Origin of the sequence: Myxococcus eversor (assembly GCF_010894455.1) — a bacterium.
Taxonomy (GTDB): domain Bacteria; phylum Myxococcota; class Myxococcia; order Myxococcales; family Myxococcaceae; genus Myxococcus; species Myxococcus eversor.
Genome location: NZ_JAAIXY010000024.1, coordinates 53,398 through 165,080, shown reverse-complemented (window position 1 = coordinate 165,080; position 111,683 = coordinate 53,398). Strand labels below are relative to the sequence as shown.

General features: G+C 69.3%; 120 protein-coding genes, 1 tRNA gene and 1 pseudogene (1 of these 122 running past the window's edge). 57 read left to right on the top strand and 65 right to left on the bottom strand.

Annotated elements, in window-relative coordinates; genetic code table 11:
• Positions 1-18 precede the first annotated feature (18 nt).
• The 5 genes from ybeY to G4D83_RS37475 form a co-directional block, all read right to left on the bottom strand.
• Positions 19-876: an rRNA maturation RNase YbeY gene (ybeY, locus tag G4D83_RS37495; protein WP_163869710.1), complete on the bottom strand. Its 858-nt coding sequence runs from the start codon at positions 874-876 to the stop codon at positions 19-21.
• A gap of 25 nt (positions 877-901) precedes the next feature.
• Entirely contained in the window at positions 902-3,394 is a 2,493-nt protein-coding gene (locus G4D83_RS37490) for an HD family phosphohydrolase (protein ID WP_205522814.1), read from the bottom strand.
• Between the two features lie 135 nt (positions 3,395-3,529).
• Complete coding sequence (locus G4D83_RS37485) at positions 3,530-4,597, bottom strand: PhoH family protein (protein ID WP_163869708.1); 1,068 nt, start codon at positions 4,595-4,597, stop codon at positions 3,530-3,532.
• Between the two features lie 81 nt (positions 4,598-4,678).
• On the bottom strand, positions 4,679-5,800 hold the full coding sequence (locus G4D83_RS37480) for a DUF4388 domain-containing protein (protein WP_163869707.1): 1,122 nt from the start codon (positions 5,798-5,800) through the stop codon (positions 4,679-4,681).
• 4 nt (positions 5,801-5,804) lie between these two features.
• Entirely contained in the window at positions 5,805-7,988 is a 2,184-nt protein-coding gene (locus tag G4D83_RS37475; protein ID WP_163869706.1) for a tetratricopeptide repeat protein, read from the bottom strand.
• 198 nt (positions 7,989-8,186) lie between these two features.
• On the opposite strand from G4D83_RS37475, the gene mazG reads away from it, so the two are divergent.
• Together mazG and rpsT are read left to right on the top strand one after the other, a co-directional pair.
• Positions 8,187-9,320, top strand: coding sequence for a nucleoside triphosphate pyrophosphohydrolase (gene mazG / locus G4D83_RS37470; protein ID WP_163869748.1), 1,134 nt, complete (start codon positions 8,187-8,189; stop codon positions 9,318-9,320).
• Positions 9,321-9,457: 137 nt separating this feature from the next.
• Positions 9,458-9,730, top strand: coding sequence for a 30S ribosomal protein S20 (gene rpsT / locus G4D83_RS37465; RefSeq protein WP_163869705.1), 273 nt, complete (start codon positions 9,458-9,460; stop codon positions 9,728-9,730).
• Positions 9,731-9,804: 74 nt separating this feature from the next.
• On the opposite strand, the gene lptE is transcribed toward rpsT, so the two are convergent.
• The 3 genes from lptE to leuS are packed head-to-tail and all read right to left on the bottom strand — an operon-like array spanning position 9,805 to position 13,472.
• Positions 9,805-10,329, bottom strand: coding sequence for an LPS assembly lipoprotein LptE (gene lptE / locus G4D83_RS37460; protein ID WP_163869704.1), 525 nt, complete (start codon positions 10,327-10,329; stop codon positions 9,805-9,807).
• 32 nt (positions 10,330-10,361) lie between these two features.
• Positions 10,362-10,958: a hypothetical protein gene (locus G4D83_RS37455; RefSeq protein WP_176437184.1), complete on the bottom strand. Its 597-nt coding sequence runs from the start codon at positions 10,956-10,958 to the stop codon at positions 10,362-10,364.
• A 12-nt stretch (positions 10,959-10,970) separates the two neighbouring features.
• Positions 10,971-13,472: a leucine--tRNA ligase gene (leuS, locus tag G4D83_RS37450; RefSeq protein WP_163869703.1), complete on the bottom strand. Its 2,502-nt coding sequence runs from the start codon at positions 13,470-13,472 to the stop codon at positions 10,971-10,973.
• Between the two features lie 555 nt (positions 13,473-14,027).
• On the opposite strand from leuS, the gene G4D83_RS37445 reads away from it, so the two are divergent.
• Both G4D83_RS37445 and G4D83_RS37440 read left to right on the top strand, forming a co-directional pair.
• The gene (locus G4D83_RS37445) at positions 14,028-17,030 is read left to right on the top strand and encodes a SusC/RagA family TonB-linked outer membrane protein (RefSeq protein ID WP_163869702.1); all 3,003 of its coding nucleotides are present in this window, start codon (positions 14,028-14,030) and stop codon (positions 17,028-17,030) included.
• Positions 17,031-17,033: 3 nt separating this feature from the next.
• On the top strand, positions 17,034-18,413 hold the full coding sequence (locus G4D83_RS37440; protein WP_163869701.1) for a RagB/SusD family nutrient uptake outer membrane protein: 1,380 nt from the start codon (positions 17,034-17,036) through the stop codon (positions 18,411-18,413).
• A 67-nt stretch (positions 18,414-18,480) separates the two neighbouring features.
• Here the strand turns inward: G4D83_RS37440 and G4D83_RS37435 are convergent, their stop codons facing one another.
• The 26 genes from G4D83_RS37435 to plsX form a co-directional block, all read right to left on the bottom strand.
• Positions 18,481-19,371, bottom strand: a complete 891-nt coding sequence (locus G4D83_RS37435) for an NAD(P)-dependent oxidoreductase (protein WP_163869700.1) — start codon at positions 19,369-19,371, stop codon at positions 18,481-18,483.
• A gap of 98 nt (positions 19,372-19,469) precedes the next feature.
• The gene (locus tag G4D83_RS37430; protein ID WP_163869699.1) at positions 19,470-21,203 is read right to left on the bottom strand and encodes a putative ABC exporter domain-containing protein; all 1,734 of its coding nucleotides are present in this window, start codon (positions 21,201-21,203) and stop codon (positions 19,470-19,472) included.
• Positions 21,200-21,958, bottom strand: coding sequence for an ABC transporter ATP-binding protein (locus G4D83_RS37425; protein WP_163869698.1), 759 nt, complete (start codon positions 21,956-21,958; stop codon positions 21,200-21,202). Before G4D83_RS37425 ends, G4D83_RS37430 begins: the two co-directional genes overlap by 4 nt.
• Positions 21,959-21,972: 14 nt before the next feature.
• The gene (locus G4D83_RS37420; protein WP_163869697.1) at positions 21,973-22,353 is read right to left on the bottom strand and encodes a response regulator; all 381 of its coding nucleotides are present in this window, start codon (positions 22,351-22,353) and stop codon (positions 21,973-21,975) included.
• Between the two features lie 55 nt (positions 22,354-22,408).
• Complete coding sequence (cheB, locus tag G4D83_RS37415; protein WP_163869696.1) at positions 22,409-23,446, bottom strand: chemotaxis-specific protein-glutamate methyltransferase CheB; 1,038 nt, start codon at positions 23,444-23,446, stop codon at positions 22,409-22,411.
• On the bottom strand, positions 23,443-24,315 hold the full coding sequence (locus G4D83_RS37410) for a CheR family methyltransferase (protein ID WP_240357042.1): 873 nt from the start codon (positions 24,313-24,315) through the stop codon (positions 23,443-23,445). Before G4D83_RS37410 ends, cheB begins: the two co-directional genes overlap by 4 nt.
• Before the next feature lie 15 nt (positions 24,316-24,330).
• A complete protein-coding gene (locus G4D83_RS37405; protein WP_163869695.1) occupies positions 24,331-26,307 on the bottom strand; it encodes a HEAT repeat domain-containing protein in 1,977 nt (658 codons plus the stop codon).
• Complete coding sequence (locus G4D83_RS37400; RefSeq protein WP_240357041.1) at positions 26,304-26,699, bottom strand: hypothetical protein; 396 nt, start codon at positions 26,697-26,699, stop codon at positions 26,304-26,306. Before G4D83_RS37400 ends, G4D83_RS37405 begins: the two co-directional genes overlap by 4 nt.
• A 6-nt stretch (positions 26,700-26,705) precedes the next feature.
• Entirely contained in the window at positions 26,706-27,230 is a 525-nt protein-coding gene (locus tag G4D83_RS37395) for a chemotaxis protein CheW (RefSeq protein WP_163869694.1), read from the bottom strand.
• The gene (locus G4D83_RS37390; RefSeq protein WP_163869693.1) at positions 27,227-27,793 is read right to left on the bottom strand and encodes a chemotaxis protein CheW; all 567 of its coding nucleotides are present in this window, start codon (positions 27,791-27,793) and stop codon (positions 27,227-27,229) included. Before G4D83_RS37390 ends, G4D83_RS37395 begins: the two co-directional genes overlap by 4 nt.
• 34 nt (positions 27,794-27,827) lie before the next feature.
• Positions 27,828-30,176 carry a chemotaxis protein CheA gene (locus G4D83_RS37385; RefSeq protein ID WP_163869692.1) on the bottom strand — a complete coding sequence of 783 codons (2,349 nt, stop codon included), beginning with the start codon at positions 30,174-30,176 and terminating at the stop codon, positions 27,828-27,830.
• Positions 30,173-30,547: a response regulator gene (locus G4D83_RS37380; RefSeq protein WP_163869691.1), complete on the bottom strand. Its 375-nt coding sequence runs from the start codon at positions 30,545-30,547 to the stop codon at positions 30,173-30,175. The genes G4D83_RS37385 and G4D83_RS37380 overlap by 4 nt, the downstream gene beginning before the upstream one ends.
• A gap of 59 nt (positions 30,548-30,606) precedes the next feature.
• Complete coding sequence (locus G4D83_RS37375) at positions 30,607-31,098, bottom strand: M17 family peptidase N-terminal domain-containing protein (protein ID WP_163869690.1); 492 nt, start codon at positions 31,096-31,098, stop codon at positions 30,607-30,609.
• A 34-nt stretch (positions 31,099-31,132) separates the two neighbouring features.
• Positions 31,133-31,555: a transcription antitermination factor NusB gene (gene nusB / locus G4D83_RS37370; RefSeq protein WP_163869689.1), complete on the bottom strand. Its 423-nt coding sequence runs from the start codon at positions 31,553-31,555 to the stop codon at positions 31,133-31,135.
• A 2-nt stretch (positions 31,556-31,557) separates the two neighbouring features.
• Positions 31,558-32,064: a 6,7-dimethyl-8-ribityllumazine synthase gene (ribH, locus tag G4D83_RS37365; RefSeq protein ID WP_163869688.1), complete on the bottom strand. Its 507-nt coding sequence runs from the start codon at positions 32,062-32,064 to the stop codon at positions 31,558-31,560.
• Positions 32,065-32,103: 39 nt separating this feature from the next.
• The gene (locus tag G4D83_RS37360; protein WP_163869687.1) at positions 32,104-32,766 is read right to left on the bottom strand and encodes a riboflavin synthase; all 663 of its coding nucleotides are present in this window, start codon (positions 32,764-32,766) and stop codon (positions 32,104-32,106) included.
• Between the two features lie 143 nt (positions 32,767-32,909).
• Positions 32,910-34,073: a bifunctional diaminohydroxyphosphoribosylaminopyrimidine deaminase/5-amino-6-(5-phosphoribosylamino)uracil reductase RibD gene (gene ribD / locus G4D83_RS37355; protein ID WP_163869686.1), complete on the bottom strand. Its 1,164-nt coding sequence runs from the start codon at positions 34,071-34,073 to the stop codon at positions 32,910-32,912.
• Between the two features lie 10 nt (positions 34,074-34,083).
• Positions 34,084-34,587, bottom strand: a complete 504-nt coding sequence (gene nrdR, locus G4D83_RS37350) for a transcriptional regulator NrdR (protein WP_163869685.1) — start codon at positions 34,585-34,587, stop codon at positions 34,084-34,086.
• A 31-nt stretch (positions 34,588-34,618) separates the two neighbouring features.
• Positions 34,619-35,875, bottom strand: coding sequence for a serine hydroxymethyltransferase (gene glyA, locus G4D83_RS37345; RefSeq protein WP_163869684.1), 1,257 nt, complete (start codon positions 35,873-35,875; stop codon positions 34,619-34,621).
• Between the two features lie 38 nt (positions 35,876-35,913).
• Complete coding sequence (gene rpiB / locus G4D83_RS37340) at positions 35,914-36,357, bottom strand: ribose 5-phosphate isomerase B (RefSeq protein ID WP_163869683.1); 444 nt, start codon at positions 36,355-36,357, stop codon at positions 35,914-35,916.
• Between the two features lie 22 nt (positions 36,358-36,379).
• Positions 36,380-37,633, bottom strand: a complete 1,254-nt coding sequence (gene fabF / locus G4D83_RS37335) for a beta-ketoacyl-ACP synthase II (RefSeq protein WP_163869682.1) — start codon at positions 37,631-37,633, stop codon at positions 36,380-36,382.
• A gap of 84 nt (positions 37,634-37,717) precedes the next feature.
• Positions 37,718-37,960, bottom strand: a complete 243-nt coding sequence (gene acpP, locus G4D83_RS37330; protein ID WP_163869745.1) for an acyl carrier protein — start codon at positions 37,958-37,960, stop codon at positions 37,718-37,720.
• Positions 37,961-38,065: 105 nt separating this feature from the next.
• Positions 38,066-38,812 carry a 3-oxoacyl-[acyl-carrier-protein] reductase gene (gene fabG, locus G4D83_RS37325; protein WP_163869681.1) on the bottom strand — a complete coding sequence of 249 codons (747 nt, stop codon included), beginning with the start codon at positions 38,810-38,812 and terminating at the stop codon, positions 38,066-38,068.
• 4 nt (positions 38,813-38,816) lie between these two features.
• Positions 38,817-39,749: an ACP S-malonyltransferase gene (gene fabD / locus G4D83_RS37320; RefSeq protein WP_163869680.1), complete on the bottom strand. Its 933-nt coding sequence runs from the start codon at positions 39,747-39,749 to the stop codon at positions 38,817-38,819.
• A gap of 40 nt (positions 39,750-39,789) precedes the next feature.
• Positions 39,790-40,773: a beta-ketoacyl-ACP synthase III gene (locus tag G4D83_RS37315; RefSeq protein WP_163869679.1), complete on the bottom strand. Its 984-nt coding sequence runs from the start codon at positions 40,771-40,773 to the stop codon at positions 39,790-39,792.
• A 54-nt stretch (positions 40,774-40,827) separates the two neighbouring features.
• Positions 40,828-41,889: a phosphate acyltransferase PlsX gene (gene plsX / locus G4D83_RS37310; protein WP_163869678.1), complete on the bottom strand. Its 1,062-nt coding sequence runs from the start codon at positions 41,887-41,889 to the stop codon at positions 40,828-40,830.
• A gap of 451 nt (positions 41,890-42,340) precedes the next feature.
• Between plsX and rpmF the strand changes: the two genes are divergently transcribed.
• Entirely contained in the window at positions 42,341-42,529 is a 189-nt protein-coding gene (rpmF, locus tag G4D83_RS37305; RefSeq protein ID WP_163869677.1) for a 50S ribosomal protein L32, read from the top strand.
• A gap of 130 nt (positions 42,530-42,659) precedes the next feature.
• Here rpmF and G4D83_RS37300 read toward each other — a convergent pair whose 3' ends face one another.
• Positions 42,660-43,262 carry a YceD family protein gene (locus G4D83_RS37300; RefSeq protein WP_163869676.1) on the bottom strand — a complete coding sequence of 201 codons (603 nt, stop codon included), beginning with the start codon at positions 43,260-43,262 and terminating at the stop codon, positions 42,660-42,662.
• Positions 43,263-43,425: 163 nt separating this feature from the next.
• On the opposite strand from G4D83_RS37300, the gene G4D83_RS37295 reads away from it, so the two are divergent.
• From G4D83_RS37295 to G4D83_RS47015, 6 genes are all read left to right on the top strand, one after another.
• Complete coding sequence (locus tag G4D83_RS37295) at positions 43,426-44,349, top strand: tetratricopeptide repeat protein (protein ID WP_163869675.1); 924 nt, start codon at positions 43,426-43,428, stop codon at positions 44,347-44,349.
• The gene (locus G4D83_RS37290) at positions 44,346-44,855 is read left to right on the top strand and encodes a hypothetical protein (protein ID WP_163869674.1); all 510 of its coding nucleotides are present in this window, start codon (positions 44,346-44,348) and stop codon (positions 44,853-44,855) included. Before G4D83_RS37295 ends, G4D83_RS37290 begins: the two co-directional genes overlap by 4 nt.
• A gap of 108 nt (positions 44,856-44,963) precedes the next feature.
• Positions 44,964-45,644, top strand: coding sequence for a response regulator (locus tag G4D83_RS37285; RefSeq protein ID WP_163869673.1), 681 nt, complete (start codon positions 44,964-44,966; stop codon positions 45,642-45,644).
• A gap of 12 nt (positions 45,645-45,656) precedes the next feature.
• A complete protein-coding gene (locus G4D83_RS37280) occupies positions 45,657-47,012 on the top strand; it encodes a sensor histidine kinase (RefSeq protein WP_163869672.1) in 1,356 nt (451 codons plus the stop codon).
• Between the two features lie 12 nt (positions 47,013-47,024).
• Positions 47,025-47,969, top strand: coding sequence for a metallophosphoesterase family protein (locus G4D83_RS37275; protein WP_163869671.1), 945 nt, complete (start codon positions 47,025-47,027; stop codon positions 47,967-47,969).
• Positions 47,970-48,028: 59 nt separating this feature from the next.
• Complete coding sequence (locus tag G4D83_RS47015) at positions 48,029-48,532, top strand: SixA phosphatase family protein (protein ID WP_163869670.1); 504 nt, start codon at positions 48,029-48,031, stop codon at positions 48,530-48,532.
• Between the two features lie 5 nt (positions 48,533-48,537).
• On the opposite strand, the gene G4D83_RS37265 is transcribed toward G4D83_RS47015, so the two are convergent.
• The 7 genes from G4D83_RS37265 to G4D83_RS37235 all read right to left on the bottom strand — a co-directional run bounded on the left by G4D83_RS37265 (position 48,538) and on the right by G4D83_RS37235 (position 56,981).
• Positions 48,538-48,993: a DUF1634 domain-containing protein gene (locus G4D83_RS37265; protein ID WP_163869669.1), complete on the bottom strand. Its 456-nt coding sequence runs from the start codon at positions 48,991-48,993 to the stop codon at positions 48,538-48,540.
• A complete protein-coding gene (locus tag G4D83_RS37260) occupies positions 48,990-49,832 on the bottom strand; it encodes a sulfite exporter TauE/SafE family protein (RefSeq protein WP_163869668.1) in 843 nt (280 codons plus the stop codon). The genes G4D83_RS37265 and G4D83_RS37260 overlap by 4 nt, the downstream gene beginning before the upstream one ends.
• A gap of 100 nt (positions 49,833-49,932) precedes the next feature.
• Positions 49,933-50,682, bottom strand: coding sequence for a carbonic anhydrase (locus G4D83_RS37255; RefSeq protein WP_163869667.1), 750 nt, complete (start codon positions 50,680-50,682; stop codon positions 49,933-49,935).
• The gene (locus tag G4D83_RS37250) at positions 50,679-52,223 is read right to left on the bottom strand and encodes a SulP family inorganic anion transporter (protein WP_163869666.1); all 1,545 of its coding nucleotides are present in this window, start codon (positions 52,221-52,223) and stop codon (positions 50,679-50,681) included. The genes G4D83_RS37255 and G4D83_RS37250 overlap by 4 nt, the downstream gene beginning before the upstream one ends.
• A gap of 231 nt (positions 52,224-52,454) precedes the next feature.
• Positions 52,455-53,798, bottom strand: a complete 1,344-nt coding sequence (locus G4D83_RS37245) for a sigma-54-dependent transcriptional regulator (RefSeq protein ID WP_163869665.1) — start codon at positions 53,796-53,798, stop codon at positions 52,455-52,457.
• Complete coding sequence (locus tag G4D83_RS37240) at positions 53,795-55,471, bottom strand: sensor histidine kinase (protein WP_163869664.1); 1,677 nt, start codon at positions 55,469-55,471, stop codon at positions 53,795-53,797. The genes G4D83_RS37245 and G4D83_RS37240 overlap by 4 nt, the downstream gene beginning before the upstream one ends.
• Positions 55,472-55,586: 115 nt before the next feature.
• The gene (locus G4D83_RS37235) at positions 55,587-56,981 is read right to left on the bottom strand and encodes a hydroxymethylglutaryl-CoA reductase, degradative (protein WP_176435580.1); all 1,395 of its coding nucleotides are present in this window, start codon (positions 56,979-56,981) and stop codon (positions 55,587-55,589) included.
• A 517-nt stretch (positions 56,982-57,498) separates the two neighbouring features.
• Between G4D83_RS37235 and G4D83_RS37230 the strand changes: the two genes are divergently transcribed.
• The 11 genes from G4D83_RS37230 to G4D83_RS37180 all read left to right on the top strand — a co-directional run bounded on the left by G4D83_RS37230 (position 57,499) and on the right by G4D83_RS37180 (position 67,983).
• A complete protein-coding gene (locus G4D83_RS37230) occupies positions 57,499-58,188 on the top strand; it encodes a response regulator (protein ID WP_163869743.1) in 690 nt (229 codons plus the stop codon).
• 90 nt (positions 58,189-58,278) lie between these two features.
• On the top strand, positions 58,279-59,550 hold the full coding sequence (locus G4D83_RS37225; protein ID WP_217911488.1) for a porin: 1,272 nt from the start codon (positions 58,279-58,281) through the stop codon (positions 59,548-59,550).
• A gap of 48 nt (positions 59,551-59,598) precedes the next feature.
• On the top strand, positions 59,599-60,420 hold the full coding sequence (locus G4D83_RS37220) for a phosphate ABC transporter substrate-binding protein (RefSeq protein WP_163869662.1): 822 nt from the start codon (positions 59,599-59,601) through the stop codon (positions 60,418-60,420).
• A gap of 60 nt (positions 60,421-60,480) precedes the next feature.
• Complete coding sequence (gene pstC / locus G4D83_RS37215) at positions 60,481-61,470, top strand: phosphate ABC transporter permease subunit PstC (protein ID WP_240357040.1); 990 nt, start codon at positions 60,481-60,483, stop codon at positions 61,468-61,470.
• Positions 61,467-62,378, top strand: a complete 912-nt coding sequence (pstA, locus tag G4D83_RS37210) for a phosphate ABC transporter permease PstA (RefSeq protein ID WP_163869660.1) — start codon at positions 61,467-61,469, stop codon at positions 62,376-62,378. The genes pstC and pstA overlap by 4 nt, the downstream gene beginning before the upstream one ends.
• 53 nt (positions 62,379-62,431) lie before the next feature.
• Positions 62,432-63,175 (top strand): phosphate ABC transporter ATP-binding protein PstB, encoded by a 744-nt coding sequence (gene pstB, locus G4D83_RS37205; RefSeq protein ID WP_217911490.1) that lies wholly within the window; start codon positions 62,432-62,434, stop codon positions 63,173-63,175.
• A gap of 23 nt (positions 63,176-63,198) precedes the next feature.
• Entirely contained in the window at positions 63,199-63,885 is a 687-nt protein-coding gene (gene phoU, locus G4D83_RS37200; RefSeq protein WP_163869742.1) for a phosphate signaling complex protein PhoU, read from the top strand.
• A 136-nt stretch (positions 63,886-64,021) separates the two neighbouring features.
• The gene (locus G4D83_RS37195) at positions 64,022-65,230 is read left to right on the top strand and encodes a glycosyltransferase (RefSeq protein WP_163869658.1); all 1,209 of its coding nucleotides are present in this window, start codon (positions 64,022-64,024) and stop codon (positions 65,228-65,230) included.
• A 63-nt stretch (positions 65,231-65,293) separates the two neighbouring features.
• Positions 65,294-66,145, top strand: a complete 852-nt coding sequence (locus G4D83_RS37190) for a metallophosphoesterase family protein (RefSeq protein ID WP_163869657.1) — start codon at positions 65,294-65,296, stop codon at positions 66,143-66,145.
• Between the two features lie 95 nt (positions 66,146-66,240).
• Positions 66,241-66,624, top strand: a complete 384-nt coding sequence (locus G4D83_RS37185) for a response regulator (protein WP_163869656.1) — start codon at positions 66,241-66,243, stop codon at positions 66,622-66,624.
• Positions 66,625-66,702: 78 nt separating this feature from the next.
• Positions 66,703-67,983 carry a hemolysin family protein gene (locus tag G4D83_RS37180; RefSeq protein WP_163869741.1) on the top strand — a complete coding sequence of 427 codons (1,281 nt, stop codon included), beginning with the start codon at positions 66,703-66,705 and terminating at the stop codon, positions 67,981-67,983.
• A gap of 4 nt (positions 67,984-67,987) precedes the next feature.
• Here G4D83_RS37180 and G4D83_RS37175 read toward each other — a convergent pair whose 3' ends face one another.
• Complete coding sequence (locus G4D83_RS37175) at positions 67,988-68,674, bottom strand: MerR family transcriptional regulator (RefSeq protein WP_163869655.1); 687 nt, start codon at positions 68,672-68,674, stop codon at positions 67,988-67,990.
• A gap of 47 nt (positions 68,675-68,721) precedes the next feature.
• Between G4D83_RS37175 and G4D83_RS37170 the strand changes: the two genes are divergently transcribed.
• Both G4D83_RS37170 and G4D83_RS37165 read left to right on the top strand, forming a co-directional pair.
• Complete coding sequence (locus G4D83_RS37170; protein ID WP_163869654.1) at positions 68,722-69,144, top strand: hypothetical protein; 423 nt, start codon at positions 68,722-68,724, stop codon at positions 69,142-69,144.
• 276 nt (positions 69,145-69,420) lie between these two features.
• A complete protein-coding gene (locus G4D83_RS37165) occupies positions 69,421-70,581 on the top strand; it encodes a CARDB domain-containing protein (protein ID WP_163869653.1) in 1,161 nt (386 codons plus the stop codon).
• Between the two features lie 55 nt (positions 70,582-70,636).
• Here the strand turns inward: G4D83_RS37165 and G4D83_RS37160 are convergent, their stop codons facing one another.
• Positions 70,637-70,963, bottom strand: a complete 327-nt coding sequence (locus G4D83_RS37160) for a YnfA family protein (RefSeq protein ID WP_163869652.1) — start codon at positions 70,961-70,963, stop codon at positions 70,637-70,639.
• Positions 70,964-71,075: 112 nt separating this feature from the next.
• Here G4D83_RS37160 and G4D83_RS37155 point away from each other — a divergent pair, with 112 nt between their 5' ends.
• Entirely contained in the window at positions 71,076-71,429 is a 354-nt protein-coding gene (locus tag G4D83_RS37155) for a ubiquitin carboxyl-terminal hydrolase family protein (protein WP_163869651.1), read from the top strand.
• Between the two features lie 24 nt (positions 71,430-71,453).
• Here G4D83_RS37155 and G4D83_RS37150 read toward each other — a convergent pair whose 3' ends face one another.
• The 3 genes and pseudogenes from G4D83_RS37150 to G4D83_RS37135 all read right to left on the bottom strand — a co-directional run.
• Positions 71,454-72,074 carry an ATP-binding protein gene (locus tag G4D83_RS37150; RefSeq protein ID WP_163869650.1) on the bottom strand — a complete coding sequence of 207 codons (621 nt, stop codon included), beginning with the start codon at positions 72,072-72,074 and terminating at the stop codon, positions 71,454-71,456.
• A 195-nt stretch (positions 72,075-72,269) separates the two neighbouring features.
• Positions 72,270-73,091, bottom strand: a complete 822-nt coding sequence (locus tag G4D83_RS37145; RefSeq protein ID WP_163869649.1) for a hypothetical protein — start codon at positions 73,089-73,091, stop codon at positions 72,270-72,272.
• Positions 73,092-74,009: 918 nt separating this feature from the next.
• Positions 74,010-74,318 (bottom strand): annotated as a pseudogene (locus G4D83_RS37135) (transposase); the annotation flags it as partial.
• A 520-nt stretch (positions 74,319-74,838) separates the two neighbouring features.
• Between G4D83_RS37135 and G4D83_RS37130 the strand changes: the two are divergent.
• Positions 74,839-75,465 carry a transposase gene (locus tag G4D83_RS37130; protein WP_163869646.1) on the top strand — a complete coding sequence of 209 codons (627 nt, stop codon included), beginning with the start codon at positions 74,839-74,841 and terminating at the stop codon, positions 75,463-75,465.
• A gap of 11 nt (positions 75,466-75,476) precedes the next feature.
• Here the strand turns inward: G4D83_RS37130 and G4D83_RS37125 are convergent, their stop codons facing one another.
• From G4D83_RS37125 to G4D83_RS37095, 7 genes are all read right to left on the bottom strand, one after another.
• Positions 75,477-75,827 (bottom strand): hypothetical protein, encoded by a 351-nt coding sequence (locus tag G4D83_RS37125; RefSeq protein WP_163869645.1) that lies wholly within the window; start codon positions 75,825-75,827, stop codon positions 75,477-75,479.
• Between the two features lie 170 nt (positions 75,828-75,997).
• Complete coding sequence (locus G4D83_RS37120) at positions 75,998-76,570, bottom strand: hypothetical protein (RefSeq protein ID WP_163869644.1); 573 nt, start codon at positions 76,568-76,570, stop codon at positions 75,998-76,000.
• 838 nt (positions 76,571-77,408) lie between these two features.
• Positions 77,409-77,497: transfer RNA gene (locus tag G4D83_RS37115), tRNA-Arg, on the bottom strand.
• 96 nt (positions 77,498-77,593) lie between these two features.
• Positions 77,594-78,811, bottom strand: coding sequence for a tyrosine-type recombinase/integrase (locus G4D83_RS37110; RefSeq protein ID WP_163869643.1), 1,218 nt, complete (start codon positions 78,809-78,811; stop codon positions 77,594-77,596).
• Positions 78,811-79,107, bottom strand: a complete 297-nt coding sequence (locus G4D83_RS37105) for a helix-turn-helix domain-containing protein (RefSeq protein ID WP_163869642.1) — start codon at positions 79,105-79,107, stop codon at positions 78,811-78,813. The genes G4D83_RS37110 and G4D83_RS37105 overlap by 1 nt, the downstream gene beginning before the upstream one ends.
• A 751-nt stretch (positions 79,108-79,858) precedes the next feature.
• Positions 79,859-80,629, bottom strand: a complete 771-nt coding sequence (locus G4D83_RS37100) for a hypothetical protein (RefSeq protein WP_163869641.1) — start codon at positions 80,627-80,629, stop codon at positions 79,859-79,861.
• The gene (locus G4D83_RS37095) at positions 80,626-80,979 is read right to left on the bottom strand and encodes a hypothetical protein (RefSeq protein ID WP_163869640.1); all 354 of its coding nucleotides are present in this window, start codon (positions 80,977-80,979) and stop codon (positions 80,626-80,628) included. The genes G4D83_RS37100 and G4D83_RS37095 overlap by 4 nt, the downstream gene beginning before the upstream one ends.
• A gap of 239 nt (positions 80,980-81,218) precedes the next feature.
• Between G4D83_RS37095 and G4D83_RS37090 the strand changes: the two genes are divergently transcribed.
• The 30 genes from G4D83_RS37090 (at position 81,219) to G4D83_RS36945 (ending at position 100,560) form a co-directional block, all read left to right on the top strand.
• Entirely contained in the window at positions 81,219-81,620 is a 402-nt protein-coding gene (locus tag G4D83_RS37090) for a hypothetical protein (RefSeq protein WP_163869639.1), read from the top strand.
• A gap of 308 nt (positions 81,621-81,928) precedes the next feature.
• A complete protein-coding gene (locus G4D83_RS37085; protein WP_163869638.1) occupies positions 81,929-82,441 on the top strand; it encodes a hypothetical protein in 513 nt (170 codons plus the stop codon).
• Complete coding sequence (locus G4D83_RS37080; protein ID WP_163869637.1) at positions 82,438-82,770, top strand: hypothetical protein; 333 nt, start codon at positions 82,438-82,440, stop codon at positions 82,768-82,770. The genes G4D83_RS37085 and G4D83_RS37080 overlap by 4 nt, the downstream gene beginning before the upstream one ends.
• The gene (locus tag G4D83_RS37075; RefSeq protein WP_163869636.1) at positions 82,767-83,285 is read left to right on the top strand and encodes a hypothetical protein; all 519 of its coding nucleotides are present in this window, start codon (positions 82,767-82,769) and stop codon (positions 83,283-83,285) included. The genes G4D83_RS37080 and G4D83_RS37075 overlap by 4 nt, the downstream gene beginning before the upstream one ends.
• Positions 83,282-83,683 (top strand): hypothetical protein, encoded by a 402-nt coding sequence (locus G4D83_RS37070; protein ID WP_163869635.1) that lies wholly within the window; start codon positions 83,282-83,284, stop codon positions 83,681-83,683. Before G4D83_RS37075 ends, G4D83_RS37070 begins: the two co-directional genes overlap by 4 nt.
• Positions 83,684-83,998 carry a hypothetical protein gene (locus G4D83_RS37065; RefSeq protein ID WP_163869634.1) on the top strand — a complete coding sequence of 105 codons (315 nt, stop codon included), beginning with the start codon at positions 83,684-83,686 and terminating at the stop codon, positions 83,996-83,998.
• Positions 83,995-84,285 (top strand): hypothetical protein, encoded by a 291-nt coding sequence (locus G4D83_RS37060; RefSeq protein WP_163869633.1) that lies wholly within the window; start codon positions 83,995-83,997, stop codon positions 84,283-84,285. The genes G4D83_RS37065 and G4D83_RS37060 overlap by 4 nt, the downstream gene beginning before the upstream one ends.
• Complete coding sequence (locus tag G4D83_RS37055) at positions 84,282-84,629, top strand: hypothetical protein (protein ID WP_163869632.1); 348 nt, start codon at positions 84,282-84,284, stop codon at positions 84,627-84,629. The genes G4D83_RS37060 and G4D83_RS37055 overlap by 4 nt, the downstream gene beginning before the upstream one ends.
• A gap of 95 nt (positions 84,630-84,724) precedes the next feature.
• Positions 84,725-85,690 carry a PD-(D/E)XK nuclease family protein gene (locus tag G4D83_RS37050; protein ID WP_163869631.1) on the top strand — a complete coding sequence of 322 codons (966 nt, stop codon included), beginning with the start codon at positions 84,725-84,727 and terminating at the stop codon, positions 85,688-85,690.
• A gap of 119 nt (positions 85,691-85,809) precedes the next feature.
• Entirely contained in the window at positions 85,810-86,709 is a 900-nt protein-coding gene (locus G4D83_RS37045; protein WP_163869630.1) for an ATP-binding protein, read from the top strand.
• A gap of 1 nt (position 86,710) precedes the next feature.
• The gene (locus G4D83_RS37040; RefSeq protein WP_163869629.1) at positions 86,711-87,313 is read left to right on the top strand and encodes a hypothetical protein; all 603 of its coding nucleotides are present in this window, start codon (positions 86,711-86,713) and stop codon (positions 87,311-87,313) included.
• Positions 87,314-87,489: 176 nt separating this feature from the next.
• The gene (locus G4D83_RS45700) at positions 87,490-88,017 is read left to right on the top strand and encodes a hypothetical protein (RefSeq protein WP_205522813.1); all 528 of its coding nucleotides are present in this window, start codon (positions 87,490-87,492) and stop codon (positions 88,015-88,017) included.
• A 110-nt stretch (positions 88,018-88,127) separates the two neighbouring features.
• Entirely contained in the window at positions 88,128-88,394 is a 267-nt protein-coding gene (locus tag G4D83_RS37030) for a hypothetical protein (protein WP_163869628.1), read from the top strand.
• A gap of 97 nt (positions 88,395-88,491) precedes the next feature.
• Positions 88,492-90,285 carry an amidohydrolase gene (locus G4D83_RS37025; protein WP_163869627.1) on the top strand — a complete coding sequence of 598 codons (1,794 nt, stop codon included), beginning with the start codon at positions 88,492-88,494 and terminating at the stop codon, positions 90,283-90,285.
• Positions 90,282-90,935, top strand: coding sequence for a hypothetical protein (locus G4D83_RS37020; protein ID WP_163869626.1), 654 nt, complete (start codon positions 90,282-90,284; stop codon positions 90,933-90,935). Before G4D83_RS37025 ends, G4D83_RS37020 begins: the two co-directional genes overlap by 4 nt.
• Complete coding sequence (locus G4D83_RS37015; protein ID WP_163869625.1) at positions 90,932-91,201, top strand: hypothetical protein; 270 nt, start codon at positions 90,932-90,934, stop codon at positions 91,199-91,201. Before G4D83_RS37020 ends, G4D83_RS37015 begins: the two co-directional genes overlap by 4 nt.
• Before the next feature lie 100 nt (positions 91,202-91,301).
• A complete protein-coding gene (locus tag G4D83_RS37010) occupies positions 91,302-91,679 on the top strand; it encodes a hypothetical protein (RefSeq protein ID WP_163869624.1) in 378 nt (125 codons plus the stop codon).
• The gene (locus tag G4D83_RS37005) at positions 91,676-93,202 is read left to right on the top strand and encodes a hypothetical protein (protein ID WP_163869623.1); all 1,527 of its coding nucleotides are present in this window, start codon (positions 91,676-91,678) and stop codon (positions 93,200-93,202) included. Before G4D83_RS37010 ends, G4D83_RS37005 begins: the two co-directional genes overlap by 4 nt.
• The gene (locus G4D83_RS37000; protein ID WP_163869622.1) at positions 93,195-93,671 is read left to right on the top strand and encodes a hypothetical protein; all 477 of its coding nucleotides are present in this window, start codon (positions 93,195-93,197) and stop codon (positions 93,669-93,671) included. The genes G4D83_RS37005 and G4D83_RS37000 overlap by 8 nt, the downstream gene beginning before the upstream one ends.
• A complete protein-coding gene (locus tag G4D83_RS36995; protein WP_163869621.1) occupies positions 93,668-93,880 on the top strand; it encodes a hypothetical protein in 213 nt (70 codons plus the stop codon). Before G4D83_RS37000 ends, G4D83_RS36995 begins: the two co-directional genes overlap by 4 nt.
• 127 nt (positions 93,881-94,007) lie before the next feature.
• The gene (locus G4D83_RS36990; RefSeq protein ID WP_205522812.1) at positions 94,008-95,099 is read left to right on the top strand and encodes a hypothetical protein; all 1,092 of its coding nucleotides are present in this window, start codon (positions 94,008-94,010) and stop codon (positions 95,097-95,099) included.
• A complete protein-coding gene (locus G4D83_RS36985; protein WP_163869620.1) occupies positions 95,096-95,449 on the top strand; it encodes a helix-turn-helix domain-containing protein in 354 nt (117 codons plus the stop codon). Before G4D83_RS36990 ends, G4D83_RS36985 begins: the two co-directional genes overlap by 4 nt.
• Before the next feature lie 107 nt (positions 95,450-95,556).
• Complete coding sequence (locus G4D83_RS36980; RefSeq protein ID WP_163869619.1) at positions 95,557-95,883, top strand: hypothetical protein; 327 nt, start codon at positions 95,557-95,559, stop codon at positions 95,881-95,883.
• Between the two features lie 94 nt (positions 95,884-95,977).
• On the top strand, positions 95,978-96,664 hold the full coding sequence (locus G4D83_RS36975) for a hypothetical protein (RefSeq protein WP_163869618.1): 687 nt from the start codon (positions 95,978-95,980) through the stop codon (positions 96,662-96,664).
• Positions 96,665-96,753: 89 nt separating this feature from the next.
• On the top strand, positions 96,754-97,041 hold the full coding sequence (locus tag G4D83_RS36970; RefSeq protein WP_163869617.1) for a hypothetical protein: 288 nt from the start codon (positions 96,754-96,756) through the stop codon (positions 97,039-97,041).
• A 725-nt stretch (positions 97,042-97,766) separates the two neighbouring features.
• Positions 97,767-97,955, top strand: coding sequence for a hypothetical protein (locus tag G4D83_RS36965; RefSeq protein WP_163869616.1), 189 nt, complete (start codon positions 97,767-97,769; stop codon positions 97,953-97,955).
• A 156-nt stretch (positions 97,956-98,111) separates the two neighbouring features.
• Positions 98,112-98,411 carry a hypothetical protein gene (locus G4D83_RS36960; protein WP_163869615.1) on the top strand — a complete coding sequence of 100 codons (300 nt, stop codon included), beginning with the start codon at positions 98,112-98,114 and terminating at the stop codon, positions 98,409-98,411.
• 169 nt (positions 98,412-98,580) lie between these two features.
• On the top strand, positions 98,581-99,021 hold the full coding sequence (locus G4D83_RS36955; RefSeq protein WP_163869614.1) for a hypothetical protein: 441 nt from the start codon (positions 98,581-98,583) through the stop codon (positions 99,019-99,021).
• Between the two features lie 6 nt (positions 99,022-99,027).
• On the top strand, positions 99,028-99,615 hold the full coding sequence (locus G4D83_RS36950) for a hypothetical protein (RefSeq protein ID WP_163869613.1): 588 nt from the start codon (positions 99,028-99,030) through the stop codon (positions 99,613-99,615).
• Between the two features lie 60 nt (positions 99,616-99,675).
• Positions 99,676-100,560 carry a hypothetical protein gene (locus G4D83_RS36945; protein ID WP_163869612.1) on the top strand — a complete coding sequence of 295 codons (885 nt, stop codon included), beginning with the start codon at positions 99,676-99,678 and terminating at the stop codon, positions 100,558-100,560.
• A 701-nt stretch (positions 100,561-101,261) separates the two neighbouring features.
• Here the strand turns inward: G4D83_RS36945 and G4D83_RS36940 are convergent.
• From G4D83_RS36940 to G4D83_RS36925, 4 genes are all read right to left on the bottom strand, one after another.
• Positions 101,262-101,435 (bottom strand): hypothetical protein, encoded by a 174-nt coding sequence (locus tag G4D83_RS36940; protein WP_240357039.1) that lies wholly within the window; start codon positions 101,433-101,435, stop codon positions 101,262-101,264.
• A gap of 38 nt (positions 101,436-101,473) precedes the next feature.
• On the bottom strand, positions 101,474-102,094 hold the full coding sequence (locus G4D83_RS36935) for a hypothetical protein (RefSeq protein ID WP_163869610.1): 621 nt from the start codon (positions 102,092-102,094) through the stop codon (positions 101,474-101,476).
• Between the two features lie 70 nt (positions 102,095-102,164).
• Positions 102,165-102,617, bottom strand: a complete 453-nt coding sequence (locus tag G4D83_RS36930) for an NlpC/P60 family protein (protein ID WP_163869609.1) — start codon at positions 102,615-102,617, stop codon at positions 102,165-102,167.
• Positions 102,618-102,645: 28 nt separating this feature from the next.
• Positions 102,646-103,236 carry a hypothetical protein gene (locus G4D83_RS36925; protein ID WP_163869608.1) on the bottom strand — a complete coding sequence of 197 codons (591 nt, stop codon included), beginning with the start codon at positions 103,234-103,236 and terminating at the stop codon, positions 102,646-102,648.
• 72 nt (positions 103,237-103,308) lie between these two features.
• Between G4D83_RS36925 and G4D83_RS36920 the strand changes: the two genes are divergently transcribed.
• A complete protein-coding gene (locus tag G4D83_RS36920) occupies positions 103,309-103,557 on the top strand; it encodes a hypothetical protein (protein ID WP_163869607.1) in 249 nt (82 codons plus the stop codon).
• 13 nt (positions 103,558-103,570) lie between these two features.
• Here G4D83_RS36920 and G4D83_RS36915 read toward each other — a convergent pair whose 3' ends face one another.
• The 7 genes from G4D83_RS36915 to G4D83_RS36885 form a co-directional block, all read right to left on the bottom strand.
• The gene (locus G4D83_RS36915; RefSeq protein WP_163869606.1) at positions 103,571-104,149 is read right to left on the bottom strand and encodes an imm11 family protein; all 579 of its coding nucleotides are present in this window, start codon (positions 104,147-104,149) and stop codon (positions 103,571-103,573) included.
• Between the two features lie 2 nt (positions 104,150-104,151).
• The gene (locus G4D83_RS36910; protein WP_163869605.1) at positions 104,152-104,886 is read right to left on the bottom strand and encodes an AHH domain-containing protein; all 735 of its coding nucleotides are present in this window, start codon (positions 104,884-104,886) and stop codon (positions 104,152-104,154) included.
• 117 nt (positions 104,887-105,003) lie between these two features.
• Positions 105,004-105,537 (bottom strand): hypothetical protein, encoded by a 534-nt coding sequence (locus G4D83_RS36905; RefSeq protein WP_163869604.1) that lies wholly within the window; start codon positions 105,535-105,537, stop codon positions 105,004-105,006.
• Between the two features lie 30 nt (positions 105,538-105,567).
• The gene (locus G4D83_RS36900; protein ID WP_163869603.1) at positions 105,568-107,670 is read right to left on the bottom strand and encodes a Hint domain-containing protein; all 2,103 of its coding nucleotides are present in this window, start codon (positions 107,668-107,670) and stop codon (positions 105,568-105,570) included.
• 11 nt (positions 107,671-107,681) lie between these two features.
• Positions 107,682-110,201, bottom strand: a complete 2,520-nt coding sequence (locus G4D83_RS36895) for a TipJ family phage tail tip protein (RefSeq protein WP_163869602.1) — start codon at positions 110,199-110,201, stop codon at positions 107,682-107,684.
• Positions 110,185-111,261, bottom strand: coding sequence for a tail assembly protein (locus G4D83_RS45695; protein WP_205522811.1), 1,077 nt, complete (start codon positions 111,259-111,261; stop codon positions 110,185-110,187). The genes G4D83_RS36895 and G4D83_RS45695 overlap by 17 nt, the downstream gene beginning before the upstream one ends.
• Positions 111,255-111,683: the 3' portion of a C40 family peptidase gene (locus tag G4D83_RS36885; protein ID WP_163869601.1), read on the bottom strand. 303 nt of this gene lie beyond the right edge of the window; 429 of the gene's 732 nt are visible here — the last part of the coding sequence; the start codon falls outside the window, past its right edge; the stop codon is at positions 111,255-111,257. Before G4D83_RS36885 ends, G4D83_RS45695 begins: the two co-directional genes overlap by 7 nt.

Genomic DNA, 111,683 nt, shown 5'->3' with positions numbered 1-111,683 from the left:
GGGGGCCGTGCGAGGCCCCTACATCAGGCTGCGGGCCCGGCGGGCCTTCGCGTCCACCTGGAGCGAGTCCGCCACCATGCCGCGCTCGCCCAAGAGTTCCTCCTCCAGCGCCGCCATCCGCTTCGCGTCGCGCGGACGCTCGTGGTCATGCCCCAGCAGGTGGAGCAGTCCGTGCGCCAGGTAGCGCGCCATCTCCGACTCCAGCGTGCGGCCGTACTCCTTCGCCTGCCGCTTCGCCGTGTCCAGGGAGATGACCACGTCGCCCAGGGGGCGAGGGCCCGGCGTGCCCCGGGGCTGCTCGCCCGCGGGGAAGCTCAGCACGTCCGTCGCCTTGTCCTTGTCCCGCCAGGTGCGGTTGAGCCGCCGGATGGCGCGGTCATCCACCAGCGACAGCGACAGCTCGCAGTGGGTGAGTGACAGGCGCTTGAGGTAGTCCCGGGCCCACGTCGTCAGGAGCCGGCCGAACTCCTTGCCCTGCCCGTGCGCGAGTTGCACCGTCACCACGTTCTCCTTCTCCCGGGGTGCCGGCGCCTCCATGTGCGCGCGCTCCGGACGGAAGGCCGGCGCGCAGATGGACCAGTAGTCGCACGCGCCCTTGCCGTCGTTGCGGTACACGACGCGCTTGCCGCGCGGCACCAGGCCCACCTCGCCCTCGGAGATGCGCTCGCGGCGGCCTTCCACCACCAGCGTCAGCTCCCCCTTGAGGACGATGACCATCTCATCGAACTCGGGACGCTGAGCCGGCTCGGACCAGCCCGGCGGCGCGAGCATCCGCGCCACGGACGCCGCATCCGTCCCCGTCGTCGCCGCACCCACGAACTCCTCGATGCGCTTGCCGTCATCCCGGGGGATGACCTTGCCCTTGCGCAGTCTCACGCCGTCACCACCCCTCGCGTCCCACTCACAACGCCCCCGCCGAGCGCGGCTTTTCCTTCGCCTCCACGGCCTTGCCTCCCGCCACCACCAACGGAGGCGCCTTGCCACCTCCCACCGCGCCGGCCGGATAGACGGGACGCGTGTGGTAGATGCCCTCCAGCGTGTGCAGGAAGGACTGCGAGATGAGATTCAGGTCCTTCAGCGTCAGGTCGCACTCGTCGAGCTGCCCCTCGGAGAAGATGAGGTTGATGATCTTCTGCACCTGCGCCTGCAGCTTCGTCGTGGTGGGGTCCGTCATGGACCGCGTCGACGCTTCCACCGCGTCGGCGATCATCACCAGCGCCGCCTCGCGGAACTGAGGCTTCGGTCCCGGATAGCGGTAGATGCTCTCGTCGATGGGCGGCGCGCCTTCCTTGCCCTCCTGCTCCTTCAGGGCCTTGTGGTAGAAATACCCCACCGTGCGCGTGCCGTGGTGCTGCGGAATCGCATCCGCCACCAGCTTGGGGAGCCGGTACTGCCGCGCCATCTCCAGCCCCTCCGTCACGTGGCGCTTGATGATGACGGCGCTCATCGCGGGCGCGAGCGCGTCATGCCGGTTCTCCCCCTTCTGGTTCTCCCCGAAGTAGAGCGGATTCCGACCCTTGCCGATGTCGTGGTAGTACGCGCACGAGCGCGCCAGCAGCGGATTGGCGCTGATGGTCTCCGCCGCATTCTCCACCAGCGTGCCGATGATGATGGAGTGGTGGTACGTGCCGGGCGCCTGGACGATGAGTTCCTTGAGCGCCGGGTGGTTGAGGTTCGCCAGCTCCAACAGCTTGATGTCGGACGCGTAGCCGAACGTCATCTCGATGAGCGGCGTGAGCGCCATCACCATGACGGGCACCGCCAGTGACGAGCCGATGAACGCGCTCACCGCGGTGATGGCCGTGTCCGCCGACAGCCCCTTGCCCTCGACGAGGAACAGGAAGAGCACCGCCACCGTGTTGGCCGCGCCCGTCACCAGGCCCGCCCGGAAGATGCCCACGCGGTCCTTCGCCTTGACGATGCGGTCCGCCGCCACCAGAGAGCCCACCAGCGTGTAGATGCCGAAGGCCAGCGAGTTGCCCAGCATGACGCCCGCCAGGCACGCGAACACCATGGCGAAGAAGAGCGCCAGCTCCTGCGTGAGGATGAAGCGCACCAGCATCGCGCCACCCGCCACCGGGAACACGTAGTAGAGCGCCTCGATGGGCAGCGCCGTGTACCGGTCCTGGATGGCGTCCGCGATGGACACCCAGAGCTGCAACAGGGCCAGCGTCCCCACCAGCAGGATGCCCAGGAGCAACCCGTCCTTGCGCGTGGGCCGGAAGCGCCGGAACGCGCTGAGGCAGAAGAAGTACGAGGCGACCACCAGGAGCGCCACCAGCCCCGTGCCACCGAGCTGCACCTGCACCAGGTCCAACCGGTCCGTCTCCGCGCGCATCCCGCGCAGGACGACGAGGTGCCCCTCGTTCACCAGCTCGCCATCACCGATGACGCGCTGCCCCTTCTTGATGGAGATGACCGCGTCCTTCACCGCCTGCGCGGCTTGATGACGTCGCGCGTCCGTCTCCGCGATGTTGATGGTCAGGTTGGGCCGCACCAGCCGCTTGGCCAGCCGCAGCACCGCGCGGCGCTGCACACCGGGCGCGTCCGGCAGGAGGTTGCCTGGAATCGAGGCGAAGCGGTCCAGTTCCTGGTGCGCCTCGCGGATGTCCACCACCTGCGGCGCGCCGTTGGGCAGCGTGTCCTCGCCCTTGTTCACCACGTCCCGGACGGTGAGCCCCTGGGGCGCCTCGCGTGCCAGCTCCTCCCGGGAGCCCGCCACGTGCACCGGTCCCTGTTCGGAGCGGTAGGCCCGCTCCAGGAGCACCAGCGTGGCCGCCTCCACCTCTTCCGAGAAGCCCTTCCCGTAGAGCGCCTGGAAGTCCTCCGCCTCCAGCCCCGCGTCACGCTGGCCGAAGAGCAGCTCCTGGAGCTCCGCCTGCATCGACTCACGGGCCCGGCGCTCGCGCTCCACCTGCTCCGGCGTGGGCGCGGGGTGGCGGCGCGGCTTCTTGCCCTCCTCGGGCTCGGCGTCCGGCTGGGCGTCCGTCAGCTCCGCCAACCGCTCCCGCATCGTCGCGAACGAGGCGCGGACCACGGTGCGCAGATGTCCCACCACGGCGGGGTTCAAGTCATAGACGGGCCTGACGGCGGCCCGGGCGTCCTGGCGCCGCTGGGTCGTCATGGCCCGGTGGACGACCTCGTAGTCCCGCGCGGCCTTGAAGCCCGCCGGAGAGCTGGCCCGGAAGGGCTTGCCGAGGTTCTCCTCCGAGAGCGCGGGGATCTGCTGGCTGTAGAGGCCGGGGGAGATGACGAAGCCGGCGCCCACCGAGACTGTCAACAGGAGGAACACCTGGACCGCACGCCGCCCCCAGACGCCTTTTCCCAACCCGAGGCGTGCTGCGAGCGCGTCCAAGGGACTGGGCGCGGGGGACTGCGGTTCCGGTTCGTCCATGGAGGTCCTCACCCTAGATAGGGGCCGTGGCTCCATCAAGGCCGCAGCGCCCCGGAAAATTCACGGGGGCGGAAATACGAATGCCCGCCCGCCAGGGTACGGGCGGGTGGGCATAGGTAGGTCAGGGCTTTGGACTCAGCCGACAACGGCGTCGGGAGTCGCTTGAGCCGCGGCGGCGCGGGCTGCCTCGCGAGCCAGCTTCGCCTCGCTCTGCGCCAGCTCCGCCTTGTCGTAGGCGCGGATGACCTCCTGCACCAACGGGTGGCGGACGACGTCCACGTCGGAGAACTCCGCGAAGTGGATGCCCTCGATGTTCTTGAGCACCGTCCGGGCGTGATTCAGCCCGGACATCTTCCCCGTGGGAAGGTCCACCTGCGTCACGTCGCCGGTGATGACGGCCTTGCTGTTGTAGCCCAGGCGCGTCAGGAACATCTTCATCTGCTCCACGGTGGTGTTCTGCGCCTCGTCGAGGATGACGAAGGCGTCGTTGAGCGTGCGGCCACGCATGAAGGCCAGCGGGGCCACTTCCACCACGCCCTCCTCCACGAGGGTCGCCGCGCGCTCGGCGGCCATCATGTCGTGCAGCGCGTCGTAGAGCGGACGCAGGTAGGGGTTCACCTTCTCCTGCATGTCGCCAGGCAGGAAGCCCAGCTTCTCACCCGCCTCGACGGCCGGACGCGCGAGGATGATGCGCTTGACCTTGCGCTCCTGGAGGAACGCCACCGCCATGGCCATGGCCAGGTACGTCTTGCCCGTGCCGGCGGGGCCCACTCCGAAGACGATGTCGTGGGCGCGGATGGCGTCCACGTAGCGCTTCTGGGCGATGCTCTTTGGAGCAATCTGCCGGTTGCCGGAGCTCTTGAGCACCGGGCCGAGCATGACCTCCTGGAGCGACTCCGCGCCCCGTCCGAGCACCTTGATGCCCTGCTCCACGTCCTCGCGGTACAGGGGGCGGCCCGCGCGAATCATCCCCTCCAGGTTCTCCAGGAGGCGCACGGCGAAGGCCACCGCGTCGGAAGGTCCGGACAGATGGAACTCCGTCCCCCGCTGTCCCACCCGGACACCGAGGCGTCGCTCCATCAGCTTGAGGTTTTCGTTCTGGTTGCCGCACAGCGCCATGGCCGTCTCATTGTCCCGGACATCCACCTTGGCGGAGGTCGTCGAAACGGCTGCGGTCGCTTCCAACGTGGCGGGATTTCGCAATGCGTGTCGTTCCTCGGTCGGTACCGCTGTCTGCAACGTAACGCCGCCCCCCTGCCTTCGAAAGACGACTTTGGGTGACGACTAGCGCAAGGGTGGCAGGAGGACGAACCGCCGAGCGGCCAGCCGCCGGTAGTAGTACTCCTCCCGCCAGGGGTATCTGAGTTCCTCCGCGCTCAACAATCCAGCTTGCACCAAAGCATCCAGTCGCTCCGGCAGCTCACCGCGTTCCAGGCGGAACACTTCCAGCGCGGACTCGATGCGGACGCGTTGGGCATCGGAAACATGACGCTGGGCCGCGGCATCGGCGAACCCGGTGGCCGCGCGCGTGCTCTCTGGATCCGCCAGCGCCACCCGGGACACCACCACGGCCAGCACCGCCAGCACACCCATGGTGGCGACCACGCGACCCACCACGCCCCCCATGCGGGAGAGCAGGCGCTCGTCCCCCGGCGCGGGAGCCCGAGCCCCCTCCGGGTGGATGATGCGCACGTACTCGCCCCGAACCAGGTTGTGCAGGGCCTTGCAGGTCTCGAACTCGCCCAGGCAGCAGACGTCCACCAGCTTGCGCAAATCACGGCCGGGCGCGATTTCGTCGTACACGCGCCGTTCGGTGGTGGCGATGACGCCCAGCTCGCCACCCTCTTCGCCTTCGCGCGGCGGAGGCAGGGCCTTGATGCGCTCGAACGAGAGGTCGTCGCGGTGGATGGACTTCCGGATGACGGGCCACTCGTCCACCATCCGGAAGCCCTCCATGAGCACCGTCTCGGCGCGCAGGGGGCGGATGGCCTCGGCGTCGGGCTCGACGGGCTCCTGGATGAACTCGTAGGTGCCCGTCTTCCAGGTGAAGAGGCGGGAGAGCGTCTCCGTGGCCTGCAACTGCATCATCGACTGGAAGCGCTCAGCGGTGAGGGCCTGGCTGGAGACGAGCACGTCACCCAGCCGCTTGAGGGTGCGCCGCTGCGTCTCCAGCGCCGCCTCCAACTGCGTCTCGGTGATGAGCTCGGCGCGCACCAGCATGGCGCCGATGAGGTCCTTGCGCTTCCGGGTGATGCTCTCGACCTTGATGATGTGGCCGTCCCGGAAACCGATGCGGACCTCCTGGTCCTTGTTGTCCAGTTGGAGCGAGCCCGTCTTCTGCTGCTGACCGATGAGCTGAAGGATGTCGCCGATGCCGAAGTCCTTGAGCGTGCCTTTCAGGGACATGGTCTCACTCCTCCCCTTGCCGCAGCCGGTGCAGGCCGCGCAGGGACAGCACGTAGACGCTCACCAGCAGCAACACCATCGGCACCAGCTTGAGGTACAGCGGCGCGTCTCCATGGGGCGCTCGCACCAGTCCGTGGTGCAGGAGCGTCGCGGCCAGCGCGAAGAGGAAGAGGAACGCATACAGCGCGCCGCGCACCGCCCGTCCCGAGAACACATGCCCGGCGCCCGACAGCAGCACGCCCGCCGCGTACGTCACCCGGCCCGCCCACGCTTGATGACGCTGCACCTGGTCCGCCTTGCGCTGCCGCAACTGCTGCGGCACCAGCCCCCGGCGGGAGAAGACATTCACACACTGGCCGCACTGCTGACTGCCAACGCCCAGCTCGGGGTCACACCGCACGCACACCGGACGGCCGCAGCGCTCGCACACCTTCGCGGCCTTCAGTCGCTGCGTCAGCAGGCCCCAGCCGACCAGCAGCACCGCCACCACGGCCGGCAGCGCCCAGGCCACCGGCCCCGGCTCCACCCCCGGCAACAGCCAGCGCTCCAGTTGCGCCTCCACCCGACGCCCCGCCTCCGCTCCGTCCGCGAGCGACAGCCACTCCGACTCCGGCATCGCCGGCGCCAGCATCAGGAGGTTGAGCAGCAGGCGTTCATCCGGAGGGGGCTCTCGCCGGAGCAGCTCTCCATCCAGCGCCTGCGCCGACGCGGTGGCGGTCGTCACGCGCTCCATCGCCTTGCCGACCTCCGCGTCCGGCAGCGTCTTGGCCCGCCGGCGGTAGATCTGCGCGATGTTGTAGTGAGGCGCCGCCATCTTCGGATCCGCCTGGGACGCCTGCACGTAGAGCTGCGCGGCGCCGTCCTCGTCCCCCAACCCCACCAGCGTGTTGCCGAAGCGGGTCAACAGCCGCGCATCCCCGCTGCGCACCGCCGAGGCCGCCTTGAAGTGCGACCGCGCGTCCTCCAGCAAGCCCCGGCGTGACTCGTACTGGCCCAGCGCCGCCAGCTCCGGGAAGGTGGCCGCGCGGGCCTCGTGCCGTGCCTTGACGCGCGCCATGGCGCCCTCGGCGGAGAGGCCACCGCGCTCCAACAGATAGACGTCCTCGGCGGGCGTTCCAGCGAAGGCCGTCAGCCGGGTGAGCTGTCCCGCGGCCAGCGGCGCCAGACCCAGCCCCGCCAGCAGCACCGTGGACACCACCCGCTCCTGCCGGGTCAGGTAGGGCACCACCACCGCCAGCAATACGAGCAGCCGGGGGATAAGGCCCATCCCCAGCGTCAGCGGCAGGCCGAGCAGCAACACCCCCAACAGCACGGACTGCCACCGGGCCACCGCGCGCGGCAGCAGGTGGTGGAAGTCATGCAGCGCGTAGCGCACCCGCCTCAGGAACAGCAGGCCCACCAGCGCCACCGCCGTCGCGGACCACGCCAGCAACAGCAGCGCGCCAAGGTCCGCCAGCGCCGGACCCCGGTAGCGCGGGTCCAAGGCCATGGACACGAAGGCCGCGCGCAGCGCTCCCATGTAGCGGCCAGGCTCCGCCGGGGATGACATCGCGTAGTGCTCCGCCAGCCCGAAGCGCGCGAGCGGCAGCCGGGGAGACAGCTCCACCGCCAGCTCCGCCAACCGGATGGCGCCGCCGAGGTCGCCCGCCCGCCCGCGCACCTCCGCCTCGCGCATGAAGCCGACGCTGATGGGCTCCAGGTCCGCCGCGAGCAACTCGCGCTTCAGCGTCACCAGCTCCTGCTGCGCCTTCTCCGCCGTGGCCGTGTCGTTCGTCGCTCGCGCCTGCCGCCACCGGTCCCACACCGCCAGCACCTCTTCGTCCGACACGCGAGGCGTCAGGATGGGGCTGAGCACCGGCCTGGGCACGATGACGACGGGCGCGGGATCGACGGGGGGCGGCGTCACCGAGGGCTTCGAGGGAGCCGGGAGGGCCGAGGCCTTCTCCTTCCCTCCGCGCGGCGCCCTGCGGGGAACGTCGTCCTGCTCGGCCTCGACTTCACCGTCGTCGGCGGGGCCGTCATAAACCGGGTCCGCCGCGTCGAGGGACTCGTCCTGCAGGTCGGGCTCCAGTGGACCGGGGTCCACCTCCTGGAGCCGCGTGGGCGCCTCGAGCTGAGCGGATGCCAACGCCGGAGTCAGGAGCAACAGGCCCCAGAGGATCAGGGAGGAAAGCGGGAGGCGGATCATCCAGGGCTCGGATGATAGGCGAGCCCGGCCGAACCACGAAACGGAACGCCACCTGCCCCGTCCTGTCGCCGCCTTTCCGGATGCGACCCACGGGCCGCGTGTTACAGGGACGCACGTCGCGGGACCTGGCCCCGCGAGGAGGCGACCGTGAGCGAAGCAGGCACCCCCGGGACGGAGCTGGAGCGTCTGGTGGACATCATGCGGCGGCTGCGCGCCAAGGATGGCTGCCCCTGGGACAGGGAGCAGGATATCCGCTCGCTGCGCCCCTACCTCGTCGAGGAGGCGTTCGAGGTCCTGGACGAGATGGACCGCGTCGGCTCGGGCGGGCCCTGGCACTCCCTGTGCGAGGAGCTGGGTGACCTGCTCTTCCAGATTGTCTTCCACGCGCAGCTCGCCGCCGAGCTGGGCGAATTCACCATGGCCGACGTCAGCAAGGCCATCAGCGACAAGCTCACCCGCCGACACCCCCACGTCTTCGGCGAGCTGAAGGGTGTGAACGGCTCCGAGCAGGTCCTGGCCAACTGGGCCAAGCTCAAGGCCGATGAGCGCAAGCTCAAGACGGGCGACGAGGGCTCCGTCCTGGCCGGGGTTCCCACCGCCGCGCCCGCCCTCCTGCGCGCCGAGCGACTGACGGAGAAGGCCAGCCGCATCGGCTTCGACTGGCCCGACCTCGCTGGCGTGCGCGGCAAGCTGGCCGAGGAGCTGGTGGAGCTGGACGAGGCCATCGCCTCCGGAGACCGCGACGCCATTGAACACGAGCTGGGCGACGTCCTCTTCTCCCTGGCCAACCTCGCGCGCTTCGTGAAGACGCCCGCCGAGGATGCCCTGCGCATGGCCAGCCACCGCTTCACCACCCGCTTCCAGCACATCGAGGCCGCCCTGCGCGCCGAGGGGGTCCCCTTCGGCGGCGCCTCCCTGGAGCACATGGAGCGCCACTGGCAGGCGGCCAAGGCGAAGGAGAAGTCCCTCCCGCCCCCCAGGTCGCTGCCCCGCGCTCCCGTCTCCACGCTGCGGCTGGGCGTGGCGGACCTGGACGCCCAGAAGGCCTTCTGGGACGCGCTGGCCCCCACCCTGGGGTGGACGACCCACCGCCCCACGCCAGACGAGGCCCGCTACGAGGACGGCTCGCTGCGGCTCGTCTTCCAGCGCGCACCCGCCTCGGCCGCGGGCGCCACCTTCACCCTGGAGGCGCCTTCCACCCTCGCGGTGGAGCGCCTGCGACAGAGGGTCGAGCAGATCCGCCCCGGAGGAACCTCGGACTCCCTCGCCGGGCGACTGTCCTTCCAGGATCCGGCTGGGCTGGTGTGGGAATACACCCTCTCCGCTGGATGATTTTCCCCGCGAACTTCGCTGATCCGCGTCCAGAGTCCGGAAATCCCGGCTGGATGAGCACGCGCGCCTTGACGCTTTCGAGGCGTCGCAGTAAGGACGGCCCCTCTTTTTAGCCTGCCTTTCGCTGGAGATTTCTCTTGGCCAACACCAAGTCCGCAGAGAAGCGTCACCGTCAGTCCCAGAAGCGCCGCGCCCGCAACGTCACGGTCCGTTCCGACGTGAAGACCGCGGTGAAGTCCGCCCGGGAGGCCATTGGCACCAAGGATGGCGCCAAGAAGACGGACGCGCTCAAGGCGGCTTCCAAGGCCCTGAGCAAGGCCGCGACCAAGGGCGTGCTCCACAAGCGCACCGCGTCCCGCCGCATCTCCCGCCTCGCCAAGGCCGCCGCCAAGAGCGCGCGTCAGGCCTGATGCACCTGGGGGCTCCTCAAGAGTCCCCTCCGTCGTCCTCGAAGCAGGCTCCCCGGGAGGAGGCACCCGCCTCCTCACCAGGTGCTGGCCAGCCGCTCGAACCCATCACGCATGAGCACTTCCGCCAGCCGGTCCATCGCCGCCTGACGGTTGGACTCCGCCTCCAGAACGTCTCCGGTCCCCGGCAGATAGTCCTCGGTGCCCGAGATGACCGTCTCCTGGGGAGGCAGGCCTTCCTTCACCAGCCGCAGCCTCACGGTGGCGGCGACGCGGAAGAAGCGCCCCACAATCGTGGGCGAGCTCCACAGCGACAGCACCGTCCCCTCGACGCGCGCGTCGCACGAAGCCCCGCTCCCCAGCCGCCCCACTCGCGTCAGCTCCTGACGGAAGTAGCGCGTGAAGATTGTCTCCAGCGCGGGCTCCGACGTGTCGTTGCCGAAGATGGGCGCGCACACGGTTTCCACTCCGGGAGGCAGCCCCGAGCCGCGCGGTGTCAGGCGATAGCCACACCCCGGAAGCAACGCCGAGCAGGCCCCCCAACCCATCAGCAGCACGGCCAGGTGGAGACGCCGTGAGGCAGTCCAGAAGGGAAGCGACATGGGCCGGCACCCTACCCGCCCGAACCACTCCGTCAAGCGCGAGGGCCCTCGGGGGGCTCCGACGAAGGCCCGGTGAGCACCGCCCCGCTCGAGTCCCGCACCACGACACCCCGGGCCTTCATCGCGCCCGCCAGCGTGTGCCACGCCCCCAGGAGCCTCGCGTCCCGCTCCGAGCCTCGGCGCGCCAGCCCCAGCGGCCAGCGCAGCCGTCCGCCCGTCGACGTCTCCAGCACCAGGGCGTGCACCTGGCACACCGCCGCCAGCAGCATGCCCAGCGCCGCCAGGGCGAACATCACCAGCTTCAGGGGAAGCCCCCCGGCCACGAGGCCCAGCAGGCCGAACCCACACAGCACCAGGGCCTCGAAGAAGGGGCGGGACTCCAGCGTCAACGCGCGGAGCTGGATGAGCTCCACGACGAGGGGTGGAACGGCCTCCGCCACGCGATAGGTGAGCTTCCCGCTCTCACCGACGAGGGAACGGCCACCGCCCAGGTCCGCCGAGAGGAAGGGCCCGAGCGGCGTGGGCACGGGCGCCTCTGGCAGCGGGGCCCCGCAGGCGAGGCACCGCGCGCCGCCCGCCTTTTGAGGCTGGCCACACGCGGTGCACATGACGAGGACCTCGGCCGGCACCCGGGTCTCCGCTCAGCCGACGACGAAGTTCACCAGCCGCTTGGGCACGAAGACGAACTTGCGCAGCGTCTTGCCGGCCAGGGCGGACTGCACCCGCTCGTCCGCCTCCGCCGCCGCGCGCACGTCCGCCTCCCCCGCGTCCGCCGCCACGCGAATCTCCGCGCGCAGCTTGCCGTTCACCTGCACGGCGTAGGGGATGACGTCATCCACCACCAGCGCGGGGTCGAAGTCCGGCCACGGCTGCGCGACGGTGAGTTCCTTGCTCCCGTAGGCCTCGGCGATTTCGTCCGCGATGTGCGGCGCGAAGGGCGTGAGCACCACCGCGAGCAGGCGCACCGCCTCCGCCATGGCCGCCTTCTCCGCGGGCGTCTCTGGCGTCCCCGTCGCGGACAGCGCGTTGAGGCCCTCCATGATGCCGGCGATGGCCGTGTTGAACGACAGCCGTTCGATGGCCTCCCCCACCCGCTTCAGGCACTTGTGCGCCGCGCGGCGGATCTCCAGCGCCTTGCCCTCGAAGGGGCCATCGTGCGTGGCACCCGCCACCGAGGCGTGGTGCGTGGAGGCCAGTACCCAGACGCGCTTGAGGAAGCGGAACACGCCCTCCACCTGATCGTCGGACCAGTCGAAGTCGCGCTCCGGCGGGCCGGCGAACATGACGTATGCGCGCGCCGTGTCCGCGCCGTACTCCTGGATGATGGAGGCCGGCGCGACGACGTTGCCCCAGCGCTTGGACATCTTCCGGCCATCCGGACCGTTGACGATGCCCTGCGTAATCAGGCGCTTGACGGGCTCGTCCACCGGGCTCAGGTCCAGCAGCTTCATCACCCGGGTCCAGAACCGGAAGTAGAGCAGGTGCATGACCGCGTGCTCGGGCCCGCCCACGTAGATGTCCACGGGCAGGAAGCGCTGGGCTTCCTTCGGGTCGAACGGCGCGGCGTCGTAGTGCGGCGACAGGTAGCGCGCGAAGTACCAGCAGGAGTCGACGAAGGTGTCCATCGTCTCCGCTTCACGCCGGGCGGGGCCACCGCACTTCGGGCAGGTGGTGTTCACCCACGAGGCGACCTTGGCCAGCGGGGGCTCGCCCTTGCCGGTGAGCACCTCCTGGACGTCGATGTCCGGCAGCTTCACCGGGAGCTGCTCCAAGGGCACGGGGATGCCGTGGCGCTCCGGGTCGCACTTCTCGCAGTAGACGATGGGGATGGGCGTGCCCCAGTAGCGCTGGCGGCTGAAGCCCCAGTCCTTCTGGCGGTACGTCACCGTCGCGCGGCCCTGGCCGTCCTTCTCCAGCTTCGCGGCCATCGCGGTGCGCGCCGCCTCGGACGGCATCCCGGTGTACTCGCCCGAGTCCACCAGCACGCCGTACTCGGTGTACGCCGCCTCCAACGCGTCACCCGCGGGCAGCTTGTCACCCGTGGCCGGCTGGATGACGACCTTCACCGGCAACGCGTACTTGCGCGCGAAGGCGAAGTCCCGCTCGTCGTGCGCGGGCACGCTCATCACCGCGCCCGTGCCGTAGTCGCTCAACACGAAGTTGGCGATCCAGATGGGCACCTGCTGGCCCGTGAAGGGGTTGACGGCGTGGGCGCCCGTGAAGATGCCCTCCTTCTCCGTGTCCTCCCCCGTCCGCTCCGTCTTGGACTGGGCCGCCATGCGCTTGACGAAGGCGTCCACGTCCGCGCGGCGCTCGGGCGTCGTCACCTGGGCCACCAGCTTGTGGTCCGGCGCGAGCACCACGTAGGTGCAGCCGTAGATGGTGTCGATGCGCGTGGTGAAGACGCGCAAGGCGGCCTCGTGGCCCTGGACGCGGAAGTCCGCCTCGGCCCCGTCCGAGCGGCCAATCCAGTTGCGCTGCATGGAGGTGATGCGGTCCGGCCACTCCTTGAGCGTGTCCAGCGCGTCCAACAGGTCCTGCGAGTACCGGGTGATGCGGAACGCCCACTCGGGCATCTCCCGATCCACCACGGGCGACGAGCAGCGCTCGCACACGCCGTCCTTCACCTGCTCGTTGGCGATGACGGTGTGGCAGCCGGTACACCAGTTCACCTTGCTGAAGCGGCGATAGACGAGCCCGCGCTCCAGCATCTTGATGAAGAACCACTGGTTCCAGCGGTAGTACTCGGGCTTCGAGGTGTTGACCTCGCGCTCCCAGTCGTAGCTGTACCCCAGGCTCTTCATCTCCTGCTTGAAGGAGACGATGTTCTCCGCGGTGCGCAGCGCCGGGTGCACGCCGTCCTTGATGGCCGCGTTCTCCGCCGGCAGACCGAAGGCGTCCCAGCCCATGGGGTGCAGCACGTCGTAGCCGCGCATCAGGAAGTACCGCGCGTACACATCCCCGATGAGGTAGTTGCGCACGTGCCCCATGTGCATCTTGCCACTGGGGTACGGCAGCATCTCGAGCACGTATTTCTTCGGTGCGCCCGGGCGCTTGCCTGCCCGGAAGATGCCGGCCTCGTCCCAGCGGGCCTGCCACTTGCCTTCAATCGACTGCGGCTCGTAACGCTCGTTCATCGCCATGTCCGCTGCGCCTCTTATGGGAGGGCTGCCCCTGTGAGCAAGGGCCCTCGCCCTCGTCTCAGCCCGACGGGGCCAGATTCCTCCGACTGACCTGGGAGAACCGCTGGCCCCGGCCACTTCTGTCCCCGTTCGAGCCCCCGTCCGCCCGCTCCTTGCTCACTTCCAGGGCGCACCCTCGCGCCAACGCAAGCTGGCAAGAACCCACTTGCGGGCGTGGCGGCGGGCAAGCCGCCCACCCGATTCGAGGGGTCGGCCTCCGGGAGATCCACGACGTTCCCAGACAGGTAGGGACCTGATCTCCCTCTGACGTGAGGCGCGGCACGCCCCGCGTCATCGCTGACTCGGTACGAGATCGGAATATTTCCGTTTGGATGGATTTGGCCAACATTCTTGAAAAACAAGTCTCGCCATTGACTGGTTCAGTTCAGACGGTGACGATTCGCGCCCACGGCACCTGCTGGGGGGGCCGTCCCACCGTTGCGAGGAAAGATCCGAATGACGCTTAAGAGAGCGTTGATTCCGGGGTGCGTGATCGCACTCTTCTCGTTGGAAACAATGGCGCAGGAAGCGAGCCCGCCCGCCGCGGAACCGCAGCCGGCACCCGCCGCTCAAGCTCCCGCGACGCCGGCGCCCGCGGAGGCGGCCCCGGCCAGCACCACTCCGACGACTCCCGCTCCCGCCGCCACGCCCGCCCTGGGCCGCACCGTGAAGGGGCGCGTCGCGGACCGACTGACGAACGAAGGTCTTCCGCTCGTCCGCGTCATCATCAAGGGCACCACGCAGGGCGTGGAGACGGAGCTGGACGGCACCTTCTCGCTGCCCAACGTTCCCGCGGGCTCCGTCACGCTGCTCTTCTCCAGCCAGGACTACGGCGAGCGAGAGGTGCGCGTCGGCGCCACGCAGAACAACGTGACGGTGGCGCTCGACAACATCTTCTCGGAAGAGATGGTCGTCGTCGGCCGCGCCTCCGAGCTGGCCCGTAAGCACCTGGCCAACTCGGTGGCCTCCGTCAGCGCGGAGGAGATGAACCGCGCTCCCGCGCAGACCATCGACCAGGCCCTCCAGGGCAAGGTCGCCGGCGCCAACATCCAGCAGAACTCCGGCGCCCCGGGCGGCGGCATCCAGATGCGCCTGCGCGGCGTGTCCACCATCAACGGCTCCACCGCGCCGCTCTACGTCATCGACGGCGTGCTCGTCAGCGACGTGGCCATCGCCTCCGGCGTGTACGTGGTGACCGACTCCGTGGGCGGCTCCAACCCGAACCCCACGCAGGACAACCAGGTCAACCGCATCGCGGACATCAACCCCAACGACATCGAGAGCATCGAGGTCCTCAAGGGCGCGTCCGCCGCCGCCATCTACGGCTCCAAGGCCGCCAACGGCGTCGTCATCATCAACACCAAGCGCGGTCGCGCCGGTGAGCCCAAGTTCGAAATCACCCAGCGCGTGGGCCTGTACACCCTGGCCAACAAGCTGGGCACCCGCCGCTTCGAGACGGTGGAAGAGGCCGTCGAGCAGTTCGGCCCCGCCGCGGCCGACTACTACACGGGCCGGACGTACGACCACGAGGCCAAGCTCGCGGGCCGCCGGGATTTGTCCACGGAGACGCTCGCCAGCGTGAGCGGCGCGTCGGGCAACACCAAGTACTTCGCCTCCGCGATGCTCCGCAGCGACGAGGGCATCATCGCCAACACGGGCTACGACAAGCAGTCGTTCCGCCTGAACCTGGGTCAGTCGCTGGGCGACGCGGTGGAGATCAACGTCGCCACCAACCTCATCCACACGTTGGGCCAGCGCGGCCTCACCAACAACGACAACCAGACCATCACCAACTACATGGTGCTGCCGAACGTGCCCGAGTTCCTCAACATGGAACCGAACGCGCAAGGCGTGTACCCCGTCAACCCGTTCCTGCCCAACGGCGCCAACCCGCTGCAGACGTCCGCGCTGGTGAAGAACGACGAGGACGTGTGGCGCTTCATCGGCTCCGGTGATGCCACCTTCCACCTGTGGAAGAATGACGAGAACCACCTGCGCCTGCTCGCCAACGCGGGTGTGGACCGCTTCCAGCAGGAGAACCGGCTGCTGTTCCCGCCAGAGCTCAACTTCGAGCCGGTGGACGACACCTTCCCGGGCACGTCGCTGTTCGGCACCAGCCAGGTGCGCAACATCAACAGCGGCATCAACCTGGTGCACTCGTACAAGCCCGCCTCGAAGTTCCTCACCGCCACGACGTCCGGCGGTGTGCAGTTCGAGGAGCGCCGCATCGACTCCACGTACATCGTCTCCGAGAACCTCAACGCCGGTCAGCCCGGCGTGGACAACGGCACCGTGATTGGCGTGCGCGACACGTCGACGCACATCCGGGACCGCGGCTACTACGTCCAGGAGGAGATTGTCACGTTGGATGACCGCTTGACGCTGGTCGGCGCCATCCGCGGCGAGCAGAGCAGCGCCAACGGCAATCCGAACAAGCTGTTCTTCTACCCGAAGCTGGCGTCCGCCTACCGCATCCCCACGAACATCGCGGCCCTCAACGAGCTCAAGGTCCGCGCGGCCTACGGCGAGACGGGCAACCAGCCCCTGTACGGCATGAAGTTCAGCGGCATGAGCGCGCTGGGCAACGTGCAGGGCACGCCGGGCCTCGTCGGCACGGGCGTCGCGGGCGACCCCAACATCCGTCCGGAGCGCCAGCGTGAAATCGAGGCCGGTATCGATGCGCTGATGTTCGGCGGCGATGTCACGGTGGAGTTGTCGGTGTACCAGCGCGCCATCAGCGACATGCTGCTGCAGCGCGCCCTGCCGAGCTCCACGGGCTTCACCACCCAGTTCGTCAACGGCGGCGCGCTGCGCAACCGCGGCATCGAGGCCATGCTCCAGGTGACGCCGGTGCGCGGGGCGGTCGAGTGGACGAGCTCCGCGACGTTCGCCCTCAACCGCAGCAAGGTGACGAGCCTGCCCGCGGGTTCCTTCCAGGCGGGTGGCTTCGGCAACTCCCTGGGCGCGTTCTTCATCGAGGAGGGCTCTTCCGCCACGCAGATTGTCGGCAACGTGGGCCGCGACGAGAACGGCGTGCCCATCGTGAAGAAGATTGGCGACACCGAGCCGACCTTCACGCTCGGCTGGGCCAACACCCTGCGCGTCTCGGACGTCACCCTGTCCTTCCTGTGGCACTGGCAGCAGGGCAGCGACGTCATCAACCTGACGCGCTTCCTGTATGACGGCGCCGGCACGTCCGTGGACTACGAGACGGCGGGCCGTCAGCGCCTGCAGGACCGCCGCAACAACGCGGGCATCTACGTGGAGGATGCGTCCTTCTTGAAGCTGCGCGAAGTGACGCTCAGCTACAACCTGCCCAAGAGCTGGGTGTCCGCGATTCCGAAGCTGCAGAACGCGCGCCTCAGCCTGAGCGGCCGCAACTTGCTGATGTTCACCAACTACTCGGGTCTGGACCCCGAGGTGAGCAACTTCGGCAACCAGGCCATCGCTCGCAACATCGACGTCGCTCCCTTCCCCCCTAGCCGCAGCTTCTGGACGTCGCTCGACGTCGGGTTCTAGGCCATGAATATCAACCAGACGAAGAAGACCGTGGTGGCGCTCTGCGCCGTGCTGGGCCTGGGCGGCTGCGGCAGCCTGGACATCGGCGACCTGAACAACCCGAGCCTGGACGAGTTCAAGAACAACCCCACCAGCTCCGCCGTCAACAGCGCTTCCACGGGTCTGATCATCGGACACCGCGCGGGCGTGGCGATACAGAACGGCTACGTCGCGCAGCTGGGCACCATCGGCCGCGAGGCGTACGTCTTCGACCCCGCGGACCCTCGCACGGTGGAGGAGATTCTCGGGCCGACGCTGGACCCGGGCGCCGGCGCCTTCGGCGGCAACTTCTGGGCGGCCCCCTACTCCAACATCCGCAACGCCAACACGGTGCTGGCGGCGCTGGACAAGGTCGCGGCCTTCACGGACGCGCAGAAGGAGGGCATCCGGGGCTTCACGAAGACCATCCAGGCGCTCGACTTCCTGGTGGTCATCAACACCCACGACACCAACGGCGCGCCCATCGACGTGGACCTGCCCCTGGGCCAGCTGGCGCCCATCGTCGGCAAGGCCGAGGTGTTCACCCGCATCGCGACGCTGCTCGATGAGGCGGCCGCTCACCTGGACAACGCGGGTGACGCGTTCTCGTTCCGGATGAGCACCGGCTTCGCGGGCTTCGATACACCGGCCACGTTCCGGCGGTTCAACCGCGCCATCAAGGCGCGTGTGTCCGTGTACATGGGCCGGAACGAGGACGCGCTGACGGCGCTGAGCCAGTCGTTCATCGACGCCACCGCGTCCGCTGACGACGGCGCGAAGGCGGGGGCCATCACGTCGCTCAACGTGGGCGTCTACCACGTGTTCCGGGCGGCCTCCGGCGACGTGGACAACAGCCTCCTGAGCGTCACCATCTACGCCCACCCCTCCCTCGAGACGGATGCGCCGCGCCAGGCGAACGATGCGCTGGATGACCGGCTGACGCGCAAGACGCGCAAGCTGGCGGCGCCGGCGAGCGCCGCGGGTGGCCGGCTGACGACGGACCTGGCCTTCACGATCTACCCTTCGGCGGACTCGCCGGTGCCCATCATCCGCAACGAGGAGCTCATCCTCCTCCGCGCGGAGGCCAACATCGGCCTGGGCCAGATTGGCCCCGCGGCGGATGACCTCAACTACATCCGCACCCGCTCCGGCCGGCTGGCGCCTCGCGCGGACATCACCGCCGCGAACGCCCTGGACGAGCTGCTGGTGCAGAAGCGCTACTCGCTCCTGTTCGAGGGCGGGCACCGGTGGATCGACATGCGTCGCTACAACCGGCTGAACGAGCTGCCCCGCAACCTGGATGACAGCTACGGGCCGCACGAGCGCTACCCCATCCCCGTCGCCGAAATCAACGCGCGGCCGTAGCAAGAGGTAGCAAGACAGATGGACACACAAGGGCCTCCAGGGACGAAACCTGGAGGCCCTTCGTCGTTCAGCGCCCCTTGGGCAGTCCTGCGCGCTCCGCCACGAGCGCCCCCAGCGCGGACCAGTCCAGGTCCCCATGCCCCTGGGCCACGCCACTCAGGTACTGGTCCCTCACGAGACTGGCCAGCGGCATCGGCACCTCCGCCGCGCGCGCCGCCTCCAGCACCAGCCCCACGTCCTTGAGCCCCAGCCGCATCGCGAAGCCCGCGGGGGAATACTTCTCCTCGGCGATGGCCTGCGCGTAGCGCTCGAAGATGGGCGAGTTCGCGAAGACGGCCCGAAACAGCTCCATGAACTGCTTCGGTTCGATGCCTGACTTGCGCGTGAAGGCGAACGCCTCCGCGAGCGCCTCCAGCATCGACGCGATGAGGAAGTTGCCGGAGAGCTTCACCACGTTGGCCATGGACGCCTGTTCGCCCAGCACCGTGAGCCCCCGCCCCAGCGCCTCCAGCAGCGGCCGGCAGCGCTCCACGTCCGCCTTCGCGCCCGCCGCCACCACCCAGAGCTGCTTCGTCGCCGCGGCCTCGGGACGGCCGAACACGGGCGCGGCCACGTACCCCTGACCGGCGCTCGCGTGCGCGTCCGTGAAGCGCTGGGAGAGCGCCACGGAGATGGTGCTCGACGAGACGTGCACGGCGCCCTTCGCCAGCCCCGAGATGATGCCTTGGGGGCCGAAAGCCACGCCCTCCGCCGCGCTGTCGTCCGCGAGCATGCTGAAGACGACCTCCGCGCCCCTCGCCGCCTCGGCGGGCGAAGCCACCGCGCGGGCGCCCTGCTTCACCAGGGGCTCACCGCGCGCGGCGGAGCGGTTCCACACCGCCACCTCGTACCCCGCGGAGAGCAGACTCCTCGCCATGGGCAGTCCCATGTTGCCCAGTCCCACGAAACCCAGCTTCATGTCGCGCTCCCGTCCGTTCGGTCCGCGCCAACCTGCGCTTTCGCGTCCGGGCGCCGCAAGCACGCTGTCCACGTGCGTCCAGGAGCCAACGCCCGGGCCTACTCCGGACGGTCCTCGGAGACGTCCAGGTGTTCGAAAGCACGGCCCAAGAGCAGCACGCCCAGGACCACCTCCCCCGCCAGGACGGCGGAAGCCGCCGCCGCGCCCAAAGGCAGCGCCCACACGTCCAACGAGGACCACAGGGGGAAGCCCACCACCGCGCCCGCCAGCGCCGCCGGCAGCAGGCCCACCAGCGACACCACCAGCGAGCCCATCAACGTCAGCAGGCGTTGGCCCAGTGCCTCGATTCCGCGCGCGCTGCCCGTCCGGTCCGCGGGCACCCACGCGGGGAACAGCACCACCGCGGCGTTCTGCACGAAGAGCCCCGCCAGTGACATCGAGGGCAACAGCAGCGCGAGCGCCACCCCGCCCGGCCACCACCACGTCATGAGCCACGGGTCCTCGGCGCCCGGGCCACTCAAGAGGCCCACCGTGAGGAGTCCGAGTTGGAGCAGGCCCACCATCAGCGCCGACGCCGCCAGCTCCGCGCCCACCACCTGCCAGCCCGCCAGCGGCAGCGCGCGCAGCAGGTCCAGCTTGGGCAGGTCCATCCGCAGGTCCATGCGGAAGACGCTCGGCCCCACCACCGCCATCATCGCCGCGAGCGACACGCCCAGCGGCCCCAGCACCCGGCGCGTGTCCGTGAAGAAGCGCGACTCGCCCATCATCGCGACGATGGCGCACCCCAAAAGCAGCGAGGCCAGCACCGACGCCACCCCGCCCGCCATCCGCCTGCGGGTGATGAGGTTCTTCCAGATGAGCGCCACCTCCGGCCGACCTCGCGCCGACAGCCGGAAGGGCGCCTTGCGCGACGAGACCGCCCTTCCCTTCGCGACGCCACCCGAGGCCCGCTGCGCCCGCTCGCGGGTGCGCGTCTCGGCCTGCGTCACCGCGGACTCCTCGAAAGGGACTTCCGCCAGCCGCACCCAGACGTAGTGCGCCAGCGCCAGCCCGAGCACCGGCGGCACCACGCTCAGGAACGCGCTCGAGTCCTGGGCCAGCGCGGGCGCCACCAGCAGTCGCGCTGGCCACAACACCGCGCTCAACCCCGGTGAGGCCACCACCGCCTGCACCCAGTTGCGCAGCACCCCGGGAACCGACAGCGTCCTCGGAAAGGGGTGCGCATCCAGCGCCGCGTACGCCGCCAGGCCCACCGCCGCGAGCACGCACCCCAGCGCAAGCCAGCGCGCCACCAGCCCCCGCGTGCCCCACGTCTCCGCCCAGCGCGTGCGCATGAAGGACGCGGCCGTGGCGTGCAGGTACAGCGTCCCCAACGACAGGAACGCGCCCAGGAAGAACAGGCCCGGCGCGTGACTCACCAGCCGACCGACGAACAGCGAGGCGAACAGCGCGCCCATCGCCGCGCCCAGCACGCCGCGCGCCAGCTTGTAGTGCAGGAGCGAGGTTCGGGTGACGGGCGCGGGGAAGAGCTGCACCACCTCCGACTCCGTGAAGGTCAGTGAGGGACGGTCCGGCCCTAGCGCCCACGCGGAGAACACGGTGACGAGCGCGGAGAACACCAGCGACAGCTCCGCGAACAGGCGCACGCCGGGAGGCACGTTGCTCAGCGCCCCGCCGAACTCCAGCCGCCGCAGGAAGATGGAGTAGATGTAGCCCAGCCCCACCAGGGCCCCGACGAGATAGCGCGGCCTGCGCAGTCGCTGGAGCTGGAGCCGCAGCCGGTTGCGCGAGGAGGCCAGCCACAGGAAGACGACGGCGCTCGAGAAGCTCACGGCGGGGGCTTCTCCGTCCCGGCTCCGCTGGTGATGCGCACGAAGAGGTCCTCCAGCGACGCGCTCTCCCCCTCCGGGCCACTCAGCCGCGAGCGAATCGCCTCCAGGCTGCCCAGCGCCATGGCCCGCCCTCCGGCAATCACCAGCAGCCGGTGACACAGCTCCTCCACCAGCGGCAGCAGGTGCGAGGACAACACCAGCGCCGCCCCCTCCTCCGCGCGGCGGCGCAGGGACGCCTTCATCCGACGGATGCCAATCGGGTCCAGGCCCGTGAGGGGCTCGTCCAGCAGGATGAGCTTGGGCGAGTGCAGGAAGCCGCAGGCGATGGACAGCTTCTGCTTCATGCCGCGAGACAGCTCGCCCGGCAGCGCCTTCTCCTTGCCCGTCAACTCCATCTCCTCCAGCAGCGCCTTGCCTCGCTCCTCCCAGTCCTCCACGCCGTAGAGGCGCGCCGTGAAGTTCAGGTGCTCCCACACCGTGAGGTAGTCGAAGAAGCGAGGCTCGTCCGGAAGGAAGGCCAGCTCGCGCTTGGCGTCCACCGCGTCCTTCGCCAAATCGTAGCCCGCCACCACCACCCTCCCCGACGTGGGAGGGAGGATGCCCGCCAGGCACCGCAGCGTGGACGTCTTGCCCGCGCCATTGGGGCCCACCAACCCGAGCACCTCGCCGGGCGCCACCGCGAAGGTGAGGCCCTGCACGGCGTTCACCGCGCCGTAGCGCTTCTCCAGGCCCGCCACCCGCAGGACGAAGTCCATTCGCGCGCTCGCCCTCAGTCCAGCTTCAGCAAGTCTTTGACGGTGTCCATCACCACCTTGGCCTGCACGGGCTTCACCAGATACGCGCTCGCGCCCAGCGACAAGGCCCGCTCCCGGTCCGCCGCCGCGCCCTCCGTCGTGATGACGACGATGGGCACATGGCGATGGTCCGTCGCATGACGGATGTGGTGGATGAGCTTGAGTCCATCCATCAACGGCATGTTGATGTCAGTGAGCACCAGGTCGAAGCGGCCCTGGGTCAACTTCTTCAGACCCTCGACGCCGTCCTGCGCCTCCGTGCAGGCCATCCCGCTGATGCGCTGCAACGCGTACATGATGCTGCGTCGCATGGCCTGCGAGTCGTCCACCACCAGGGCTCGAATCTGCTGCGTCATGACTCGCCCAGACTAACACCCGGGACTCGTCCACCGCCCGCTGTTCCGCGTGCCCTCATCGCCGTCGCCGGGCGAGCGTCGCCAGCGCGGGTCCGATTTCCCCCAGTCGCAGCACCCGCTTCACCGCGCCCGAGGCGATGGCCTCCCCTGGCATGCCAAACACGACGGCCGTCTCCTCCGACTCGGCCCACACCTCGCCGCCCACGCGCTGTACCTCGCGCGCGCCCGCCGCCCCATCCGCGCCCATGCCCGTCAACACCACCGCCAGTGCGCGGCTGCCCAGCACCTGCGCCACGCTGGTGAAGAGCCGGTCCACGCTCGGCGCGTACTTGTCCAGCGGCGTGGGAGGCGGCGTGTGCAGCTCCAGCCGCGTGCCACGCTCCACCACCACGAGGTGCCTCCCACCAGGAGCGATGTACACGTGCCCCGGCTGCACCGGGTCCCCGTCGGTCGCCTCCGTCACGGTGAAGGGGCCGATGCGGTCCAACCGGTCCGCGAAGGCCCGGGTGAACTGCGCGGGCATGTGCTGACTCACCAGCACGCACGGCGTGGGCTCCGCGGCCAGTCCCTCCAACACGCGCTGCACCGCCGGAGGCCCACCCGTGGAGGCGCCGATGGACACCACCAGCGGCAGCTCGCCCGCCACCGCCAGGGCCCGCGCCCCGGGCGAGGCGTGACGCTGCCCTGGCCGCACGTGCAGCGCCGCGCGCACCTTCTCCAGCAGCTCCTGACGGAGGACCTCCAGCTCCGCCGGGGTGCCCTTGGCGGGCTTGGCGATGAAGTCGAACGCGCCCAGCTCCAGCGCCTTGAAGACGTCCGAGCGGTGCGCATAGCTGGAGATGACGATGACGGGCGTGGGCGCCGTGCGCATCAGCAGCCGCAGGAACGTGTAGCCGCCCAGCTTCGGCATCTCCAAGTCCAGCGTCACCACGTCCGGCTTCAGCTCCAGGACCTTCTTCAGCCCCTCCTCGCCGTCGGCCGCGCGGTCCAACACCCGGACGTCCGGCGCGGACTCCAGCAGCGTCGTCAGCGTGTGCCGGTTGTGCGCGGAGTCGTCGATGACGAGCACGGAGACAGCCTTCCGCCCGCTCATCGCGCCTCGCCCCCCGTCAGCTCCGGCCGCCGGTACACCAGGTCGCCTCGCAGGTGCACCAGCTCGAAGTCCGCGCCCAGGTTGAGCAGGTTCTCCGAATGGCCCAGCAGCAGATAGCCTCCCGGCACCAACCGGTCGCGAAGGATGCGCAGCACCCGCCTGCGCGCGGACTGGTCGAAGTAGATCATCACGTTGCGGCAGAACACCGCGTCCATCTTCATCACCAGTTGGCTGCCCGCCTCGTCCAGCAGGTTGTGGTGGCCGAAGGACACCATCGACCGGACGTCGTCACGCACCCGCACCTTCGCCTTGCCCGCCGGCACGAAGAAGCGCTCCAGCAGGTCCGCCGACGTGGCGCGCAGCGCGGACGGCCCATACTCCGCGCTCCGGGCCATGGACAGCACGCGCCGGGAGATGTCACTGCCGTACACCTCCACGTCCCAGTCCTCGAAGCGGCGCTCGTCCTTGAGAAGCATCGCCAGCGTGTACGCCTCCTCGCCGGAGGAGCACCCCGCCGACCACAGCCGCAGCCGCTTCGTGCGTGCGTTGCGCTTCTCCAGGAGCGGCAGCAGCTCCTCTCGGAACGCCTTGAGCTGCGAGGGCTCGCGGAAGAAGTACGTCTCGTGCGTCGTGAGCGACTCGACGGCTGCCTCCAGCTCCGCGTGCCGGTTCGCGTCGTAGCGGAGGTAGCGGTGGTACACGCTGAAGTCCGACACGCCCAGCGCTTCCAACCGGGGCCACAGCCGCCGCTCCATGACGAACTTCATGTCCTCGTGCACCAGGATGCCGCAGTGCGAGTACACGTGGTCCCTCAGGAGCCGGAACTCCTCCGCGGACATCTCCGGCCGGCTGTCGTCGAAGCGCGCCACCCCGTGTCCCCTCGCTCAGCGCCGAGACAGGCGCGCCACCGCGTCTGCCAGCGCCTGTCGGGCCAGGGCGTCCGACTCCGCCTCCAGCGCCCGCCGGGTGGGGCCCAGGCTCTCCGGCCCGCCCGACTCCCCCAGCACCCGCGCCGCCGCCGCCCGCACGTCCCAGTGCGGATGCTCCAGCAGGGACTCCGCCAGCGCCACACCCTCCCGAGACACCGCCCCCGCCGACAGCACCGCCTTCACCACCTCCGCGTCCGGATGATTCGAGGCCTCTCTCAACACGCGCGCGCCCACGCGTCCCAGCCGCGACAACGCGCGCACCGCCGCCACCGCCAGCGCCCCATCGGGGTGGCGCACCAATGGCTCCAGCTCCGCGACGCGGTCCGTGGCGCCACTCTCGCCCACCGCGTCCACCGCCGCCCGTCGCACCGACGACTCCTCGTCCTGGAGCGCGGAGCGCAGCAGCGCCCCCGCCTCCGAGCCTCCCAGTCGCCCCATGGCCCGAGCCCCCGCCGCCCGAACCGGCGCCGCCTCGTCCGCGAGCGCCGCGCGCGCCAGCTCCCGTCCCACTCCGCCGTCCACCTCGCCCGCGACCTCCACCGCCGCGGCGCGCCACCGGGGGTCCACGTCCCGCGCCAGCTTGCGCAGCGAGGGCAACGCGGGAGCGCCACCCACCCGGCCCAGCGCCGCCACCGCCACGGGCGTCGCCCTCCGAGCCACCGCCTCCTCCAGCGCCGCGAGCACCGCCCCGCGACAGCTCCCCGCGAGCACGCCCAGCGCCCGCGTCGCCGCGCCCGCCGTCGCCGAGTCCCTCAGCAAATCGACCAGGGGGCTCGCCGCCTCCGGAGAGCGCGTGCGCCCCAGCGCTCGCACCACCACGCCGCGCAAGTCGTCCTCCGCCCACTCCAAGAGCGCGCACAGCGGCGTGACGGACGTCTCATCCACCAGGTCCACCAGGGCCTCGGCCGCCGCCGCCCGCGCGGGCGCTGACAGGTCCGACATCCCCGCGAGCAACGTGCGCCCACCCTCCGCGCCCAGCCGCCCCAGCGTGCTCAGCACGTCCCGAAGCAGGCGGTCCTCGCGAGCGGCCTCGGCCACGGGCACGGCCAGGGAGGCCTCGCCCAGCGCCGCCACCGCCAGCAGCGCGCCCGCGCGCACCGTCACGTCCTCCGACTCCAGCGCCTGGGCCAGTCGAGCCACCGCGTCCGGCAAGCGCCGCAGCGCCGCGTGGATGACCGCCTCCAGCTCACCGCGCCGCGCGGACTCCACCAGCGACGCTTGCATGCCGAGCGCCGCGAGGGCCGCCTCGCGCACGGAGCGGGTGGAGGACTCCAGTCCCTGACACAGCAACTCCGTGGCCGCCACCTGGGGAATCAGGCCGAGCGCCCGGAAGGCACTGCGCCTCAGTCGCGTGTCGTCCAACAGCGATACCACCACCGGCAGCGGCGGAGGACGGCGCAGCAGCACCAGGCCCTCCAGCGCGGACAGTCGGAGCAGCGGCTCCGCGTCGTTCAACAGGCGCTCCAGCGCGCGCGCGCCGTGCTCACTGCCCACCCGGCCCAGGGCCTCCGACACCGCCACGCGCACGTTGAGGTCCGGGTCCTCCAGCGCTTGCACCAGCGGGGCTTCCGCCGCATGAAGCCCGAGCTGCCCGAGGATGTCCGCCGCGAACTTGCGCTGGTCCGGGTCAGGATGTCCCAGCAGCTTCACCAGCGGGCCCAGGGCGGCCAGTCCCAGCCCCACCAGCGCCTCCGCCGCCGCGTTGCGAGCCCCCGTCTCACCGCGCTCCCCCAGCACGTCGACGAGCCGGAGCGCCACGTCCGTCGGGGAGGACAGCCGCTGGAGCCCCTCCGCCGCCGCGTGGCGCACCCGCCAGCTCTCGTCATGGAGCCCCGCCACGAGCACGTCCAGGCTGCCCCCGCCACGCGGATCCAACTCCTGGAGCGACCGGTAGCGCTCCTCCTCCGCGGGAAAGACGGGCAGGTGACTCATGACTCGAGGACCTGGGCGGAGCCTTCCTGGGCGTAGAACCAGATGGCGTAGATGCCCAGACAGGTGCCCAGCGGGAAGTTGAACAGCCCAAGGATTCCCACGATGAGGGCCAGCACCCGCGACCACCTGCGACGCTTCAACAGGCCGATGCCGGCGATGACACCTGGAAGGCCGAACGCCAGGACGCACGCACTGAGCCCGCCGCCGATGAGCCAGTAGGCGACCTGGTCCCGGGCACGGGCCTCTTCGCCCACCATCATCAACCCGCCGAACGCGAAGAAGATGCTCAACGCGATGCCCGCCAGCACGGTGAGCGCGTTGATGGCGATGAGCGCGATGCCCAGGATGCGGCGGTGGTTGTCCAAGTCACTGCGCTGCATGTCCATCGTCATCCCTCTTCACTTCGTCGGGCGCACCGCTTCGTGCTCCAGCTCCGCGCGCAGCAAGGCCTTCAAGTCGAGCAGCAACCGCAGACGGTCCGGAGGGCCACACACGCCCACCACGAAGGGCGAGCGCCCCGACACCCGCAGCGCCGGCGCGGGCTTGATATCGCCCCGCCGCACGCGCAACACCTCCGCCACCCGCTCCACCCGCACCGCCACCCGCCGCGCGCCCAGCCGACACACCAGGAGCCGCGCCTTGCGTGACTCCACCGAGGGTTGGCCCTGGAGCTGGCGGCGCAGGTCCACCACCGGGAGGATGACGCCCCGCAGGTGAAGCACGCCCTCCACGAACGAGGGCGCATGCGGAATGGGCGTCACGCGCTGGAGCGGCAGCACCTCCTCGACGCGCTGGATATCCAGCACGTACTCCTCCTCGCCCACGAAGAAGGCGCAGAGCTGCACGAGGGTGTCCGGCTGCTCACCGGGCGCATCTGGCCCCCCCGAGGGGTGACGCGCCAGCAGGTTGACGGAGTCCTTCATGGCGCCAGCGCCTGTTCAGGGTCCAGCAGGATGTACAGCGAAGGCCCGCGTCGGCCGATGCCCACGACACAGTCCTTGTCTCCCCGTCGCAGACCGGGCGGTGGCGGCTCCAGCATCGAGGGCTTGAGCTTCACCACGCCGGACACGGTGTCCACCCACACTCCCGCGGGCCCCGTCTCCGTGCGCAGCACCAGGATGCGCGCGTCCCGAGGAGGCACGGGCGCGTCCGGCCCGGCGACCAGGGGTGCCTTCTCGGCCAGCCCCAGCCGGACCTTGATGTCGTACGCGGGCAGCAGCTCCCCGCGCAGGTTCATCACCCCGAGCAGGTGGGGCTCGGCCCTCGGAATCTCCGTCAGCGGGGGCACCTTGGAGATTTCGCGCACCGCGCGGATGGGCACCGCATAGGACTCACCCTCCAGGCGGAAGGACAGGTACTCCTCCGGGACTTCCTCGGGCGCGGCCGAGGCGACACCGTCGCTGCCGGCGGCGAAGTCCTGCAAGCCGCTGACATCCTCGTCCGGACGGAAGAAGAAGTCGTCGAGCAGTTCGGCGAACCGGGACACAGCGCGTGAGGATAGCAGCCGGCCAAGGCGGACGTCAGGCCCGCCTTCGCTCCAGGGCCAGTCCCTCTTCCAGCAGCGCCGCCACGTCCAGCACCAGCACCGGCCGCCGGTTCCCCAGGTCCGTGGCCCCGGAGATGCCCCGGACGGACTGCAACCGGCCGCCCAGGGGCTTGGTGACGATGTCCTGCTGGCCGAACAGCTCGTCCACGGCGATGCCCAGCCGCTCCTGCGCCAGCCCCACCACCACCACGAAGTAGCGGCTCACGGGCCGCTCCGGCAGGCCGAACAGCCGCGACAGCCGCACGAAGGGCAGAGTCTGGCCCCGCACGTCCAGCACCTCGCGGCGCTCCATGGTGCGTATCTCCCGAGGCTGGACGGAGAGGATCTCCAACACGCTGTTGAGCGGCACCGCGTACGTGCGAGCGCTCACCCCCACCACCAGCGCGCGGATGATGGCGAGCGTGACGGGCAACGTCAGGTGGAAGGCCGTGCCCTTCCCGCGCTCGCTCCACACGTCGATGATGCCGGAGAGGTTGCCCAGGTTGTTCTTCACCACGTCCAGGCCCACGCCTCGGCCGGAGAGTTCGGACACGCTGCGCGCGGTGGAGAAGCCCGGCAGGAAGATGAGGTTGAGCAGCTCCCGGCGCCCCATCTCCTCCGCCTGCGCGCGGGTGATGAGGCCGCGCGTCAACGCCACCTCGCGCACGCGCAGCTCGTCGATGCCCGCCCCATCGTCACTCACCTGGATGACGACGTGATTGCCCTTCTGCTCGGCCCGCAGCGACACCACCGCGCGCCGGGGCTTGCCCGCCGCCAGCCGCGTGTCCGGTGACTCGACACCGTGGTCGATGGCGTTGCGGATGAGGTGCATCAGCGGATCGCTCAGCTCCTCGACGATGAGCTTGTCCAGCTCCACCTCGCCGCCGCCGATGACGAAGTCGATCTCCTTGCCCGCTTCGCGAGTGATTCGGCGCACCAGCCGGGCCAGTTTGTCGAACACCTGGCCCACCGGCACCATCCGCGCTTCCAGCAGGCCCTCCTGCAGCGCCTCCAGCTTGCGCTCCAGGCCCCGCGTCTCGCGCGCCAGCTCCTGGCCGAACAGCTTCGACAAAGGCACCACGCCTTCCTGCCGCGCCGACTCCGCGAGCCGCTGGAGGCTGGCCTTGATGAGCAAGAGCTCGCCCACCATGTTGATGAGGCCATCCAGCTTGCCGATGTCCACGCGCACCGTCTGCGTGAGGGAGCGCAGCGACGGCTCGGCCAAGGCCGATGCGGCCCCGGCTCCCGCCTGAGACGCGCCCGAGGGCGTTGCCGCGAGCGCGGGCGCACGGCCTCCGGGCCCCTGGAGATACGTCACCAGCGAGGGGCCCTTCGTCGAGGGGGCGGGTTCTCCGTCGGGCTCGGAGTCCTGCCCGGACGCGCCCGTCTCACCCTGCTCCGTGTCGGAGGGGTCCGACGCCAGCGGGAACAAGGGTTGATGAGTCCCCCCATCCGTCGCGGCGCGCACCCCGCGACTGGCGGGAGGCGAAGTCCCGGTGGAGGCCTCGGGCGCCGAGCCGACGCCCAGGGTCCCCAGGACGATGGCGGGCGATTCGGTGGCGCGGACCAGGGCCTCGGCGCTTCGGGTCGTCGCGGGCCTCACCGCGAGCCGCGCCAGCTCCGCCGGAGTGCCCTTCAGCCCCGACTCCAGCTCCGGCACGGAGACCTGGGTGCCGAAGATGAGGTCGAAGGCGATGCCATGCGCGCCACCGGGCTGGGCCGACGGCAGCGTGCTGATGACCTCGCCCAGGGGCTTGAGGCGCGTGTTCAGGTCCGCCAGGCCCTTGTCGAAGTCGGACAGGTCGAACGCGGCGCGCACGCGCCACATCGACACGCCCTTGCGCACGTTCTCCCGGAGCCGGTGCTCCTCGTACTCGGTGAAGACGGAGCGCACCTGCGCTTCCAGCTCCAACCGGTCCAAAGGGTCTTCGTCCCGAGCGACGGGCGCCTCGCCCAGATGCCCCAGCCGCTCCGCCATGCCGTCCGCGCGCCGCGTGAGGCCGTCCGTCTCCGTGCCCCGCGCCGTCTCCGCCAGCAGCGCCTGGAAGGCGTCCAGCGCTTCAATCAGCGTGTCGAGCACCGCGTCGTTCAAGTGCAGCTTGCCCAGCCGCAGCCTGTCGAGCAGGTCCTCCGTCCCGTGCGCCAGCCGGGAGATGCGCTCCTGGCCGAAGAGCCCCGCCAGGCCCTTGAGCGAGTGCGCCGCGCGGAAGATGCCGTTGACCCGGTCGGGGTCCGCCTCCTGGCCGCGCCGCTCGTCCAGCACGAGCAGGTCCTTGCCGAGCGCCTCCAGAATCTCGGTCGCCTCGGCCACGAACTCGGCCAGCGCCTTGCTCGGAGCGCTCACGGCAGCTTCAGGTAGCGGCGCAGGAGCCCTTCCAGGCTGCCCGGCTTGAACGGCTTCACCAGGTACTCCGCCGCGCCCAACGCCAGGCCCCTGTCGCGGTCCTGCTCGCGCCCTTCAGTGGTGATGATGAAGAGCGGGACGTCGCGGTAGTTGGGGTTCTTCTTGACGAAGTTGATGAGCTCCAGCCCGTTGATGTCGGGCATGTTGATGTCGGTGATGATGAGCTCGAAGCGGTGGCGCGGCAGCAGCTTCAAGGCCTCGAAGCCGCTCGAGGTGACGACGGCCTCGATGCCCTCCACGGCCTCCACGGTCGACGCGATGTACTCGCGCGACGCCTTGGAGTCCTCGACAATCAGCACCTTGACACGCATGAGCGCACGCCCCGGACGGTTCCCCCACTCTAACAGAAGGCCTGCCCGGTCGCTGCGCTTCAGCCCTTCCTGCCTGGTAGGAGCCGGACGAGCGCCTTGTCCACCAGGAGGGCCACCCGTCCGCCCTTGAACGCTGGGACGAAGCCCTTCTGGAAGCCCTCTGCCCGCGCCGCGTCATCCAGCGAACCCCCGGCGGGAATCTCCAGCGCCACCGACGCCACCTTGGCCCGGCTCAGCACCTTGCCCGCCCCGGCCAGCGCCTCCTGGAGTCCCTCCGCGTCGAGCTGACGACGGGCCCCCAGGCCGACGACGAAGATGCGCGGCACCTCCAGCTTCCCATCGGAGGGGAGCAGGAGCCAGTCGTCCTTCTCGCCGGAGAAGAAGCCGCCCTTGAGCACGCGCGACAGCACGCCACACAGGCGCCAGTCCACGTAGCCCGCGGTGGCCGGCAGGGGCCGGTCATCCTGCGCCACGAAGAGACACAGGGCGTCCACTCCGGACAGCGAGTCCAGCCCTTCCATCCCGATGTCGTGCGTCGTCGTCTGGCTCACGGCGCGTCCCTTCTTCCGCTCGAAGCTCCGCTGCTCAGGCCTTGTTCAGCGCCACGGCCACCCGGTCCAACAGGCCGTTGACGAAGGCGCTGGACTCCTCCGTCCCGAAGTTCTTCCCCAGCTCCACCGCTTCGTTGATGGTGACCTTGCGAGGGATGTCCGGACGGTACTTCAGCTCGAAGATGCCCACGCGCAGGACGTTGCGGTCGATGCGCGACATGCGGTCCAGCCGCCAGTTGTGGCTGTGCGACTCGATGAGCCGGTCGATTTCCGCGCGGTGGGCCTGCACGCCCTCCACCAGCTCGCGGGCGAACTTCACCGCGTCCGGCTCGCGCTTCTCCTCTTCCGACGCCGTCCAGGCCGACTCCAGGGCGTCATTCACGGACGCGCCCGCCGCCATCTCCAACTGGTAGAGCGCCTGCAACGCCCGCTCACGTCCCGTTCTGCGCGCGCCCATGACTAACCCTTCCTCGTCGCATCGAGCGCGGCCAGCTTGCCGTACAGGTTCACCATCTCGATGCAGGCCAACGTGGCCTCGGAGCCCTTGTTGCCGGCCTTCACGCCGGCCCGGTCGATGGCCTGCTCCACCGTGTCACACGTGAGCACGCCGAACGTGACGGCCGACGGGGGACTCGCCGCCGCGGCGCTGAAGGCCACCGCGCCAATGCCCTTGGCGCACTCGCCCGCGACGTAGTCGAAGTGAGGCGTGCCACCCCGGATGACGGCGCCCAGGACGATGACTCCCGTGTACTGACGCGACTCCGCGACGCGGCGCACCAGCCCGGGCAGCTCATAGGTGCCGGGGCAGCGGTACACGTCCACGTCCGCGTCGGCCACGCCGTGACGCACCAGGGTGTCGACAGCGCCCTTGGCCAGCTCCTCGGTGATGAAGCCGTTGAAGCGGGCGACGCAGATGGCGAAGCGGCCCTTGGGGGGGAGGAAATCACCTTCGATGTAGCGAGGCATGCGGGGCTTCCTACACCACCCAGGCCCCGGCGTCGCCTGCTACGGCGTCCCGAAACCCGCCGCCCGGAGGGCCGCCTCGGACACCCCACCCGAGGCTGGAGCGCCCGCCTGCCCCCGCTGGAGCAGGTACAGGCGCGCCACGTACTTCCCAATCGGGTCCGCCTCCAGGTTGACCCGGGCGCCCACCTTCTTGGCCCGCAGGGTGGTGCGCTCCTGCGTCTCCGGAATCAGCTGGACGCTGAAGCGGTCCACCCCCACGGTGTTGACGGTGAGACTGATGCCGTCGATGGCCACCGAGCCCTTCTCGATGAAGTACGGCGCTAGCGCCTCCGGCAGCCCGAAGACCATCACCCACGAGCCCCCCTCCGGGTAGGTCTCCAGCACCGTGCTGACGCCGTCCACGTGCCCGGAGACCAGGTGCCCGCCCAGCCGGTCCCCCAGCGCCAGGGCCCGCTCCAGGTTGACGCGGTCGCCCGGCCGCACGGCGTCCAGCGTGGTGCGCCGCAGCGTCTCCGGCGCGGCCTGCACGCGGAAGCTGTCGCCCGTGCGCTCCACCACCGTGAGGCAGGCGCCATCCACGGCGATGGACTCGCCCAGCGCGAAGGCCTGCGCGCCCAACGACGTGCGAATCCACAAGTCCGTCATCCCGCCGGGAATGACGCGCTCCACTCCGCCGATGTCCTGAATGAGCCCGGTGAACATGACGGGGGCTTATAACGGACCCGCCGTCGTCACGCCCACGGACAACCGGGGCCCCCGGCGTGTCCGCCATTCAACGGCCCCTGGGCTCCTCTCCCCGGACTCATGCATGAGCCGAAGGGAGGCACCGCGAGTCCGGGCCGGACCTACAGCAGCGCCTGGAGCAGGATGTCCTGCCCGTGCTGCTCGAAGGTGAGATCCTTGACCGAGAGGGCCTGGGTCATCTCCTTCACGCCCAGGTCGCCCGCCCAGGACATGCCCTGGCGGCCCAGCAGCTTGGGGGCGAGGAACAGGGCCAGCTCGTCCGCCAGGTGCTCGCGCAGGAAGGAGCCGTACATCTCCGCCCCGCCCTCCACCAGCACGTGGTTGAGGCCGGACTTGCCCAGCCGGCGCAGCAGGGCCTTCAGGTCCACCCGGTCGCCCTTCGCGCGCAGCTGCCACACCTCCACGCCCTGGGCCAGGAAGCGCTTCGCCTTGCGCCCCTCCGGGTCCTCCAGCGTGGCGATGATGGTGCGCGCGGGGCTCTTCTGGGTGAAGACGGTGTAGCCGGGCGACAGGCGCAGGTGGCTGTCCACCACGACGCGCAGCGGGTCCTTGCCCTTTCCTCCGGGCAGCCGCGTGGTGAGCTTGGGGTCGTCGTGGCGCACGGTGTTCGCGCCCACGAGGATGACGTCCACGGAGTCGCGCAGCCGGTGCACCCACTCGCGCGCCTTCTCGCCCGTCACCCAGCGCGAGTCCCCCGTGGCCGTGGCCAGCTTGCCGTCCAGCGTCGCCGCGGCCTTCAGCGTCACCCAGGGGATGCCCGTGCGGATGGACTTGAAGAAGGGCCGGTTGAGCTTGTCGGCCTCCTCCTGGAGCACGCCGGTGACGACCTTCACCCCGGCGCGGCGCATCCGGGCCACGCCCTTGCCGCTCACCTTGGGGTTCGGGTCCGAGGAGCCGGTGAAGACGCGGCGCACGCCCGCTTCGATGATGGCCAGGCTGCACGGCGGCGTGCGGCCGTAGTGGTCGCACGGCTCCAGCGTGGAGTAGAGGTCCGCGCCCCTCGCGCGGGAGCCGGCGGCCTCCAGCGCGACGACTTCGGCGTGCGCGGTGCCGGCCTTCTTGTGATAGCCGCGGGCGATGATGCGGCCGCCCTTCACCAGGACGGCGCCCACCACGGGGTTGGGGCTGGTGCGGCCCAGGCCCTTGGCGGCTTCCTCCAGGGCGATGCGCATGAAGAACTCGGCCACGGCGCGGTCGAAGTCCGCCGCCCGTTTCGCCCGGGGCGCCCTGGTGGCTTCCAACCTGGCCCGCGTGAGCAGCCGCATGCGTATCCCCTCAGCTTCCCCGGCCCGGTGCGAGGGGCGGCTTCGCCTTGCGCTCGCGCTCCTGGTCCTCGAGCAAATCCTTCAGCTCGTGCATGAACTCGGAGATGTCCCGGAAGCTCCGGTACACGGACGCGAAGCGCACGTAGGCCACCTCGTCCAGCTCCTGGAGCCGGCGCATGACCTCCTCGCCGATGACGGACGAGTTGATCTCCTTCTCGCCCATGCCCTGCAGCAGCCGTTCGATGGCCACCACCGTCTCCTCGAGCTGATCCGCGGACACCGGCCGCTTCTCACACGCCTTCTTCAGCCCGCTGACAATCTTGTCCCGGTCGAACGCCTCGCGCCGGCCGTCCTTCTTCACGATGAGCGGGTAGAGCTCCTCCACCCGCTCGTACGTGGTGAAGCGGCGCTTGCAGGCCAGACACTCGCGGCGCCGTCGGATGACGGAGCCCTCATGTGACTCGCGAGAGTCGATGACCTTGTTTTCGGCATCCTGGCAGAACGGGCAGCGCATGGAGACGGAGCAGAGCTCCTGGTCCCTTCGATTACTTGAGGCGCGAGGCGTACAGGGGGAAGCCCTGGGAGAGTTCCTTCACCTCGCCGCGGATGCGAGCGAGCGCCGCGTCGTCCTGCGCCGCGTCCAGCGCCGCGCCGATGAGCCTGCCCACCACCGCCATCTGGGCCTCGCGCATGCCGCGCGTGGTGATGGCCGGCGTGCCCACCCGGACGCCCGACGTCACCATCGGCTTCTCCGGGTCGAACGGAATCATGTTCTTGTTCACGGTGATGCCCGCCTTGCCGAGCACCTCTTCGGCCACCTTGCCCGTGAGCTTCTTGGGCCGCAGGTCCACCAGCATCAGGTGGTTGTCCGTGCCTCCCGACGTCAGCCGCAGCCCCGCCGACTTCAGCGCCTCCGCCAGCGCCTGCGCGTTGGCGACAATCTGGCGCTGGTACGTCTTGTACTCGGGCGTCAGCGCCTCGCGGAAGGCCACCGCCTTGCCGGCGATGACGTGCATCAGCGGGCCGCCCTGGATGCCGGGGAAGATCTGGCTGTTGATGCTCTTGGCGTAGGGCTCGCGGCCCATGACCAGTCCCCCGCGAGGACCGCGCAGCGTCTTGTGCGTGGTGCTGGTGACGATGTCCGCGAAGGGCACCGGCGAGGGGTGCACGCCCGCGGCCACCAGGCCCGCGATGTGCGCCATGTCCACCATCATCGCCGCTCCGACCTCGTCGGCGACCTCGCGGAACTTCGCGAAGTCCAGCGTGCGCGGGTAGGCGCTGGCGCCCACGACGATGACCTTGGGCTTGTGCTCACGCGCCAGGGACTGAACCTGCGCGAAGTCGATGGTCTCCGTCTCGCGCGTCAGGCCGTAGTGGACGACCTTGTAGAGCTTGCCGGAGAAGTTGAACGTGGCGCCGTGGGTGAGGTGGCCGCCGGAGTTCAGGTCCAGGGACAGCATCGTGTCGCCCGGCTTCATCAGCGCCATGTACGCGCCCATGTTCGCCTGGCTGCCGGAGTGCGCCTGCACGTTGACGAAGTCCGCGCCGAACAGCTGCTTGGCGCGGTCGATGGCGAGGTTCTCCACCACGTCCACGACTTCGCAGCCGCCGTAGTAGCGCTTGCCGGGGTAGCCCTCCGCGTACTTGTTGGTGAGCACGGAGCCCACCGCCTCCATGACTGCGGGGCTGACGAAGTTCTCCGAGGCGATCAGCTCCAGGCCATCTTCCTGGCGCTGCGTCTCCTCGCGGACCGTCCGGGCAATCTCGGGGTCCACGTCGGCCAGCGTGCGGGTGTTCTCCATGGCGGCTTTCCTCTCGACAACGGGTACCGCGACGGCCACTAGCCCTGGGACTCGGCCTCGCGAATCATCTGCACGCGCCGCTCATGGCGACCGCCCTCGAACGCGGTGCCGAGGAACGCCTCCAGGATGGCCCGGCCCACGCCGGAGCCCACCACGCGCTGGCCCAGGCACAGCACGTTGGCGTCATTGTGGGCTCGCGCCATGCGCGCTTCGAATTCCGTGGTGCACAGGGCCGCTCGGATGCCCCGGTGCTTGTTGGCGACGATGCTCATGCCAATGCCGGTGCCACACACCAGCACGCCCAGGGTGGCCTCACCGGACGTCACCGCCTTGGACACCCGGGCCGCGAAGTCCGGGTAGTCCACCGAGTCCCGCGCGAACGGGCCCACATCCTCGTGGGCCACCCCGCGCTCCTTGAGCGCCGCCACCAACTCCTGGCGGAGCTCCAGGCCCGCGTGGTCCGAAGCAAGAATGACTTTCACGCGGGCCCTCCTCTCCTGCCGACTAGAAGCGCTTGAACAGCAGCACCGCGTTGGTGCCACCGAATCCAAACGAATTGCTCATCACCGCGTCCACCTTGGCCTCGCGGGCCACGTTGGGCACGTAGTCCAGATCACACTCCGGATCCGGGCTCGTCTGGTTGATGGTGGGCGGCAGGATGTTGCGAGACAGCGCCAGCGCGCTCACCACGCCCTCGTAGCCGCCCGCCGCGCCGAGCATGTGGCCCGTCATGGACTTGGTCGACGACACCGCCACCTTGCGGGCGTGGTCGCCGAACACGGCCTTGATGGCCTTCGTCTCGTTCGCGTCGTTGAAGGGAGTGGAGGTGCCGTGGGCGTTGATGTAGCCCACATCCTCCGGGTTCATCCCCGCCGACTTGAGCGCCAGCCGCATGCAGCGCGCCGCGCCCTCGCCTTCCGGTGCCGGCTGCGTCACGTGGTACGCATCCGAGTTGGCGCCGTAGCCCACCAGCTCCGCGAGAATCTTGGCGCCGCGCTTCTTCGCGGCCTCCATCTCCTCGAGGATGAGCATGCCCGCGCCCTCGCCCATGACGAAGCCGTCACGGTCCTTGTCGAACGGGCGGCTGGCCGCTGCCGGGTCATCATTGCGCGTGGACAGCGCCTTCATCACCGAGAAGCCACCCAGCCCCAACGGGGTGATGGCCGCCTCGGCGCCGCCGGCGATGGCCGCGTCCGTCTCGCCCAGCTTGATGGACTTCCAGGCCTCGCCAATGGCGTGGGCGCTGGTGGCGCAAGCGGACACGGGCGCCCAGTTGGGCCCCTTGCAGTTGTAGCGCATGGAGATGAGGCCAGGCGCCATGTTGACGATCATCTGGATGATGAAGAAGGGCGACAACCGGTCGAACCCCTTCTCCAGGCCCTTGCGGTGCTGCTCCTCCAAGGAGGAGATGCCGCCAATGCCCGAGCCCACGATGACGCCCACCCGCTCCGGCGTGTAGCCGTGCGGCACGTCCGGGCCCACCGGCAGCCCAGACTCCTCCACCGCCATCGCCGCCGCGGCCATGGCGTACTGCGCGTAGAGGTCCATGCGGCGCACTTCACGCCTGTCGATGAACTTCTCCGGCTCGAAGTCCTTCACCTCGCCGGCGATTCGCGTGTCTATCTTCTTGGGGTCGAAGCGAGAGACGAGGGAAATGCCTGAAGTGCCGGCAAGCAACGCCTGCCAGTTCTTCTCGGTTCCTGTACCCAGTGCCGAGATGAGCCCGGTACCGGTGATGACGACTCGACGGTGTGACACGGTCCTCTCCGGTGGCGCCTGGGACGCCGGGGACGCCGCGCTGGACGCGGCATCTCCCCGCCCCCCGGCACGCCGTGGTGCTGCCTACTTCTTGTGGGTGGTGATGTAGTTGATGGCGTCGCCGACGGTCTTGATGTTCTCGGCCTCCTCGTCGGGGATCTCGACCTCGAACTCCTCTTCCATCGCCATCACGAGCTCCACGATGTCGAGGCTGTCGGCGCCAAGGTCCTCGATGAAGGAAGACTCGGGCTTGATCTCATCCTCTCCCACACCGAGCTGATCAGCGATGATGCCCTTGACCTTGGTCTCAATTACGGACGTCGACATAAGTGATGAACCCTCCAGGAACCAGATGTAGGCCCGGAAGGCTTCCCGAGCCCTGTCGAAAGCCGGCGCGGTATATCCCACGCCCGCCGCCAATCCAACCTTGGGTTACATGTACATGCCGCCGTTGACCTTCAGGACCTCGCCGGTGATGTAGGTCGAAGCGTCACCTGAGAGGAAGACAACGGCCTGGGCGACCTCTTCCGGAGTGCCCAGTCTGCCCAGCGGAATGCCGCCAATCATCTTCTGGCGCAGGTCGTCATTCAGGTGGGCCGTCATGTCCGTGGAGATGAAACCCGGGGAGACGGCGTTGACGCGGATGCCACGGCTGGAAAGCTCCTTGGCCACCGTCTTCGTCAGGCCGATGAGCCCCGCCTTGGCCGCCGAGTAGGCCGACTGGCCGGGGTTTCCCATATCCCCCACGACGGAGGTGACGTTCACGATGGCGCCGCCCCGCTGCTTCATCATGGGCCTGCAGGCCGCGCGGATGAGGGCGAAAGGGCCCCGCAGGTTGGTGTCGAGCTGTTTGTCCCAGTCCTCGTCCTTCACCCGCATGACCAGGCCGTCCACCGCCGTGCCCGCGTTGTTGACGAGCACATCCAGCCGGCCGTGCGCCTTGACGATGCCCTCCACGGCGCTCGTACAGGCGTCGGTGTCCGCCACGTCGAAGCGGATGGCCTCGGCCTTCGCGCCCTCGGCGGTGAGCAGAGCCACCGTCTCCTGGGCCGCCGCCTCGTTGCCCGCATAGCTGATGATGACCGTGGAGGCGCCCGCCTTCGCGAACGCCACCGCGCACGCCCGGCCAATGCCGCGCGAGCCACCCGTCACCAGCACCACCTTGTCCTTGAAGCTCATGCGCTCACCCCAGCGCCGCGAGGACCTTCTCCAGGCTCGCGGCGTCCTCGACGTTGAAGAGTTCGATGTCCTTGGTGATGCGCTTGATGAGGCCGCACAGCACCTTGCCCGGGCCCAGCTCCACCACGCGCGTGACGCCCTCGGCCTTCAGCGCCTCCACGCACTCAATCCACCGCACCGGCGCGCTCACCTGCTCCAGCAGCAGCGGGACAATGCGCGCGACGTCCGAGTTGGGCCTGGCCTCCACGTTCGTCACCACCGGCACCGACGGCGCCACCAGCTTCACGCCGCCCAGCACCGCCGCCAGCTTCGGCTTCACCGGCTCCATCAGCGCGCAGTGGAAGGGCGCGGACACCGGCAACGGCATCACCCGCTTGGCCCCGGCCTCCTTGCACTTCACGCCCGCGCGCTCCACCGCCGCCGCGTCGCCGGCAATCACCGTCTGCTCAGGCGAGTTGTAGTTGGCCGGAGACACCACCTGGCCCTCGGCCGCGGCCTCACACGCCTCCTTCACCTTCGCCGGCTCCAGGCCGAGAATCGCGGCCATGGCGCCCACGCCCGCGGGCACCGCCTCCTGCATGAAGCCGCCGCGCGCCCGCACCGACCTCGCCGCGTCGCCCAGCGACATGGCGCCCGCGGCCACCAGCGCGGAGTACTCACCCAGCGAGTGGCCCGCGACGAATGACGCCGCCGGGCCCCGCTTCGAGAACACGGCGTGCGCCGCCACCGACACCGTGAGGATGGCCGGCTGCGTGTTGGCCGTGAGCTTCAGCGCATCTTCTGGCCCCTCGAAGCAGAGCTTGGAGAGGCTGTCGGCGAGCGCGTCGTCCGCGGCCTCGAAGACGGCGCGGGCCTCGGGGAACTTCTCGAAGAGGTCCTTGCCCATCCCCACGGCCTGACTGCCCTGCCCGGGAAACACGAATGCGACCTTCGCCATGTGCGGTCTCTGCCTCCTGAAACGTCCAGTCCGTGCCCGACTACCAGCGCACCACCGCGCTGCCCCACGTCATGCCCGCGCCAATCGCCATCATCGCGATGACGTCTCCGGGCCGGAGCCTTCCGGCGCGGTGGGCCTCGTCCAGCGTCATGGGCAGGGACGCGGACGACGTGTTGCCGTACTTGTGCAGGTTCAGCCAGCACTTGTCGCGGGGAATCTCCAGCCGCTCCAGCGCGGCGTCCAGGATGCGGACATTGGCCTGATGGGCAATCACGTGATCCACGCCCCGCGCCGTCAACCCGTGAGAGGCGAGCGCACCCCGCGTGGAATCCACGAGCGCGCGCACCGCGAAGCGGAACACCTCGCGCCCCTTCATCTTCAATTTGTGGAGGTGCGCCCGGATGCCCTCCTCCGTCATCGGCGTGCGCGAGCCACCGCCCGGAATGGTGAGCACGTCCGCGAGCGTCCCGTCCGTGAACAGGTGGGTGGAGAGGATGCCCCGCCCCTCCGCCTCCGAGGGCGCCAACACCATGGCCCCCGCCCCGTCCCCGAAGAGCACGCAGGTGTCGCGGTCCGTCCAGTCCACCACCCGCGTGAGCAGCTCCGCGCCCACCACCAGCGCCCGCTTCACCTGCCCGGAGCGCAGGAATTGATCCGCGATGCTCATCGCGTACAGCGAGCCCGCGCACGCGGCCGCCACGTCGAAGGCGAAGGCCCGGCGCGCGCCCAGCTTCGCCTGCACGAAGGCCGCGCACGAGGGCATGGGCATGTCCGCGGTGATGGTCCCCACCACGATGAGGTCCAGCTCTTCCGGCGCCACGCCCGCCATCTGCAGGGCCTTCAGCGAGGCGGCGACGGCCAGGTCGCTGGTGGCCTCGTCGTCCGCGGCGCGCCGCCGCGCGTGGATGCCCGTGCGCTCACGAATCCAGTCATCGGACGTGTCCACGCACGCCTCCAGCTCCTGGTTGGTGATGACCCGGGAGGGAGCGTAGGAGCCGGTGCCGATGATCTGCGTGCATGCCACGAGGGTTCTCCGCGAAAAGGAGCTTCATCGAACCCAACGCCCAGGCGCCGGTCTCTAATCGGAAACGGCTTCCTCTGTCCCTCTTTTTCCCCTCGGGTGGGTAGGGAGCCAGGCGGCGGCCCTGGCGATGCATTGCGTCAGTTCCTCCTGGAGTCCGCCCTGCGCGGTGGCCAGCGCGGCGCCCAGCGCGTTGTAGATGGCTCGAGGAGAGGAGCGCCCGTGGGCCACGATTCCCACGCCGCGCAGGCCCAGCAGTGGAGCGCCTCCGTACTCGGCGTAGTCCACCATCTTCCGCAGCCCCTTCAGCGCCGGCTGGAGCAGGAGCGCGCCCAGCTTCTCCGACAGGCCGCCCCGCTTCTCGATGGCCTGGCGCAGCATGCCGATGACGCCCATGCCCACGCCCTCGGATGTCTTGAGGACGACATTCCCGGTGAAGCCATCCGTCACCACCACCTGCACGTCACCCGAGAAGAGGTCCTTGCCCTCCACGTAGCCGACGAAGTCCAGGTCCGACTGGCGCAGCAAGTCGCTCGCCTCGCGAGTCAGGAGCGTGCCCTTGGAGGCCTCCTCACCGTTGGACAGCACGGCGACGCGGGGACGGGCCACGCCCAGCAGCAGTCGGACATAGGCCTCGCCCAGCACGGCGAACTGCGCCAGGTGCGACGGGCGGCAGTCCACGTTGGCGCCCGCGTCCAGCAGCAGGCAGCGCCCGCCGCCCTTGAGCGCGGGGAAGAGCGCGGCGATGGCGGGGCGCTCCACGCCCGGCAGCCGGCCCAGTGTCATCAACCCGCCGGCCATGACCGCGCCCGAGTTGCCTGCGGACACCAGCGCGTCCCCGTGCCCGTCCTTCACCAGGTCGAAGCCCACGCGCAGCGACGAGTCCCGCTTGCGGCGGAAGGCGGTGGCGGCGTGGTCATCCATCTCCACCACTTCGGATGCGTGGTGCACGCGGAGGTTGGGCGGAGGCAGCCCGCGCCCCAACAGGGGCGTCACCCGGGCCGTGTCCCCCACGAGGACCACCTGGTGCTCGGGGTGGGCCTTGGCGAAGAGCACCCCGCCCTCCACCGGCGCCCCCGGCGCGTAGTCTCCCCCCATCGCGTCCAGGACCAGCCTCATCCGCGCCCTTTCCATGCCTGCGTGCGTGTCATCTAGAAACCCACCCGGCCCGCCGGGCGGCGCGCAGCACACCAGGAACCTCCCAGGGGGGCAACGACTCGCTTGCCTCGCCACGTGGGGTGGGTCCAGGTGGGCGGCGCCGGGGTGACTCGGGTGGGAGGCTCCCGGGTTCGGATGATCCACGGGGGCGGGCAGAAAAGAGCCCATCACCAGCGTTGTCCCGGCGGACCGCGTGAGGTATCTGGCGGTCGGGCGGCCCCGAGACACGTCGTGGTGTGACTGGGCAGTACACGCGCATTGACTCGGGCCTGATGAGCCGCTAGGGTCCGCCGCCTTTCAAGCCGGACCGGGAGTACGCGAGCTCGTCGCGACTGCTTCCAGGCCGGTGTTGACCGACATGTTGCGCAGGCAGCCGGGGACCCCGGCACAGCGCGTGAGACAGAGGTGAGCCGTGGGCGTCCCCAAGAAGCGTACTTCGAAGATGCGTCGTGACACTCGTCGCGCTGGCAACAACAACCTGCGCACCGCCGTGCAGGTGACCAAGTGCCCCAACTGCAAGGAGCCGGTGATGCCTCACCGCGCCTGCACGTCTTGTGGCCAGTACAAGGGGCGGGAGCTGCTGCCCCAAGCCGGGGCCTGAGGCCTTGCCAGTGACGCTCCTGAAGAGGGGCGTCGAGCAGCACGAAGGGCCGCGCCTCTCCAATCGGAGGTCGCGGCCCTTGCTCTTTTCCGGCCCCGAATCCCGGCGGGGCCGGCGTCCTCTCCGGACGTCAGTTGCCGAGCTTGATGTTCTTCAGCGCCGCCAGCCGGGGGTCCACCGGCTTCGTGTCACACTGGCACTGGGCCTCGTTGAAGTTCGTGCCGCACTGCGAGCACAGGCCCTTGCAGTCGTCCTTGCAGACCAGGTTCATCGGCAGGGCCAACAGCAGCTGCTCTCGGACGATGGGGTCCAGGTCGATGGTCTTCCCATTGAAGACCTCCTGGTCCACGCCATCGATTTCGAACGAGCCGCCCGTCTCCCCCTGCTGACGCTCCTTCTTCTCCATGGACTTCTCGTCGTCGTCCTTGAAGTCGTCGCCCCGGACCATCGACTCGGGCACCAGGTTCAGCGAGAAGACCACGGGCAGCGCCAGCTCCACGTCCTTCAGGCAGCGCTTGCAGGGACTGGTGACGTGCACGGTGAAGTTGCCGTTCAGCAGCACCCCGCCGCTCACCCTGCGCAGCGTGGCCTTGAGCTGGGATGGCTGCGTGGCCCGGAAGCCGGTGTCCAACCCGGACGCCGTCCCTTCCAGCGCGGCGCCCAGCAGCTCCGGCGAGATGGGCTCGTCCAGCTTCAGCCCCGACTCATGAATTTGTTCAACCTTTACGAGCATTTACGCGACATCCAGGTAAAATTGGGCGGGCAACATAGAGGGCGGCCCCTCCACCGTCAACACGCCCGGGTTCAACAGCACCGCGAAGATGTCACTGCGCCGTCACCACCGGTGGGGTGGCCTTCGTGGATCCTCCAGACAACGCTTTGCTAGGGTCGGTTTGATGCACAGGCACGATTTGCCGTTGCGCGTGGGGGCACTCATCCTCGTCGTGGGCCTCCTGGCTCCACCGGGGCTGGCCCGTCCCCTCTTCCCCGCGCCCGCCCTCTCCCAGCTCGGGCCAGCAAGCCCAGAAATCACCCGCGCCCGCGAGCAAATTGACGACGGCGAGTTCGAAGAGGCCCGCCGCACGCTCCAGGCGGGCCTGGACGCCCCGGACGTCACCGACGACCAGTTGGTGGAGCTCTACCGCCTGCTCGGCCTCACCGCCCTGTACCTGGGCGACGAGGACCAGGCGCGCGAGGCCTACGAAAAGCTGCTCCAGGCCCGGCCCGACTACGAGCTGCCCCGCACCGCGCCGCCCAAGCTGCGCGCGCTCTACGCTCGAATCAAGGAGGACATCCGCAGCCGGCGCGTGCGTCCCGTCACGCTGGACGTGGACCCGATTCCGGACCCGCCCGGCGGCGAGCCCATCGTCGTGGAGGCCACCATCCAGGAGCTGGCGCTGGGTGCTCGCGCGCGGCTGTTCTACCGGCGCGCCGGAGACCAGGCCTACAACTCCGTGGACTTCGTGAAGGACCGTGGCGAGAAGGAGCGCTTCCGCGCCGTCGTCCCCGCCTACGACGTGCCCGTGGAGCCGGAGCCCTACCAGGTGGAGTACTACTTCGAAGTCGTGGACGCCGCGCAGCGCCGTCTCGCCGGCCGGGGTGACTCCTTCCAGCCGCTGCTCTTCCAGGTGGCACCGCAGCGCTCGACGGCGGCCGCCGCCGAGGCCTCCGAGGGACGCCCCTGGTACAAGAGCCCCTGGCTCTGGGTGGCCGTGGGCGCGGTGGCCATCGGTGGCACCGCCGGCGTGGTGGCCCTCTCCTCCTCCGAGGACCGCGGCCGCGTCCCCATCACCATCCGCGTGGACCCCGCCCAGCCATGAGCCTCCGCCTCCTGAAGTGCCTGCCGCTCGCCGCCATCCTCTGTGCGTGCGGCCCCGATGACTCCGAGACAGTCGGCCGCTTCGGCCTGGACGTGACGATGTCGCGCGCGGTGGCCAGCGAGGTCCATGCGCTCCAGGTGAGCGTGCTGAAGGACGGCTCGCGCCGCAGCTGCACCGAGCTGCAGCGCACCTGCCTCAACACGCAGGTGAAGCGAGAGGACCTGGTGGTGCTGGAGGATCCGCGCGGCAACGAGGGGCGCGCGCTGCGCTTCACCGTGGACCTGACGGCGATGCAGAACGGCGCGGGCCAGACGCTCGCGGTGGACGTGCCGGTGGGCCGCGACTACGCGCTCGTCATCGAGGCCATCGCCGTGGGCTCGCCGTCGCGCTTCCTCGGCAGCTCCTGCAACTACCTCAAGGTCGTCAACTCCGGCGACAACGTGCCGGTGGTCGCCGCGCCTCTCGTGCTGACCGAGCAGTCCTGCGACCCGTCCATCTCTCCCTGAGCGAGCCGGCGCCCTCGCCCTCGGGGTGCCCATGCCACCCACGCTCACGGCCCCTTTTCCGCTACACCTCCTTCCGTCGAGCCACCAGAGGACATCCCAGAGGACCCTATGACGCGCATCCTGATCATCGAGGACGAGCAGGACCTCGCCGGGCTCGTCGAATACAACCTCCGGGCCGCGGGCTTCGAGACGGAGTCGGCGAACACCGGCGCCGGAGGCCTGGCCCGCGCCCGGGCGAATCCCCCCGACCTGCTGCTCCTGGACATGATGCTGCCGGACATCGCGGGCGGCGAAGTGCTGCGCATGCTCAAGCAGGACCCGGAGCTGCGAAAGACGTCCGTCATCATCGTCAGCGCCAAGGGCCAGGAGTCGGACCGCGTGCAGGGCCTGGAGCTGGGCGCTGACGACTACGTGGTGAAGCCCTTCTCCGTCCGCGAACTGCTCCTGCGCGTCAAGGCGGTGCTGCGCCGGGGCGACGCCGACGAGGGGCCCGCACAGGTGCTCGCCGCCGGGGACATCCTCCTGGACACCTCGCGCCACCAGGTGCGCGTGAAGGACGTGGAGGTGGTCCTCACCGCGCTGGAGTTCCGCCTGCTGCGCACGCTCTTGGAGCGCAGTGACCGGGTGCAGACGCGAGAAATCCTCCTCTCCGACGTCTGGGGCATCCAGGCGGAGATCCACACCCGCACGGTGGACACGCACATCAAGCGCCTGAGGGAGAAGCTGGGCCCGGCGGGCGACATCATCGAGACGGTGCGCGGCGTCGGCTACAAGCTCAGTCCTCCCTAGGCGTTCCGCCTCATGCCCCTGCGCTACACGCTCCTGCCGCTGCTCCTGCCGGCCACCCTCGTCGGGCTGCTCGTGGCCATGCTGGGCACGCCGGGCGCCGCGGTGCCCGTGGCGCTCATCACCCTCGCGGGCTCCCTCATGGCGCTGGGCCTGAGCCGCGGCGCGCTGCAACGGCAGTTGGACAGGCTGGCGCGCAGCACGCGCGGCCGCGCCGAGGGCAGCGGCGGTTCGGCGCCGGACCCGGACCGGCTGGAGGAGGTGGCCAGCCTCGAGGGCGCCATCGACACGCTCCACACCCGCCTGTCCGCGCGCAACACGGAGCTGACCCAGGAGTCCCGCACCCTCACCGCCGTGCTGGACAGCATGGCCGAGGGCATCTGGGTGACGGACGCGGAGGGCACCGTCGTCCGCCACAACGACGCGCTCCGGAACATCCTCCAGACGGGCGCCCCCATCGTCGGGCAGCGCCCCCTGGCCGTCCTGCGCGATGACCAGCTCCACGACGCCGTCATGCGCGGCTGCCTGGAGGGGGCCTCCACCCACCTGGAGCTGGACCTGGAAGGCCTGTTCCCCCGCACCCTGTCCGTGCGCGTGACGCCGCTGGGCCGGGACTTGCCGGGCAGCGCCGCCGTCTTCCACGACGTCACCGAGCTGCGCCGGCTGGAGAAGGTGCGCAAGGACTTCGTCGCCAACGTCTCCCACGAGCTGCGCACGCCGATTACCGCCATCCGCGGCTACGCGGAGACGCTCCAGGGTGGAGCGCTCGGTGACGCGCAGGTGGCTCCACGGATGGTGGAAATCATCCACCGTCAGTCCGAGCGCCTGTCCGAGCTGGTGGAGGACCTGCTGGAGCTTTCGCGCCTGGAGTCGCAGCAGGTGAGCCTGAAGCTCACCGACGTCCCGCTGGCGGAGGCCGCCGCCCGGGCCGCCGACACGGTGCGCCCCAAGGCCGAGGGCAAGGGACAGGTGGTTTCACTCCACGTCCCAGCGGGGCTGGTGGCGGTGGGAGACCCGCGGGCGGTGGAGCAGGTGCTGCTCAACCTCCTGGACAACGCGGTGAAGTACACGACCGCCGGGGGGCGGGTGGACGTGGACGGAGCGTGTGAGGACGGGCGGTGCGTGGTGCGGGTGCGGGACACCGGGGTGGGGATTGAACCGCGCCACCTGTCGCGCATCTTCGAGCGCTTCTACCGGGTGGACAAGGGCCGGAGCCGGGACATGGGAGGCACCGGGTTGGGTCTTTCCATCGTCAAACACCTGCTCCAGGCCATGGACGGCGAGGTCAAGGTCGAGAGCCAACCGAACGAGGGCAGCACCTTCACCATTTTTCTGCCCCAGGCGGCTCCCGCTCGGTCTGCGACGGGGTAGGATGGCACGACCATGCGGGTCGCCATCCTCGCGGACATTCACGGCAACCTCCCCGCCTGCGAGGCCGTCCTGGAGGACATCGCGCGCTCCGTGGCGCCCGACTACATCGTCGCCGCCGGCGACCTCGCGCTGCGCGGAGCGCACCCTCGCGAGACGGTGGACCTGCTGTTCGACCGCTGCGACTCGGTGCTGATGGGGAACACCGACTGCTACCTCGCCGGGAACTACCTGGGCGGTGCGTACCGCGAGCGAGACCACTGGAAGACGGAGCTCCTGCGCTGGACGAGAGATCAACTCGGCGAGGCGCACCTGCGTCAACTGGGCGCCCTGCCCTTCTCCGTGCGCTACACGCCGCGCAAGGGGCAGGACCTCTTCGTCTGCCACGCCAACCCGCGCAACCTCGAGGAGTCGCTGGACCCCACGCTGGATGACGTCGCGGTGCGCCGCTACTTCGCGCACCTGGACGCGGCGGCATGCGCCTTCGGCCACCTGCACTTCCCCTACCGCCGCCGCGTGGGCCGCATGCTCATCGCCGACGTGGCCAGCGCGGGCATTCCGCGCGACGGAGACCTGCGCCCCGCCTACGGCGTCTTCACGTACACGCCCAAGGGCTGGCGCGTGCAGATTCGCCGGGTGCGCTACCCCGTGCGCAAGGCCACCCAGGCCCTCACCGCGCGCCGGGTGCCGGGGGGACCGCTGCTCATCCACAAGCTGGTGGAGGCGCGCTACCGCCACCACAACGCGCTGATGGAGGCCGCGCGCCGCCACTCCGGCCTGCCGCCTCCGGGCCCCGTGCTGCGGCCACCGCCGGGCGCCCCCATCCGCAACGCGGCGGTGCCCATGGAGGGCCGCGCGCCTCCGGACATGGACCCCACCTCGCTGCCCACGGACATGGACGGCACGGTGACGGACGCGACGCCGCTGCCCCTGGATGTGTTGAACGACCTGGACGGCTGAGGTTTGTCGCCAGGACGTTGCTTGCCCGGACGGGTGGCCGGTGGTTGAGGCAGGCCACCATGTCCGCTCGCGAATTGCCGCTGCTGCTCGTCCGCCACGCCAAGGCCGAAGACACCCACGTCCTGGGTGACGAGGCCCGCGCCCTCACCCCGGAGGGCCGCGCCCTCTTCCGCCAGCACGCGCGCAAGCTGGCCCGCCTCACCCCGCTGCGGGGAATCGTCACCAGCCCCCTGGTCCGCGCCGTCCAGACGGCGGAGCTGTTCGCCGAGGCCCTGGGCCTGTCGCGCGTGGAGGTCCACCCCGCGCTGGTGCCGCGCAGGAGCGGCGCGCGGCGCATCGTCGACCTGGCGCGGGAGCTGGGGCCGGGCTTCGCGCTGGTGGGCCACAACCCGTCCCTGGAGCAGGCGCTCGCGCTCGCGCTGGGCGACGACACGCAGGCGCCGGAGAAGCTGCGCAAGGGCACCGCCGTGGCGCTCCGGTCCACCGGGGACGACGCGGGCTTCCAGCTCGTCTGGTGGGCCGCGCCGGGCCGCGCGCTCAAGCGCTACGACACGGACGAGTGAAGGGCTCAGCCCTCCGCCGCGCCCACGAGGAAGGACACCAGGAGCAGCGTCAGCACCACGGTGGTGATGGCCACGTAGAGCCGGTCCTTCTGCTGCCGGAAGATGAGCAGCGACAGCGCCACGCGCATCACCGGCACGGCCATCATCACCAACAGCCCCGCCATGACGAAGGACTGTCCGCGCGCGGCCATGGCGCCCGCCACCACGTCCGCCAGCCCGTGCGGCACGGGGTGCGGCGCGGTGAGACGCTCCAGCGCCTCGGACGACACCAGATAGTCGGGGTGGCGGAAGAACGTCACCGTCGTGCCCAGCGTCACCAGCGACAGGCTGACGAGGACGCCGTAGCGCAACAAGTCGCTGATGAGCAGCTCCGGCACCAGGGGCACCGCCTCGGGCGCCGCGGGCAGCGTGACGCTGGCGGGCGGCGGGGGACGAGGCTCGGACGACGGCGCTTCGCTCATGACGACCACCCCTTGCGCAGCATCTCGAAGGCCACCCACAGCAGCACGCAGACGAAGAGGGCGCGCAGCCACGACGCATTCACCTTCGCCATCAGGTGCCGCGAGCCCAGCCACGCGCCCAGCGTGACGCCCACGCACACGGGGCCGGCGATGAATGGGTCGATGTGCCCTCGCGCGAAGTAGACGCCCGCGCTGGCCGCCGCCGTCACGCCAATCATGAAGTTGCTGGTGGCCGTGGAGACCTTCAGCGGCAGCCGCATGGTCAGGTCCATGGCGGGCACCTTCAGCGCGCCCGAGCCGATGCCCAGCATGCCGCTCACCGTGCCCGCCACGTACATCAACCCCAGGCCCGCCAACGGCCGGGTGACGCGGTAGTCCACCTCGCGGCCCATGGACTCGTCCCAGTAGCTGCCGTGCAGCCCCAGCCGGTCCGCCAGCGCGTCCTCGGGCACCGGCGCGACTTCCGTCGAATTCATCCGCCGCAGCATCACCAGCGCCGAGTAGGCCATGACGGCGCCGAAGACGAGGTACACCCCGCGCCCGCCCACCCGGCCCGACAGGAAGGCCCCGGTGAGCGCGCCCGCCGTCGTCGCCAGCTCCAGGAACATGGCCACGCGCAGGTTCGCCATGCGCTCGCGCACGTACGCCGCCGCGGCGCCGCTCGACGTGGCGATGACGGAGACGATGGAGGCACCCACCGCGTAGTGGATGTCCACCTTCAGGAGCAGCGTGAGCACGGGGATGAGGATGAGCCCGCCGCCGATGCCCAGGAGCGAGCCCAAGAGTCCCGCCCCCACGGAGAAGAGCAGGACGACGAACGTGAAGAGGAAGGGAGTCATGCGGCGCCGGGCCGCATCCTTCCTCTCCAGCGCCGGATTTCCAATCAGGAGTCACGGCCTCGTGCGGGCCATGCCCCCTTGCCTGCCTGCTCCGCGTGGCTCAGTGGCCGTTGGCGGCCACGGAGTGGATGCGGGCGACACCCTCCTGGTTCGCCGCCTGGCCCTCGCTGGCGTAGAGCGGGTCCCCGCCGAGCTCGCGCAGAAGCGCCTCTCCCACCAGCTCCGTCATGGGGATGAAGCGGCCGTGGGCCGGACGCCACACGTGCACCTGGGCGCTGGCGATGTCGAACCACCACCCGTGCAGCCGCAGCTTGCCCGCGGCCACGCGCTCCTTCACCAGCGGGTAGCTGGCCACGTGCTCCAGCTGCTGCAGCACGTTGAGCTGCGACAGCCTGTCGTACTCGGGCAGGCCCTCGCCCACCGTCGTCCCCGCCTTGAGCGTCGCCAGGGACTGCTTGCCATGCGCCAGCCACGCGGAGAGGTTGGGGGCACCGGCCACCTCGCCGCCCCCCAGCACCGCCTTCATCGCGCCGCAGCTCGAGTGGCCGCAGATGACCAGGTCCTCGACCTCCAGGTTGGCGATGGAGAACTCCAGTGCCGCGGCCTCGGACTGGTCACCCATGGAGACGCCGTGCTTGTCCGACGGCGGCACCAGGTTGCCCACGTTGCGCACCACGAAGAGGTCGCCGGGGTCCGTGGACACCATGAGGTTGGGCACCAACCGGCTGTCCGAGCAGGAGATGAAGAGACAATCGGGAGACTGACCATTGGCCAGTCGCGCGAACACGTCTCGGTAGGCGGGCCGGCTCTTGAGCTGGAAGTCCAGCAGACCGCGAATGAGCTTCTTCATCGGGCACCTTCTGAGGCGAGAGTGTTGTTGGAGGAAACCTGGGGACCCAGGACAGGATTCGAGTTCTTGGAGGTCCCGCTGCGGACCCAGACCTCCTCGAGCGACTCCATGACGACCGAGCCGCCCGTCTTGCGATGCGTGTCACTCCAGCTTTCGATGGCCTCGAAGCCCGAGTGGTCCAACGTCTCCACGGCCAGGTCGACCTTCACCTTGGAGCCCGAGGGAATCTGCGCCAGCGCCATGGACAGCCGCGGCACGCCGACGAAGGTGAGCGAGCCCGTCACGCGCACGAGGAACTCCCCGTGCGCCTGCTTGACGTCCACCTTCACGCTGCCCAGCCGCCACAACAACCGGAGGATGGCCACCATCAATCCCAGGCCAATGCCCGCCAGCAGGTTGATGCCGACGACGCCCGCCACCGTCACCGCGTAGACGAGCACCTCGCCGCGCTTCTGCAGCTCGCGGATGTGGTGCAGGTTCACCAGCTTGGTGCCGACGACGACGAGCAGACCCGCCAGCACCGTCAGCGGCACCAGGCCCGCCACCGAGCCGAGCGTCGTGACGAAGACGAGCAGCAACACGCCGTGGATGATGGCGGACCAGCGCGACTTCGCGCCCGCCGAGATGTTCGCCGCGCTGCGCACGATGACGCCCGTGATCGGCAGGCCGCCCACGAGCCCGGACACCGTGTTCGCCACGCCCTGCGCGAACAGCTCCTTGTCCAGGTTGGCCCGGGGCCCCGTGTGCATCTTGTCCGTGGCCACCGCCGACAGGAGCGACTCCGCGCTCGCCACCAGCGCCAGCGACAGCACCGCCGCTACGAATGCACCCCAGTTGCCGGTGGGAATCGTCGGAAGCTGCATGCTGCTGAACACGTTGTCCGGCAGCACCACGCGCGCCACGTCCGCGCCCCAGAACACCGACGCCGCCGTCGCGCCCACCACCGCCACCAGCGGTGCCGGCACGAGCTTCAGCTTGCCCTTGGCCAGGACCGGCCACACCACCATCAACCCGATGGTGACCAGGCCCAGCACCGCGGCCGGGCCATGCAGGCCGAGAATCTGCTCCGGCAGTTCCTTGATGTTCTGGAAGGCGCTCGACTGGGGACTGCCACCCAGGACGATGTGCACCTGCCCCAGCACGATGAGGATGCCGATACCCGCCAGCATCCCGTGAATCACCGCTGGCGAGATGGCCAGCGCCGCGCGAGCCACCTTGAGCCCGCCGAAAATCATCTGCAGCACGCCCGCCACGGCCACCGCCGCGCACGTCATCGCCAGACCCATGGTCTGGATGAACCCGAACACCATCACCGCCAGGCCGGCCGCGGGGCCACTGACTTGAAGCGGCGCGCCGCCCAAGAGGCCCACCACCACGCCACCCACCACGCCGGCGATGAGGCCCGAAACAATGGGCGCACCCGACGCCAACGCGATGCCCATGCAGAGGGGCAGCGCCACCAGGAAAACCACCAGGGAAGCAGGCAGGTCAGCGGCCAGGTTCTTCCAGGCCGAGCCAGCGTTCCCATCGCTCGTCGTCATGCCACACACCTCCACGAGAAGACGCCACCGACGGTGGCGCACGCTGAGTCTCGCGGTGCGTCATGGCAACGACCGTGCCACGACCTAAGTGCATGATTTTACGGAGAGATGTGGCGCCCGGAGGCGGCCAGCCAATGAAAGGAACTTCAAGTGGCCGCGCGGGACTTCAAGAAATTTGAGCAAGGAACTTGAAGCCCCCGCCTGGCGCGTCGGCCGGGGCCGTCCGACGCCTCAGGACTCCTCGAGCTTGCGCAGGAACGTGGGGTAGGAGAGGCCCAGCGCCTTGGCCGCCTCCATCCGCCGGCCGTCCAGCCGTCCGAGGACATGCTTCACGTACAGGCGCTCCACCTCGTCGAGCGTGCGCGGGACGCCCGACACCACGAAGGCGTCCGGGTCCGTGGCGGATGGCCCCAGGGGACCTCGCGGCTCCAGGGCCTGCAGCTCCAGCGCGGGCCCGGGCTCGAGCACCAGCGCGCGCTCCAGCACGTTGCGCAGCTCGCGCACGTTGCCCGGAAACGGGTAGCGCTCCAGGCGAGCCTTCGCGGCCGCGGAGAAGTCCACGGGCCTGCGCCCCAGCTCCGCGCACAGCTCCACCAGGAGCGACTCCGCCAGCGGCAGCACGTCCTCGCGGCGCTGGCGCAGGGGCGGAATCTCCACGCGGAAGACGCTGAGGCGGAAGTACAGGTCCTCGCGGAAGCGGCTCTCCGCCACCTCGCGCGTGAGGTCCCGGTTGGTGGCGGTGACGACGCGGGCGTTGCTCGTCAGCTCCGTCGTCCCGCCCAGCCGGCGAAAGGCGCCCTGGTCCAGGAAGGTGAGCAGCTTGGCCTGGAGGCTGAGCGGCAGCTCGCCAATCTCGTCGAGGAAGAGGATGCCGCCGTCGGCCACCTCCACCAGCCCGCGTCGGGCCGCGCGCGCGTCGGTGAAGGCGCCCCGCTCGTGGCCGAACAGCTCGCTCTCCACCAGCGCGGAGGGCAGCGCGGCGCAGTTGACGTGGACGAAGGGGCCCTGGTGGCCCTGCACGTTGTGCAGGTGGCGCGCGAGCACCTCCTTGCCCGCGCCCGTCTCTCCCGTAATCAGCACCGGGCTGCGGGGCGCGGTGGCGATGCGCTCAATCATCTGCAGCGCGGCCACCATCGCCGGCGCGCGCGGCCGCAACAGCCGACGCCGGCCTCCCAGCTCGCTCTCGGCCTGGCGCAGCCGCTCGTGGAGCTGGAGGTCCGCGGCGGCGCGGCGCGCGCGGAGCACGAGGTCGTCGAGCTCCACCGGCTTGGACAAGTAGTCGCGCGCGCCCTGTTTGATGGCGTCCACGGCGCTGGCGATGTCGCCGTGCGCCGTCACCATCATCACCGCGGTGTCCGGGAACTGCGCGCGCAGCTCCGGCAGGAGGTGGATGCCGTCTCCATCCGGCAGACGGCGGTCCAACACGACGACTTCGGGGGCCTGCCGGGCGAGCGCCGCGCGCGCGTCGTGGAGCGAGTGCGCCAGCGTCACCCGGAAGCCCTCGTGACGCAGCACGGTGGCGGCCAGCGAGGCGAAGGTCCGGTCGTCGTCCACCAACAGCAGATGGATGCTCATGAGATGCGCTCCAGCGGCAGCCGCAGCGTGAAGAGGCTGCCCTGTGGACGGCGGGTATAGGTCAGGCTTCCACCATGCGCCTCCACGGACGTGCGCGCCATGGGCAACCCCAGGCCCACGCCTTTCGCGCGTCCGGTGGCGAAAGGCTCCCACAGCCGGGGCTCCAGCCGGGGGTCCACGCCTCCCGCGTTGTCCTCCACCACCAGCAGCGCCTCCTCGCCGTCCCGCGACAGGTTCACCGCCACCCAGGGAGCGGGCCTGAGGCCCGTGTCCTTCGCGACGGCGCCCGCCTCCACCGCGTTGCGCACCAGGTTGTCGATGGCCGACACGAGGAGCGCCGCGTCACCCTGGACGGCCAGGTTCTCCTCCAGCGACGTGCGCAGCTCCACCTCCTCCGACTCCGGCAGCATGCGCACCGCCTGGAGCGCCTCCTCCACCAGCAGGTGCAGCTCGCAGCTACGGCGCATCGCGGCACGAGGCGCGCCGAACGAGAGCAGCGAGCGGGCCAGGTGCCCCAGCCGCTCCACCTGGGAGCGCAGGCCCCTCACGGGAAGTTCGCTGCCCGCGGGCGTCGTGCGCAGCACGGACAGCGCGGCCTGGATGCCGTTGAGCGCGTTCTTCACCTCATGGGCGATGAGCGCCGCGGCGGTGCCCAGCGCGGCCATCGTCTCCTGCCGGCGCAGCCGCTCCTCCGCGGCCAGCAGCGAGCGGTAGGAATGCCGCAGCAGGACGAGGAACAGGCCGAGCGTACAGGTGAGCAGCGCGATGTGGAAGGCGAGCTGGCGCAGGAAGCGCGAGCGCAGCCCGGCCGTGGCGGACTCCTCGTCCTCGAGCACCACGAGCAACAGCTCGCTGCGGCCCACCCACGCCGCCGCGCCCATCAGCCGGTTTCCCTCCAGCACCAGCGGCCCCGGCGCCCGCGCCAGTGAGCGCAGCGCCCCGGAGAAGTCCTCCTGGTGGGAGAAGGGCGACGACGGCAGGAGCAGCCGGCCGCGCGCATCCATCAGGAACAGCGCCGTCTCCTCCGTGGAGCGCGTGGGCAGCGCCTCCGTGCGCACCTCGCCGAGCAGCACGCCCTTGAGCTGGCCCTCCTTCATCATCGGCACGGCGACGACCAGCGGCCCGCCCTCGCCCTCCAGGAGGTCGATGGTCGGCGCCTTGCGCTCCACCATCCGCTGGAACCACGGGCGCCGGGTGATGGGGGAGGCCCCCAGCGACATGCCGGGCGGGTCGCTCCACACGCGCTCGCCTCGAGGACCGAGCAGCGCCACGCCCTCCGAGAAGAGGGACGAGTGATAGAAGGCACTGTCGAGCAGCGCCTGCTCCGCGGGGGACGCCCCGTCCTCCGGAAAGAGCGTGGGGTGTCCCGCCACGCGCGCCAGCTCCGCCTCCAGCAGCAGCAGGTGGACTCCCAGGGCGTCGGCCTGCACTCGCGCCTGGTTGGACAGGTGCCCCAAGAGCTCCTCGCGCGCGTTGCCCACGTCCTCCAGGTAGCCGAGCACGGGGCTCGTCAGCGCCACGACGCCCACCAACCCCAGGCCGAGCAGCGCCGAGCGGCCACCGCGCCGCTGCGTCTGCGCCAGCTCGCCCGGCGTGGGGGTCAGCGTGGGCACCGGCAGGGTGCGCAGGGGTGAGGACGAGGGCGGCGGGGAGTGCGGGTCAGGCGGAGTCATGGGGTGCTCACCCCGCCGTTGTGGCACAGCCCCAAGGCGGGTGGGAACCAGAACACGCGGCGGCGCCGGGATCCTCCGCGCGCGGGTGCCCCTCCCCTTCCCCCGGACGAGCGGCCTACTCGATTTCGTCCTGGAGCCCCGTGCGCAGCGCGGACGGCGTCAGCGTCACCGTCTCTCCGCCACCGCGCATCCGGTCCAACACCTGCCTCGCCCGGTCCACCTTCACCTCGCCCTCCTGGACGAGCAGCGCGGCGATGGCCTCCACCCACTCCGGCGGCGCGCCGACGCTCGACGCCACCGTGCGCGCGTGCAGCGCCATGTGGCCGCGCTGGATGCCCACCGAGCCCAGCGCGCGAATCGCCGCCAGGTTCTGCGCGAGCCCCACCGACGCGAAGATGCACGCCAGCTCCCGCACGGAGGGATGTCCCAGCGCCTTGAACGCGGCCTGCACGCCAGGATGCAGCAGCAGCGAGCCCCCCACCGTGCCCAGCGCCAGCGGCAACTGGATTTCGCCCACGAGGTGGCCCGCCTCCCGGCGCCACACCGACAGCGGGCCATACCGTCCCCCACGAGCCGCATAGGCATGCGCGCCCGCCTCGATGGCGCGCCAGTCCTGCCCGGTGGCGAGCGCCACCGCGTCGATGCCGTTCATGATGCCCTTGTTGTGCGTCGCGGCGCGGTACGGGTCCGCCAGCGCGAAGCGGCTCGCCTGGACGACGCCCTCGGCGACCTCACCGCCGCTCAAGCCGAAGTCCGCCAGCGCCCGCTCGGGAATCGAGCAGCGCGCCCGGGCCAGCCGCCGGTCCGACAGGTTGGAGAGGATGCGCAGGTAGACCTTGCCCCCGGTGAGCTGCTCGATGCGGGGCGCCAGCCCCTCCATCATCGTGTTCACCAGGTTGGCGCCCATGGCCTCCTGCGTGTCGACGTGCACGTGCACCACCAGCAGCGGCTCCATGCCGGGCCCCTCGGGTGGCGGCAGCAGCCGGACCTCCACGTCCCGGGCACCGCCCCCACGGCGCTCCAGGCTCGGGTGCAGGCCATTGGCCAGCGCCAGCAGCTCCGTGCGCGCCTCCAGGATGCGCGCCATGGCGAAGCTCGGCGGACCGAAGCGGGCGACTTGAATCTGACCAATCATCATCGACGGGTCCGCGTCCGCGATGAAGCCTCCCGCCGCGCCCACCAGCTTCGACGCGAAGGAGGCCGCCGCGATGACCGACGGCTCCTCCACCACCATGGGCACCGCGTACTCCCGCCCGTTGACCTTCAGGTGCAGCCCCAGCCCCAGTGGCAGGCTGAAGAGCCCCACCGCGTTCTCCACCATCGATAGGGCCGCCTCCATGGACAGCCCCTGCTCCCCGGTGAGCCCTTCCAGCGCTTCCGTATCGAGCCCCAGCCCGACGCCCAGGCGCTCGCGCCGCTCCTCCAACGACAGCCGATGAAAGCCGGAAAATACCGACTGATTCGACTCATTGCCACGAGCACCTTGGGTATCCACCCGCTCCTCAGCCATCAATCACCTCACATCGACACAATCCCTCTCAAATGAGTCACTGGCAACCCGTGAGCAATATGACACATCCCCATCCCCCCATGGCTGCTGTTACCCCCTGAACACTTCAGGAGGGCCGGAGTCCGTCACCCCACAGAGGACTCGTACCCAGGCACAAGGCGCGTCGTCCCCGGGTACCTGGCGCGTCCTCCCCCGGCCCCTCTCTTTCCAGACATCGAAACAGCCCGATTCATCGACCAAACACCAGACAAGCCCGCACCCCGAGCCCGCAGCACCCCGACACGTCTGGTTTTCATAAATGTCTCAGCGACGTCTCGCCCGCAAGGGACACCCGGGCCGCGGGCCTCCTCCCTCGCCATCTGGTGGTGCCTCATGACGGAAGTGGACGGTCACCTTCTCCTGGGAGCGCGCGCGGGGTGCACGCGCACGCCAGCCTGTCCGCCCTGGGCCTTCATCACACAATCGTTGCAAACGCGTCACGTGCATGGAAATCGAGACGCGCAGACTCCGGCCCGCCATGGCCCACGTCCTCATCGTCGACGACGAACCCGACCTCGCTCACCTCATCGACTTCAACCTGCGCGACGCGGGCTTCTCCACCCAGCTCGCGGCAACAGGTGAAACGGCGCTCGTCGCCGCTCGCGAGCGCCCGCCGGAGCTGGTCCTGTTGGACCTGATGCTCCCCGACATGTCCGGCATCGATGTCTGCCGGCAGCTTCGCGCTGGAACCCATTCCCGCGAAACCCTCATCGTCATGCTCACCGCCAAGGGCGAGGAGGCGGACCGCGTCCGAGGCTTCGAGGTCGGCGCTGACGACTATGTCGTCAAACCCTTCAGCGTCCGGGAGCTGGTGCTGCGCCTCAAGGCCATCCTCCGTCGAGGGGCCGCGCCCCAGTCCCCCCAGGCCGCGCCCCTCGCCCTGGGCGCCCTCAAGCTGGATCTGGCCGCGCACCGCTTCTACGTCGAGGAGAAGGAGATCCCCCTCACCGCGCTGGAGTTCCGCCTGCTGGGGCACCTCATGACGCGCACGGGCCGCGTCCAGACGCGCGAGCAGCTCCTCGAAGAGGTCTGGGGGCTGTCCTCCTCGCTGGAGACGCGCACCATCGACACCCACGTCATGCGCCTGCGCGACAAGCTGGGCCCCGCGCGCAACCTGCTGGAGACGGTGCGCGGCGTCGGCTACCGCATCGTGGACCCCACCCACTGACATCGTGACGCGGATGTCACACAACGGACCTGAAACGGCCACGGTCGTTACCTAGAAGCCAGTTTCGTGACCCTCCCGAAACCCTCCTTGATGCGTCCACTCGTCACCGCGGTCGTCACCCTCTCCCTGAGCCCGGCCCTCGCCCGGGCCCAGGAACCCACCGCGCCCGTCGAGCAGCCCGCCCCCCAGGTCCCCACGTCCGATGAAGGCGCGACCACGCAGGTGCCCCCCGCCGACGCCGCGCCCGCCGACGCGGACCTGGACGAGCGCATGACGAACGCCGAGGGCAAGGTCGCCGCCCTCGAGGAGCAGAACGTCGAGACGAAGAACGACCTCATCTCCCTCAAGAAGCTGAAGATCTCCGGCTACGTCCAGGCGCGCTACCAGTACCAGCAGAGCCTGGACGAGACGGGCGTGGGCGGCTTCAGCCGCTTCGCCGTGCGCCGGGGCCGCATCAAGACGACCTACACCACGGACTGGGCGCAGATGATGCTCCAGATCGACGCGGTGCCCACCGCTCCGTTCGTCACCGTGCGCGACGCCGAGGCCACCCTCTTCATCCCCGGCACCCACCAGCAGGCCGGCCTCACCCTGGGCCAGATGAAGTGGCCCTTCGGCTACGAGGCCGTGCAGTCCTCCGCCGACCGCGAGATTCCCGAGCGCACCCGCGTCGTGCGCGCCTTCCTGCCCGACGAGCGGGACCGCGGCGTCAAGTTCGCCGGCACCTTCCTCGAGGGGAAGGTCAACGTCGCCGCGGGCCTCTTCGACGGCGACGGCATCTTCAACCAGGGCTCCGTCGGCGTGGACAACGACAAGGAGAAGGACGTCATCGGCCGCGCGGGCTTCGACCTGGGCTGGCTGTCCGGCGGCGTCTCCGGCTGGTACGGCCACACCATCACCAAGGGCCCCTCGGACACCTTCCGCAAGGCACACACGAGAGACCGCGTGGCGCTGGACGCGCAGCTCTACCTGGATGTCCTCCCCCTGGGCGCGACGGCCATCAAGGGCGAGTACATCACCGGCAAGTCGTACTGGAAGAGCTCCGGGGACGTGAAGGTGGAGCAGCCCGGCGTGCCCGCCAGCGGCTGGTACGGCCTGATTGTCCAGAACGTGGGCCTGTCGGACGCGGTGGCCGTGCGCTACGACTTCTTCGACCCGGAGAATGGACGCAAGAACAGCGCGTCAGAGGGACGTCCCGCGAGCAACAACTCCGTGGGCACCCTGGCCGTCGCCGTCCTCCACTACTTCGGAGAGAACCTCAAGGTCACCGCGGCGTACGAGATGCCCATGACGGCCCATCCGGACGATGCCAAGGACCCGCACGACAACCTCTTCACCTTCCAGATGCAGGCCCGCTACTAGGCCCTACCTTCCTTCCAACTTCACCACTTCGCTGGAGCTGAATCCGCCATGAAGGCAATTTTCGGTTCACTGGTCATCGGGTTGCTGCTCGCCCTCCCGCTCTCCGCCCATGCGGGCAACGTCACCGTGAAGGGCTCGGACACGATGGTCATCCTCGGGCAGCGATGGGCCGAGGAGTTCATGAAGAAGACACCCGCCACCAAGGTACAAGTCACCGGTGGCGGCTCCGGCGTGGGCCTCGCGGCGCTCCAGAACGGCACCACGGAGATCGCCATGTCCAGCCGTGAAATCAAGGACGCGGAGAAGCAGAAGCTGCGCGCCCGCTACAACACCACCGGCGTGGAAATCCCCGTGGCCAAGGACGGCGTCACCTTCTACGTCAACGAGGGCAACCCCGTGACGGCGCTCACCGTGGAGCAGCTCAAGGGCATCTACGTGGGGGACATCACCAACTGGAAGCAGCTCGGCGGCCCCGACGCGCCCATCATCATCTACTCGCGCGAGAACTCCTCCGGCACCTACGTCTTCGTCAAGGACCACGTCCTGGACGGCGACGACTACGCGGCCTCCGCGCAGACGCTGCCCGGCACCGCCGCGGTGGTGAACGCCGTCGCCAAGGAGAAGAACAGCATCGGCTACGGCGGCGCCGCGTACGCCAAGGGCATCAAGGAGCTGAAGATCAAGAAGGGCAACGAGGACATCGCCCCCACGGCCGAGAACATCAAGACGGGCAAGTACCCCTTGTCACGTGACTTGTACTTCTACCTGCGCAACAAGCCCTCCGGGGATGCCAAGACGTTCATCGACTACGCGCTGTCCCCCGAAGGACAGGCCGTCGTCACGAAGGTCGGCTACTTCCCGGTGAAGTGAAGTCTCCCGTCACACGAATGTCACGAGAGGACCCGAGCCACTATGGATAGACAGGCCATCATGGAGCAGGGTCTCACTCAGCCGCTCGTCGCACCGTTGCTGTCTCCGGCCGCGCGGCGGCGTCAGCTCCGGGAGAAGGTCATCGCGGGGTTCATCACCCTGATGGCCTTCACCGGCATCGCGGCGCTCATCCTCATCATCATCTTCGTGGCGAAGGAGGCCCTCGCGCTCTTCACGGAGCCGGAGGCCCGCCACGAGGCCAGCCTCTCCAAGATGTTCCTGGCCCAGGACGTGGCACCGGGCAGGCCGCCCTTCCGCTGGCAGCCGGTGTCGAAGATTCCCAAGGTCAGCATGATTCCGCTGTTCGTCGGCACGCTGAAGACGACGGTGGTCTCCATGCTGGTGGCCGTCCCCCTGGGCGTCTTCGGCGCGCTGTTCGCCGCGGAGTTCGCGCCCCGCCGCCTGCGCGAACTGCTCAAGCCCGTCATCGAACTGCTCGCGGGCATCCCCTCCGTCGTCCTGGGCTTCTTCGCCCTCATGGTCATGTCCACGGTGGTGAAGGAGGCGCTCGGCTTCGACCGGCCGCTCAACGCCATGCTGGCGGGCCTGGGACTGGCGCTCGCCATCGTCCCCGTCATCTTCACCGTGTCGGAAGACGCGCTCACCGCGGTGCCACGCAGCTACCGCGAGGCGTCCCTGGCCCTGGGCGCCACGCCCTGGGAGACCGCGTGGAAGGTGGTTCTCCCCGCGGCCGCGCCCGGCATCCTCGCCGCGTGTGTGCTCGGGTTCGGCCGCGCCATCGGCGAGACGATGATTGTCCTCATGGCCTCCGGCAACGCGGACGTCATCTCCTGGAGCCTCGGAGATTCGGCGCGCTCCTTGTCGGCGACCATCGCCGCGGAGATGGGCGAAGTCGTGGTGGGCAGCCCCCACTACTCGCTCCTGTTCTTCATCGGCGTGCAGCTCTTCATCTTCACCTTCGTGCTCAACCTCATCGCGTCCACGTGGACCCGGCGGGTCGTCCGCAAGCTGACGGGAGGTGCCTCGTGACGCCCAACACCCGCCGCGCCGTGGGGCTCGCGCTCACGTCGCTCACCGGCCTCGCCGCCTTCATCATCATCGCGATGCTGGCCATCATCCTCTTCAACGTCGCGGAGCACGGAGCTGGCGGCGTCACCTGGACGTTCCTCTCCAAGCCGCCCGAGGACGGGATGATGGGGGGCGGCATCTTCCCCGCCATCTTCGGCACCGCCGCCCTCACCCTGCTGATGACCGTGGCGGTGATGCCGGTGGGCGTGCTGACGGCGGTGTACCTCCACGAGTACGCGCCTCCGAACTCGCTCTTCGCCCGCTTCGTCCGCGTGGCGGTCGTCAATCTGGCGGGCGTGCCCTCCATCGTCTTCGGCCTGTTCGGCCTGGGCTTCTTCATCCTCTTCGTGGGCCAGGGCATGGACCGGGCGCTGGGCCACGAGGAGATGTACTGGGCGCAGCCCGGCATCCTCTGGGCCGCGCTGACCTTGGCCGTGCTGACCCTGCCCGTCGTCATCGTCTCCACCGAGGAGGCGCTGCGCGCGGTTCCCATGGACCACCGCACCGCGAGCCTGGCGCTGGGGGCCACCCAGTCCCAGACACTGGGGCGGGTGGTGCTCCCGGGCGCGCTGCCGGGCATCCTCACCGGCGCGGTGCTCGCCATCTCCCGAGGCGCGGGCGAAGTCGCGCCCATCCTCTTCACCGGCGCGGCCTACTTCCTGCCGGACCTGCCCACCCACCTCAACTCCCAGTTCATGCACCTGGGCTACCACACGTATGTGATGGCCACCCAGTCACCGGACGTGGAGGCCACGCGCCCGCTGCTCTACTCGACGGTGCTGGTGCTGCTGCTGTTGACGTTCGCCCTCAACCTCGTCGCGGTCATCATCCGGACCCGCACGCGCCGCAAGGCCGCGGGCGCCCACTGACCCCACGGTACACGCCCTCCATGTCCCTCAATCCCAACGCCCCGCGCCCGAAGATGGAGGCGCGCGAGCTGACCCTGCGCTACGGCACGAAGGCGGCCATCCAGAAGGTCTCCCTGGCCATCCTGGACCGGCGCGTCACCGCCCTCATCGGCCCCTCCGGCTGCGGCAAGTCCACCTTCCTGCGCGCGCTCAACCGGATGAACGACTTGATTCCGGGCGCCAACCACACGGGCAGCATCCTCCTGGACGACACGGACATCCACGACCGCAGCGTGGACGTGGTGGACCTGCGCCGCCGCGTGGGCATGGTCTTCCAGAAGTCCAACCCGTTCCCCAAGAGCATCTTCGAGAACGTCGCCTACGGCCTGCGCGTGGGCGGCATGAAGGACAAGTCAGCGCTGGAGCAGCGGGTGGAGAAGTCCCTGCGCGGCGCCGCCCTCTGGGACGAGGTGAAGGACCGGCTGCACGAGAGCGCCCTGGGCCTGTCCGGCGGCCAACAGCAGCGTTTGTGCATCGCTCGGGCGATGGCGGTGGAGCCGCAGGTCCTGCTGATGGACGAGCCCGCCAGCGCGCTGGACCCCATCGCCACGGCGAAAATCGAGGAGCTCATCCACGAGCTGAAGGCGACGTACACCATCGCCATCGTCACCCACAACATGCAGCAGGCCGCGCGGGTAAGTGACAGGACGGCTTTCTTCTACATGGGTGAGCTGGTGGAATGTGGGGCCACGGAGCAGATCTTCACCAACCCGCGAGAGAAGCGCACCGAGGACTACGTCACCGGGAAGTTCGGGTGAGCGAAGAGAAGGGATTGGCGGCGATGGCGTTGACTCACACGGACAAGGCGTTCGAGCAGGACCTGAGGGACTTGCGCGAGAAGCTGCTCGCGATGGGCGCCAAGGTGGAGGGCCTCATCGCCCAGAGCATGCGGGCCCTCACGGACCGCGACAGCGCGCTGGCGGAGAAGGTCGTCGCCGCGGACAAGGACGTCAACCGGCTGGAAGTCGAAATCGACGAGCTGTGCCGCCGCATCCTCGCGCTGCGCCAGCCCGCCGCCAGTGACTTGCGCCTCATCACCACGGCGCTGAAGATCGTCACCGATTTGGAGCGCATCGGAGACCTGACGGTCAACATCGCCGAGCGCTCCATGGACCTCAACCAGGCCCCCCCGCTGGCGCCCTACGTGGACACGCCCCGGCTGGCGGAGCTGGCCCAGCGCCAGGTGAAGCGCTCCCTGGATGCGTTCGTCTCCGGCGACGTGACGAAGGCCGAGGAGGTGCTCCAGGGCGATGACCTGCTGGATGCGCTCTTCCTCAAGATCTTCAACGAGCTGCTGGCGTACATGATGGAGGACTCGAAGAACATCCGCCGGGCCACCGCGCTGATGTTCATCGCCAAGCACCTGGAGCGCATTGGCGACCACGCGATGAACGTGGCGGAGATGGTCGTCTACATGGTGCGGGGCAAGGACATCCGCCACCCGCGCAGCCGCAACCTGGGCGACTAGGCAGCCCGCTTCACTGCCCTGTCACGTCGAATTGGCCCCGGCGCCGCGAGCGCTCCGCGGGCCTGACGCGCGAGCCCCCTAGCGTGGAACCCAGGTCGCGCGATGACCGCGCGCCTCCCCCTGGGACTGCCCGCGCATGTCGCTCGCTTCCGCCCTCCTGCTCTTCGCCGCCTGCTTCGGCCTCACCGCGCTCGTCGTCCAGTACGTGCTCGTGCTCGGCCACCGCCGGCAACGCCCCAAGGCCCTGCCTCCGGGCGCCGCGTGGCCGGGCCTCTCCATCCTCAAGCCGCTGTGCGGCGCGGATGACGACCTGGAGACCAACCTCAAGCACTTCGCCCACCTGGACTACCCCGGCGAGTACGAGGTGGTGCTGGGCGTGAAGGACACCCGGGACGCCGCCTATGCGGTGGCGGTGGAGGCGGTGCGCCGCTGGCCCGGCGTCATGCGGCTGGAGCTGCAGGAGGGCGCCCCGGGGCTCAATCCGAAAGTGAACCAGCTCATCACCCTGGCGGACCGGGCCCGGTTCGACCTCTTCGTCATCAGCGACAGCAACACGCGCGTGGGCCCTGGCTACCTGGAGGAGATTGCCGCCAACTTCGCGGACCCCACGGTGGGCTGCGTGACGCACCCGGTGGCGGGCGTCGGGGAGCGGAGCTTCGGTTCGCTGCTGGACAACCTCTACCTGACGTCCAGCGCGGCGGCGGGGATGATCGGCGCCAAGCGCTGCGCGGACCAGGACATCGTCGTGGGCAAGTCCATGGCGCTGCGCCGCGAGGACGTGCAGGCGCTGGGTGGCTTCTACTCGGTGCGGGACGTGCTCGCCGAGGACTACGTCATCGGCCAGTGGGTGACGCGCAAGCTGGGCCGGCGCGTCGTCGTCGCGTGCGCGCCTGTCTACAACGTGTCGCTCGGCAAGAGCGTGCGCGCCTTCTTCCAGCGCTACCTGCGCTGGAGCGTCATCCACCGGACGGCCGTCACGCCGCCCACCTATCTCGCGCAGGCCCTGCTCAACCCGATGCCGCTGGCGCTCCTGGGCATGCTCGCCAGCCCCACCCCCGAGGCGGTGAGTGTGGCGACGGGCGTCATCCTCGGCAAGGTGCTGGTGGACCTGGCGGTGTTTCGCGCGCTGCGACCGCAGTCGGTGTCGTGGCGCGCCGCGCCAGCGGTGCTCGCCAAGGACGTGCTGCTCTTCGCCGCGTGGTGGCACGGCGCGTTCTTCCGCACGGTGGACTGGCGCGGCACGCGCCTGCGCGTGGGCCCCGGCACCCGGCTGTTGCCTCCGCGCGCGACGGTGTCGGCGGTGAACAACACCCTCCCCCCGCGGGACGAGTGGGTCGCCGGGTGATGCACATCTGTTTCACCGCGCTTGCAGCGGATTCACCGCACGGACGTGAAGCCGCCGCGAGCGATGCCTACCTTGTTTCGCATGCCCCTCCGGACGTTGGCGCATCTTTCGGATCTCCATCTGGACCTGAGCCCCGCCAGTGATGCCTCCGCGCGAGCGCTGCTCCACGCCGTCCAGGCCAGCCGCGCCGACCACGTGGTGGTGACGGGGGACCTGACGCACCAGGGCTCGCGCGAGGAGTACCGTCGGTTCGTCGACATCTTCGCGCCGCTGTTGGACAGCGGACGGCTCACCTTCATCCCCGGCAACCACGACCGCCCTGGCGAGGACGTGGGCGGCACGTGGATGGACGGCCTCAAGGTCCGCACGGTGGAGCGCCCCGGGGTGTACTTCGTGTGCGTGGACTCCACGGGCGAGCACAACCGCAACTACTTCGCGAGCCACGGTGAGCTGTCGCTCGAAACCGTGGAGCAGGTGGAGGCCGCGCTCGACGCCGCGCCGCGCGACGCGCTGGTGGCGGTGCTGGTGCATCACCACGTGCTGCCGCTGCCCGAGGAGAGCTTCCCGGAGCGCCTGGCCACGCGCATGGGCTGGCCCCACGCCTCCGAGCTGTCCTTGGGCGCGGAGCTGGTGACGCGCGTGCAGGGACGGTGTGACCTGGTGCTGCACGGCCACCGTCACCACCCCTGCGAGACGGTGCTGGACACGGCGCACGGGCGCCCCTTGCGCGTCTTCAACGCGGGCAGCTCCACGGACCTGGGGCGCTTCCGGCTGTTCCAACACTCGGACGGCCGCCTGCTCGGTGAGCCCCAGTGGTGTCAGTCGACGGAGCCCGAGCGGCCCCGGACGGCCAGCCACAACGTGCGGCCCGCCTTGCAGTATCTGGTGACCCAGTTGGGCATGGCCCTGTTCTGAGCTCACTCCCCTGCTCTCCAGGCGGGGGCCATTTCTCCCGAGGAAGCGAATGTCGAGGGTGCGCAGGGAGGTTCTTCCCGTGTCGGGGAGGATGCTTGGCGCGACTGGACACGGATGAAGAAAGCGCGAGACGGGTGCTCGTCGTCGATGACGACGCGGACTGGAGGGAGTTCCTTCGGCTCAGCCTGGAGGATCTGGGCTATGAAGCCACCGAGGCGGCTGACGGACACGAGGCCCTGGCGAGCCTCCGGCGTGGAGAGCGCTACGAGGTCATGCTCCTGGACCTCAACATGCCGGGCATGAGCGGCCTGGAGGTGGTGGCGAAACTGCCCCGGGGTCCCCTGCCCCGCGTCGTGTTCCTCACGTCGGCGGCGGCCCAGGACGTGGGCGACGCCCTGCTGTCCGGTCCCCACTACTACCTGCCGAAGGGCGCCAGTCAGGATCAACTGTCTCTGCTCTTGCAGTCACTTGGTGAGTGAGCGGCCGGGCATCCGAGGTTACGGTAGAGGGCTCCTGACCGGAGGGCCATCATCGTCTCAGAGCTGCTCATCATCTTGTTGCTCGTCCTGGCCAATGGCGTGTTCGCCGGGGCGGAGCTCGCGGTCATCTCCCTGCGCCGCACGCGGCTGAAGGAATTGGTGGAGCAAGGCAGCGGCTCCGCGAAGGCGGTGGAGGCGCTGCGCAAGGACCCGGAGCGATTCCTCGCGACGGTGCAGATTGGAATCACCGTGATTGGCGCCACGGCGGCGGCCTTCGGCGGCGCGAGCATCGCGACCCGGCTGGCGCCGCTCCTCGCGGGCTTCGGCTTGCCGGCGGAGACGGCGGACGAAGTCGCCCTGGCGGGCGTCGTCATCATCGTGTCGTACCTCTCCCTGGTGCTGGGCGAGCTGGTGCCCAAGTCCCTCGCGCTGAGGGCCGGGGAGCGCTACGCGCTGCTCATCGGCCGTCCGCTGAACGGGCTGTCGTGGCTGATGCGGCCGGTGGTGTGGTTCCTCACCGCCAGCTCCAACGTGGTGCTGCGGCTGTTCGGCGACAGGACGAACTTCAGCGAGAGCCGCCTGTCGGCGGAGGAGCTGCAGTCGTTGGTGGAGGAGGCCACGAAGCAGGGCTCGTTGGACCCTCGCGCGGGGGAGATCGCCTCGCGGGCGTTCGAGATGGGCGACCTGACGGTGGGCGAGCTGATGGTGACGCGCGAGAGCATCGTCGCGCTGCGCCGCCACGCGAACGCGGAGGAGATTCGTCAGACGCTGCTGGAGCACGGGCACTCTCGGATGCCGGTGTTCGAGGGGACGATGGACAACATCGTCGGCTACGTCATCGCCAAGGATTTGCTCGGCGTGGCCTGGGAGGGGCACCTCATCGTCCTGGAGGACGTGGTGCGGCCGGCCTTCTTCCTCGTGGAGACGATGCGGGCCATGGACGCGCTGAAGGAGCTTCAGCGGCGGCGCATGCAGCTGGCCATCATCGTGGACGAGCGCGGCGGCGTGGTGGGCCTGGTGACGGTGGAGGACATGGTCGAGGAGCTGGTGGGTGACATCCTCAGCGAGTCGGAGCTGCCCGAGGAGCTGGTGCTGCGCGAGAGCCCCGTGGCAGCGGTGGTGCAGGGCAGCGCCGCCATCCGGGACATCAACCGCGAGCTGGGCCTGGACCTGGACGAGGACGAGGACTACTCCACGGTGGCGGGCCTGAGCATCGCGCTGGCGGGCGGTGCGATTCCGGAGCCCGGCACCCGGCTTCAAACCAAGGACGGGCTGGAGCTGGAGGTCCTGGAGGCCTCGCCCCGGCGAGTGCGCTCGGTGCGCATCCACCTGCCAGAACCCAAGCCCGAGGAGAGCTGAGCCCTCAGGTCCGTTTGGGCCTGGAGCGTCCGGAGGACCCACCGCGCGCGGGCGGGCGTTTCGAGGCGCGCGGGCCCGCGCCCGCCTGTCGCAGCCGCCGCGCGGCGACATCCTGATGCGCGAGCCGGCGCAGCGCGATGAGCACGGGCTCGTGGACCGCCGTTCCCAGCACGGCGTACTCGATGGCGGCGGCGGCCTCCCGGGGGATGCTGGCGACATCGAACTCGGCGATGGCGCGGATGTGGGGCCCGTAGACGGCCAGGCGCGCGTCATCCAACGGAATGCCCGCGGACTCGGCCGCGGCGAGCGCCTGCTCCAGTTGGGCGACCGCGGCGAACCCAGGGTCATAGACCTGGCCCAGCTTCTCCAGCACCGCGCGAGCCCGGGGATACTCCTGGGTGGCCACGGGCGTCACGTCGGGTGGCAGCGCGGCAATCGCCCGGCCCAGCGTCGTGAAGAGGTCGTCCTCCGGGCGGTCGATGAGCGCGAGCACCTCCCGCGCCTTCTGCACACTGAGGCCCACCGTCTCCGTGAGCGCGCGAATCACCAAGATGCGCCGCACATGGGCCTCGCCGTACTCGGCCCGCGTCGCCGACGTGGCCTCCCCCGCCGGCAGGAGCCCCTCCCGCAGGTAGAACTTGAGCGTCGCGAGCGGAACGCCCGTCCGCTCCACGAGTTCAGAGATGCGCATGCACAGCCCCTTGCATTGGATACTCCAGGTATCTAGTATTGGATACCATGAGTATCCAACCCTACACCCTCATCCTCTTTGGTGCCCTGCTTCTCTCGCTCATCACCGTGGAGTCGGGCGGCTGGTTCCTGACGCGTGTCGGACGGGGCAGCATTCCCGCGAACACGCTGCAGAAGAACTTCTTCCGCGCGGGCCATGCGCACGCCGCCGTGTTGCTGATGCTCAGTCTGGTCATCCTGGTGGTGCTCGACGCGGCCCGGATGCCACGCGGCTTCGACCTGGTGGCTCGCTTCGGGGTGCCGGTGGCCGCGCTCCTGATGCCCGCGGGCTTCTTCCTCTCCGTGCTGGGCAAGGACCCCCAGCGACCCAACCGGCTCCTGGCCCTGCTGTGGATTGGAGCGGCCAGTCTCACGCTCGGCCTGCTCACGGCCGGCGTGGGACTCATCATCGCGGGCATCAACGCGACCTGAGCTCCCCTGGCCCGCACCGCCACGGGCGACGGGTGCCATCAATCACTCTCTTGATGGCTGTCTGCCAACAGCGCGCTGGCACTCGTGGACCTCATGCGCGCCTCGCTTTTCAAGAAAGGGCGAGGACAAGCAGGCATGCAAATCGCCTCGAACGCGTCATGCATTACCCAGAGGCCCCGAGGACCCTTGCTTCTGTCAATGACCCATCTCAACAGACACGCGCTCATGGATTAACCTGGAATCCGCCTCGATGAGAGGCCTTGACCGGAGCCAGACATGACACGTGCATTGGGAGTTCCCGCGCTCGCGGCGCTGCTGTTGTTGGGAGGTTGTGACGGGGTGAATCCCGAGGAGGCCATGGGGTCCCTGGGCGAGCTGGGCATCCATGAAGGAGCGGTGGGTGAGCTGGACTTGAGCGTCGATGCCCTCGTGGCGTCCTGCCAGGCCACGGCGTTGACGCTGTCGGGTTCCATCAAGAACAACTGGACGTCGGGCATTGGAGGCTCCACGGCGGCTGTCTATGCCGGAGGCACCGGGGCGGGCGGAACGCGTCTGGGCACCATCAGCGTGCCCTTCCTGGTGGGTGGCGAGAGCTTCCCCTTCCAGCTCTCGTTCACGGTGCCCGAGGGCACCCAGCGGGTGGTGGTGGTCGCGGACGATGACGGAGTCTTCGAGGAGGGCGATGAAGCCAACAACGTCGCCGCGTTCGACTTCCCGACGCCCTGTGCGACGAATCACGGGCCGGCGGCGCTCTGCAAGAACGTCACGGTGGCGGCGGACGCGACCTGCAAGGGTGTCGCTTCGGTGGACAATGGCTCGTACGACCCGGATGGTTTCCCGGGGCCGTTCAGTGTGACGCAGCTTCCCTCGGGGCCGTTCTCGTTGGGGACGACGCCGGTTCAACTGGACGTCACGGATGGAGCGAGCGCGAACAGCTGCGCCGCGACGGTGACGGTCGTCGACACCACGGCGCCGGCGCTGGGGGCAAGCCGCGGGCTGGTCCTGACGCCGTCTGCGGGCTCGGACTACGTGCTGGTGTCCCTGGCGGACTGCGCGCTGCCCGCGACGGACAACTGCGGTGGAGAGGTATCGCTGGCGCAGACGGGCACGCTCCTGCGCGTCAGCTCCGACGAGCCGAACGATGCGCTGTCGCTGCTGCGACTGCTGGCGTGTGACGACATCAAGCTGTCGCCGGACGGCAAGTCCGCGCTGGTCCGCGCCGAGTCGGCGCTGCTGGGCAACGGGCGTGTCTACACGTTCACCTACGGGGTGAAGGACGCTTCGGGCAATGAGGCCTCGGGGACCTGTCAGGTCCGAGTGCCGGCGCTCCTGGGAAATCCGGCGGTGGACTCGGGCGTGACGTACTGCCAGGGCGCGGGCTGCCCGGCGGGGACGACGGGGCGCGGGCTGCTCTGCTCGCTGCTCCCGCTGCCGTAGCACGCACGTCGTGAGGGCTCGCCCGGGGAAGGACTCTGGGCGGGCCTGCTTGTCGTTACCGCCGAGGCCCGAGCACGATGATGGCCATGCCAGCGATGGCGACGAGGGCGCCGACGAGGTCCCACACCGTGGGCCGCTCCCCCTCGACGAGCCAGAGCCAGACGAGCGCCACGGCGATGTACACCCCGCCATAGGCGGCATAGGTGCGGGCGGCGCCCGTGGGATGCAGCGTCAGCAACCACGCGAAGGCGGCGAGACACAGGCCCGCCGGGAGGAGCAGCAGGGCCGACCTGCCCTCGCGCAGCCAGAGATAGGGCAGGTAGCAGCCGAGCACCTCGGCCAGGGCCGTGAGTACGAAGAGTCCGAAGGCGCGCGGCAACATGGGCTGAGAGTACTCGCGAAGGTACAGGGGGAGTCAGCCCCGTCGCACCAGCCGGTTCGTCCTCCAGAGATCTCTTCAGGCGCGCGCACTATGGTAGCCCCAGGAGAACTCCATGGACGAATCCCCATCCGCGCTGACGTGGCTCGCAGTGGGCCTTTTCCTGTGTGTCTGGCTCTACCTGATGGTCCTCGGAGTGAAGCGGCACTTCTTCCGCCCGCGGAGCGCACTGAAGGTCGCGCATGAGTTCATCGAGGTGCTCCGCTGCCCCAAGTGTGGCGGCAAGTACAAGAGCAATGTGGTGACGTTCACGCACACGACGCTCCCCTCGCCTGGGAAGAAGAACCGCCCCAACCTGACGTCTACCCACTTCGAAGCCACGTGCGACTCTTGTGGCGAGGTGACCCAGGTCCCCGTGGATGGACAACAATTCCCGGCGACCCACCTGCCTCCTCCTCGCCCCAGATGAGGGGACAATGCGAACACGAGCGTGTCACCACGGGTCCCCAGCAGTGACATCGGCCGCACGTTGCGAAACCGTCAGCCACGGGAATCGGGTACGCAGGTCCTCAATCACAGCATCCGAATGAGCATGGGCCCGCGCATCGGCATCGAAGAATAGCGGGTCGAGTTCAAAGACGACGCGCGTGCCGTTCAATGAGGAGTTCAGCAAGTCCATCATTGGAGTGATGATGCCCCCTCGTGAGTACATTGCCTCTCGCCGCGTCTCGCCGTTTGAGGTCTGCAGGAGAACTCGCGACGACAGTGCATTGAGGATGATGCCGTGCCCATCAATCAAGCCCCACAAGGGAGGGCCACCAGCGTAGAGGGTCATCATGTGCCGGTCGATGACGCTGAGTGAAGCCCCGCGCTCGCTGACCAATTGGAACGGAGCGTCCGCCCATGGGCAGGACAACTCGAATACAGGCCCAGGCCATATCCGAAGCTCTACCGGAATCCTCTCGGGTCCATCACTCGTCGAGGCCACGGATTCGACCGTCAGTTTGAGCAATATAGCGGCCTGTGCGCGCCGGTCTTCCCCTCCCAGATACATTCCCGGACGAGCCCGAATGGCTTCGTGCACCCGCAGCGTCTTGATGTGCATGGTCGTCACTGATGATCTCCCTTACGACGTAGCCGATACCGTTCACCGAATCGCAGCCAGAGGAACTCGTTCCGCGGATCGACGCTGAACGTCAGGCCTCCTCATAGGCCGAGCGGTGCCGGACGTTCCAGGCCTCGACGGCACTGAGTTCCCCTCCGGCTGCGCAGGTGCCTCCAGAGCACCTCCCGCTCGCCAGTACCTGCGTCACGGCGTCGCTCCCCGGCGCAGGTCCCGGTTTCCGCAGTCGGCCAGGTGGAACGTGCCCTGGCGGCTCATTCGAGAGACGACGCGGGCGCCAACGCGGGTGGCGAAATCCGAGGACCCACCGTCCCTCCGCTGCACTGACAGGCGAGTGGTGTACGCCGTCACCAGGCCCGGCCTGTCCCGCCTGTCCACCAGTTCCTCGAGGAGTTCCCGCTGGCGAGGACCCACCTCCTCGCCCGGTGGCCCGCTGACGTCGTCCACGACCAGGACGCGCACCTGGACAGCTCGCTGGAGAAGAAGCATGTCCTCCGCCTCGTGGTCGCTGGCGCGCTTCAACTGCGACCAGCTCACGTAGACCCCGGCGGACGCGTCCCACTCGGGCAGACGCTGGCCGCCGTGCGTCTCGGAGCGCACCGCGAGGCGGAAGAGGTGGCACGCCCCCACCGTCTTCCCCACTCCGGTGCCGCCGGACAGCAACAGCGTGCGCAGCCCCTCATGCAAGACGTGCTTCGCGGCGCGCAGCGCAGCCGTCTCCAGCACCTTGTCCCCGGCGAGGGCTTCCACCGCTTCAGGAGGGGCGTGGCACCGCTTCAGGTGCAGCGGCCACGCTTCGGCATGGGCGGCCTCGTGCCGGGCCCGCTCCGTCGCTTTCGCCTGCTGTGACTCCACCTCTCGCTGCTTCCAGTCGGCCTCGAGCTGGGCCAGCCCCGCCGAAGGCCGCTCACGCGCCTGGGACATTCCCTTCCGCATCAGGTCCGCCAGTCGCTGGGGCCCTTGCCGCTGGGGATCGGCTGGCGGCGCCTTCTCGTCGTCTCGACTCATGGACTGCCCAACACTCCTTCCTGAGCGTCATCGGCCCTGAGGCGATGGCCCGGAGCCCACAGGACTCGGTGCAGCCTCTCACATGCGCCATCCACGGAGTAGGCGAGGCAGGCCGCGGGCTCCCGCGGCAGGCTGCGCCCTACCCCATCACCTCCTGGAACTCGGCGCTGACGTCGTGGGAGTGGAAACCCTTCAGGCGGCAGTGAATGTGATGAGCCCCGAGATGGACTGACCGGCGGCACCCATGGCAGGAACCCATCTCTACCTGACGAGCCTCCTTGATATAGATGGAGCATGCGAATGGCTCTCATCCTTACGATTGTGACCGCAGTGGCTTGCTCGAAGTCGTCGGATGGCTCAAATGGGAAAGACGGTGCCGAAGGGAAACAGGGTCCGCAGGGCCCACCTGGCCCGGCTGGACTCACGGGCCTGCAAGGTCCAGCAGGTCCGCAGGGGCTGGTAGGACTCACGGGTCCACAAGGTCCGGCGGGGTCGCAGGGACTCGCAGGAGCACAAGGTCCGGCAGGTTCCCAGGGCCCGGTAGGACTCACCGGGCCCGAGGGGCCAGCAGGGCCAGGGGCGGCCCCGGGAACAGGATTCATCTATGTCGATGCCGATGGGAAGGAGGTTGCGAACAGCGGGACTGGCTATTGGCCGGACTCGAACGGGCGGCTCTGGCTCATCGACGCCGACAAGGCAACGGTCTACGCCTATCAGGTATCGATCTACTTTGAGCAAAGTGGGTGCGCGGGTCCGGCGTTCATCTCCGCGGGCCTCTTTCCCGCCCGTCCCTCCTCGCCATCTACACACTTATAGGGACACGACCCCCTGGTGAATGCATCTGCAATAGGATTGGCCGACCTCCCTTCTGCTTCTAATACGACTTGGTCACATCTGCGAGGGCTGCTCAGGCGGAGGCACCAGGGCTTCAATTCCAGGCAGGTCCGCCTCCAGCTTCAGTGCCAGTCGGCGCCTGACTTCCTCGTCCGCCCAGGCGCTGCCGCTGACGCATTGTTGGAGACGCTGGCGCATGGCCTCCTGCTCGCCAGCCTCCTCCATCAGCCGACCTGCCACCGGGTCGATGCTCTTGCGCTCGCCCTCAAGCAGAAGGCCCTTCACGTACCAGTCCATCGCCCGTCGCCGTTCTACCCGGCCCAGGCCCGAGAAACTCGACTCAAGGAAGCTCGCCAGCTCTCCCTCCAGTCGCTTCAACTGCCTCGGCGCCATGCAGTCGGAACACTTCGCCCACCCTCACGCATTCTTGAAGTGACCAGGTCGTATTAGCCCATGTCGACATGCGACTGCCTCACCCGGGTTTCCACGGCGCCGCGCGTCTCATCCAGGTCCTTGGCCCCATCCCTTTAAACATCTTCGGCATCGGCTCCCCGTGAGGGAGGAAGGTGAGCAGGCGTGCGAAGGGACAGCCCCGTCGGCACGCCCTGGGCCCTGTGCGGACGGTCGCTCCCTGGCCACTGTTGGCCTGGGGTGTAGAGCGACAGCAAAATTGCCCCCCTCGCGACACTAAAACCGACCCCCTCCCCGGGCCGACAACCGAGGGAGGCAGTCAGCAATGGGAGAGATGGCGGTAGTAGCCCTCCGCGCGACAGCGGAGGAGTCGATGGTCGAGCAGGAAGTCGTGCGGCGCCTTCCTGCTCGTGCGGGAGCATGCTCGCAATCCCTCGCCGACCGAGGAACGCCCGCGACGCGAGGTGGGGCACGTCGAGACGGGACGGTCTTCGAGCAACCGGTGTCCATTCCCGACGGAGCAGGCGGCGCGATGCGACTGCGGCGCATCGAGATTGAACTCGATACGCCCACCGACGACGGCGACACCGTCATCCGGTTGCTGACGAATGTCCCGGCGGAGCGCAAGCGGGCGACAACGCTCGCACGGCTGTACCGCACACGCTGGCGGATTGAATGCCTCTTTGGCCGCCTGGAGTCAGGCCTTGAAAGTGAGGTGCGAAGCCTTGGCTCGCCTCGAGGCGCCCTGCTTGGCTTCTGCGTCGCACTGGCGGCCTACGACGTGTTGGCCCACTTGCAGGCGGTGCAGACCGCCCATCCGGTATGCGAGCAGAAGCCCATCTCCTCTTTCTACATCGCGGCCGAATTGCGCGAGGACTACGGCGGAATGAAGGTCGCCGTTCCGGAAGAGGTATGGGTGCCGCACGAAAGACAGACGTCGAAGCAGTTGGCCCGGACGCTCGTGAAAATGGCAACACACGTCGACCCGGCGATGCTCCTCAAACACCCTCGCGGGCCGAAGCCACGGAAGAAGAACGGCTACGCCCCGGGCAGCGAGGTGCGCCGGCAGGTCGCGACATCACGCATCCTTGCTGCCGGCACCGTCTATTGCGTCAAGCAAGAGGTTTAAAGGGATGCCCCTCAGAGCAGGTTTCGGCGTCCGGGGGGCTTCGGCTCCTCATCATCCGCCGTCCAGTACAATCCAGCCTTCCGCTGTCTCTCGATGTACCACTGCCGGATAATAGGGATGGAGGCCACCGTGAGGGACGCCAGGGCATGGAGGACGACGACGGTCGGTGTCAGGCCGTCAGGCCAAGCCGGCCCCTGATCCGCGCTGTCACCCAATCCAGCGGCGACCAGAGCGCAGGAGATTCCCCACGCGAGGGTGGCCGCGAAGAAATGGCGCTTCACAACCAGCCGGAGGACAAGCGTGACGACCCCTACGGTTCCGAACGCGACGATGAAGTTACAGAATAGAATCAACCACTTCATCAACTCCTCCTCGTAGGAACCTGGGCTTCTTCCGCCCATCCACCCAGCCCCGGGCGGCCGCGCCGTCCGGCGTGCCGGAAGCTGATACCCCCCCGCCACCGCTCGCACGAAGCACTAAGTGGCCCTCGCCTCGCAGGAAAGCGAAGTCCTGCGTCACAAGCGATGCCCCCTCACCGCTGCCGCTTGATGCCGTTGTAGAGGACGCCATCAGGCTGGTGTGACGGACCGGGGTAATGGATCGCAGGCGGGTCACCCAAGCTGTTCGTAACGGGGGCGGCCAGGCGGACCGCGAGTCGGAGCAGTCGGGAAGGCGGTCCGCACACCCCAGGGACAGTTGGAAGAAACGCGGCTGGCGGGTGGGGTGAGCGGTCCCGTGCACGGACCGCCGCCGCGAGCGCATCCTCACCCCAGGACAGCTCCACCAACACGGAGGACTCTCCCCGCGATTGTGCGTAGACCCACCGAACCAAAGGTGACGAGTCGTCGACACGGAGCTGCCGGGCCACCTCGTCGCGGACGCTCTTCAGCACGATGGGCAGGGAGTCCCCGCCCGCCAGGAGCCGCGGCGACACACGTGTCAGCCGCACGACCAGCAGCACCGGGCCCGTCCACCCTGGCCAAAGCAGCTCCGTGGCCTGGCGCGGCCCCTTCTCCCGCTTCGCTCGCACCTGGTGGCGGTCACGGACCTTGCTCGTGTTCTTCGTGCCCACGGGCAGCACGAACTCGATGCGCGAGCGCGTCATCCCTGCCCCCGGAGCCACCCTGCACACGTGCCCTGGTACACTCGTAGCGTCAGGGGGTGCCCTTGGAGCCTGCCGATTTTCTGGTGTTCTGCGCCGGCGTGGTCGCGTGCGTCGCGCTCGTGGTGATGGTCTTGATGCTCGTCGTGTGGCGATACAACCGGACCGTCATCCGTCCACTGCTTCGGCGTCTCCACTGCCCCGAATGCCAGGCAAGTTATGGTGACATTGAGCCTGACTCTCGTCCGCCAGAGTTGCGGCCTCTCGTGAACCCGGCTCCTGGGTACAAGCCGCCACCACCACCTCCGCCAACAATCCAGGTGACGTGTCCGGCATGCGGGCTCTCCGCCATCTTCACCATGACGGGAGAGCTGCAGCGGACGCACCGCGAAGCCAGGCGCGCAGCCTGAGGCACGAAACAACCTCACCTCAGCACCACGGCCACCAGCACACGGAGACGGTGTCGCGGCCTCGCGCTCCGGCGCAGGTCCCGGTTCCCGCAGTCGACCAGACGGAACGTCCACTGGCGACACATGCGGGGGGCGACGAGGGCTCCAACGTGGGCGGAGAAGCCCGAAGGACCCACCTTCCCTCCGCTGCACCGAGAGGCCGATGGTGGAGGCCGCCACCACGCCGGGCCTGTCCCCCAACTCCACAAGGAGTTCGCCAAGGAGCAGGCCCAACTCCTCGCACGGCAGCCCGCTGACGTCCTCCGACACGAGGACGCTCTTCCGGCTTCGCGGCCAGGTGGGAAATCGCTGGGTGGAGGTGCCGGAGCGGGAGTCAGCGCCCGGGATGCTCGGGGAAAAACCCCAAGTATCCCGGGCACGTTCCTCTGCGCGCGATACAGGATTCGAACCTGTGGCCTTTGGCTCCGGAGGCCAACGTCTTCGGTGTCGAAGTTTCCGTCGCGGCGCTGAACATTCGCTTTCCTTCCTGTTTTCTGCTGTTTGTCTTTCGTCCGGGTGCCACTTCTTCCCGTTCACTCACGTTCGTTCGTGAGCTTTCATCAAAATTCTTCGGGCACTATTCGGGCGAACGCGGGCGCCCGGCAGCCGCCATGGCACGCGGCGGGGTATTAGTGCCGCTACCGGCGAACGCCTTGTCGATGGCCGCACCTTGAACGTCAAGGTCGGCCGCATGGTAGTGGTTGAGCGTCGTTCGAATATCGGCCTGGTCAGCCTGGAGCTGCGCCGCCCGCGGGTTCCCCGTCGTGTCGATGATGTGCGTAATCAGGGTACTCCTGAGGCTTTTGAAGCTGTAGCCGCCATGAATGGGGCTCACCCACAGGAGGAAGCCGCACTTGGGGCACTCGACGCTGCGCCCCACCTTGGACTTCTCCTCGTACCGGCACGTCTGCCGCCTGCAGATGCGCCGGTAGCCAGAGACGATGCCTGCGGCCTTGAGGGCACTCTTGAATCGAGCATCCGGACTGCTCGTCGGCAGCTGGCCGCCGTCCTCGTAGCAGAAGAGAAAGTTGCCGCGCCGCCGCTTGTGCATCTCCCGGAGGTAGGGAATCAACGACTCCGGGATGGACGCCGGCCTGGGCGGAGTCCGGCGCTCGCGACCGGCGATGCGCTTGGCGCGCTTGGTGGCGATGCGCCGATTGCGCCAATCGATGTGCGTCCATTCGACCTGGCGCAGCTCGGCGTATCGAAGTCCGAGGTGGGCGGCGACCCAGATAAGGTCGGCAAGCCACTGGACGCCAGCGGCGTCGCGCAACACCTCGACCTGCTCGAACTTGAGCGCTGCTGGCGTAGCCACCGGGACAGCAATGGTCTCCGTCTCGGAGACGGGGTTCCGAATCGCAAGCTCCGCCTTGATGGCCCACCGGTAGAATGCGGACAGCGTCATTCGTAGATGGCGGCGCGACTGCTGGGAGTAGCCCTCGTCCTGCTTCGTCGCAAGGAACGCCTCAATGTCCGTGGGCAGAATCTGCGCGACAGCCTTGCGACCCAACCCGGGCAGGATGTGGAGCCGCCAGCGGGACTCGGTGGACTTCCAGCCTTCGTGATGCCTGATGGCCTTGAGGTAGTCAGCGCTGGCCGTCACCAGCAGCAGCAGTCCCGGTTCGACCTCGAGGTTGTGCCGGACGCGCCATGCCTTGGTCTCGAGGTCGCGCGCATTCTTTCGCGCTTCCGTCTTGGTCCGCCCAGGGACGGCGACCTCCCGGAACTCACCGCTCGCCGACTTAATCGTCGCGGTGAATCCTTTGCGCCCGGCCTTCTTGCGGACGTAGGCCATCAGTGGCCTCGTCCCTTGGGCGGGGTGACGGCAACAGGTTTACCCACGAGCCAGCGGGCAATGGTCTCCGGGTCAAAGTAGAGAGCACCACCCCTCTTGGTGAAGGGAATCTCGCCGGCCGCCACAAGGGAATACACCCACCCATCCGACTTCCCCGCGAACTTCGCAACGTGCTCCACCAGCCACACGTCTGCAGGCAGTTCACTTCGAGGGACAGGCGTCCTCTTGGCGCGTTTTCGCTCGTCCTTCGGCCCCGTCTCGTTTGCCGGCCCCGCATCCTGATTCTCGTTACTCATACTCCCCCACCAGACCATGAGCGCCTGAACACTTTAGCAGTATTCGTGCCGATGCAAAGACAGGGGGCCGCCCGTCTTGGACTGTGGTCGCTCGTTGCTCACTCCCGGCCGTCACGTGAAACACAGACGGGCCTTGCGGCAACCACTCAGTCCTAATACCAATCGCCAGACCCGCAAGCAAATGTGACGGTCGAAATAACTTGACCGCCTTTGCCGTACGCGGGGAACCCGAGTTTTCGGCGTCCCTCCGAGCTTTCGGGCTGGCTGAGATTAGGTCGCGCGTCCGTCCGAAACACGAGACTCCCGGCTCGAAATGAGACGCTGAAACATCCAGTGTCACGGCACGGAGCTGTCTGAGGTCGATGGACACGACGCACCCGAAAAAGACGGAGGCAGACGATGACGGATAGAGCACCGTCTGCGCACCGGAGCGGTTACCGGCATGCCGAAGCGGCCGGACTTCCACTCTAAAGTTGTCGTGTGGCTCGCCGGCTATCCGTAAAACCCAGCGAGGGTGCTGCACGGACAAGATGAGCCCGGGGCGCGGGCTCTGTCAAGTCCGAGGTGCTTCGCTATACCTCATCAGCGTGCGCGGAGTGACTCTCGCCGTGCAGCGGGCACTCCGTGGCGCAACTGCAGTCACAGGCCACTGGCCGCGCGCGGCGACAGCACAGCTTCGTGTCGCGCCGGACGGCAACGAGGGTGATGGTGCGCGGGTGACGTGGGCGGCGCCGAGCTGCAGTGGCCGGCGTCATCGCGTCCTCCGGATGGAGTTCCCTGCCGGGTCCGGCTGGGGGCCGCCCTCTTCCTCTGGCGATGCCTTGTAGCAACCGCCCTTGTACTCGGCCGACATGCGGGAGCACGGCGGGGTCTTGCGCAGGGGGACCCAGCACCCGTTGTTGATGCGCACGGCATCCTCATCCCAGCACGGCGGGGTGTCCTGCCCCTTAAGTGGTTTGTCGGGCAGGACCAAACGCCGTGGTATTTCGCCAATCGGCTTCTCGCTCCAGACATCAAGCGTCGACGCCCACACGGGGTCAGTCGCTGTCGCAGGGATGAAAATGGCGGCCCGAGTATTGGGGGCGTGCTGCACTGCCGCTGGCCACACTAGCGCCAGCAGGGTTGCCGCAGCGAAAGCGCGCGGCAGCCATGGGCGCGCGCGCTCCGCAGGCGAGCGCCACGGGACCATCGTCATACTCATGACGGGCCTGGTGTCCTGCTTGCCGGACTCGAGGTGGGCACGGCCCTGCTCCTCATCGAGCGCTGCCTCATAGGCAGAGGCGGCCATGTCGAGAAACCCAGGGACGAGATCGGCACGGCCCGCCCTGTGCTCGGCAACCACGTAGTCCGGGTAGCCCGTCACCAAGACTTGCACCGCACCAGGCAGGGGCCTGTCCTTCGGGCCGCGCAGCAGCAACGCTGGCCAGCCGTGGCACTTGTCCCAGGTCAGGTGCAATAGCCCCAGCGCCTTGGCGGCGGCGCCGCGCAGCCTTGGGCCGAAGTGGTAGGGGCGCGCCGTCATTTCTTCGAACCTTTCTTCGGCGGCTCGTGCCCCGTCAGCCGGTCGGCGTCGAGGGCTAGCGCCAAGAGCTCCGCAGCGATGACGCCTTCCGTCACAGCTCCGACGGTGGCGCGCTTCACCAACTCGGCCCATCTCTCAACTCCAAGCCCCGCCGCCAAGTCCCGGACGATGCGGATGGATGTCTGGATGACCTCGGTCTGACTGTCCTCAGAGGCGACCATCGCGTCGATGTACTCGGCGACGTCCTCGTCCGGCTTGAACGTCACGACTCGCTTCTTCGCGCCGGATGGCTTCGGCGACCGCTTCCCCGGAATCACAGTGGCCCTCCCAGTCCCAGTTCTCTTCCTCAAGGTGCCTCCTATCTCGCCCGCAGGCGGTGTGCCAAGACCCACACGCACTTCGACAAGGTATTACCACGTCGCTTAAAGAAATACTTAAGCTTGACTCAGTATTACCATGTCGATACTGTCCGCTTTGTAGGGCGACGGCGGCATGGGCCCCTGAAGGGACGGCGGACGGGCGGGAGCGAGGCACACGAGTGCCGAGGACGTCGAGCAGGGCAGGACGCAGGACAAACACGGGGGAAGCAATGTCGAATGACGCAGTGGAGACGAACAATGTGGCGAAGCAGTCGCCCCCGGAGCCGAAGGCGGCGCTTGAGGCACTGCTGGCGTCCTTGGAGCACCACGGCACTCCAGCTACATGGCCGGCTGGCCTCTACGAGCAAGCGCAGCTGGCCGCGTTGCGCCAGGGCGAAGAGGAATCGGGCAACGACGAAGAAATCGTCGAGGCAGCGCGGGACGCCGCGAGGGACTTGTACGGAAGCGACGACGTCGACTTCGACAAGGAGCCCACGGTGTCCGTCGGGGATGACGGGGCCTACGTGAGCGCATGGGTCTTCGTTCCCCGCGCCTCGCTTCCGATGTGGACGGTGGATGACGCCGACGCGGAGTCCACCCCGCCGCCCGACGGCGGTCACGACGCGAGCTAGCAGCGGCAGTAGCGAATTGGCCCACTGACCGCCGTCGCTGCGCAGACGCCTGCCGGGAGCCATCCCGGCCAACCCCTCTCTCAGGAGCCGGCATGCCGCGCGACCGCAAGACACCCCGCCCCGAAGACATGTTGTCAGAGACGCCGTGCCGCTGCTCCCATGAGCTGGGAGACCACCGAGCAACCTCGCTGCGGCAGTGCGCCGTGACGGGGTGTCAGTGCGAGCGGTTCCGCGCCGCTCCGCCGAAGTAGCCCCACCACCGGGAGCGCATCCCGGCCAAACCCTCTCACCTTTGACGGAGGCTCAACATGAGCCTGTTGGCGGAGCTGCACCTTGTTGTCGACGAGCGGCAGGACCCGGGGCCCTGGCTCCGGCGCGCGCTGCTCGCCCTGGAGGCGCGCGCCTCCCAGGCGGGCGTGCGCACCTGGATGGTGGAGAGAGCCGTCTACGCCGCGCTGCTGCTCGGCGCCGTCGCGGCGCAGCACGGGCCCACGCTGGGCGCTGCGCCGCTGGTGGAGACGCTCGTGCAGGTGGGCGGGCTCTCGGTGTCCATCGGCACGCTCCTGGTGGGCGCGGAGCTGGACTCCATTTCTACCCGCGAGGCCGAGAAGGCCGCCGCCGAGGGCCGCGAGCCCGTGCGTGTCGAGTGCTCGCCCAGGGCGGCGCAGCTCCGGACGCTGCTTCCCTGGCTCGGGCTCGCCGGCCTGTCGCTGGCCTTCGGCGCCGTGGGCCTCGTTGCCTTCGGCTGGCGTTCGGCCTACCCCGCGTGGCGCCGCTGGTACCGCGCCCACCGCCCGCTCGGCCGCGGGGTGGCGCGATGACTCAGACCCAGATGGTCCTCGAGTTGAGCGACGAGGCGAGCGAGGTCCCCAGGGCGTTCGATGACGGGCGCCTCTATCTCCTGGTGGATACGCCGGTGAGGTCGAGCGGGCATCGCGACTCCGGCGTCTGCGGTGGCAACGCCGCCGACGCTGACGGCATGGTGACGTGGGTGCACGTCATCTCCAGGCCGGCCGGTGGCGAGGTGCGCGGCTACGCGAGGGTCGGGGGAGAGTTGCGCCTCCGTCTGCCCGCGTATCCGTTGGAGTGGCACGAACTGGATGCGGAGGTGCTCCATCGCATCGGATGCGCCCGCGTGGTTGCGCCATGAGCCACCTGGTCCTCACGCGGAGAGAGTCCCTCATCGCCTGCCGTGCCCTCGTGGCGTCTGTCGAGTCCCGTCCGCACCGCGCGGCGGACGCGCCGGCTCTCCGCCGCGCCCTGGCCCGCGCCGAGGGCGAGTGCTCGCTGACGGAGCTGCTCGAGGTGCTGGGCTACCAGCACTGCCCTGCCGAGCACGGGAAGCACGACGTCGTCGCCAAGTCGGGCGAGGTCGCCTTCACCGGCGCGGCCGACGAGGTGTGGGCGTGGCTCCGCGCCACCAAGCAGGTCCAGCCGTCCGCCGTCGCTATCTGCCCACTCGGCTGCGGGTGCACTCCCGTCGCGGCCTACGGGGGCTGGTGCTGCGCCTCCGCGCTGACGGACCGGGCATCGCTGGTGGAGGGAGATGTCACCTGGCTGGAGCCGTTTTGCGCCTGCGGTCGCCGTCTCTCGCAGTGCGACGGCAGCCGTCGCAGCTGTGTCTCGAAGTCCACCACCACGCAGTCCGAAGAGGTGTCGTCATGACGTACGAGGAAGCGGAGCTCTACGGCGCGAACATGTACCGGATGTGGGCCGGACAGGCGGCCAGTGAGGCGCGTGCGAAGGAAGCCGCTGTCGCCGAGGGACGGGACTCGCGGGGTCGCACGTCGAAGGCTGCCCGTGAGGCGCGGGAGCGCGAGACCCAGTTCCTGGCCAAGGCGGAGGACACGGCCCGCTACCTGTGGCTCATCACCGTGGGCAACATCGCCCAGTGGCACTGGGTCGGCACGGAGGCGAGCGCGTGTGGCTCTCGGGTCGCGAAGGCGAAGTGGGAGCGCTCCTTGTCCAACATGGAGCGCCTGCGCCCGGCCCGTGACGACGAGCCCAACGGCGACCTGGCCGAGGCGATGGAGCAGGAGTCACTGGCGCAGGAAGCCGCGTAGATGGCCACCGCGCGAAACCTCAAGGCCGCCGAGGCCGACAACGCGGCGTTGCTGGCCGAGCTGCGGCAGGTGCTGCGCTGGGCCAACCGCTACCACCACAAGGACGTTGCGGAGTCCCTGGACCAGCTGCTCGCCCAGCCCCACCCCGGCACCGCGCTGCTGGAGCGGCTGCGCACGCTGGAGGAGGCGCTCTCCGACGCCGCGCAGGACCTCAAGCTCTGGGCCGCCATCCCCAGCGTCCCCTCTGGCATCCAGAGGGCGCTTGCGAAGCGGGCCGAGGGCATCCGCGCGTTGCTGGACACGGTGAAATCATGAGCAGGCCGAAGGCGCACGAACAGCCGTGGTCGCAGGGCGTGATGCCGAAGGCGTCCAACTGGACGATTCGTCGCGCGGACGGTGCTCTAGTCGCCCAGCTCTACACGGACGACCAGACGCCAGCCGAGGCGGATTCCGCGGCGACTCTCATCGCCGCCGCCCCGGACATGGCGCGGGCGCTGCTGGCGGTGCGCGCGTTCCTTGAAAACGGCACGCCTGTTCGCCCTGGCTCCGATGTGGCTGGCGACATCGCGGCCGCGCTCCGCAAGGCAGGGGTGATTTCGTGACCTGCCTGGGCGACGTCACCACCTCCCTCCTCTCGTTGGCGCGGTACGCCCGCGAGGAGACGGACACGGAGCACCTGGCCAACGAGGTGGAGCGGCTGGCCAAGGCGGAGGCGGTGGTAGACGCAGCGCTGGTGCAGGCCGAGCGCGCGGTGGCGCTGCTCGCGCCGGACGGCAGTGACGAGACGCGGGCCACGTGGCGCGAGTGCCACGGCACGTTGACGAGCCTGCGGCTCAAGCGCGCGCAGCTCGCCGTCGAGCAAGTGTTCCTCGCGGCGGAGATTGAGCGCGAGGAGCGGTACGCGCGAGAGCAGCAGGTGCAAGCGGTGACGGGCCCGCACGCGTAACTCAATGTCAGACGTCTAGTTCATAGTCATCTACGTCAGAGGTCGTGTCCTTCGATTCAGTACCTCAGAGGTCCACCATGAGTTCCTGTGCCCGGATGTCCAATCTCCTTACCGCCAGCCGTCTCAAGGACGCGCGGGCGTGCCAGCGGCTGCACCGCCTGCGCTACGGCGAGGGGTATCGGCCGCTCGAGGACGCCGGGGTGCTGCGCTTCGGCACCATGGTGCACTTCGGCCTGGAGGCATGGTGGCGCGCCACGGGCGAGGACAGGCTGACGGCGGCGCTTGAAGCCATGCAGAGCGACGCGGACGGCTTCGAGCAGGTGCGCGCCGCGGAGATGCTCCGCGGCTACCACTACAGGTGGCAGTCCGAGCAGTACGAGGTGCTGGCGGTGGAGGCAGCCTTCGAGGCGCCGCTCCGCAACCCCACCACCGGACAGACATCCCGGACGTGGCGGCTCGCGGGGAAGCTGGACGCCGTCGTGCGCGACATGCGCGACGGACGCACCCTGTTGGTGGAGCACAAGACGAGCAGCGAGGACGTCGGGCCGGGCAGCGACTACTGGAAGCGGCTGCGCATGGACGGCCAGGTGTCCGTCTACTTCGAGGGCGCGAATGCTCTGGGCTACGAGGTGGACGGCTGCCTCTACGACGTCCTGTCCAAGCCCGGACTTCGGCCCGCGAAGGCCACGCCGCCCGACGCGCGGAAGTACCGCAAGGACGGGGCGCTCTACGCCGGCCAGCGCGAGGCGGACGAGACGTCCGAGGAGTACCGAGCCCGGCTGGTGGAGGCCATCGCCAGCGAGCCGCACCGCTACTACCAGCGCGGAGAGGTGGTGCGCCTTGAGGGCGAGGTAGACGAGGCCCTCAGCGACGTGTGGCAGCTGGGCCAGCAGCTCCGCGAGGCGGAGTTGACGGGCCGGGCGCCGCGCAACCCCGACGCGTGCCTCCGCTACGGCCGGACGTGCGCCTTCTTCGGCGTCTGCTCTGGCGAGGCCAGCCTCGACGACGCCACCCGCTTCACCCGCTCCGACGTCGTCCATCCGGAGCTGCAGCACCCCTGAGCTGTCCCACCCACGGTCGAAAGAGGAGACCGATGATGAATGCACCTAGAGGTAGCAGTCCCCCACCCCGCGGCAGTGGCCCTCCGCACCGTCCGCCGGCTCCGGTGGAGCCGTCGCGCATGACGTTGGGCGCGGTGGTGCGCGGCAAGAGGGAGACCCCGAGCCGCATCGTCCTGTACGGCGTGGAAGGCATCGGCAAGTCCACCTTCGGAGCAAACGCCCCGGCCCCCATCTTCCTGGAAGCGGAGGACGGGACGAATCACATTGACGTGGCGCGCTTCCCGTCTCCGAAGACGTGGCAGGAGATTCTGGACGCGGTGCGCGTGCTGACGACAGACAGCCACGAGTACCGCACCCTCGTCGTGGACACGCTCGACTGGGCGGAGCCGCTGCTCTGGGCCCACATCTGCCAGCGGGACGGCGTCACTGACATCGAAGCGTATGGGTACGGGAAGGGCTACACGGCGGCACTCGACGAGTGGCGCGTCTTCCTGGCGGCCCTCGACAGGCTCCGCCGCGCGAAGGGGATGAACATCATCCTGCTCGCGCACTCACAGATTCGCCCCTTCAAAAATCCCGAGGGGGAGGACTTCGACCGCTACGAGATGAAGCTCCACGCCAAGGCGGCGGGGCTCATCAAGGAGTGGAGCGAACACGTCCTCTTCTCCAACTACGAAACCTTCGCCGCGAAGGACTCGAAGACGAAGCGAGTGCGCGGTGTCTCGACGGGTGCCCGCCTCGTCTACACGACGCGCACGGCGGCCTACGACGCGAAGAACCGGGGGAATCTCCCGGAATCCATGCCCCTCTCGTGGGAGGACTTCGCGGCGGCGCTGGAGGCACAGCGGCCTGCGGACCCGAAGGCGCTGGAGGCGGCCATCCGCGAGAAGGCGGAGCGGCTCCCCGAGGAGCACAAGCGCAACGCCCTGTCCGCCATCGAGCGGGCGGGGGGTGACGCGGTGAAGTTGGCGAAGCTCAACGACTGGTGCAACGCCCGCCTGGGCGAGGTGGAGAACTGACATGCTGGAATTGGCCAATGGGAAGTACCGCGCTCGCGGTGTGCAGGGCGCGCTGGGTGTGGCAGGCACCGGAGCTGAGCAGGTGGCGGTTGAGTTCCAACTGCTCGGAAACGACGGCAGCGAGCACTACGTGGGGCAGTCCATCACCTGGTTCGGGTTCTTCGGCGATGCGTCCCTCGAACACACAATCAAGGGACTCCGCGCGTGCGGGTGGCAGGGCGATGACGTGTCGGACCTGACGGGCGTCGACACCTACGAAGTCATCCTCGTCATCGAGAACGAGACCTACCGGAATGAGACGCGGCCGAAGGTCAAGTGGGTCAACTCGATGGGCAGCGGCGTCGCACTCAAGCAGCAGATGGAGCCGACCCAGGCGCGCACCTTCGCCCAGCAGATGCGGAGGCGCATCCTCGCGCTGGAACAGGGTACTGGCCCGCGCAGCACGCCGGCCCCGCAGCAACAGCGCGGCACGCAGCCGCACCGGGGGGCTCCCCCTCCGTCCCAGCAGCGCGGCGGCAACCGGTCCGCGCCATCCGGCAGCCGGGGCGGCGCGTACCAGGACGACGTCCCGCCCCCGGGTGACGACGACAACATCCCGTTCTGAGCAGCACGCGCGGCGCTGAGGCTCGGCCCAGCCTCCCCGCGCACCCCGTGCAGTCGACGGGGCCTTTCACGGCGCTCGACACCGCGCCACGTGCCGCTCGGGAGTCTTCCCCCCGTGCTCCCGAGCGGCGCGCCTTTCCGCAGCACCAGCAGCATCACCAAGGAGGAATCATGTCGTTGGAGGCGCAGAAGAAGAAGGCCGAGGAAGAAGTCGCCGCGTGGAAGCACCCCATTGGCACGCAGGTGGTCGTCACGCGCGACAACGGCGAAGAGGTGAGAACGAAGACGCGCAGTGAGCCGTGGGTACTCGGTGGGCACAGCGCCGTCATCATGGTGGAGGGCATCAGCGGCGGCTACTCACTGGAGCGCGTGCGCCTCGGGCCGGTGAGCGGGGACGCGCGAGACCCGATGAAGTGGCAGCACCTGCAACCGTTCGTCGACCACATGCAGGCGCGGCTCGATGCCAAGGTGGCCGAACGCGGTCCCGGGGAGACCTGGATGCAGGCCGGCGGTGTCGAGCTGATTCACCAGGCCGGGCGGAAGCTCGACAAGGCCTTTGACTTCGTTTCGCACGGCGCTGACGAGGCCGTCGTCGGCGCCGCGCTTGCCGACGCCGCCAACTACGTGGCCATGGCCTACCAGCGCCTGAGCTGCAAGATGGCCACGCCGCGGGTGCCTGGCGCCGGCGGGCGCACCGACCCCTGAAGCACACGCTGTCGCAGCCGTAGCAACCCCTCTCCAACCAGCACGAGCACCAGCTTGACCTGGAATTCCCCAGGTGGCGAGCACACCCCCGTCATGCCCGAGGTGTCCCCATGAAGTTGTGTCTGTTGTTGTCGCTGTCCCTGTTGGCCGCGTGCTCGGACAGCGCCATCGGCGCCGAAACGTCCTGCGCCGCGGAGACCACCCGCGAGCAGGAGGCGAAGGCGAAGGTCCGCAAGGCCACTGAGCAGAGCACCAAGGCGCACGCGGCGGACCCCGCGAGCGCGGACGCCGAGCGCGCCCATGCCGCAGTCATGGCGGCCTTCGCTGAGCAGAGCGCTGCGGTGAAGGCGCTCACGGAGTGCAGGGCCCAGCCGTAGCACCACCGATTCCCCCCACAACACGCACGCACACCGGCCCGGTCCGAATGTCTCGGACAGCGGGCCCACTACCCCTACGCCCAGAGGTCCCCCCGAAATGATGAGACTGCTGTGTCTGTTGTTTGCTGCCGCTGTTGCCTGCGGCCCTGTGCAGGACGCGCCCGAGGCGCTGGAGTCCGAGAGCAGCCAGCTCGGCCCGAGCATCCCCCTCTGCACTGGAGCTGATGCGCCCGGGTACTGCCACAACCGCGACGTCGTGTATTACGACGGCCGCATCTGGACGGGCGAGACGGACGCGCCCGTGTTCCACGGCGCCATGCTGGTCCGAGACGGCAAGGTCGTCACCGTCGGGACCATCGCCCAGGTGGAGGCGGCTGCCGGGCCGCTGCGCCACAACGTCAGGCTCTGGGGCCGCGTGGTGCTGCCTGGGTTGGTGGACGCGCACAGCCACGTCGCCATGCTCGCGAAGAAGGATTGGACGGTGGGCGCGCACCCGTCGACGTGGGCACCTGGTCCGGGGCCGACGCTGGCGGACATCACCGTGCTCGTCGGGACGCGCGCCGCGACGGCGCCCCCGGGTGAGCCCATCGTCTTCTTCTACGGCGCGGGGCTCTACTCCCAGCTCCGCGCCGCGGGGCTCACCGCCAGGGCCTACCTGGACGGGCTCACCACGAGCAACCCCGTCTACGGGTTGGAGTGGAGCGGCCACGCGCAGGCCGTCAACTCGACGGCGCTCCTCGAGTCCGGGCTCCGAGACTTCCAGCCGGACCCGTACGGAGGCTGGACGGGCCGGGACTCGCTGGGACGCCACAACGGCATCCTCCAGGAGTTCGCCGTGCTCGCCGCAGTGGAGTCCTTGTCCTCCCGCATCAGCAACGACGAGTACATCCAGCAGCACGACGCCTATGACGTGGGCGGACTCTCGAAGGGCATCACCACCACCGCCGATTTCGTGTTCGTCTACAGGGACATCCGTGGCGAGTACATCCACGAGCGGATGAGCAGGCCTGCCGCCATGGTGCCGGTGTGCATCATCACGAGCGCCGGCAAGCTCTGCGCGCCGGGGCCGGACGGCGTGGTCCGCCGCAAGGTGTTCGCCGACGGGACGCACGTGGCCAGCTCGGCGCTCGTGTCTCTCCCCTACCTCAACCCGTCGGCCATGCCGGACGGCTTCCCCACCAACACCGGGCTGGGCATCCGCAACCTGACGGACGCCCAGTTCCGCTGGGCGCTCGACGACACGCTGACGCGCAACGGGCTCCTCGCGGTCCATGCCATCGGCGACGCTGGTGTTGAGCAGACGCTGCGGCTGCTGGAGGAGCGTCCGGACGTCGACTGGAGCGAGCGTGTCACCATCGAGCACGGGGACATGGCCAACCCCGGCCAGGTGGCGCGCGCGGCGGCGCTGGGCATCCGGTGGGTCCAGAACGGGACGCACCTGGCGTTGCTCCCGCCGATGATGGTCGCCGCCAACGAGCCGGCGCTCTACGCCCACGCCGAGCCCATGCGCTCGCTGCTGGACGCTGGCGTGCGGCTCGCCCTGGGGACGGACGCCTTCGGCAGCGACCCGACGGACACATCCGTCGCGGTGTCGCCCAACCCCTGGCTGGACATCATGCTGACGGCCGTCCACCCGTACTTTCCCCACGAGGCCATCGCCGTGGGGCAGGCGCTGGGCGCGTACACGAGAGAGGCCGCGCGCTCGCGACTCCTGCCACGCCAGGGCACGTTGGCTCCCGGGAAGGACGCCACGTTCTTCCTGCCCAGCTCTGACCCGTTCGCAGCGACGCCCGACGTCCTGCCCGGCATCACCTCGTGTCTCACGGTGGTGAGCGGCGCCCGCGAGTGGCTGGATCGCTCCTGCTTCGGCGCGACTGGAGGTGCCCAGTGAGCCGCCTCTTCATGCTCGTCCTCCTGGTGCTCGCGCTGCCCTCCAGCGCGGCGGACCTCAACTACTCCACCATGTTGCCGACCACGCCAAATGGCGCCGGAGTGCCGAGCGACTCCAAGATTTTCTGGGTGGAGTGGCGCGAGGGCGCAGCGCGCTACACCGAACTCCTCGGGGCCAACGAGGAGGTGCAGAAGAAGGTGGGCAAGCCGTTGGACCGACAGGGGGCGTTGTGCATCCTGTGGACGAAGGTGGCGGAGTTCGCGCGGGACACTGAGAAGTCGCTTGGCGCTCGGGCGAAAGAGCAGGGACGCACGCCTCCGACGTGGCCGGCGACCGCAGTGTCACGTACCGCCGAGCGCGCCAAAAAGGAGTGCGAGGACCCGACGGACGGATACGGAGACAAGCAGCCCAACCTCGGGCGCCGGTACATGGAGGAGCTGGCGAAGTCCAAGCCCTCCCGTGCAGAGCTGGTGCAGGACGCGGACCTCCTCGGCTCGCTGACCCGCCTCGCGGGCTCTATTGAGGAGTTGGTGATGTCGCTCCCGGCACGCGCCGGGACGGCGATCCAGGCCGGGTCCGGTTCCGTCCCCATCCTGAACCCCTACCTGTTCCTTCGCCGCGAGTGCCAGGGCGTGGAGTGCTCGCTGTGAGGCGCCTGGCTTTGGTGGTCCTGCTCGGCGTGGCCGGATGCAAGACGCCCGCGCAGGCTAAGTGCAGCGCGCTCCGGACGGAGTACGGCCGCAGCTACGGGGCCTGCATCGACTGCCTGGATGCGCTCGCGGAACACGGCGAGGAGTCCGTGTGCACCTCCCTCTGTGAGGCCCCGTGCAAAGCCGGTGGTTCCGCCGTTGGCGCCTGCGCTGGCGCCGCGAGGGAAGCCGCGGAGGCCCGGGCCAAGGCGGACAAAAAGGACTGACGTCCCCTGACTCCTCGCGGGCGGTGCAGCACGGGCCGCCCGCGCCTCTCTCGCTGTATCTCCGAGGTGCAACGTGACGCAGCACGAGATGCGCAGGGCCGTGGAGTCATTCAAGTTTGGCCCGCCGTTATCCGCCTTGGACTTCCAGGTGGAGGTGCAGCACGACGACGGCGCATTCGCCTACGTCCGCGTCAGCGCCGCCTTCGCCGAGCGGGAGTCCGGAGATGTGCGGCGCGCCCGCTTCACGAAGCGCCTGGCGTACCAGGGCATGGACCGCCAGACGCTGCTGTGCGCCCTGCGTGAAGTGCTGCGCAGTTTCATCCTGCATGAGCTGGACGAGTCGATTCTTGTCGATGGCGCGCGCGCGTTCGACCCGCACGCCCCCGGCGTGGCTGCCGCCGACCTCGCAGCCCTCCAGGCCCGGCTTGAGTTGCTGGCCAGTCCTTCTCCTTCCGGAACACCCAAGGTGACGTCATGACGTGTGAAGCGCGGTTGCTGACGCAAGATGAGCTGAACGAGGCAATGGAGCCGCTGAGCGCGGATGCCGAGACGCTCGTGGCTGGCCACATCGAGGCGCTGACGGCCGAGGCCGCCAAGGTGCCGGGGCTGGAGGCGTGGCGCGAGGAGATGCTCCACACCCTGGCCCGTGGGCTCGACTACGAGCCGAAGGCCGAGGAGGCCGCGACGCGACTGAGCGGCATCATCACGGAGGCGGAGGTCGCCGAGCAGCGCATCGTAGATGTCGAGTCTGAGCGCGACGCCGCCCGGCAGGAGGTGGACGAGATGGACTCCGCTCGTGCCCAGCAAGCGGAGCGAGCACTGCGCGCGGAGGAATCCGCGAAGTTCAATGAGGCCCGCGCCGCCGAGCGCAACCACTTCGCGGCGCGGCTCAACACTGCCGAGCATGAGCGCGACGACGCGCGCGGCGCCATGCGGCTCGCGGCGGAAGAGAGGGACCGGCTCGCCGAGCGCGTCGCCACGCTGGAGCGCGAGGTGCGAGCGCAGGATGAGGAGCGCCTCTCGATTGAGTGCGACATGACGACGGCCGGCGTCTCCGTTGACGACGGACTTCGGGACGCGATGGAGTCCCTTGTCCGGGCTCGCGACACCGCCGAGGCGCGCGTGAAGGAGTTGGAGGGGCTGCTCGCGACCGCGCGCACCACTGCGCTGGAGGAGGCCGCGAAGATGGCGCAGAGCGAGTTCGACCACGGCGACGAGAGCGACCGCGTCCGCGACGTGTTCGCCAACGTCGTCTCGGCCATACGCGCTCTCAAGTCCCAGCCCGCGCCCGCCCCGGCGCAGGGGGTGGAGTGGCTGACGAACACCCGCACGGGGAAGGTCCATGCCATCGTGGGACGTCAGGCGCTGTGCGGACTGCTTGTGTGGGATAATGAGGTTTGGCAGCCGCCACTTGCCAGCGAGAAGCGCTGCTCGCGGTGCGAGTCGCGGGCGCCCGCCCCCACCCCGCCCGCGCTGGTGGAGGCGGTGGGGGAGACCGCCGTCCTCAAGGCCGCTGCCGAGGGCGACCTGCCAGCGCAGAGCACCCTCCATCCCAGCGACATGAGCAACACGGAGATGTGGCGCGGCGCGGCCTACAGCATTCAGGCTCAGCTGACGCAGGCCAGAGCGACGCTGAAGCGCGCGGAGCTGTGGTGCGGCTGCGGGTGCGGGAACCGAGTGCTCGACGTCGACGACCCGCGCGCCTACCACTGCCGCGTGGCTGAGCGGCACCGGGCTGCCACGCGGATGCGTGAGCGTGTCCTGCACGCGTTCGGCGACCTCGGGTTTGATCTCAGCCCGCGCCAGACGGCCATCCTCAACGCCATCGTGCCGGACGACGGAGCAGCGCCGGCCACGCCCGAGTCGGAGCTGCGCGCCTACCCCAGCCTGGTGGACGCGGTGCGCCGGGCCCTCGGGCACCTGCGCGACGGACACACCGACCGGGTGGGCGACGCCATCGCCGAGTTGAGCCAGGCGCTGGGGGGAGAGCCCCGTGGGTAGTCACGCCGCCGGCACGAAGGTTCCCGTCACCAGGTCGAAGATGGAAATCGATACGCTGCTCGGAGCCCATGGCGCCCTGCGGAGAATCGTGGGTGAAGAGCCAGGCCTCGCCGTTGTCGTCTTCGAGGTGAAGGGCCGGAGGGTGTGCTTCCGCATGCCCCTGCCCGCCCGGGAGTCCTTCCTCAAGGACCCGCGCCGCCCATGGAAGACTCGGAAGAACGACGAGGTCACCCGAGCGTGGGAGCAGGCCTGCCGAGAGAAGTGGCGGTGCTTGCTCCTCACCATCAAGGCCAAGTTCGTGTCCGTGGAAAGCCAGGTGGAGACCTTCGAGGAGGCCTTCCTGGCCCATATCGTCACGCCCACCGGGCAGACGGTGGGGCAGCTCGCGTTGCCCGCGGTGGCCGAGGCGTATCGAACGGGGGCCATGCCTCCCCTGCTTCCTCCTGGGCCGGCGGGAGCGTCGCGATGATCGCCAAGCCCATCGAGGTCACCGTCCTGTCCTCCACGGGCGACGTCCTCGGCAGCATGAGCGCCAAGCCCAGCAACGCCCTGTGGAGGGCCAGGAAGGAAGCCCCCAAGCTCTTCATGTCGGGGGGCACGCGCGAGTGCGAGCGGTATGGCGACGGCTGGGCCCTCCGGCTGCGTGAAGGCGAGCGTCCACCCGGGGCCATCCGATGAGGCGCCTTCTCCTGGCAGCCCTGGCGGGTGCCGCTGCCTGCGTCCTGGCAGTGGCGGTCCAACGCTGGCTCGCGCCCAAGCCCTCCGTCGAAGCACCCTGCCCGGTCCGTCCGGAGGACTTCCGACCGTGAATGTCATCCCAATGGCCGGACCCTACCGCTACACGCACGCCGGCACCGAGGTGTTCCACCTCCCCCTCGCACGCCCCTGGACGTGGGCACTCACGCACCACGGGATGTGGAGCGTCTTCGTCCACGACGTGGAGCCTGCGCGCCAGGGCGTGCCCGAGCGCCGTCATCCCCTGCACCCTCCTCCGGAGGTGCTGGGGAGCTGGCTCGCCATCTACGCCACCCGCGACTACGACGCCGGGGCCGTGGCGTGGCTGCGCAAGGCCCATGACCTGGAGGCACCCGCCGGCGACGTCCTGCCCGCTGGCGCGTACGTGGCCATGGCGCGTCTGGCGGAGGTCTCCACCGTCGGCAACGATTCTCGCTGCGCGTCCGACCCGTGGTGGTGGCACCGGGGCGCACCCTGCCGCGGCACCGTCGCGTGGTGGCTCGAAGAGGTGATGGTGTTCGAGCCGCTAGTGGCCGCGCCCGCGCCGCGCCTCTCACGCGTTGACCGCGAGTTGCTACCGGAGCTGCGCGAGCGGGTACGGCTGGCCCGGGACGGCGTCTGGCACCCAGAGGCGTACGCCGTGCCGGCCGCCCTGCCCGCCATCTCACCAGAGCCGGTGGTACCGCCGGCAGCCCCGGTGCCTCTCCCCACCACCCCGGCAGCGCCACCGCCTCGCCAGGAACTCCCCGCCGACAACAGCCCCGTGGCCCCCATGGGCGCCGTCGAGCAGCTCGGCCTGTTCGGCGAGCCACCACCCCGGCTGGTGCACGCCATCGCGAGGGAGAACCCAGCCCCAACACCCGCGCCCCCCCCGCCAGCACTGCCTCCGCCGGACGGGCCCAGTAGCCTCGAGGAGGGCGCTGCCCGTATCCGCGCACTACTCGGGGACGGCGCGTGGCACGACATGACGGCGTTGCTTGGCGCGGCCGGTCAGGACGAGGCGGGTCGGACGCTGCTCTACCGGGTGACGTGCCCGGCCGGCGCCGCCACTCTGCTCGTCCACCAGGTGCCCGTCATCCTGCGCGGGGATGGGCAGGGGGGCTGCTGGTACGCGTCCCCGGGCACGCCTGCTTATGTCCACGCGGAGGCGACCCACCCATGAGCCAGACGCTTGGAGGCTGGCGGTACCGGCTGCTCCTGGAGACGTGCCCGCCCATGCCACCGGCGGGCACAGGGCCCATCGACGAGCTCCGCGCCACACAGGCACGCATCGAGCGCGAGACGCACGGCAAGGTGTTCCGTGCGTTCCGCGTCGAGGTGGGGCTGTCCCTGCGCGACGTAGCCACCGGCTGGGGTGTCGAGGAGACGGTGCTCGGCGAGCTGGAGCGGGGCAAGCGACGGTTCCCCTCGCCTGCCGACCTCTACGCCGCGCTCCAGCAGCTCTTCACGTGGGCGTGCGAGCGGCACGGGTACGGGAGCCTGGGCACCCCAGGGTGGAGGGCGCGCCGATGATGCTGCGGCACACCCTCACCAAGGCGCTCGAGCAGCTCCGTATCCGAGTCGCTTCCGGGGACCCGGATCTCCAGACGGCACGTCGGTTCGTCGCGAGGAAGGAGCGCATGTCCGAGAAGGCACTCGTGCAGCTCGACAAGCTCCTGGACGGCGTCCGCTATGACGCCTCCCGCGAGCAGTTGCTGAAGCCATTCTCTGCGAGCCCGCCCCCGAGCCAGCTCCTGGAGTTCCGCTCGTGGAAGGACGCCTGCGACACGGCACGGCGGAACATGGCGGTGCCCCGGGCCGGCGGACTCGGACTCACCGCGTGGAGCGACGTGGGTGGACTCTCCAGGCTGGAAGTGCTCGGCCTGCTGACGCTCGCGCTTCGCACCGTCGCTGCGACACCTGAGGTGAGTGCCGGACCGCTATTCCCGAGCCTCCACGAAAGCTGAGACGTAGCGCACCTCGTGTAGCCAATCCCTCAACACCAACAACGAGACACCAAACCCATGGCGGCACCTGAAGTCCGTCATAGACTGGAGAGCCATGAGCACAATCGCCTTCGTCACGAAGTCAGCCGAGTCGGATGTACTGGGCCGCGAGCGCCACCACATGGCGTCCGTCGTTTCCGACATCGCGCTCGCGGGCCAGACGAGGGACCAGTTAGACACGCCAAATTGGACGCGAAGGCTTTTCCCGGTCGGGCATCCTCTTCGCACCCACCCAATAGGGATGTCCTACGAGGAGCGCGCGCGGGTGGCGCTGGCCAGCGGCTTGTTCACGAAGTTTCAACACCCCGTCACAGGGGCCCCGCTCGACATCTCCACGGTCATCCTCAATACCGCGTTGGTGCTTGGCAGTGACGTGGTGCGGCTCATGGCACGGCTGCATGGCCAGTGCGAAATCCATGCGAACATCCCGGCACCCGAGTGCGCGTGGGTAGCGGGCATTATTGACGGGGGCCGCGAATCAGGCGTCCTCCGTGCCAACATGGGCTGGGCAGAGCTTGCAGCGATGCTTCGCGCTTCCGCAGCCGCTGGCGAGACCGTCGTCACATATTCTAGCGTGACGGGGGCATTTCCTGGCGTGGAGTCGAAGACGTCCGCGCTGCGTGACTTCGACGAGCACCTTTCTGCGCTGGACAATTCGCTACGCATCGAGCGTGAGGGCTGGGAGTCCTTCCGCTTTGGCGACGGCGAAACGATGATGTCCTTGGGAGCCGCCACCACCTGAGGCGAGACCTTCGCTACGAGCCCGACTACGAGGCACCGCGCAAGGCGGGAGTGCTGCCGTGACGGGACTCCCCGTGTAGCATCCCGCCCATGACCGACGCCGAGCGCGTGCACCACGCCGACGAGTTCCTGGCCCAGTTTCAGTCCATGTCCGAAGAGGACGCCGACGCCATCGTGGAGCGCCTGGCGGGCGTTGCCCTGCCCAGGGTGCTGGAGGGCTACACACGCAGCCTCGTCGCGGAGCTGGCACCGACGCTTCCGACGGACGTCCGCAAGGCACTCCTCGAGGAGATATCCTCGCTGCTGCTGACGGGCTACCTCATCCGTGCCAATGAAGACGAGGCCACCCCGCCCCGCTTTACACCCGCGAGCGAATAGGCCGCGAGGGATTCGCCCGGCGTTGGCATCCCTCAGGGCATGCACTCCAAGACGACGTACCGGTGCCCTGGGTGTGGAGCGGTCCTGCAGCCCTTCGAGTTGGCCGCACTCCAGGGTCCCGACCTGCTCACCTGCCTGAACAAACGCAGCCATCGACCGACCGACGGCGGGGAGCGTCTCTACCGGCCCGGGCGCGGAGGGCGACTCGTACCGGCATCCCCGGCCGCGCGGACGCGGTGGCCGCCAGAGGAGCGCTGGCGCGAGGGCGTGAGGTAACAAATGGCGTGCAGGGAGTCTTCATGGCATGCCCACACAACCCCGCTGCCCAGAATGCGGTGCGCCTCTCCAGCCCGACGTCGGTGACATCGGTCGCCACCCTCTCCCCGACGTCCTCGCATGCCTCGCCCACGCCATGGACGTGCGCGACCTGCAGCCCCGCCTCTACCGCCTGACGGCCAGTGGACGGCTGGCCCCCGTATCCCTGGCCGCGAGCCCGACGGCGCGTGAGCGTTGCAACCGCAAGCTCGGGCTGGAGGTCTCACCCCATCCCCCGCGAGGGGTATTGCCGGGGCGATGCAGGTGGTGAGCAGAATCGACGAGCAACCTCCTAGCCTTGGAACGCCACCATGCCCCGCCTCGCGTTATCCGTCGCCGCAGCAATCGCCGTCATGTCGTGCTCGGACTCCGGGTGCCGAGCCGCTGCGGAAGCTCCGAAGGCGCGGCCGATGCCGGACGGCCCTCTCGCTGGACAGGCCCACCCGCCCTGTCGCGGCACCACGGAGTTGCCCCAGGTGGAGCTGCGCGGGGGGTGCTGGGTGCAGTTGCAGCAGCCCAAGGACGACGCACAGGGCGTCTTCCACCACGAGGGGAAGTACTACATGCCGGCAGCGCAGGAGCGGGTACCACCCACATAGCCATGCCGCGCGACCGGTGGTGGGGAGCCTCTGTACCGCCCAGGACAAAGCGGGTGCCCCATCCCCGCGTCCGCCGCAGCGAATCCGCGCACCCGCGATGCACGAAGTAACAATCGGCGCGGCCCCCGTCTCCATGGGCAGCAGAGGAGGTTGCACATGGAGACGTTGACGCAAGAGTTGGCGGAGTACCTGTCCCTGCCACCGCGCCCGGGGACGACGTGGGATGAGCAGCTCGGCGAGGACCTGGGCCCCGGCGCGCTACGCGAGTGGATGGCGGCGGAGCCGGCGGACGACGGGCCATGCTGGGTGCTCGGGCTGTATCCGACAGGATGGCAGCTCACACGGCTGGACCTGGATGAGTCCGACGCCATCGGCGTCCTGCCCACCGTGCTCTTCGACGAGATGCCGGAGGTTGAAGTCGTGCCTCTGTCCCGGACACTCATCAACGACTGGTGACGCCATACCACCCAGGGGGGAGTGCAGGTGTTCGGGACCTGGGTAACGCTCACCCCTCACCAACAGACCTATTTGATGGACTTGATATGCGCACGTCACATGCGTATATCTAACCCCATCGACGCGGCACTTCTGCCGCGCGACGCGACCGGGGGAAGCTGTGGACCGAGTGCTTGAGACGGTGCTGGAGCGGACGGCGAAGGATGGGACGCCGTTCCGCGTTGCGGTCGAGGTGGATGCGGGCACCGTCATCCCGGTGGCCTACCTGGACGGCAAGCGGCACGCGGCCGGCAACACCGTGGGCTGGCCCCTCCCCGCTGCGTCTCACCGGGACGGACTCACGCACGCCGCTGGCTATCCGCCCGCGCGCATTATCGGCCTCACTGATGTCGAGGCCGCCGCCATCAAAGCCGCTGTCCGGCGCCACCACGAGGAGGTCAACGCGGCTCTCATCGCGGACCAAAAGCTCGACGCCAAACTGGGCGGGCTCATGGAGGACTTCACCGCAGCGCGTGAGCGACGCGACTTCGCCGGCGCCCGCCGCATCGAGTCCGAAATCGCGCATGCTCGCAAAGCCGCTGGGCTGTCCGTCGACGGCTGGCGCGAGTAAACCGACATGACGACCTCAGAGACAAGGGTCCGAGCGTCGTGGGATGCCGAGGACACCTCGGGCAGGAGTCTCCTGGAGACGTGGGACTCCATCGGGCGGGAGGGGTGGCTCACCGTCGCCCGCGGGAAGCCGCTCCTCATCTCCGACGACGGCACCGAAATCCCGCCCACTGGCGCCGCGAGCCTCATCGTCGGCGAGTACCTGGAGGGCGGTGAGTACGTGTCGGGCGACGACGAGCACACCATCGACCTCTACGCCGTCCTCACCGAGGCGCAGCTCGCGCTCGTTGAGTCGGCGAAACAGGGCGGCTACGTCGTCGACACCGTCCGCTCGGGGCTCCAGGGCGTCGACACGGTGCGAGAGTCGAGCCTCCGGCGGGACCTCCGTGCCATCGCCTGGCTGGCGCGCAAGGACGGGTGCACGCCCGCCGTGCTGAGCGCCCTCCTCAACATGCAGCCGCGCGGCGCCCAGGCGTGGCTCGTCCAGCGCGAGGAAGACGGCTTCGAGGTGCTGCGCGAGAAGGACGAGGCGGACGGCCGGAGAACGCGCCTGCGCATCCCCAAGGCGTCCGTCCGGCGCGTGCTGGGCTTCTAGGAATCGCTAAACTTTCGCGAGGGAGCATCCTCGCCGACGTAATGTCATGAGGCAGTCCACGTGCTGCCCGTCCTGCACGGGCTGGAGCAATCAATGAGGCCCGTGCTGGACTACTACGTCCCCCTCTCCGAAATGGTCCAGAAGGCCCGAGCCGCACATGCGCGTCTCGGCCTCGCCTCCACCGTGCCGCTGCGTGAGGCGGCGGAGCGCACTGCCGTGACCGCGTGGGGGCGTGAGACCTTCGAGGACCTCCTCGTTGTGGGCAACATGGCTGCCCTGGGCATCGCCGCGCCCGCGCCGGTCCGGACTCACCTGGTGAGGCCGGCGGCAGCACGGCATGCGTCAGTGACGGACCTGCACTCCCTGCCCGAGGAGCGTCCGCAGTTGCTGCGCGCCCCGTGGATCCTGGAGGTGCGTCGGCCCGAGCTTGGCGAAGCGCTGTTCGGCGAGACGCTCGCCCTGGGTGGATACACGCTGGAGGGGACGACGTACCTCGTGGGGCTCACGCTGGACGGCGGCGCCCGCGTCGCTACGTGGCGCCCCTCCTGGACGGGTGGCGAACTCGCCGAGGGCACCCGGCAGGACTACTCACCCCTCGTCGAGCCCGCAGACGTCGCGGAGTGGCAAGACTGGGCACGTGCAGCCGCTCGTTTCGCAATCGTTTACGCGCTGCTCGTCGAGGCGGAGGCCTCGCCGCTACGTGTGGAGGCGGGGCGCCAGCGCGACAATCCCAAGGGGCTCGCCGTCTCCAACGTCTACCTGGACGGCGCGCTCGGGGAGGCGGCCGGAGTTGTGCCGGCGTCTGCCCATGCCACCGGGCTCATCCCGTCGGAGACGTCCGTGCGTGGCCACCTGCGCCGCCAGCGCTACGGCCCGGAGGCAATGCTCGTGAAGTGGGTGTACATCGCCCAGCACGGTGCCTGGCGCTGGGTGCGGCCCGCGTAGGGGGGCGGCATCGTGTACAAAGACTCCGGGCCGGTACACAAATCGAAACGCGGTACACAAATCAGGCCGAAATTCTAACGGCCGCACTGGTGCTCAGGGGCTGATGGCATGCGCTCCGTGGCGTTCAGCGCATCGGCTGAAAACCCACTGCCCGCCAGCGGAGGACGTGCCTAGACATCGGTGTGGTCAGTGTTACGGTCGCCTGTTGATGAGCGACAGGAACAGCGAACTTGGGTACGAGGACATCAAGCGCCGGTACCTTGGGACGTCGCCGGGCGCAAACCTTTCGTCAATCACCGACGCAGATCTGAGCGCACTGGCGGCATCAGTTGCTCGTGACCGCACCGCGGCCCAGGGATACAGACCCTGGGAGTATGACAAGGTTCTCGTGGAAACGAGGCGCCGCGTGGTCGATGCGATTGGCGAGGTCGCTAAGCAAATCGACCAGGAGCTAGCCTCCCGCCGGGACAAGCGAGGCCAGATCTGGACCCATGTCGGAACCATCGTTGGACTGCTTTTGAGTGTGGTCAGCCTAGCAGCCACGCTGTTCCCGCTATTCGTGCCGAAGTGCGGTGCGGGTGCTTCGACCGAAACTCCTGCGCCAGCGCAGCCTCCACCTTCCGAGCCTCTGTTCTGCGCGCCGCCATCCTCACCGTGACATGCGACGGCCCGCCCCGGTGCTCAGGAGCGGGCCGTGTGCCCTACCAGCCGAACGTCCACCGGACGCCAGCGCCAGCCATCTGCTCGCGCTGGTTCGCTTCCCCGAACGCGAAGAGGCCCAGGTCCGGACTCAACCTCGCGCCCGCTTCCAGCCGCGCGTACGCGCCGGTGAGGGAGGAAGCACCGGCCTGCGCCTCCAGGTAACCCGTCCTCACCGGCACGTCAGCGAGAACACGGGAGAGCCCCGCGGCGACTACGAGCCGCGGGGCGTCTGAGGGACCGCCGCCACCGCCGGGGCGAGCGCAGCCGAGCTGCCGATGGCACCGAGCGACAGCGCGGCCGTCATCACGTCGTCCACGGTGGAACCACCACGGCCGGCCTTCATCTTGTCGAGGGCCGCCTCGATGAGGCCACTCAGGAACAAGCCCACGCTGCCCGCCGAGAGCTGGAGGACCTGCTGCAGCTCCGCGAGGCCACGGTCGCCCAGGGACTTCAACAGCCGTTGCAGCGCTTCATCCTTGAGCTGCTGGAACTCGGCCGGGGTCAGCTCACCGTCCGCCGCCGCAGCCTCGAGCTTCGGCTTCATGGTGACTTCGATGTCCCGGACGATGCCCTCGGCCAGCATGCTGACGCGGGCCGCGACGAGCGCGAGCTTCGACTCCCCGGCCTGGGCTTGGAACTTCCTCGTGAGCCCGGTGAGCCCCGAGACAATGAGAGCGGCCAGCGCGGTCGCCAGCACCGGCACCACGCTGACGAGGATGGATGAGACAACAGACGACAGCGAGGGCTCGGGCGGGCTGGTGGCCGCCTCCGCCAGCGCCGTGGGCGAGGTGAGGACGGCCGCGAGGGCGGCGAAGATGAACAGCTTCTTCATGAGGGAACTCCATGCGACTGCGAGGGGACTGCGGGGGTGAAAGTGAGCGCCACGCGCCAGGCCATGACGCTCACGGCCGGAACGGCAGGCGTCGGATACCCATGCGACGAGCGCGGTAGTCGAGACTGGAGAACGTCTTCACGTACGCCCTGGCCTTGGCGGCGTCGGCCAGGGTGAGCGTCGTGCTCCCGCCTCCGGAGGCGCCCACCACCACGCCTCCGCCCACGTGAACCATGACGTGCTCCGCGTCGGTGGGGTCGCCCTTGCGGTGGTACAGCACCAGGTCGCCGGGGAGCAGCTCCGCCTCCGGCACGACCGCACACCGCGCCCACAGGACGTCGGTGTTGGCGTGGGCGCGCCAGTCTGGGCCGCCCGCTTCGCGGAATGCCCAGGTGACCAACCCCGAACAGTCGAAGACGCGCTGGCCGGTGGTGCTGTCGCGCTCGCCCTTGCCGTTCCACCGGTAGGGCGCATGCATCTGCGAGAGGACGGCGACGAGGAAGGCATTGCGCTGGGCGGACATGGGGACTCCGAAAGTGGACCGGGGAAACTCACTGACGGCGCCGGGGCGGGATGGCGGGCTCCTCGACGTGGACGACAGGCGGAGCGACCTGGACGAACCAGCGCCCCAACTCGCGCAGCCCCGCCAGCCCCAGCACCGCGACGAGAGCGCCCACCACCCAGAGGGCGCCCGCTATGCGCGAGGCGCGGTGCTCGCCACCTGTCATGCGCGCGGACAGGTCGGGGATGGACTTCACCAGCGAGTCCTGGGCGCCGAGCCGCTCTTCCAACTCGTCCATGCGCTCGACGAGCTTGGGCACCATCTCGACGACGGACTTCTGCTCGGTGACGCGCCTGTCGACGCTGTCCACGCGCTCGTCCACCCGGCGCACATGCTCCTCAAGGCGTCGGACCTGCTCGGCAGTCGCCACTCGCTCGGCGAGCGCACGCAGCTCGTCGCGTACGCCCTCGATGAGGCGGTGCGTGTCGACGGCGTACCGCTCAGCAGCGCGCTTCGCCTCGTCGGAGCGCAGGCCAACGGACTCCAGCTTCTCCGTGGTGCGGAGGGCGACGGCCTCCAGCTTCTCGTCGAGCCTGACGACGTCCTCGCGGAGGGGGGAGCGGTGGGGCGTGGGGGACATGCGACGGCATGGTCCGTGCCCGTGCGGACAGCGTCCGTCGCCCGGCACGGCGCATGCTGTCCGAGCCCCCGCATGGACACGCAGCAGAGGGGGACGCTCACGCAGCGTCTGGTTGAGGCAGAGGCGGGCTACCTGGATGCCGTCTCAGGGCTGGACGGCAGTCCGGAGGCGGAGACGCTCTTGGCCTGGGCCCGGGACGGTTACCGCGCGGCGGAGATGGAGGCCATCGCCGTCCTGGGCGCGCGGGCGGCGCTGGAGTTGGTCGAGCAACTGCATCCGGGGGCCCGCCCCAGAGATGAGGTAGAGGCCGTGGCGGCGTGATGGGGCCGGAGCATCACCGGAATGCCGAGGAGTCGTTCCACTCTTCCACCGGGATGAACCGCAGCCCCTCCGGTGGAGGCGACATCGAAAGCACTTGCTCCACCACCGAACGATGGAAGAGGTGGACAACCGCTTCGTCGAGACGGAAGGCCAGTCGCTCTTCCACCGGGATGTCGCCGAGAACAGACTCGTCGAGCACCAGGCGGTCCAATCCCATCAGCGTGGCGCCGCTCGGCGACCGCTCGTAGACCGAGCGCTCCGGGTCCATACAGGCGATTCGCCGCCACATGTGGACCAGCCAATAACGGAGCACCGAGTCGCGCACGTGAACGTCCGCCGGCACGAACTGGACTCCCTCGAGCTTCGCAGACTCCAGGACCGTCTTCAGTCGCGGCGAAACGACGGGGGCCGGCAGACTGTGGTGGTCGACCATGATTGGTCTGGACGGCTCGGGCTCACCAAGGCGGAGCTGCACAGGCACGTCTTCTGCGACCTTGCCGCCCTTGCGGAACGCTGCCGCAGACTGCGCCCACGCAAGCAGCGGGTGCTCTTGGGAGCGCGCTCGCTTCAGAACGAAGTACTCGCGCTGCACGACTAGGCCCCCACCTGAAGCGTACGGCGAGCGAGAGGCTTCCTTGTCGTCCCGTGTCGCGAGCCGTGGCGCCGCCCACGTGGACAGGGCAGCGGCGGCTTCCCCTGGAGGCTCGTCACCCCAGAGCAGCCGTTCCCCCCAGCCTGGTAGTCGAGGCCGTCGGTGGTGATGGTCCACCGTCCGGTCGCCACCTTGCGCAGGATGGTGCCGCTGAGCCCATCAAGGTCGCTGCCCAGCCCGGAAGGATTGCCACAGTAGCGCCCGCGACGCGCCGACTCGGCATAGCCCTCCAGTAGTTCCATCACCGCCTCGGGATACGAGAGGTCCATGTCGTAGGCCCAGCCACCGAAGTGCGGGCCGCGGTGAACTGGGACGTGGAGCTCGCACGCCACCGAGGGCACCGACGGCAGGAACACGCCGTTCTTCGGTCCATTGATGTCGTACCCGAAGTACCAGCAGATGCAGGCCCAGTCCTCATCACCGCTCATCGACTCCGAGCAGATGAGGTGGTGCGCCGCAATCGAGTAGGAGCCCGTGAACCACGGGTGCGATTCAGGCTCCGCTCCATTGAGGATGTTCCTACTCAGCGTCCCGGAGTTGCCGTCGTTCGACCCGGGCGCCTCCGCCAGAGCATGCGCTGGCTTTCCGCAGAACGCGCACGGCTGCCACTTCGCGGGCTCGGGCCACCCCTTCGAGGTTCTGACCGGAAGCGTCCGTTCCCACGTGCCGAGAGGCATTGCCCCATCACACCCTCAGCCAGGATAAATTAGAACGCCCTGAAAGAACGCCGAATCCAGACAAGCCCCCTCAGGTAGGGCTGTCCGGGACTCAGCGCTCCAACCCGGCAGCGCCTCTCACAACATGCCCCCGAGGGCAGCATCCTTCCCGATGACGAGGAGGTAGTCCCGAAACGCTTCCCACGTGTTGCCGGCGACGTGCCCCCGGGCAACCGCGTTGGCCTGCCACTCGCGCAGCAGCCCGTCCGCGCGCCACAGCAGCCAGGGCCGGCCCGCCGCGGTGCGCGCCTCCAGCATGAGGCGCTCCAGTTCGCCCGCCGTCTCCAGGAAGGTGGCCGTCGGGTGCGCCACCAGCCAGTCGTAGGCGAGGGCCTTGGCGGGGTAGCGCTCCTCCTGGGCCGCCAGCTCGAGCGCGCTGTACTTGCCCCAATCGTCGGTGAGCCCGGCGACGCCGCTGGCCGCCAGTGCCTGCATCTCGCCCTCCAGCTCCGCGCGGCGCACCTGGAGCCCCTGGCCGACGGTGGCGAAGTGCCGGGCGGAGGCGCCCGCGGCGTCGAGCTCTCCGCGCACGCGGGCCAGCGCGCACGACACGTCGCGCTTGCGGGACTCGACGGCATTGCGCTGGTACACCTCTGAGGACGTCAGGGACATGAGCTGCTCCTGTCCGGCGCGCCTGGCCGGCTACTCGCGGGGCTTCGCGTTGTGTGACAGCAGGCCCTGCACGTTGTAGGTGCGGGCCCCGTGGACGGTGAGGCGCACGACGTCGCCCTCTCCCACCGCTTCGACGCCCACCACTCGGCCAGGCCGGGAGCCGAGCAGCGTGTCCCCCGCGCGCAGCGCCGAGAGCGCCGTCCAGCCGGCGCCGTCGACGAAGAGGGGGTGGAGGCTGGAGGCCACGACAGAGCGCCCGTCCTCCAGCGTCAGCCGGTGCCAATGCGCGCGGGCGCGCTGCACGGCGGCCACCTGGTAGGCGTCCAGCTTCAGGGACGTCTCGTGCTGGGTGAGGACGCGCATGCCGGGCCGCACCAGCTCCGCCGGCAGCTCGCTCCCGTCCTCCATGAGGATGGGCTCCCACGGCGCGGGGCAGTACCCGCCCCCGTCGCTGCCACCGCCACCGCCGCCGCCGTCGACGCCGCCACCCACCGGCGAGTTGTACTGGGAGGCGAAGGCCGCGTTGCGGCCGGCGGCCGGCACGAACCACTTCGAGGCGCTCGCCCCGTACGCGTTGACGACGGACACCAGCAGGTACCAGACGGACGTCGCCGAGGTGCTGAGTGCGGATGCCGAGCCCGAGAACATGTAGCTCCAGCTCGCGCGGCCCTCATTGTTCGCCGAGGACTCGGTGGCGTCCCGGTACACCCTGTCCGTCAGCGCGACGTGCAGCACCTGGTGACGGAATGCACTTCCAGCAGTCGGCCGCACCCACAGCTCCACGCGCGCGTACCTCATGGCGTCGAAGTTGTCGTCCAGCGCCTGGGGCTGGAGGAAGATCTGCCACGTCGCCCAGGAGAGGGACGCGGTGGTGATGTTGTCCGCGCACTCCACCCGCACGCGGTCGATGTTGGGCGCGCCGCCGCGCACCGCGCCCTGGTTGTTGCCACGATAGAAGCAGCGGTTGCCGGGCCCCGGCCCGTCCAACGTCACCAGCCCCTTGTAGAAGAGCGCCTCGAGCGGGTAGCGGCCCACCTGGAGATTCTGGCTGGCCACCTTCAGCGCCACGCCCACGTTGTCCAGCTTCGCGCCCGCGACGGGCACTCCGCTGCCGTCCTCCGCGTAGTTGGACGTCTGCAACGTGTTGGCGCTCAGCAAGTCGAACGTCACCGACTTCCGCAAGCTGATGGCGTCCAGGTACACCGCCTTGCCGATATCCGCGGCGGCCGCGTTGAGCTCCCAGACGAGCAGGAGGCCAGTGCACCCGGCCGGGCACGCCCCCTTCACCTTGTACCGCTGGTACGCGGTGGTGAGTCCCGACACCACCGTGAGGGTGTTGGCACCCGCGTAGTTGCCCGAGGCGTCCAACCAGAAGAAGTACAGCCCTCCCCCCTGGTTGCCCGACAGCGGCGCGGACGACTTCAACCACGCCTCCGCGGAGAACTCGTCGCCCGCCGCGCAGGAAATCCGCTTCGTCCAGACAGCGGTGCGGTACCCGGCCGCGTTGAGAGGCACCCTGCGGCACCACCGGCCCTCCTTCGCGTTGGCCGGCTCCTCCACGAGGAAGTCCCCCTCCGGAGAGTTCCCCAGCGCAGCGGTGCCCGCCTCGCCGTAGCCGTTGGGCACCAGGTTGTCCGAGGGCGGCAGCAGCAGGTGCTGCGTGGCGATGGCGGCCGGCGCCACCTTGCTGGACGTCACCGCCCCCGGGCTCAGGAGGCCGGTGTCGACGCTGCCGTCGGGCACGTTGGACAGCGTCTGCGTCGCCACCGTGAGGGTATCCGGGTCCGCCACCACGGTGCCGCCCAGCACCCTCCAGCTTCCCTGGTTGCCGTTGGCGTAGAGAGCCTGCACCGCGCACTTCGCGCTCGTGGTGGACGTCACCCGCAGCGTCACCACCACGCGGCGCTCCGCAGGCCCTACGCGCTTGGGCTCAACGAGGTAGGCGTCAGCGTTGTTCGGGTCGTTCCCCGTGAAGACTGCCACCTGGAAGCCTTCCAGGAGGTGGGCGGGAAGCGTCTCCTCATGCGTCCAGCGGATGTCGAGGTACTTCGGTTTGATGACGCGCGGGCGCGGCTGGCCCGGCTCTCCGTCCTCGACAATGCCGCCCTGCATTTCCTGCTCGCGTGAGCGCATGGTGAGTCCCGCTAGGCCGGCGGCGTCGAGGACACCGTCATGGTGATGGAGGACGGCACCGTGGGCGCCGCCACCACCGTGAGGCTGACTGCGTTGGTGGAGTAGTTCCCGGTGGTGTCGATGGCCTTGAGGCGCACCACCTGGTTGACGCCGAGCGCCGGCAGGGCCCACTCGAAGGAGGTGGCGCGCACCTTGGCGATGAGGGAGGCCGTCTCCCAGCTCGAGCCCCCATACCGCAGCTCGTACATGTCCCTGTCGAGGTCCGGGATTTCCGCCCACCGAAGCGTGACGGTGTTGCCGTTGAGCGTGCACTGGAAGCCCGCCACGTCCGACGGGGGCGCCGCCTTGCCCAGTACGGTGTACGCCGCCTCGCTGAACGCGGTGGTGAAGCCTCCCAGCTCGGCCGCCACCTGCACCCGGTACGGCCCCGGCGCCACGTCCGCCAGCTCCCAGAAGTGCGTCTGGAGGCGGTCCTCGGCACTCCAGTTGCCCTCGGACAGGCGCCAGCGCACGACGTACGCGACGGCGCCGGGCCGCTGCGTCCACCGCGCGTTGAGCTGCACCCGCACCCCGCCGTTTGTCGTCTTGTAGAGCCCCTCCCCCACCACCAGCCCCTCGGGTGGGGATGACGAGGGCAGCACGGAGGTGGGCAGCGGCTGGAGCTTCACCCCCTGCTCCACTGCGGCGTACTTGCCCGGGTGGTGCGCCAGCGCCGTCACCTCGAAGACGTGCGGCTCCACCTCGGCGACGGCCAGCACGCGCCAGAGGGTGGGCACCAAGTCATTCGCCGCCAGCACCCAGACGGCTTGGGCCACGGGCGCGGCGGAGAACGGCGCGGCCAGCGTGAGGGCGCGGTAGGGCGCCGCCGGCAGGGTCGCCACCGGCCGCTCCTCCACCGTGCCGTCGGGCAGCACCACGGAGAGGGTGTACGTGTTCCCAGCCTCGAGGGTGACGTCCGCGTCCAGCTCCACGTGCGACGCGGTGGCCTCCACCACCCGCCCGCCCCAGCGCCGTCCCGCGCGCGTCGGGTCCACCACCTTCACGACGGCGCCGGGGTTGCGCAGGGCGCCTTCCATGCCCGTGCGGAACACCACCGTCTCCGTCTCCAGCCGCTCGGTGTGCAGCAGCCACCGGCCCACCCGCTGCGCCTGGCTGCGCGAGGTGCACCCCAGCGCCACCACGTCCGTGGGGTTGTAGCCGTAGTCGAGCATCCCCTCCTCGTCCGGCACGTGCTCCACCGCAGCCTTGTACTGGTTGCCGGGGTCATTCCACGTCACCAACGCCACGGTGTGCCGCGCGCGCCGCGAGGTGCCCGAGTAGGTGAAGAGGCCGTCCACCACGTTGGAGGGCGTGAAGAGGTACTCCGCGTCCCGGGGCGCGTCCTGGGCCACGTACACCGCGCCGCTGGCCCAGTAGACGAGTCCTCTGAAGATGGAGGCGAGGTTGCCCACCACCTGGTACGCCTCCGCCTGCGTCTGGAGGTAGAGGTTGCAGGTGAAGCGCGGCTCCATGCCGCCCTTGCCGTCCGGCACCAGCTCGTCGCAGTAGCGGGCCACCGTGTACAGGCCCCACTTGTCCACCTGGGCCTCGTCCAGATAGCGCCCCAGGCCGTACCGCTTCGTCGTCAACAAGTCGTACAGGCACCACGCCGGGTTGTCCGTCCACGCCACCTGGAAGGTGCCGTCCCACGTACCCGAGTACTCGCGCGTCGCTGGGTTGTAGTTGCTGGGCACCTTCACCTTCAGCCCGCGAATCCGGTAGCTGCGCGTGGGCACGCTGCCGAACTGCCGGGCCGACACCTCGAGGGCCACGATGGCGGTGTTCGGGAAGCTCAGCTTCTCGTCAATCAACGTCGCGTAGGACTTCCAGAACGTACGGTTCTGGAGGGCGACGGTGTCGGAGTCCGGCGTGAGGCGCCGCACGCGGATGTCCCACGGCGGGCTGCCGGTGAGCTCCACGCGGTACGTCCTCTCGTAGGGGCTGGTGCACTTCCCTCGGATGACGCCCGCGCCCTGCAGGTCCTGCTCCACCCAACCACCGCCGTTGCTCTGCACGTCGATGGCGACGTTGAGGGTGGACGGCTGCAAGTCCCCCGTCTCGGGGTGCTGGAACGTCAACTGCGGCACCTGCAGCGTGACGCGCACCGCGTCCACCTCCGCATCGAAGATGGTGCGGACGGCCGGCAGGTTCTTCTTCACCTCCGCGTTGACGTTGAACTCCGCCTCCGCCGCGGTGAAGCCAGGGATGTACTCCTGCCCCTGGGTGCCCGGGACGTCGTACACGGTGACGTCGCGGAAGTTGGGCGCGTCGTTGATGGTGTGAACCGGGACGCCGTCCAGGAAGACGCCCTTCAGCCCACCGACGAGTCCTTCGATTTCCCCCTCGCACAACACGTCCAGCACGCGCGCGTGCGCGGCGGACTTCAGCGTGTCCGGGGACTCCACAGGCGAGCGCTGGGCGTCGCCTCCGCCCTTCCCTCCGCTTCCCCCGCCCGCGCCTCGCAGCGCCCCCCGCTCAAGGTGCTTCGTCATGGGGCCGCTCCGGGTCCTCGTTCTTGGTGTTGTGCGAGAGGAAGCCCACCGTCTGGTACGTGTGCGCGCCCGCCACGGTGATGCGCACCACGGGGCCGCGCCCGGCCGCCTCCGCGCGGGCCACCACGCCGGGTCGCTCGCCGACGAGGCGCATGCCCGCGTCCAGGTGGCGCAGCTCCACCCAGTCGGCCTCCGTGCGCACCCGGTGGTTGTAGGTGCCCACCAGCTCCCGGCCGTCCTCCAGCACCAGGCGCCAGCACTCCGCCTCCAGGGTGGAGACGTGGGAGACGGGGTAGTCGCCCCACTCCAGCGTCACCTCGTCCTGGGTGCGCACCCACGCGCCCACGCGCACGTCACCCGCGTGCACCTCGCGGCCGTCCGAGAGGAGAATGGGCACCCACGGCGCCGGGCACCCTCCGCCCACGGGCCCCTGCCCACCCGGGCCGTGCTGGCCACTCCCGGAGCCGCCGAAGCCGCCGCCCGCGCTCCACTCGGTGGAGATGCCAGCGGACACCACGCAACTCCCCACCACCATTTCGCCGTAGCAGAGGGCCACCGGGTGGCCCTGGGCCAGCGTGTTCACCGGCCCGTTGAAGACGTAGTTGGGCTGGGTGTCGGGCTTCTCCAGCGGGCCCGTGGCCGAGGGCGGCTTGAAGAGGAGCTGCGCGGCGCCGCCCACCACGAGGCTGCTGCCCAGGGCGATGAGCTGTCCGCCCACCGCGCCGTAGTCGTAGACGGAGAGAACCGCGCCGCCGGCGATGAGCACCGCGCCCAGCACCACCTGGAGGACACCCGCCTGCTTCGCGCCCGCCAGGGCCGGGAGAATGGTGATGCGCTTCTCGCCCGTGACGACGCCCAGCTCCTTGGCGCCGACATCGCGCTCGCCGACGAGGACGTGGTAGCCGGGCGCGCTGTTCTCCGCGAGGTAGCGGCTGAAGCCCGCGCACACCGCGCAGAGGGCCCGCACCGCCTCCGCGGGCGAGGGCACTCCCAGCTCCAGCTTCCACTCCCGCCCGAAGCGAGCTCCCAGGGGCCCGCCGAGCACCACCGTCGTCAGCATAGGGTGCGATGCCGCACAACCTTCCGAGTCACCCGTGCCCAGAAGCCGCTGTACGTCTCCCTCTTGGAGAGCGAAGCCTGGAGGTGGTGGAGGACGACGTCCGCGCCCAAGTAGACGCCCGCGTGGTTGGGCACCTTCGCCCGGAGCTGCATGAGGAGGACGTCGTGCTCGCGCAGCGGCGAGCCCGTCACGTCGACGAAGCCCGCCTTCTCGTAGCCCTCCAGGTAGAGGTTCCCGCCCTTAGCCCACCAGTCGTCGGGGCGCTCAAAGTCGGGCAGCTCCAGGCCCAGCGTCTCGCGGTAGTAGTCGCGGATGAGGGAGAAGCAGTCCAGGACGCCGTGGGAGAACTCCCGGCCCAGCAACGGCGCGCGGTAGCCCGAGGGGTACAGCACCTGCCAGTGCCCCACCGGCACGTTGATGAT

Coding starts and splice junctions, on each gene's coding strand:
- G4D83_RS37290 (WP_163869674.1), top strand. CDS start 44,346: ATGAGCCTCCGCCTCCTGAAGTGCCTGCCGCTCGCCGCCATCCTCTGT.
- G4D83_RS37160 (WP_163869652.1), bottom strand. CDS start 70,963: ATGTTGCCGCGCGCCTTCGGACTCTTCGTACTCACGGCCCTGGCCGAG.
- nrdR (WP_163869685.1), bottom strand. CDS start 34,587: ATGCGCTGCCCGTTCTGCCAGGATGCCGAAAACAAGGTCATCGACTCT.
- lptE (WP_163869704.1), bottom strand. CDS start 10,329: ATGTCGCTTCCCTTCTGGACTGCCTCACGGCGTCTCCACCTGGCCGTG.
- G4D83_RS37440 (WP_163869701.1), top strand. CDS start 17,034: ATGAATATCAACCAGACGAAGAAGACCGTGGTGGCGCTCTGCGCCGTG.
- G4D83_RS36995 (WP_163869621.1), top strand. CDS start 93,668: ATGATCGCCAAGCCCATCGAGGTCACCGTCCTGTCCTCCACGGGCGAC.
- G4D83_RS37005 (WP_163869623.1), top strand. CDS start 91,676: ATGACGTGTGAAGCGCGGTTGCTGACGCAAGATGAGCTGAACGAGGCA.
- G4D83_RS36920 (WP_163869607.1), top strand. CDS start 103,309: ATGGACACGCAGCAGAGGGGGACGCTCACGCAGCGTCTGGTTGAGGCA.
- G4D83_RS47015 (WP_163869670.1), top strand. CDS start 48,029: ATGTCCGCTCGCGAATTGCCGCTGCTGCTCGTCCGCCACGCCAAGGCC.
- G4D83_RS37175 (WP_163869655.1), bottom strand. CDS start 68,674: ATGCGCATCTCTGAACTCGTGGAGCGGACGGGCGTTCCGCTCGCGACG.
- mazG (WP_163869748.1), top strand. CDS start 8,187: ATGCGGCGGCTGCGCGCCAAGGATGGCTGCCCCTGGGACAGGGAGCAG.
- G4D83_RS37380 (WP_163869691.1), bottom strand. CDS start 30,547: ATGCGTGTCAAGGTGCTGATTGTCGAGGACTCCAAGGCGTCGCGCGAG.
- G4D83_RS37490 (WP_205522814.1), bottom strand. CDS start 3,394: ATGGACGAACCGGAACCGCAGTCCCCCGCGCCCAGTCCCTTGGACGCG.
- G4D83_RS37075 (WP_163869636.1), top strand. CDS start 82,767: ATGAGCCACCTGGTCCTCACGCGGAGAGAGTCCCTCATCGCCTGCCGT.
- G4D83_RS37195 (WP_163869658.1), top strand. CDS start 64,022: ATGTCGCTCGCTTCCGCCCTCCTGCTCTTCGCCGCCTGCTTCGGCCTC.
- G4D83_RS37475 (WP_163869706.1), bottom strand. CDS start 7,988: ATGATCCGCCTCCCGCTTTCCTCCCTGATCCTCTGGGGCCTGTTGCTC.
- G4D83_RS37090 (WP_163869639.1), top strand. CDS start 81,219: ATGTCGAATGACGCAGTGGAGACGAACAATGTGGCGAAGCAGTCGCCC.
- G4D83_RS37360 (WP_163869687.1), bottom strand. CDS start 32,766: ATGTTCACCGGGCTCATTCAGGACATCGGCGGAGTGGAGCGCGTCATT.
- G4D83_RS36985 (WP_163869620.1), top strand. CDS start 95,096: ATGAGCCAGACGCTTGGAGGCTGGCGGTACCGGCTGCTCCTGGAGACG.
- glyA (WP_163869684.1), bottom strand. CDS start 35,875: ATGGAGAACACCCGCACGCTGGCCGACGTGGACCCCGAGATTGCCCGG.
- G4D83_RS36960 (WP_163869615.1), top strand. CDS start 98,112: ATGGAGACGTTGACGCAAGAGTTGGCGGAGTACCTGTCCCTGCCACCG.
- cheB (WP_163869696.1), bottom strand. CDS start 23,446: ATGAGCGGGCGGAAGGCTGTCTCCGTGCTCGTCATCGACGACTCCGCG.
- G4D83_RS37085 (WP_163869638.1), top strand. CDS start 81,929: ATGAGCCTGTTGGCGGAGCTGCACCTTGTTGTCGACGAGCGGCAGGAC.
- nusB (WP_163869689.1), bottom strand. CDS start 31,555: ATGGGCGCGCGCAGAACGGGACGTGAGCGGGCGTTGCAGGCGCTCTAC.
- G4D83_RS37065 (WP_163869634.1), top strand. CDS start 83,684: ATGGCCACCGCGCGAAACCTCAAGGCCGCCGAGGCCGACAACGCGGCG.
- G4D83_RS37295 (WP_163869675.1), top strand. CDS start 43,426: ATGCACAGGCACGATTTGCCGTTGCGCGTGGGGGCACTCATCCTCGTC.
- fabD (WP_163869680.1), bottom strand. CDS start 39,749: ATGGCGAAGGTCGCATTCGTGTTTCCCGGGCAGGGCAGTCAGGCCGTG.
- fabG (WP_163869681.1), bottom strand. CDS start 38,812: ATGAGCTTCAAGGACAAGGTGGTGCTGGTGACGGGTGGCTCGCGCGGC.
- G4D83_RS36910 (WP_163869605.1), bottom strand. CDS start 104,886: ATGCCTCTCGGCACGTGGGAACGGACGCTTCCGGTCAGAACCTCGAAG.
- G4D83_RS37405 (WP_163869695.1), bottom strand. CDS start 26,307: ATGAGTCACCTGCCCGTCTTTCCCGCGGAGGAGGAGCGCTACCGGTCG.
- G4D83_RS37170 (WP_163869654.1), top strand. CDS start 68,722: ATGAGTATCCAACCCTACACCCTCATCCTCTTTGGTGCCCTGCTTCTC.
- G4D83_RS36935 (WP_163869610.1), bottom strand. CDS start 102,094: ATGAAGAAGCTGTTCATCTTCGCCGCCCTCGCGGCCGTCCTCACCTCG.
- G4D83_RS37435 (WP_163869700.1), bottom strand. CDS start 19,371: ATGAAGCTGGGTTTCGTGGGACTGGGCAACATGGGACTGCCCATGGCG.
- G4D83_RS37190 (WP_163869657.1), top strand. CDS start 65,294: ATGCCTACCTTGTTTCGCATGCCCCTCCGGACGTTGGCGCATCTTTCG.
- G4D83_RS37250 (WP_163869666.1), bottom strand. CDS start 52,223: ATGACGACGAGCGATGGGAACGCTGGCTCGGCCTGGAAGAACCTGGCC.
- G4D83_RS37145 (WP_163869649.1), bottom strand. CDS start 73,091: ATGAGTCGAGACGACGAGAAGGCGCCGCCAGCCGATCCCCAGCGGCAA.
- G4D83_RS37255 (WP_163869667.1), bottom strand. CDS start 50,682: ATGAAGAAGCTCATTCGCGGTCTGCTGGACTTCCAGCTCAAGAGCCGG.
- G4D83_RS37230 (WP_163869743.1), top strand. CDS start 57,499: ATGGCCCACGTCCTCATCGTCGACGACGAACCCGACCTCGCTCACCTC.
- G4D83_RS37280 (WP_163869672.1), top strand. CDS start 45,657: ATGCCCCTGCGCTACACGCTCCTGCCGCTGCTCCTGCCGGCCACCCTC.
- G4D83_RS36980 (WP_163869619.1), top strand. CDS start 95,557: ATGTCCGAGAAGGCACTCGTGCAGCTCGACAAGCTCCTGGACGGCGTC.
- G4D83_RS45695 (WP_205522811.1), bottom strand. CDS start 111,261: ATGCTGACGACGGTGGTGCTCGGCGGGCCCCTGGGAGCTCGCTTCGGG.
- G4D83_RS37100 (WP_163869641.1), bottom strand. CDS start 80,629: ATGACGGCGCGCCCCTACCACTTCGGCCCAAGGCTGCGCGGCGCCGCC.
- G4D83_RS37060 (WP_163869633.1), top strand. CDS start 83,995: ATGAGCAGGCCGAAGGCGCACGAACAGCCGTGGTCGCAGGGCGTGATG.
- G4D83_RS37110 (WP_163869643.1), bottom strand. CDS start 78,811: ATGGCCTACGTCCGCAAGAAGGCCGGGCGCAAAGGATTCACCGCGACG.
- G4D83_RS37030 (WP_163869628.1), top strand. CDS start 88,128: ATGAAGTTGTGTCTGTTGTTGTCGCTGTCCCTGTTGGCCGCGTGCTCG.
- G4D83_RS37395 (WP_163869694.1), bottom strand. CDS start 27,230: ATGAAGGACTCCGTCAACCTGCTGGCGCGTCACCCCTCGGGGGGGCCA.
- G4D83_RS37080 (WP_163869637.1), top strand. CDS start 82,438: ATGACTCAGACCCAGATGGTCCTCGAGTTGAGCGACGAGGCGAGCGAG.
- G4D83_RS36905 (WP_163869604.1), bottom strand. CDS start 105,537: ATGTCCCTGACGTCCTCAGAGGTGTACCAGCGCAATGCCGTCGAGTCC.
- G4D83_RS37445 (WP_163869702.1), top strand. CDS start 14,028: ATGGCGCAGGAAGCGAGCCCGCCCGCCGCGGAACCGCAGCCGGCACCC.
- G4D83_RS37245 (WP_163869665.1), bottom strand. CDS start 53,798: ATGAGCATCCATCTGCTGTTGGTGGACGACGACCGGACCTTCGCCTCG.
- pstB (WP_217911490.1), top strand. CDS start 62,432: ATGGAGGCGCGCGAGCTGACCCTGCGCTACGGCACGAAGGCGGCCATC.
- acpP (WP_163869745.1), bottom strand. CDS start 37,960: ATGTCGACGTCCGTAATTGAGACCAAGGTCAAGGGCATCATCGCTGAT.
- G4D83_RS37235 (WP_176435580.1), bottom strand. CDS start 56,981: ATGGCTGAGGAGCGGGTGGATACCCAAGGTGCTCGTGGCAATGAGTCG.
- G4D83_RS37400 (WP_240357041.1), bottom strand. CDS start 26,699: ATGACGATGGACATGCAGCGCAGTGACTTGGACAACCACCGCCGCATC.
- G4D83_RS37285 (WP_163869673.1), top strand. CDS start 44,964: ATGACGCGCATCCTGATCATCGAGGACGAGCAGGACCTCGCCGGGCTC.
- plsX (WP_163869678.1), bottom strand. CDS start 41,889: ATGAGGCTGGTCCTGGACGCGATGGGGGGAGACTACGCGCCGGGGGCG.
- G4D83_RS37040 (WP_163869629.1), top strand. CDS start 86,711: ATGCTGGAATTGGCCAATGGGAAGTACCGCGCTCGCGGTGTGCAGGGC.
- leuS (WP_163869703.1), bottom strand. CDS start 13,472: ATGGCGATGAACGAGCGTTACGAGCCGCAGTCGATTGAAGGCAAGTGG.
- G4D83_RS36895 (WP_163869602.1), bottom strand. CDS start 110,201: ATGACGAAGCACCTTGAGCGGGGGGCGCTGCGAGGCGCGGGCGGGGGA.
- G4D83_RS37050 (WP_163869631.1), top strand. CDS start 84,725: ATGTCCAATCTCCTTACCGCCAGCCGTCTCAAGGACGCGCGGGCGTGC.
- G4D83_RS37045 (WP_163869630.1), top strand. CDS start 85,810: ATGACGTTGGGCGCGGTGGTGCGCGGCAAGAGGGAGACCCCGAGCCGC.
- G4D83_RS36900 (WP_163869603.1), bottom strand. CDS start 107,670: ATGCGCTCACGCGAGCAGGAAATGCAGGGCGGCATTGTCGAGGACGGA.
- G4D83_RS36975 (WP_163869618.1), top strand. CDS start 95,978: ATGAGCACAATCGCCTTCGTCACGAAGTCAGCCGAGTCGGATGTACTG.
- G4D83_RS37240 (WP_163869664.1), bottom strand. CDS start 55,471: ATGACTCCGCCTGACCCGCACTCCCCGCCGCCCTCGTCCTCACCCCTG.
- G4D83_RS37165 (WP_163869653.1), top strand. CDS start 69,421: ATGACACGTGCATTGGGAGTTCCCGCGCTCGCGGCGCTGCTGTTGTTG.
- G4D83_RS37220 (WP_163869662.1), top strand. CDS start 59,599: ATGAAGGCAATTTTCGGTTCACTGGTCATCGGGTTGCTGCTCGCCCTC.
- G4D83_RS37120 (WP_163869644.1), bottom strand. CDS start 76,570: ATGACGCGCTCGCGCATCGAGTTCGTGCTGCCCGTGGGCACGAAGAAC.
- G4D83_RS37260 (WP_163869668.1), bottom strand. CDS start 49,832: ATGACTCCCTTCCTCTTCACGTTCGTCGTCCTGCTCTTCTCCGTGGGG.
- ribH (WP_163869688.1), bottom strand. CDS start 32,064: ATGCCTCGCTACATCGAAGGTGATTTCCTCCCCCCCAAGGGCCGCTTC.
- pstC (WP_240357040.1), top strand. CDS start 60,481: ATGGAGCAGGGTCTCACTCAGCCGCTCGTCGCACCGTTGCTGTCTCCG.
- G4D83_RS37275 (WP_163869671.1), top strand. CDS start 47,025: ATGCGGGTCGCCATCCTCGCGGACATTCACGGCAACCTCCCCGCCTGC.
- G4D83_RS37155 (WP_163869651.1), top strand. CDS start 71,076: ATGGACGAATCCCCATCCGCGCTGACGTGGCTCGCAGTGGGCCTTTTC.
- G4D83_RS37070 (WP_163869635.1), top strand. CDS start 83,282: ATGACGTACGAGGAAGCGGAGCTCTACGGCGCGAACATGTACCGGATG.
- G4D83_RS37265 (WP_163869669.1), bottom strand. CDS start 48,993: ATGAGCGAAGCGCCGTCGTCCGAGCCTCGTCCCCCGCCGCCCGCCAGC.
- G4D83_RS36970 (WP_163869617.1), top strand. CDS start 96,754: ATGACCGACGCCGAGCGCGTGCACCACGCCGACGAGTTCCTGGCCCAG.
- G4D83_RS36930 (WP_163869609.1), bottom strand. CDS start 102,617: ATGTCCGCCCAGCGCAATGCCTTCCTCGTCGCCGTCCTCTCGCAGATG.
- ribD (WP_163869686.1), bottom strand. CDS start 34,073: ATGCGGCTGCTCACGCGGGCCAGGTTGGAAGCCACCAGGGCGCCCCGG.
- G4D83_RS37420 (WP_163869697.1), bottom strand. CDS start 22,353: ATGACGCAGCAGATTCGAGCCCTGGTGGTGGACGACTCGCAGGCCATG.
- G4D83_RS37025 (WP_163869627.1), top strand. CDS start 88,492: ATGATGAGACTGCTGTGTCTGTTGTTTGCTGCCGCTGTTGCCTGCGGC.
- G4D83_RS37225 (WP_217911488.1), top strand. CDS start 58,279: ATGCGTCCACTCGTCACCGCGGTCGTCACCCTCTCCCTGAGCCCGGCC.
- G4D83_RS37480 (WP_163869707.1), bottom strand. CDS start 5,800: ATGTCCCTGAAAGGCACGCTCAAGGACTTCGGCATCGGCGACATCCTT.
- G4D83_RS37125 (WP_163869645.1), bottom strand. CDS start 75,827: ATGAAGTGGTTGATTCTATTCTGTAACTTCATCGTCGCGTTCGGAACC.
- G4D83_RS36925 (WP_163869608.1), bottom strand. CDS start 103,236: ATGTCCCCCACGCCCCACCGCTCCCCCCTCCGCGAGGACGTCGTCAGG.
- G4D83_RS37300 (WP_163869676.1), bottom strand. CDS start 43,262: ATGCTCGTAAAGGTTGAACAAATTCATGAGTCGGGGCTGAAGCTGGAC.
- phoU (WP_163869742.1), top strand. CDS start 63,199: ATGGCGTTGACTCACACGGACAAGGCGTTCGAGCAGGACCTGAGGGAC.
- G4D83_RS37425 (WP_163869698.1), bottom strand. CDS start 21,958: ATGGACTTCGTCCTGCGGGTGGCGGGCCTGGAGAAGCGCTACGGCGCG.
- G4D83_RS36965 (WP_163869616.1), top strand. CDS start 97,767: ATGCCGGACGGCCCTCTCGCTGGACAGGCCCACCCGCCCTGTCGCGGC.
- G4D83_RS36950 (WP_163869613.1), top strand. CDS start 99,028: ATGACGACCTCAGAGACAAGGGTCCGAGCGTCGTGGGATGCCGAGGAC.
- G4D83_RS37105 (WP_163869642.1), bottom strand. CDS start 79,107: ATGAGTAACGAGAATCAGGATGCGGGGCCGGCAAACGAGACGGGGCCG.